Raw genomic sequence first — 115,343 nt, 5'->3', positions numbered from 1 at the left:
ATGTTCGCTCCATCATTCATGAGCTGCTGTGGTTTCTGCAAGGGGACACCAACATTGGTTACCTGAAAGAAAACAATGTCTCTATCTGGGATGAGTGGGCAGATGAGCAGGGCAATCTGGGACCGGTATACGGCAAACAGTGGCGTAGCTGGGGCACCGCCCGTGGCGAAGAGATTGATCAGATCACCAAAGTGATTGAACAGATCAAGCGCGATCCGGATTCCCGCCGCATCATTGTCTCGGCGTGGAACGTGGGCGAACTGGATGAAATGGCGCTGGCTCCGTGCCATGCCTTTTTCCAGTTCTACGTCGCGGATGGCAGGCTCTCCTGTCAGCTTTACCAGCGTTCCTGCGACATTTTCCTGGGGCTACCGTTTAACATCGCCAGCTATGCGCTGCTGGTGCATATGGTCGCGCAACAGTGCGATCTGGAGGTCGGTGACTTTGTCTGGACCGGCGGCGATACGCACCTTTACAGCAACCATCTGGAGCAGGCGCGCCTGCAACTGACGCGCGAACCGCGTCCGTTACCGAAGCTGGTGATTAAACGCAAGCCTGCCTCGCTGTTTGACTATCGCTTCGACGATTTCGAGATTGAAGGTTACGATCCGCATCCCGCCATCAAAGCGCCGGTTGCGGTCTGAACACCCGCCGCCAGCATCCGCCCCGGTCTTGCCACAGCATGCCGGGGCGTTTTTTTTACAGCGATGTTGCGGCGCGGTGCACACTTGCACTGATCATGTCTTTATCCAGAGGAATAATGCTGTAGCTTTGCTTCCAACCGGTGGCTTTCGGGCTTGCTGAAGCGCTCGCTGCTGCGGCACTCTGCCGCCATGAAAAGATCACAGTCAAAAGGGTTTACGCTGGCGGAGCTGCTGCTGGTGATGGTAATCGCTGGCATACTCAGCGCCTTTGCCACGCAAGGCTGGCAGCGCTGGCAGCAGCGTCAACAGCTTCGCGATACGGCGCTGCAACTGCAACACTTTCTGTTACGCGTCCGTGCTCAGGCCAATGCGCAAAACCGGGACCTAGTGCTGTGGCACCGCCCCACACAGCCCTGGTGTATCGGCGTGGCAGCACCGCCACAGAATGGCTGCAGTACGGCAAGCCGCCTGCACTTTATCGCGCCGTATGCGGACATCACCCTTCACGCCCTGCGTGGCGAGCCGGGTTTTTACGGACGCCGCAACGTGGCTAAAGCGGGCAGCATTGAGCTACGCAATCGCGCCGGAAAAATACGGGTGATTATTTCTGCACGGGCGCGAATTCGTCTTTGCCGTATTGACGATGCGGACTGCGAATGAAAAGGGCCGGGTTTAGTCTGCTGGAAATGCTCATCGCCATGGCGATCAGTGCGGTGCTGATGGTCAGTGCAGGACGCTTTATGCCGCGACTGTTGGCTGAAAACCTCAGGCTGCAACAACAGGTTCAACTGCGTCAGGAGTTACAGCAAATGCTGTCCACGCTGGAAAAAGCGATCCGGCGGGCGGGTTATTGCCACGGGGAGTGCGGAACGGGTGGCCTGATGACAGCCGAAGGCTGTGTGCTGATCCGGTTTGACGAGAACAGCAACGGTCAGTGGGAAGGGGTTACGCACAGTGAGAGCGATTACTACGGTTACCGGCTGCGACAACACCAACTGGAGATGCAGCGTGGTGTGGATAACTGCAACGGCAGTGGATGGGAACGGCTTTCCGATCCGGCTTTCCTTTCGATTGAGGCATTCGACGTGCGCCGTGAAGGCCGGCTGGTCACCGTTGTACTGCAGGGGCGAAGCGGGAACCGAACCGAAACGCTGGAAAGCCGGGTCGAAGGAATGAATCTGTGAACGCCGAGGGCAACAGTGCGCTGGGGATGGTACTCATCATCCTGCTGACAGGCGGCATCACGCTTCAGGCCAGCCGCGAGATGCTGGCGCAGGGAATGTTTATCGTCGCCGATGAGCAACACGCTATTCAGGGGTTTTGGCAGGCCCAGTCGGCACTGCAATGGGGACTGACATTAACGTGGCCAGCGCAATCACCTGCCACCTGCCAGCGCGAGCCGCAGTATGGCTGGCAGGCGTGCCTGCATCGCGTGGACGATGAGAAAGGATTGCTTAAAGGTGAAACGCAAAAAGGTGATAAGGCGTTATGGCACTGGGTCAGGCTGGAGGGCAGCAAAATCAGTCCGTTGCCACAGGGCTGGATTGATTATTGCCCGCAATCCGCGCCGGAGCAGTGCCTGTGAGGCGGCAGGATTCAGCCTGCCGGAAGCCTTGTTTGCCCTGTTACTGATGGCCGTCAGCACCAGCGCCTTATTGCAGTATCACCGGGTGTTAACGCTCGGCTTTAGTCAGCAATGGCAGCAGCGTGAAGCCTGGCGTGTGGCGGAACAGCGGTTGTTGGGGCGCGAGGTGGCGGGCTGGCAAACGCGGTCAGATAAAAAAACGGGGCCGGGCGGCTGTACGCTGGAAACGGTTACGGTGAGCGGTCCGCATCAACGTCAGGCCAGCCTGACGCGATTACACTGCTGAGCGGATGAGAATGGGTTTTCACGGTAGGCTTCAAATGCGATACGCGGTAGAGTGAGTACCGTCTGCCATCGCCATGCCGTTTAGCGTTTCCACAGGAGTTTGCATGTTTCACGTTTATCACTCTAATCAGCTTGATCTGCTCAAAAGTCTGGCAGCGAGAGTGATTAAACTGGATCCGCTTGACGATCCCTTTGCGTCAGAAATGGTGCTGGTGCAAAGCCCGGGGATGGCGCAGTGGTTGCAGATGGAACTGGCGCGCACCTTTGGCATTGCGGCAAATATCGAATTCCCGCTCCCGGCCAGCTTTATCTGGGAAATGTTTGTGCGCGTCCTGCCAGACATTCCGCCGGAGAGCGCCTTCAGCAAAGCCAGCATGAGCTGGAAACTGATGCATCGTTTACCCACGTTGCTGCTGCAGGACGAGTTTGCCTCACTGCGCCATTATCTGAGTGACGACGGAGACAGGCGCAAACTTTTTCAGCTCAGTGCCCGCATTGCCGACCTGTTTGACCAGTATCTGGTTTACCGCGCGGACTGGCTTAACAGCTGGGAACGCGGTCAACAGATCGAGGGCCTGGGAGAGGCGCAGGTGTGGCAGGCCGCGTTGTGGCGTGATTTAGTCGATTATACCGACGCGCTGGGCCAGCCCAAATGGCATCGTGCCAACCTCTATGCGCGCTTTATTACCACGCTTGAGCAGGCACAAACCCGACCTGATAACCTGCCGCAGCGGGTGTTTATCTGTGGTATTTCAGCGCTGCCGCCGGTCTATTTACAGGCGTTGCAGGCGCTGGGGCGGCACGTTGATATCTATCTGCTGTTTACCAATCCCTGCCGTGATTACTGGGGCGATATTCAGGACTATGCGTTTCTGGCGAAGCTACAAAGCCGCCAGCGGCGGCGTCATGACCGGGAAGAATATCGCGGTTTATTCAGTGATGTGGCGCGCGCGCCAGCCCTGTTTAGTGAGCAAGGGGAACAACATCTGACTAACCCGCTGCTGGCCTCCTGGGGCAAGTTAGGCCGCGATAACCTCTTCCTGCTCAGCCAGATGGAGCTGAACAGCGAAATCGATGCGTTTGTTGACGTCGAAGAAGACAACCTGCTGCACTGTATGCAGCACGATCTTCTTAATCTGCAGGACAGGGCAATCATTGGCCTGACGGCGGATGAACTGGCTTACAGTGGGCAGAAACGGCGGCTGGACCCGCAGGATCGCTCTGTTGCCATCCAGGTTTGCCACAGTGCGCAGCGCGAAGTTGAAGTGCTACAGGATCATCTTCTGGCGTTGATGGAAGCCGATCCTGAGCTGAAAGCGCGGGATATTATCGTCATGGTGGCCGATATTGACGCTTACGCGCCTTTTATTCAGGCCGTGTTTGCAAACGCCCCGGCAGAACGCTATCTGCCGTTTGCCATTTCTGACCGTCGTGCCAGTCAGGCGCATCCTGCTATCGTCGCGTTTCTGCAATTACTGTCACTGCCGGACAGCCGGTTTGTCTCTGAAGATGTGCTGGCGCTGCTGGATGTCCCGGCCTTAGCGAATCACTTCTCGATTGACGAAAGCGGCCTGCGTCTGTTGCGCCGCTGGGTCAGCGAATCAGGCGTGCGCTGGGGGCTGGATGATGCCAGTGTGGAAGCGCTGGCTCTGCCGGTCACCGGTCAGCATACCTGGCGCTTTGGTTTGCAACGTATGCTGCTGGGATATGCAATGGAAAGCCAGCATGGCGACTGGCAAGGTATTCTGCCTTATGACGAATCAAGTGGGCTGGTCGCCGAACTGGCGGGCCATCTGGCCGAACTGCTGTCCCGGCTTAATCACTGGCGACAGGTCTTATCGGAGCCGCGCCCGCTGGAGGCCTGGCTGCCGCTGTGTCGCGAACTGCTGAATGCCTTTTTTACACCGGATACCGAAACAGAAGCGGCATTGCTGCTGGTGGAAGAGCAGTGGAAAACGCTGATTGAGTACGGTATGGACGCGCGTTTCAATGAGGCGATTCCGGTCGTACTCCTGCGCGACGATCTGCGTGGGCGGCTGGATCAGCAGCGTATCAGTCAACGCTTTCTGGCCGGGCAAATCAATTTTTGTACCCTGATGCCGATGCGCTCGATTCCCTTCAGCGTGGTGTGCTTACTGGGGATGAACGACGGCGTTTATCCGCGCACCTTAGCGCCGCTGGGGTTTGACCTGATGCAGCAGCAGTCGCGCAAAGGTGACCGTAGCCGTCGTGATGACGACCGCTATCTGTTTCTGGAAGCCCTGATTTCCGCTCAGCAACAGCTCTATATCAGCTATATTGGCCGCGCTATTCAGGACAATACCGAACGTTACCCTTCGGTGCTGGTCACCGAATTGCTGGAGTATATCGGGCAAAGTTTTTACCTGCCTGGCGACGAGGACAGGGAACTGGATGACAGCGCACAGCGGGTACGGGCACACCTGGAACATTTACACAGCCGGATGCCGTTTGCGCCGGAAAACTTCCAGCCTACGTCAGCGGCACACAGCTTTGCTCGTGAATGGCTGCCTGCCGCACAGGGCACCGGTCAGCCCCAGCCTGATTTTGTTCAGCCGCTGAGCACACCGCCTTTAGAGACATTAGCCTTCGAACAGTTTCTGCGCTTCTGGCGTCATCCGGTTCGGGCCTGGTTTCAGCAGCGCCTGGGGGTCAATTTCTGGCTTGAAGAAAATGAACTGCCCGACAGTGAACCCTTTGCTCTGGACAGCCTGGAGCGCTATCAAATCAATGCGCAGCTACTGAATGCGCTGGTAACAGGGGAGGACACCGATCGCCTTTATGCCCATCACCGCGCCGCCGGCAACTTACCTTATGGGGCGTTTGGCGAGCTGTTCTGGCAGGCTCAGCGCGAAGAGATGCAGGAGGTGGCCGCAGAGGTGATCACTCAGCGCAGTGAGGGTGAAAGTCGGGAGATCAATCTGGCACTGGCGGGCGTCACATTAACCGGCTGGTTAACCCAGGTGCAGAGCGATGGCCTGCTGCGTTGGCGACCGGGTGTGCTGAATATCAATGACGGTTTATTACTGTGGCTGGAACATTTAGTTTATTGTGCACTGGGTGGCGACGGTAAAAGTCGGATGTTTGGCCGACAGCACAGCTACTGGTGCTTCCCTGCCGTGCCGCCGGACGAGGCGACTGATGCGCTGGCGCGCTATATGCAAGGCTATCTGCAGGGCATGCGCGAGCCTTTGATGTTGCTGACCAAAAGCGGTGGCGCCTGGCTTAATGCGTGTTTTGACAAGAAAAATCATCAGTTTATGACAGATGAGGCGACACAGCTCAAAGCCCGTAACGCTCTGCTTGCCGCCTGGGTCGGCGGTTACCAACAGGAAGGTGAGGGAAGCGATCCCTACCTGCAACGGTTATGCAGGGCACTGGATGAACCCCGGATACAGCAGATAACCGACGCGGCTGAATGCTGGTATTTACCGGTACTCCAGGCGCATCAGGACGACCGGTAAGCGACCGCTGCCGGGTAATGAAAACATCAAAAAGTTTGTTGTACTTTCAGCCGTTAATGCGCTCGCAACGCGGCTTTTGGGTAACGTAAGAGGTTTTACATGCGCACACATGCACGCTTGATCGCCGCCATTCTGCTAGGCTTACTGGCGCTGGCGGTACAAGCCGAAACCGGCGCGGGCTGGCAGCCTGTCAACATGCCCATCGGGAAAAGCGAACAGGATCCGCGTCAGTATCAGGCCATCACGCTGAATAATGGCATGACGGTGCTGTTGGTTTCAGATACTCAGGCGCCGAAATCCCTTGCTGCGCTGACATTGCCCATTGGCTCACTGGATGATCCCGCGCAGCAGCCCGGCCTGGCGCACTACCTTGAACATATGGTGCTGATGGGCTCAACGCGTTACCCACAGCCTGACAGCCTTGCCGATTTTCTCAAGAAACACGGTGGCAGCCATAATGCCAGCACCGCCTCCTATCGCACGGCTTATTACCTCGAAGTCGAAAACGATGCGCTTGAGCCTGCCGTCGATCGTCTGGCCGACGCGATTGCCGAACCCTTACTGGATCCGGTCAACGCCGATCGGGAACGCCATGCGGTCAATGCGGAGCTGACCATGGCACGGTCACGTGACGGTTTGCGCATGGGACAGGTCGGGGCTGAGACGATTAACCCGGCGCACCCGGCCGCGCACTTTTACGGCGGCAATCTGGATACCCTGCGCGATAAGCCCGGCAGTAATCTGCATCAGGCGCTGCTGGACTTTTACCACACGCACTATTCAGCCAATCTGATGAAGGCGGTGATCTACAGTAATAAACCGCTGGCAGAGATGGCGACCATCGCTGTGAATACGTTTGGGCGCGTGGCTAACCACAATGCCAGCGTTCCCGCGATTACCGAGCCGGTCGTCACGGAAGCCCAGCAGGGCATCATTATTCACTATGTGCCGGCGCAGCCGCGTAAGCAGTTAAAAATCGAGTTCCGTATACCGAATAACAGTGACCGCTTTCGCAGTAAAACGGACACGCTTATCAGCTATGTCATTGGTAACCGCAGCCCCAATACGCTGGCCGACTGGCTGCAAAAACAGGGCCTGGCCGACGGCGTCAGCGCGGGGGCCGATCCGGTGACCGAGCGCACCAGCGGCGTGTTCTCCATCAGCGTGTCATTAACGGACAAAGGTCTGGCACAACGTGATGAGGTCGTCGCGGCTGTTTTTAGCTATCTCGCGATGCTGCGCAAAAACGGTATCGACCAACGCTATTTCGATGAAGTTTCGCATGTGCTGGCGCTGGACTTCCGTTATCCGTCAATCACCCGCGACATGGACTATATTGAGTGGCTGGCGGATACGATGCTGCGTGTTCCGGTTGAGCACACGCTGGATGCGCCTTATCTGGCCGATCGCTACGATCCCGCGGCTATCAATGCTCGTCTGGAAAGCATGACGCCAGCGCAGGCGCGAATCTGGTACATCAGCCCGCAGGAACCGCATAACAAGCTGGCCTATTTTGTGAATGCGCCTTATCAGGTTGATAAGATAACGGCCCAGACGTTGACGCAATGGCAACAGCGTGGCCAGGCGATTCAGCTCGCCATGCCGCGCTTAAATCCCTACATTCCCGATGCGTTTACCCTGGTGTCGACTGACAAAACCTACCGTCATCCGGTTAAGCTCGACAATGATTTCGGGATGCGTATTTACTGGATGCCAAGCCAGTTCTATGCCAGCGAGCCAAAGGCCAGCATCACCGTCGCGCTGCGAAATCAGCAGGCGATCAGTGATGCGCGTCAGCAGGTACTGTTCGGCCTGAATGATTATCTGGCAAGCCTGGCGCTGGATGAACTGAGTTCCCAGGCGTCTATTGGCGGCATCAGTTTTTCAACCAGCGAAAACGATGGTCTGGTCTTTAATGCCAGCGGCTTTACACAACGCCTGCCTGACCTGCTTAAGCAGTTAGTTAATCGCTACAGCACTTTTCAGCCCAGCGAGGCACAGCTACAACAGGCCAAATCCTGGTATCTGGAGCGTCTGGATGCCGCAGAGAAAGGAAAAGCCTTCGAGCAGGCGATCCAGCCTATGCAGCTCTTATCCCAACTGCCTTACACGCAACGAGACACGCGCCGTAAGCTGGTCAACGGGATTACACTGAAGGATGTCGTGGCCTATCGCGATGCCTTAATTAAAAATGCCACGCCAGAAATGATGGTGATCGGTAACCTGAGTGCTGACAGTGTGACGCAACTGGGACGCGAGCTGAAACAGCAGATGCAGTGCGACGGTACGCACTACTGGCACAGCAATTACCTCAGTGTCGAAAAGCCGCTTAAGGCGAATCTGGAGCAGCACGGCAGCAGCACGGACTCTGCGCTGGCGGCGCTCTATATTCCCCTGGGTTATGACGAATACCAGAGTATGGCCAACAGCGCGATGCTCAGTCAGATTGTCCAGCCGTGGTTCTATAACCAACTGCGTACCGAGGAGCAGTTAGGTTATGCCGTGTTTGCGTTCAGGATGCCGGTAGGGCGTCAGTGGGGGATTGGCTTTCTGCTGCAAAGTAACAGTAAGCCACCCGCTTATCTGATGCAGCGCTATCAGGCGTTTTATCCCCAGGCGGAACACCGCCTGCGCTCGATGAGTCAGGCCGATTTTGTGCAGTATCAGCAGGCCATGATCAACGATTTGAAACAGCGTCCACAAACGCTGAATGAAGAGGCCGACCGTTACAGCCGCGATTTTGATCGGCAGAATTACGATTTTGATACCCGACAAAAGCTGATGGAGCAGGTTCAACAGCTTACCCCTGCCGGACTGGCGGACTTCTTTCACCAGGCCGTCATGCAGAAAAAGGGCATGGCAATGACCTCTCAAATCGCCGGTAGCGGCGAGCATAACATCGCCTTCGCACCGTTACCGGGCTGGCGGACCTGGCCAGAAATCGCCAAATTACAGCAGTCTCTGCCGGTCAAGAGTGAAACACCATGACGGCGTCCAGACCTGAACCGTTAAACCCCCTAACGCTGCCCCTCAACGGCGAGCGGTTAATTGAAGCCTCAGCGGGCACCGGTAAGACCTTTACGATTGGTCTGCTCTACCTGCGTTTGTTATTAGGGCTGGGGGGCGAGAACGCCTGGCGCAGGCCGCTGTCAGTCGAAGAGATCCTGGTGGTGACTTTTACAGAAGCCGCCACGGCGGAGCTGCGCGGCCGTATTCGTGACAATATTCATCAGCTTCGGCTCGCCTGCGTGCGGGGTAAAAGCCATAACACCATGCACCAACAGCTGATTGAACAGATAGCGGATTTGCCCCAGGCGGCCTCGCTGCTGCTGGCGGCTGAGCGGCAAATGGATGAAGCGGCGATTTTTACCATTCATGGTTTTTGCCAGCGCATGCTCAACCTGAATGCCTTTGAGTCAGGCATGTTGTTCGAGCAGGAACTCATCGAAAACGAACAAACGTTACTCCGCCAGGCCGCGGCGGATTTCTGGCGTCGCCAGTGTTATCCCCTGTCACTGGATGTGGCCCGGGTGATCGCGGCGGAGTGGAGCGGCCCGGACAGTTTGTTGACGACGTTACGGCCCTGGCTACAGGGGGAATCCCCCAGGCTGAAGCGTCCGCCTCGCGCAGACGAAACGCTGGCATCACGTCATACCGCTAACCTGCAACGCATCCAGGCCCTCAAGCAGCAGTGGCAGACTGTCTGTGCCGATATCGAAGGGATGATCGCGGCTTCCGGCGTCGACAAACGCAGCTACAGCAGTAAGCACTTACCTAACTGGGTGGCGAAAGTGACTCAGTGGGCACAGAGCGATACGCTGGATTACCAGTTTCCTAAAGAGCTTGAACGCTTTGGCCAGCAGGTGCTGCACGAAAAAACCAAAAAGGGCGAGGCACCGCAACATGCGCTGTTCGATGCCGTCGATGGCTTTCTTGCCGAACCGCTGACGCTCCGCGATATCATAATCTGGCAGGCGCTGAGCGAGGTGAAAGAAACGGTGCAGCGGGAAAAACGGCAGCGTGCCTTGCTGGGATTTGACGATCTGTTAAGTCGTCTGGATGAAGCGCTTCAGCAGCCGGGCGGGGCGCTGCTGGCCGAAACTATTCGTGGCCGTTTCCCGGTGGCCCTGATTGACGAGTTTCAGGATACCGACCCGCAACAGTACCGAATCTTCCGTACGCTGTATATTCAACAGCCGGATGTGGCGTTGCTGCTCATTGGCGATCCCAAGCAGGCGATCTATGCGTTTCGCGGCGCAGATATTTTTACCTACTTACGCGCCCGTAGTGAAGTTAGTGCTCACTATACGCTGGAGACGAACTGGCGCTCATCGCCCGCGATGGTGAACAGCGTCAACCGCCTGTTTTCACAGGTTGACGCACCCTTTTTATTTTCTTCCATTCCGTTTCTTCCGGTCAGCCCGGCCGCCCCGAATCAGGCGTTAACGCTGGTTTACCATGATCAGCCCCAGCCAGCCTTGCGCTTCTGGCTCCAGCCGGGCGAAGGTGTTGGAGTAAGTGATTACCAACAATTTATGGCCCAGCAGTGTGCGGCCGATATCAGCCGCTGGCTGGTGGCCGGTCAGCAGGGCAAGGCGCGGTTAGGGAAAGGCGATGCACTGCAGCCGGTTAAGGCCTCGGATATCACCGTACTGGTGCGTAGCCGCAATGAAGCCAGTCTGATTCGTGACGCGCTGAATAAGCTGGCCATTCCGTCGGTCTACCTGTCCAGCCGTGACAGCGTTTATACCACGCCTGAAGCGCGCGAGCTGTTATGGCTGTTGCAGGCGGTGCAGTCACCTGAACAGGAGCGACTGCTGCGTAGCGCGCTGGCCACGTCCATCTTTGCTATCGATGCCGCCCAACTTGATGCGCTGGCGCAAAACGAACGTGAGTGGGATGCGCTGGTAGAGCAGTTTGTCAGCTGGCAGCAGATCTGGCAGCAACGTGGCGTACTGCCCATGTTGCGCGATGTAATGATTAAACGGCAACTGGCGGAAAATATGCTGGCTTCCGAAAATGGCGAGCGGCGCTTAACCGATCTGATGCATCTGGGCGAATTACTGCAGGAAGCGGCAACGCAGCTCGACAGCACGCATGCTCTGGTGCGTTTCCTGGCACAGCAAATTGCCCGCCCTGACAGCCAGGCCGCCAGTCAGCAGCTGCGTCTGGAAAGCGATCGCCACCTGGTGCAGATCGTCACGATTCACAAATCCAAAGGCCTGCAGTATCCGCTGGTCTGGCTGCCGTTTGCGGCCGGATTTCGCGAAGCGGCCAGCGCCCTGTATCACGACCGTGAAAGTTTTGCTGCCATGCTCGACGTGCAGGGCGATGCACAGAGCCTGACGCTGGCGGAAGAGGAGCGACTGGCCGAGGATTTACGGCTGCTCTATGTCGCGCTGACGCGCTCGGTTTACCACTGCAGCGTGGGTATTGCGCCCCTAATCAAAGGCGCGCGTAAAAAAGAGGGCGACAGCGATCTGCATAAGAGCGCGCTGGGCTACCTGGTACAGCGCGGTGAGAGCGGCGATGCCGCCGTGCTCAGTCACCATCTTGAGGCGCTCGCAGGCGAAGGGATTGAGGTGATACGGAGCGAGCTGCAGCACGGCGCGAAGTGGCAGGACAGCGAACACCGCGAGAACGCGCTGAGCAGTCGGGAAATGACCCGAGCGCTGGCGGACAGTTGGCGCGTCACCAGTTACTCCGGATTACAACAGCACGGCAGTTCCCCCCTGCTGGATGCTTTGCCGAAATTCGATATTGATGCTGCTGGTGAGGCGGCTGAGGATGAAGAGCCCTTGTTAACGCCGCACCACTTCCCCCGCGGTGCGGCTCCCGGCACGTTTCTGCACGGACTGTTTGAGGCCATGGATTTCACTGAGCCGCCGGACGCATTCTGGCTGGAGGATCAGCTTCAGCAACAGGGCTATTCCCTGAACTGGCTGCCCGTGATTCAGCAGTGGATCGCCCGCGTACTGACCACGCCGCTCAACAAAGACGGCTTAACCCTGGACTGCATCCGCAGCGCTGATCGGCTGATTGAGATGGAGTTTTACCTGCCGATCAACCGCCTGCTGACGGCTGCCGATCTGGATGCGCTGATGCGCCGGTACGATCCACTGTCGCAGCGCGCTGCCGCGCTGGATTTCCGTCAGGTGAGAGGCATGTTAAAAGGCTTTATTGATTTGGTATTTCGCTGGCAGGGAAAATATTATCTGCTGGATTACAAATCGAACTGGCTGGGTGACAGCCATACCGCGTATACGCAGGAGGCGATGGCGCAGGCCATGATCGACCATCGCTATGACCTGCAATATCAGCTGTACACACTGGCGCTGCACCGGTATCTGCAGCACCGCCTGGCGGGCTATGATTACCAACAGCATTTTGGCGGCGTCTTTTATGTATTCCTGCGCGGGGTGGATGGCACCTCTGCCGATAACGGCATCTTTACCACTCGTCCCGATCCCGCCTTTATTGAGGAACTGGATGCATTGTTTGGTCATACAGAGGAGAGCTTATGAGTGATATAAACGCCTTGCTGCTTCAGGCAGTCGAAAAGCGTTTACTGCGTCCTCTGGATATTCAGTTTGCCCGCCTGATTGCAGATGAGACGCAACCCTTTCGGTTGCTGGCAGCGGCCTGTGTGAGTGCCGACGCGGGCGAAGGACATGTCTGCCTGCCGCTGGCTAACCTGAATGAGGCTGGGCTGTTCTCCGGTCGTCAGCCCGCACTGGCGCAGGCACTGTGGCAGGCCGCAGGCGCGCCCGATGAAGCAGAGCGGCATGCACAGCTGGCCAGTTGGTCAGCGGTGAGCGATGGCCGTGTTGTGACGCCCCTGGTGCTGAGTCACCAGCGTTTATACCTGCACCGGCTTTGGCAAAGTGAAGGCCAGGTTGCCCGGTTTTTCTCATTGCAGCCGGATAGCGGGACGTTTGATTCGCAACAGGCACGAGATGTTCTGCAGACGTTATTTGGCCGTCAACCTGACGACTGGCAAAAAATTGCTGCTGCGGTGGCACTGACCCGTAAAACCGCCGTTATTTCAGGCGGACCCGGTACCGGCAAAACCACGACGGTGGCGAAATTGCTGGCGGCGCTGATTCGCCTGAATCCCGAACCTCTGCGCATACAGCTGGCGGCACCGACAGGGAAAGCGGCAGCCCGTCTGACCGAATCCCTGGGAAAAGCCCTGCAGGGACTGGCGGTGGACGATGACGAGCGTGCGCGTTTTCCTGCTGAAGCGACCACGCTGCATCGCCTGCTTGGCGCACAGCCTGACTCGCAGCGCATGCGCTACCATGCGGGTAACCCGTTACACCTGGATGTGCTGGTGGTTGATGAAGCGTCGATGGTTGATCTGACGATGATGGCAAAACTGATTTCCGCCTTGCCGCCTCACGCCAGAGTGGTGTTTCTGGGCGATCGCGATCAGCTGGCTTCGGTTGAAGCCGGAGCGGTGTTGGGGGACATTTGTCGTTGCAGCGAAACCGGCTTCAGTCCGGCGCGCGCCGCACAACTGGTGACGCTTACCGAATGTGCGCTTACGGGCAGCGAGGACGATACCGCGCCTGCCGTTCGCGACAGCATTTGTCTGCTCCGCCAGAGTTACCGCTTTGACGAAAAGTCCGGTATTGGCCAGCTTGCCCGCACCGTCAACCAGGGCGATGCGCGCCAGATGAGTAAGGTGTTCGCCGCCGGACATGCTGACCTGTCTTTTCAGCCGCTGAATGACGGTGAGGCATATCAGACCATGCTGAACGAGGTGGCGCAGGGCTATCAGGACTATCTGGATGCCGTTCAGCGTCAGGCTGCGCCAGAACAGGCCATTGCGGCATTTAGCCGTTATCAGCTCCTGTGTGCCCTGCGTGAAGGGCCATTCGGTGTGCACGGATTAAATCAGCGCATCGAACAGCGTCTGATGCAGCTGCAGCGCATCCGGCGTCCTGCACTGGGCAGCCGCTGGTATCCGGGACGTCCGGTGATGATCACCCGCAACGACAGTGCCCTGGGGCTGTTTAACGGCGATATCGGCATTACGTTGCGTGATGCTGAAGGGCAACTCAGGGTGTTTTTTCCGTTGCCAGACGGCAGCGTGAAAGCGATTCAGCCCAGCCGTTTGCCGTCTCATGAAACAGCATGGGTGATGACGGTGCACAAGTCGCAGGGTTCAGAATTTGATCATACCGCGCTGGTCATGCCGACGCAGTTTTTGCCGGTCCTGACCCGTGAGCTGGTTTACACGGCCATTACCCGTGCACGCAAACAACTGACCCTTTACAGCGATCGCGCGATATTTGAACGGGCAGTCCAGTTGCAGACGCAGCGGCGAAGTGGCCTGGTGGAAAGGCTGGGGGCGGAAACGCAGGGATAACAGGTCGGGCGGCGGGATGGCCGCCCGGCTGCCATCAGGTTAAATCGGCCATCAACACCTTGGAACGGCGCTGGTAGTTGTACATCTCTTTCTTACTCTCCGGCAGTGACTCGATATCCACCGGCGTGAAACCGCGCTCCTGGAACCAGTGGATACTGCGTGTGGTTAACACAAACAGTTTTTCCAGCCCCATCTGCTTCGCCTGAAGTGCAACGCGTTGCAGCAGCAGCTCTCCGCGCGAGGAGCTGCGGTAATCCGGATGGACCGCAACGCACGCCATTTCGCCAATCTTTTCATCCATAAACGGATAGAGCGCGGCGCAGGCTATGGTCAGGTTGTCCCGCTGAATGATGGTGAATTTGTCGATCTCCATTTCCAGCTGTTCGCGTGAACGGCGTACCAGAATCCCTTGCTGTTCCAGCGGACGAATCAGCTCCAGAATGCCACCGATGTCGTTGATCGTGGCCCGACGAATCTGCTCGGCGGACTCCATGACAATCTGCGTACCAATGCCGTCGCGCGAGAAGAGTTCCTGTAACAGGGCGCCGTCTTCCTGATAGCTGATCAGATGGCTGCGACGGACGCCGCTGCGACAGGCTTTAACGGCGCCACGCAGAAAGCGCACCGTGCCAGACAGAAAATCGCCATCGCGTTCCATTTCATCAATGCGTGCCTGAGCGTCATTGGGAAATAACTCCGAAACAATGTTGCCTTCACGATCGATTACGCCCTGTTCCGAGCAGAAGCCAATCATTTTTTCTGCTTTAAGCTTAATTGCCAGTTGCGTGGCCACTTCTTCAGAAGTCAGGTTAAAACTTTCACCGGTCACTGACACGGCCACCGGACCCAGCAGCACAATGGCATCGTTGTCGAGCTGGCGGTGAATAGCCTCTTCATCAATACGACGAATGCGACCGCTGTGACAGTAATCGACGCCGTCATCCACGCCGAGCGGCTGGGCAATGATAAAGTTGCCGCTCACCACGTTGATATGCGCGCCCTGTAACGGAGTGTTATTCAGGCTCATGGAAAGGCGGGCGGTAATATCCAACTGAAGACGGCCTGCGGCCTGCTTTACCAGCTCCAGTGATTGCGCGTCGGTTACGCGGGTATATTTGTGGTAAGCCGGTTCCAGCTGGTTTGCGGCGAGGCTGGCATCAATCTGCGGACGTGCGCCGTACACGACGACTAAACGAATGCCAAGGCTGTGAAGCAGGCCAATATCGTTGACGATGCTGGAGAAATTTTCATGCTCAATGGCCTCACCGCCAAGCATGATGACAAATGTCTTATCCCGATGCGCATTGATATAGGGAACGGTATGGCGAAAACCCTGAACCAGTTCAGTACTACGTTCCTTCACGGCTAACCCTCAGTGAATGTTTATTCGTATTTTCTGTATTTTTATGCCTTTGGCGGCCATTTTGCAAGCGCTAATCCTGACGTTTATTTACGTTTTTTCAGGTGATAACGCCGCTAACAGACTGCATTATTTAGAGTTTCCGGGGTGACATCGTCAGCCGGATTGGATAAAGTTTTCGCCGCCATTTTATTTGGTTGCCGTTTTTTTAAACACGATATAACAGCTGGAGTGGCATGTCGGAAGGTCATCCCCTTATTTCACGTAGACGATTATTAAAAGGTACTGGGGCACTGCTGCTGCTCAGCGTAAGCGGTGTGGGCATCGCGGCCACCAGCCATATTATGGCGGTTCGCATCTGGCCCTCTTCAACCTATTCGCGCATGACGCTGGAATCCAATGTTGCCCTTAAGTATAAGCAGTTCGCACTGACGAATCCGGACCGGCTGGTCATCGACATTGAGAACCTGCACCTCAATTCGGTCCTTAAGGGCGTTAACCAGCACGTCAGGGTGGACGATCCTTTTATCAAAAACGCCAGGGTCGGGCAGTTCGATGCCAATACCGTGCGGGTGGTGCTGGAACTGAAACGCAACGTCTCGCCAAAAATCTTCAGCCTTGCACCGGTCTCCAGTATTCAACACCGGCTGGTGGTCGATCTCTACCCCAGCCAGAATACGGTAGAAGATGATCCGCTGCTGGCATTACTGAAAGATTACAACCAGGGCGATCTGGATAAAAATGAAAGCGTTCAGCCGCCGTTACCCGGTAAAGCCGGGCGCGATCGCCCCATCATTATCATGATCGATCCTGGCCATGGCGGGGAAGATCCGGGCGCGCACGGTAAATACAAAACCCGTGAAAAAGACATTGTGTTGAAGATTGGCCGCCGCCTTAAGGCGCTGATTGAGAAAGAACACAATATGAAGGCGTACATGACGCGTAACGAGGATGTGTTTATTCCCCTGCGGGTTCGCGTGGCCAAAGCCCGTAAACAGCGGGCCGATCTGTTCGTCTCCATTCATGCGGATGCTTTCACCAGCCGGGCCGCACGGGGCTCCTCTGTGTTTGCCCTTTCGACCCGGGGGGCGACGTCAGCCGCGGCGCGTTTTCTGGCGCAAACCCAGAATGAATCCGACCTGATTGGCGGCGTCAGCATGAGTGGCGATCGCTATCTGGATCACACCATGTTTGATATGGTGCAGCGCCAGACGATCCATGACAGCCTGAAGTTTGGCAAAGAAGTGCTGCACCGGATGGGGCGGATTAACCATCTGCACAAACGCACTGTGGATCAGGCCGGTTTTGCGGTGCTGAAGGCACCGGATATTCCCTCGATCCTGGTGGAAACCGCGTTCATCAGCAACGTCGAAGAAGAGCGTAAACTCCGCACCACGCGTTATCAACATCAGGTCGCCGAGGCCATTCTGGAAGGCATTAAGGCCTATTTCAAAAACGGGGCGGCGCTGGCACACCGTTAAGCTGCCGGGCAGGAAAAATCACCCGCCCGGCCTTATCTGCTGTCAGGGTTTGCCGTCAGAAGCGGAACAGGGACCGGGTTGCGTGGCGTTCCTGTCTCGCCGACGATGTGCGTCCACTTAGCGGCCTTTTGCCAGGTAGTGCGCCATTTCCTGTTCCGGCACCATGCCGCCGCCCGTCGCCCAGACCAGGTGAGTGGCCTGTCGTAACTGTGTTGGGCTGAAGTCGTGCAGCGCGTGATAGTGCGCTGAACCACATACGTGCTGTGGACCGATCATCCCGGCCAGCGCAGAAGGTTCAAGCCGCAGACCTTCTTCCTGCGCCAGCCAGCCGAGCATGTCGTACATGCGCGCATCATCAAGTGTGTAAATGCCATCCAGCAGACGTTGCATGGCTCTGCCCACAAAGCCGGACGCCCGGCCTACCGCCAGACCATCCGCAGCCGTGACATTATCAATACCTATGTCCTGTACGGAAATGCCGTCGTGTAAGCCCGTTGTTATGCCCAGCAACATGCAGGGCGAATGAGTGGGCTCCGCAAACAGACAGTGAACATGGTCACCCCATGCCAGCTTCAGGCCAAACGCGACGCCGCCGGGGCCACCGCCCACGCCGCAGGGCAGGTACACAAATAAGGGATGTTGGGCATCAACCACGCGACCCTGTTGTTCAAACTGCGCTTTCAGCCGTTGGCCGGCGACCGCATAACCTAAAAACAGCGTGCGGGAGTTTTCATCGTCAATAAAGAAACAGTTGGGGTCCGATGCGGCCGCTTTGCGTCCTTGCCCGACCGCCACGCCGTAATCCTGTTCATATTCCACCACCGTTACGCCATGGCTGCGCAGTTTTGCTTTCTTCCATTCCCGGGCATCCGCCGACATATGAACGGTTACGTTAAAGCCGAGGCGGGCGCTCATGATGCCAATCGACAGCCCGAGATTGCCGGTCGATCCCACGGCAATACGGTACTGGCTAAAAAACTGCCGAAGCGTGGGGGAGAGCAACGTGCGGTAATCCGCCTCCGGGGACAGCAAACCGGCAGCTAATGCCAGTTTCTCGGCATGATTCAGTACTTCATAAATGCCGCCACGCGCTTTGATGGAGCCAGAAATCGGCAGGTGGCTGTCTTTCTTCAGCAGCAGTGTGCCTGCAATTTTCTGGCCGTACGCCTGTTCCAGCCGGGCCTGCATGGCGGGGATCGCGACCACATCTGATTCGATTATACCGCCCGCGGCGGCGGTTTCAGGAAAGGCCTGAGCCAGCAAAGGCGCAAACCGCTTCAGGCGGGCATGGGCGGCTTCAACGTCCTGCTCTGTCAGACCCACAAAGGGCAGGGCGTCGGCGACAGTTGTGGTGGCAGGATTGAACCAGATGGTTTCTTTCAGCGCGATCATATCCGCAACCGGCGGATACTGTGCAGCAAGTGCAGCAATGTTGAAGGTATTCATAACAGACCTTGTCGTGTCCGGATGAATCATAAAAGCAGAAACGGGTTGGCCAGAGCAAGATCTGTTGCGACATTCGCGTACGGTCTGATCTCACTGCGTGTCTGAGCGGTAAAAAGGAGAGAGGAATTGACTGACGGAGGCCAGAAACAAAAAAACACCTTCTCAGGTGTTTAAAGTGGTTGCGGGGGCCGGATTTGAACCGACGACCTTCGGGTTATGAGCCCGACGAGCTACCAGGCTGCTCCACCCCGCGTCCGATTGCGCATAGCGACTTTCACATTGTCCCTTCTGAGTGAGCATTATCTCAGAAGAATTGGTTGCGGAGGCCGGATTTGAACCGACGACCTTCGGGTTATGAGCCCGACGAGCTACCAGGCTGCTCCACCCCGCGTCCGATTGCGCATAGCGACTTTTCACATTGTTTCTTCTGTCTGAGCAAAACTACAGAAGAACTGGTTGCGGGGGCCGGATTTGAACCGACGACCTTCGGGTTATGAGCCCGACGAGCTACCAGGCTGCTCCACCCCGCGTCCGTGGATGCGCACTATACTCCGCACGATGATTGTTGCAACCCCTTTTTGCCCTAAAAGGCTAAATTTGCTGTTAATTGCTGAAGGATTCCACCAATTGGTGATTTATTGCACCGATATCCGTTATGACGAAAGAGGATGGATTTCATTCTGATGACGGCTTTGCTATCGTCGCGTGGCGAACACTTATAAAAAGAGATGAAGATGAAAGGACGTTGGGCGAAGTACGCACTTACTGGCGCATTTTTAGCGCTTCTGGCGGGCTGTAGTTCTAAGCCGACCGATCGGGGTCAACAATATAAAGACGGAAAACTTGATCAGCCCTTAGCGCTGGTGAATCAACCTAACGCCAAAGGCCGTCCGGTTAACGGCAGAGATTTTGGGCAACAGATTCAGCAAATCCAGGCGGCCGCTTCGGGTTTGTTTGGCCGTAACAACAGCACTTACAGTGCGGTTGAAAACTGGCTGATGGCGGGGGGCGATACACGACAGTTGCGCCAGTTTGGGTTAAATGCGTTTCAGATGGAAGGCACCGATAATTACGGTAACGTCCAGTTCACGGGCTACTACACGCCGGTCGTTCAGGCACGCTACACGCGACAGGGTGAGTTTCAGTACCCTATTTACCGCATGCCGCCGCGCAAACGCGGTCAGAAATTACCCAGCCGCGCATCGATATACAGTGGGGCGTTAGACGATCGCTACGTGATTGCCTGGAGTAACTCACTCATCGATAACTTTATTATGGATGTGCAGGGCAGCGGCTATGTCGATTTTGGTGACGGACGTCCGATGAGCTTTTTTGGTTATGGCGGCAAAAACGGCTGGGGTTATCATAGCATCGGTAAAGAGCTGATCGACCGGGGCGAGGTCAAGCGTGAAGACATGTCAATGCAGGCTATTCGCCAGTGGGCTGAGGAACATTCACCCGAGGAAGTGCGGGCGCTGCTAGAAACTAACCCTTCCTTTGTCTTTTTCAAACCCGAACCTTATGTGCCGGTACGTGGCGCGAGCGCGGTACCGCTGGTGGCGAAAGCCTCTGTGGCATCCGATCGTTCACTGATTCCTGCCGGAACGGTGCTGCTGGCGGAAGTGCCGCAGCTCAATGAAAAGGGCAAATTCAACGGGAAATATGAAATGCGGGTGATGGTGGCGCTGGATGTCGGCGGCGCGATCAAAGGCCAGCACTTCGATATCTATCAGGGCGTAGGGCCAGATGCTGCCCATCTGGCGGGGTTCTATAACCATTATGGTCGTGTGTGGGTGCTGAAATCAGCACCGGGAGCCGGTCAGCCGCTGTTCAGCAACGCGCAGAGCAACAACAACGGCAGCCTGCTGTTAGGCGCTAACTAAATTTTGAAGCGGCGGGCGATCGGGCCCGCGCTCAGTAACAGGTTCAACTATGAAAGTGTTAAACGATGCCTGGCACCAGCGATTTGGTGGCACGGCACGTCTTTATGGGCAGTCGGCGTTGCAGCATTTCGCTGATGCCCACTTCTGCGTGATTGGTATTGGCGGCGTGGGCTCCTGGGCTGCCGAGGCACTGGTAAGAACCGGCATCGGCAGGATTACCCTGATCGATATGGATGATGTCTGTATCACCAACACCAATCGTCAGATACATGCGATGAGCGGCAATGTGGGTAAAGCCAAAACGGACGTGATGGCCGAGCGTCTGCGCGCCATTAATCCTGACTGTGAGGTGATCTGTATTGATGACTTTATCACCCCGGAAAACACGGCGACGCTGCTGACTGCCGATATCGACTATGTGATTGACGCTATCGACAGTGTGCGACCCAAGGCGGCGCTAATTGCCTGGTGTCGACGCAATAAGATTCCCCTGATCACCACGGGCGGCGCAGGTGGGCAAATCGATCCCACGCAAATCCAGGTGACTGACTTAGCGAAGACCATCCAGGATCCCCTGGCGGCTAAATTACGCGAGCGGCTTAAACAGCTGGGCGTGGTAAAAAACAGCAAAGGCAAGCTGGGCATCGACTGCGTTTTCTCTACAGAGGCACTGGTTTATCCGCAGGCGGATGGCTCGGTTTGCGCCTCACGCAGCACAGCGGAAGGGCCGAAAAGAATGGATTGTGAATCCGGATTTGGCGCAGCCACGATGGTCACCGCCACCTTTGGCTTTGTCGCCGTTTCGCATGCCCTGAAGAAATTTCTGGCACGGGCCGCGCGCCAGGCGTAATGCTAATCTGCCGTGCAACGCGGTTGTACGGCTTTAGCCCGCGTTTGCCAGGCCGCCAGCCTGACCTGCTTAGCTAAACACTGGCCGACGACTGCGCCATGAGCGGTTAACCCAGCGCCCGTTGCGCATGCTGCTGGACGGCATCGGCCAGCGCTTTCAGGCCGCTACTGCGTGAGGCGCTAAGCTGCGCACGCAGGCCTAGCGATTCAAACAGATCCAGCGGATCGGCCGCCAGTAATTGCGCGGGCGTCTGGCCTTCAACAGCGGTGAGCAGCACGGCCAGCAAACCACGAACGATGCGACCTTCGCTGTCACCGTAAAAATGCAGGGAACCTTCTTCCCGGATCTGGCTGCCCAGCCAGACGCGATTCTCGCAACCACTCAGCTCACTGTCCGGTGTTTTTAATGCGTCAGGTAAGGCCGGTAACTGTCGGCCAAGTAAAATCAGCTGCCGGTAGCGATCCTCCCACTGCCGACAGTGAGAGAAGGTTTCTTTCAGATCCGCAGGCGTAATTTCAACACCGAACGGATGCGGGGCAAGCAGGGATGCGTGCATGATTAAAACTCCGATAACAACGCGACAGCGCTGTGCATAGCGCGCAGCAGCGCATCGACGTCCTGTAAATTATTATAGGGGGCAAACGATACGCGCAGCGTCCCCTCAACGCCCAGTGCCGCCATTAACGGTTGGGCACAATGTTGACCCGCACGTAAGGCGATCCCGTGCTCTGCCAGCAGTGTCACGATATCGCTGTGATGAATTCCCTGAATGTCGAAGGCCAGCAGGCTGGCCTGGCCACAACGGAAACTTCGAAAGCCCGGCAGTTCTGCAAGCTGTTCCTCGGCCAGACTGGCTAACTGCTGGCTCCAGATCTCCGCTTTAGACATATTATGCTGTTGCAGCCAGCTCAGCGCGGCACTCAGTCCGGTCACGCCCGCCACGTTTGGTGTACCGGCCTCAAAGCGCCAGGGCACCGGCTGGGGCGTAAAGCCGGTGAAGTCGACCTTCGTCAGCATCTTACCGCCGCCCTGCCAGGGGGCCATCTCTTCCAGCAATTCCGCTTTACCGTACAGCACACCGATGCCCATTGGGCCATAGAGCTTGTGGCCGGAAAAGGCATAGAAATCAATATCCAGCGCCTGTACATCCGGCGGGCAATGTACGACGCCCTGCGCGCCATCGACCATAACTTTTGCCCCTGCCGCATGGGCAAGAGCGATGGCCCGGGATAAATCGGGGCAGCCGCCTGTGACATTGGACATCTGACCCAGCGCAAGCAGACGCGTCCGGTGAGTGATCAGTGAGGGCAGCACGGCGATATCGGGCAGGCGATCCTCACCGATTGGCCATTTTACCACGCGCGCGCCCGTGGCCTGTGCGACCATGAGCCAGGGAACCAGATTGGCGTGGTGCTCGGCTTCGCTGACGAGGATTTCATCGCCGGGCTGTAAACGCGGGGCTAACCAGCTTTGCGCCACCAGGTTAATGGCTTCGGTGGTACCGCGCGTCCAGACAATCTGCCGGTCACTGGCGGCATTGAGCCACTGCGCCACCTGGCCCCGCGCCTGCTCATACTGCTCGGTTAACCGGCGAGCCGCTGCAAACTGGCTACGATGAACCGTACCGGCGCTCAGGCTGTAGAACTGCTGAGTCGCCTCGATTACCGCCTGCGGTTTTAGCGTGGTGGCGGCGCTGTCGAGATAAACACCCGCGTCGCTCAGGGCAGGAAACTGCTGCCGGAATGAAGAAGGATTAAAGGCACGCATACATAGCTCGTTGTTAATTATCAGACTCAGGCTGAAAGATGGATGTCTGTCTGGCAAAGCTGGAAAAGCGGGTTATGCTGAATATTGCAAGGTAAAAACTTCACCCGCATGGCGATACGACATTCTGATAGTCGATCCCACTTGACCATTTCTCGGGTCAGCGTAACGCGGGCGGTTTGGTGCAATCAATCTGCAAGGAGATAGAAGATGAAAAAACTCGCCGCAATGCTGGCCGTTTGTACAATGGCCTTTACCCTGGCTGCCTGTTCAAGCAACTACGTAATGCATACCAATGACGGACGCACTATCGTTGCTGAAGGTAAACCAAGAGTCGATACTGATACCGGTATGATTAGCTATAAAGATGCGAATGGCAATGAGCAGCAGATTAATCGTTCAGATGTGAAAGAAATGGTTGAGATGAAGTAATCCGCGCATAAAAAAAGCACCGCAATTTGCGGTGCTACTCAATATCACAATGGACAGACAGGGTAAATCTACAGGAAATAAAAAAGCTTGATCTGTAAAGGTCAGATCAAAATTGCAAACACAACATCACGACCACAAGCCAAAAGCTTTCAGAAAATCTGCGAACTCACTCACAAATCTAAAAACTTTTCGTTCCGGCTCAGGAAGTACCGCAACTATAGGTATTTGCTGGAGCTTCCTCAACGGACAATTTATAATGTCTCGGATTATAAATTCTAATACGTTAAGGCTTTGTATTAGTCCGCGTATTTTTTGCCAGGCTGGCTATGGATAACCATGTCAAAACGTCTTCCTCCCCTGAATGCACTGCGGGTATTTGATGCCGCAGCACGCCATTTAAGCTTCACCAAAGCCGCTGAAGAGCTGTTTGTGACTCAGGCTGCTGTCAGTCACCAGATCAAATCACTGGAAGATTTTCTGGGACTGAAGCTGTTCAGACGGCGAAACCGGTCGCTTTTACTCACCGAGGAAGGCCAAAGCTACTATCTGGATATCAAAGAAATTTTCTCTGCGCTCAACGAAGCGACGCGTAAACTGCAGGCACGCAGCGCCAAAGGGGCGTTGACGGTGAGTTTGCTGCCAAGCTTTGCGATTCAGTGGCTGGTCCCGCGTCTTTCCAGCTTTAATCTGGCTTATCCGGGAATTGACGTCCGCATTCAGGCGGTCGATCGGGATGAAGAGAAGCTGGCCGATGATGTGGATGTGGCCATTTTCTATGGCCGGGGAAACTGGCCAGGCCTGCGGGTCGAAAAACTCTATGCCGAATATTTGCTGCCGGTTTGTTCGCCGTCGCTGATGACGGGGGAAAATCCCCTGAAAACGCCCATGGATCTGGCTCGTTTTACATTGTTGCATGATGCTTCCCGCCGTGACTGGCAGGCGTATATCCGTCAGTCAGGCGTCCAGCATATCAATGTGCAACAGGGGCCCATTTTCAGCCACAGCGCGATGGTGCTGCAGGCGGCCATCCATGGGCAGGGCGTTGCCCTGGCCAATAACGTTATGGCGCAAAGCGAAATCGAAGCGGGACGGTTGATTTGTCCGTTTAATGACGTTTTAGTGAGCAAAAATGCTTTTTATCTGGTTTGTCATGACAGTCAGGCAGAACTGGGTAAAATAGCCGCCTTTCGACAGTGGATCCTCGCCAAAGCGGCTACCGAACAAGAAAAATTCCGCTTTCGTTATGATCAGTAACTTTTTTATTTTTTTGCAGGGACCTGCAAACGCACCTTGAGGATACATTCATGTCCAGACGTGCCATGTTTATTTTTGCGGCCATCAGTGGGTTTTTCCTGGTGGCATTTGGTGCTTTTGGTGCTCATGTGTTGAATAAAACGCTGGGAGCGACTGAAATGGCCTGGATTCATACCGGGCTGGAATACCAGGCTTATCATACGCTGGCTGTGCTGGGGCTGGGAGCGGCGATGCTTTATCGCTGTAATATCTGGTTCTACTGGAGCAGCGCCTCTATGGCACTGGGTACCGTATTATTCAGCGGCAGCCTCTATTCCCTGGCGCTGTCGCACTTAACGTTTTTTGTTTTTATCACGCCAGTTGGGGGGCTGTTCTTCCTCGTTGGCTGGCTATTGATGTTGATTGGCGCACTGCGTCTTAAAACCAAGGCAGAACGCCATGAATAAAGTTTTACTGTATTGCCGCGCTGGCTTTGAAAAAGAGTGTGCGGCGGAAATTAGTGCTAAAGCCGCCGAGCGCAATGTTTACGGCTTTCCTCGGGTTAAAGAGGATGCAGGTTATGTCCTGTTTGAGTGCTACCAGCAGCCCGATGCGGAGAGACTGATCCGCGAGTTGCCGTTTGAGCAGTTGATTTTTGCCCGTCAGATGCTGGTTGTTGGCGAACTGCTGCGGGATCTGCCCCAGGACGATCGTATTTCCCCCATCGTAGGCATGTTAAGCGGCGTGGTGGAAAAGGGCGGGGAACTGCGTGTTGAAGTGCCGGACACCAACGAAGCCAAAGAGCTCACCAGGTTCTGCCGCAAGTTTACCGTCCCGCTGCGCGCCAGCCTGCGTGAGAGCAAAATCCTGCTCAACTATGAAAGCCCAAAACGCCCGGTCGTGCATGTGTTCTTTATCGCCCCCGGCACCTGCTACGTCGGGTATTCACTGCCGGAGAACAGCTCACCCTTTTATATGGGCATTCCGCGTCTTAAGTTCCCGTCTGATGCGCCGAGTCGGTCCACGCTTAAGCTGGAAGAGGCCTTTCACGTTTTTGTTCCGGCCGATGAGTGGGATGAACGTCTGGCCAGTGGAATGTATGCCGTCGATTTGGGGGCCTGTCCAGGCGGCTGGACCTATCAACTGGTACAGCGCAGCATGATGGTTTACGCCGTGGATAACGGGCCGATGGCGCCCAGCCTGATGGAGACCGGCCAGGTTTTTCACGAGCGTGAAGACGGTTTCCGTTTCCGTCCGCCCCGCACCAACATCAGCTGGCTGGTCTGCGACATGGTGGAAAAGCCGGCTCGCGTGGCGAACCTGATGGCGGACTGGCTGGTCAACGGCTGGTGCCGCGAAGCCATATTTAACCTGAAACTGCCCATGAAGAAGCGCTACGAAGAAGTCACGCAGAATCTGGCCATGATCGAGCAGCGACTCAATGAAAATGGCGTTAACGCGCAGATTCGGGCACGTCAGCTTTATCACGATCGTGAAGAAGTGACAGTGCACATTCGTCGCATCTGGGCCGCTGTCGGTGGCCGCCGCGACGAGCGTTAACCCTGCTGACCGGGCGCGATTGTGCCCGGTCTGATATGATTAGCCGCCATGGTAACGCAGTAAATTCAGATTCCCTTCCAGCACCAAATCCTGTTTCAGCCGGGCCACGTCGCGGCTGATCAGCGCCATCTCCTGTCCGGCCTGTAACTTATTACGCCATTTGGTCGGCACCTGATCCAACTGCTGATACAGCGATTCCAGCGAACCAAACTGCTGTAGCAGTTCCCGGGCGCTTTTGGGGCCAATGCCTGCGATGCCGGGAATTTTACTGCTGCTGATGCCGCACAATCCCCAGTAGTCAGGCAGCAACGCGGGTGCAACGCCGAATTCGGCTTCAATAAAAGGCACATCCAGCCAGCGCTTTTGAAAATAGTCACGGATGCGAATCGTCGGTGCCAGTAACTGGCAGTAACCTTTGTCGGTTGAAACGATGGTCGCCTGATGACCTGCCTGCGCCATTTTGACCGCCAGCGTCGCCGCCAGATCGTCGGCTTCATCCTGGTCGGCTATCCAGCAACTGACGCCCGCGTTTCGAAAGGCGTCCTTCAGCGCGGGCATTTCGGCCTGCAAATCGTCGGGCATCGGTGGGCGTCCACTTTTATAGTCAGGCAACAACTGGTGCCGCCATCCCTGATGGCGGGCTTCACCATCAAACACCGCCACCACGTGCGTCGGCCGCGTGTGCCCCAGAAGCTGACGCAGCGCGCCTACGCAACTGTCGACGCAGGGCGAGCCTTGTACCGCATGCAGGCGACGAATTAAATTGAGGGCGTCAACAATGAGTAAGTGAAGAGACATAAGATATGGGCAGCCCGCAGGCTGCCTCCAGATTTACTTGATGATTTCGTAGCACGGAATATAGGCAGTGCCGGGCAGTTTCATACGTTGCTGCGCCACAAAGCCCTGTAGCAGTTCATCCATGCGGTGCATGATGTCGGCATCGCCGTGCAGTTTGTAAGGGCCTTTTTCGCGGATTTCGCGAATGCCCATCTCTTTGACGTTTCCTGCAACAATCCCAGAGAAGGCCCGGCGCAAATCCGCCGCCAGTTTTTCTGGAGCCTGGTTTGTGTAGAGATTGAGGTTGGCCATATTTTCATGCGTTGGCATAAACGGCACCTGCAGATCCTGAGCAATACGCATTGACCAGTTAAAACTGTAGGCGTCACCGGTTTCACGGCGATGCTCTTTCACCTGCGGCATGGCTTTTCTCATCAGGCGGGCAACTTCAGCAGCATCGTCAATGATGATCTGATAATGCTTACGTGCCTGCTCGCCGAGCGTGCTGACAATGAAGTCGTCCAGTACGCGGAAATAATCGGCGCTCTCTTTCGGGCCGGTCAGAATAAGCGGCAGAACCTGATGCGCGTTCTGTGGATTCATCAGAATGCCCAACAGATAGAGGAACTCCTCTGCGGTACCCACGCCGCCCGGGAAGATGATGATGCCGTGCGCGATGCGCACAAAGGCTTCCAGGCGCTTTTCGATATCCGGCATGATGATAAGTTCGTTCACCAGCGGATTCGGTGGCTCAGCCGCGATAATAGACGGCTCAGTTAACCCGATAAAGCGGCTGTCACGATAGCGCTGCTGGGCATGGCCCACGGCGGCACCTTTCATCGGCGCTTCCATCACGCCCGGTCCACAACCGGTACAAATGTTCAGCTCACGCAGCCCCAGTTGCGTGCCCACGTTGCGACAATACTGGTATTCCACCGCGTTGATCGAGTGGCCACCCCAGCAGACAACGGTATTGGGATATTCACCCACATGCAGGGCGCGGGCATTGCGCAAAATGGAAAACACCGTGTTGGTGATGGTGGCTGAGTCGTTGTCCTCTTCGCAGGGTAAACGCCCCGAGCTGGCGAGCTGGCCATTGACAAACAGGATGTCGCGCAAGACGGCAAACAGGTTGGCCTGGAGTGAACGGATGATACGACCGTCGACGAAGGCTTCTTCCGGGGGATTAATCAGTTCCAGCTTAACGCCGCGCTCACGGCGCAGTACGTTGATGTCGAAGTTCTCAAAACGCGACAGCAGTTCATGGCTGCTGTCAGTCTGACTGCCAGAGTTGAGTACGGCGAGCGAGCAGTTACGGAAAAGTTGATACAAATCGCTGCTGGCCGTGCGCTTCAGCATATCTACTTCCAGTTGGGAGAGCAGATCCATAGAGCCAAGAGGGCTGACATGTGTAATCAAATGAACTCCTTTGCACCCGCTGGGGTGATAACTGACACTGCAAATGCAGTGACCAAAATCCCTGGTTGGCAACCCGCAGGTTACCGCCCTGTCCAGAGTAGCCTTGTCGGCAAGGTTTGCTCAAGTGGAACCGTATGCGCGTTTAACAGTCTGAGAAAGGATTCGCAAACTATTGACGAACCAGACGAGAATGGCCCGGCGTAAAGGGCACATTACTGCGCCACGGATTGATATCCAGTCCACCCCGTCGCGTGTAACGTGCGTAGACGGTCAGCTGTGATGGCTGACAAAAGCGCATCAGGTCGTTGAAAATACGCTCCACGCACTGTTCATGAAACTCATTATGCTGACGAAATGAAACGATATAGCGCAGCAGAGCTTCACGATCGATGCGCGGGCCCTGATAGCGAATCATTACCGATCCCCAGTCAGGCTGATTGGTGATCAAACAGTTGGATTTAAGCAGATGGCTGACCAGCGTTTCTTGCACCTGTTCCTGACCGGCGGCGTCGATCAGATAATCGGCATTGAAGCCGTAATCTTCAATCTCGATGTCCTGCTCATCAATGCAGGTGCCCGCAAAGTGACCGACAGGCTGACCTTCGATCTCCTGTAAGCGAAACAGCGCCACACGGACATCGCCCTCGGCACAGGCGCGCAGGTCCTGCTCCAGCGTCTGGCGTACCTCGGCCCAGTCTGTAAATCGCGTCTGGTTAAAGCTGTTAAGGTAGAGCTTAAAACTCTTTGATTCGATAAGATTACGGCTCCGGGCATCAAGCTCGACTTCGCCCACGGCCACCTGGGGCACGCCTTTGCTGTTGAGCCATGAGAGTTCATAGAGCGTCCAGATATCACTGCCCGAGAACGGCAAATTATCGGGATAAAGGCCCAAAGGCTCGCGATTCATGCTGCGCGGCACGGCCTGTAATAAGCTGTTGTCATAGCGATCGTGATACGCTGTAGGCTTGCCCAGCGTCAGGTTGCTCAGTGCCGGGTCCGGCTGGTAAGAAGACATAACGGTTACCACTAGAGTCATCAAAGTGAGTAAGTGTAACCTATCAGAAGTGAGAATTTGAATGATGCAGCAAACCGCTGAAGCGTTAACGGATTTTACCACGCGCTACTGCCAGCACTGGCAGCAGAGCCGGGGCCATGCGCCAGCCAGTCGCGATCTTTATGGTATTCCTTCCCCCTGTTTGCTGGAAAACCGTGATGAGTGTGCGCTCTGGCAACCGCAACCCTTTACACTACCGCCCTCGCTGGAGGCGGTTGAGCGGGCGCTGGAGATTGCGCTGCAACCGCAGATTACGGCCTTTTATACGCACCAGTTCGCGGGGGACATGCAGGCCATGTGGCAGGACCACAGGCTAACGCTGCTCCAGGTCTGGAGTGAAACCGACTTTGTCCGGCTGCAGGAAAACCTGATCGGGCACCTCGTCATGCAGCGGCGCCTGAAGCAGAATCCAACACTGTTTATTGCCACCACTGCGTCAGAAGAGAACATTATTTCCCTGTGCAATCTGAGCGGTGACATCATCCTTGAAACGCCCGGTCAGAAGAAACGTATTACGCTGGCATCGGATATCTGTACTTTTCTTAATAATTTACAACCGCTTAGTGATTAATTGCAGAGATGTGCCGCTTCGCGTGTGAGAGATCTCTTACATGCCGTGTGAGAGATCGCCATATTAGCGAAACGGTGAAGTAGCGGCCGAGATGTAAAAATATTGTAAATCATTAACTTATTAGCACCGCTGTTCAATCTCTTGAACAGGATCGCGTTATATCGTGTTTTAACACCTTGTGCCCTGAGGCTTTTCTTAAGAGAATAGGTCTCGCTGACAGGACGTCATGGACAGCAGGAACCGTCAGGAAGACGGTGGCCAGGAGGCAGGAACGTAATACTGTTACGTCACAAGGAAGGCTTCAGGACGAAGCAGGACACTCAGGAATGAGTTAAGGGACACCTCCAGGATGGAGAATGAGAGCCCCTCGGACGAGGCGGTGGGCCAGGAGGCTAAGGAGTGATCAGGATGATTCGCGGAAGGACTACGCACGGGAAAAGTTGTCAAGGATGAGCAGGGAGCATTAACGTAGCAGGAGAGCTGCAAACGAACCGGGAGCACTGTTTAATACAGTGCTCCCTTTTTTTGTGCCTGCGGGTTATCCTTGCCGCCCCTTTTTATTCGTCAGAGGTGAGGCATGACGTCAGAACAGTTTATTATGCAACGGCTTGAACAGCTCGAAGCCGTCATGCGTGAGCACGATCTGTGGCAGGTGGACGCGCCAGACGAACAGGCTTTCGCAAGCCAGCAACCTTTTTTCCTCGACACGATGCAGCCGCTGGAATGGTTGCAGTGGGTCCTGATTCCACGGGTGCAGATGCTGATTCGTGCGGGCCAGGCATTGCCAAAAAATTTTGCGGTTGCCCCCTATTTTGAAATGGCGTTAACGCCGGTTCAGCCGGGGCGCACACTGTTGTTGCTGACCTTACAGCAGCTGGATGCATTGCTGCAGGATGACCCGGTCTGATGCTGGAAATCATTTATCAGGATGCGTGGCTGGTCGCGGTGAATAAGCCCGCAGGCTGGCTGGTGCACCGCAGTTGGCTTGATCGCCATGAAACCCGGTTTGTGATGCAGACGGTACGCGACCAGATAGGCCAGCATGTTTTCACGGCGCATCGGCTGGATCGCCCCACATCAGGCGTGCTGCTGATGGGGCTGTCCAGTGAGGCAGGCCGCCTGCTGTCCCAGCAGTTTGAGCATCACCACATGGAAAAGACCTACCATGCCATTGTGCGCGGCTGGCTTGAAGGCAGTGACAGGCTGGATTATCCGTTGGTGGAAGAGCTGGACAAGATCGCGGACAAATTTGTCAGCGAACCCCGTGCGCCGCAGCCGGCGGTGACCGATTACGCCGCACTGGCAACGGTAGAAATGCCGGTCGCCATCAGTCGCTATCCCACGGCACGTTACAGCCTGGTTGAGCTTAAACCGCAAACCGGGCGGAAACATCAACTCCGTCGGCACATGTCCCATTTGCGTCATCCCATCATCGGCGATTCGGCCCACGGGGATTTACGCCAGAATCGTGGTGCGGCTGCGCACTTTGGGGCCAGCCGTTTGATGCTGCATGCCAGCAGCTTATCCCTTAACCATCCTGTGACGGGCGAACCGCTGCTTATTCGTGCCGGGCTCGATCCTGTCTGGCAACGGGTGATGGAGCAGTTTGGCTGGCAGGCCTGTATTCCTGATGTGCCACGGGTTGAGTTTCTCGCAGGCTCAGGTCAGGATAGCGTTCCGGAATAAAGGGGAAAAGAAATGGCAAAGATTGGGATTTTTGTAGGCACCGTCTATGGGAACGCCTTACTGGTTGCAGAAGAAGCTGAGCCGTTGTTGCAGCAGCAGGGCCATGAGGTAACGATTTTCGAAGATCCGACACTGGCCGACTGGCAACACTATGCCAGTGATGTCGCCCTGATCATCACCTCGACCACCGGTCAGGGCGATTTTCCGGATACGATTTCCGGCCTGTTTCATGCTATGCAGGATAAGCTGGGCCATCAGCCCACGTTGCGTTATGGCGTGATAGCGTTGGGCGACAGCAGTTATGAAAATTTCTGCGGCGCAGGCAAGCGTTTTGATGCATTGCTGCAGGCGCACCAGGCGAAGCGGATCGGTGACGTGTTGCTCATCGACGCCACCGAAGATCCGGAGCCTGAGTCGGTAACGTCTCCCTGGGTTGAGCAGTGGGGTAAACAGCTCTGACTGTACAGGGTGGGGAAGACGGCACCCGCGTGGCTGACATGCGCGCCACGCGGGTGTCAGCACGGCCTGTCTGCATAAAAACGGCATCAGGTGATCGGTGCGGGATTAAAGACCGCCAGCTGATTGCGGATGCCCCAGCGGTCTGACCAGGTTTGTTTCCGGCCGCTGGCAATGTCCAGAATTAGTGTAAACAACCGCCAGCCAACCTGCTCGATGGTTTCTTCGCCCGTGGCAATCGTACCGGCGTTAATATCCATTAAATCATGCCAGCGTTCAGCCAATGCGGTACGGGTTGCCATTTTAATCACCGGAATCGCCGCCAGGCCGTAAGGTGTTCCCCTGCCTGTTGTAAAAACCTGTAAGGTGATGCCTGAGGCCAGCTGCTGCGTGCCGCAGACAAAATCGCTGGCGGGCGTGGCGGCAAAAATCAGCCCTCGTCGTGTTGGCCGTTGTCCCGGTGACAGCACTTCCATAATCGGGCTTCGGCCTGATTTGGCAATCGAGCCTAATGCTTTTTCCACCACGTTGGCCAGTCCGCCTTTCTTGTTGCCGGGCGAGGGATTGGCGCTGCGGTCCGTTTTGCCTTGATCGAGATAGCGATCATACCAGGCCATTTCCTCAATCAGTCGCTGGCCCACGGTCTGGTCAACCACGCGTGGCGTCAGCAAATGAATGGCATCCCGTACCTCCGTGACTTCAGAAAACATTACGGTGGCTCCGCAGCGTACCAGCAGATCAGCGGCGAAGCCGACGGCGGGATTCGCGGTCACGCCCGAAAACGCGTCGCTGCCGCCACACTGCATGCCAACCACCAGTTCAGAGGCCGGGCAGGTTTCGCGCTGGCGTTGATTAAGGCGGCTCAGGTGGCGCTCTGCGACCTGCAAAATCTCATCCACCATGGCACCGAAGCCCACCCGGCTCTCGTCCTGCAAACGCACAATATCCGCATCGTCCAGCGAGATGGGCTGTACGTCAGGCGTGCCGGTCAGCAGGCGTTCGGGTTGTAACTTTTCGCATCCCAGGCTGACCACCATGATTTCGCCGCCGAAATTGGCATTCAGGGCCAGATTATGAACGGTTCGGATCGGGATCACCGCCGCGGGGGCATTGATCGCCACGCCACAGCCATAAAGATGATTCAGCGCCACCACGCCATCAACGTTGGGATAGCGGGGCAGTAAATCACGCTCAATGATTTGCACCACATAATCCACCACACCCGCGACGCAGTGCACGCTGGTGGTGATCCCCAGCAGGTTACGGGTGCCCACGCTGCCGTCGGCATTGCGATAGCCCTCAAAGGTATAACCGTCCAGCGGCGGTAACGCCGGCGGCACATTATTCGCTAAAGGTAAATGCGCTAAGTCCGGGGCGTCCGGCAGAGCAATTAGCGATTCGTCGATCCAGCTCCCCTGGGCGATATCACGCATGGCCAGCCCAATCACCTCGCCATAGCGCAGTATGGGCTGCCCATCAGGAATAGCCTGCAGCGCCACCTTGTGTCCCTGGGGGATATGCTCGGTCAGAGTTAAGCCATCACGAAACGTGGTACCGGCAGGCAGTCCCTGGCTGTTAACCACAATGGCCACGTTATCGTTTTCATGAACTTTGATATAGAGCGGTTGTTCGTTTGACAGGGGGATCATCGCTCACCTTCTAGTGCGTCGCGCCTTATTTCTGTGGCGCATTCATTATAAGAAGTCAGATGTCACAGGTTCAGTATTTGCCACCGTCAGTATAAAGAGGGGTTCTCACCTGCACATTGTGCAATTGACCTACATTCAGCCTTCAGAGACGGCCGTTTTCATGTCTTTTTACCAAATCAAGTGAAGATTCTCACAAAGCCGGCGATCGTCGGGCGTAGGAGCTGGCTTTGGGTGAGGAATACCAAAATACGTGAAATGCGCCGCAGTGTTTTATGCAATAGCCCAAAAAAGCACGATTCCTTCTCCTTATTCCAGGGAGATATTCCAATGTCACCGTGAAACCCACTTCTTATACTGATTTCCGTTTCCCCGGTCAGGTTATATGTCACGCCGCGTGAGCAATTTGCCAATAAAAAAATCGCCGTGTTTAACCTACATCTCTCTGATACCCAACGCGATGTGTATGCAGTCAGAGCGAATGTCACTTTCGCTATTTTTCAGGAGTGCATCATGAGTAGTTTTCACCAGACGTCAGAGGCGGTCCAGAAACGGACAAATGCACGCTACTGGATTGTGGTCATGTTGTTTATTGTGACCTCATTCAACTACGGCGACCGGGCGACGTTATCCATCGCTGGCTCCGCGATGGCAAAGGATATTGGCCTCGATCCCGTGGGCATGGGTTACATCTTCTCGGCGTTTTCGTGGGCCTATGTTATTGGACAAATCCCCGGCGGCTGGCTGTTGGATCGCTTTGGGTCCAAACGCGTCTATTTCTGGAGCATCTTCCTCTGGTCGTTATTTACCTTGCTGCAAGGTTTCGTGGACCTGTTCAGTGGTTACACCATCGTGATGGCGCTGTTTATGTTGCGCTTTATGGTGGGGCTGGCAGAAGCACCTTCATTTCCGGGTAACAGCCGGATTGTGGCCGCCTGGTTTCCGGCTCAGGAGCGCGGTACCGCCGTGGCCATTTTCAATTCTGCCCAGTATTTTGCGACCGTGATTTTCGCACCCATCATGGGCTGGCTGACCTCCGCAGTCGGTTGGGCTCATGTCTTCTGGTTCATGGGGGGACTGGGCATCATCCTGAGCCTTATCTGGCTCAAAGTGATTCACGATCCCAGCGATCATCCTGGCGTTAATCAGGCGGAACGGGAATACATGGAGCAGGGCGGTGCACTGATCAACATGGATCAGAAAAGCGAAAAGCAAAACGTCAGCTTCCGTGACAAGCGGTTCCAGATCAAACAGCTGCTGCAGTCACGCATGATGATCGGTATCTATATTGGCCAGTACTGCATCAACGCACTGACCTATTTCTTTATCACCTGGTTTCCGGTTTATCTGGTTCAGGCGCGCGGAATGTCGATTCTTAAAGCCGGTTTTGTTGCCTCCGTACCGGCACTGTGCGGCTTTATTGGCGGCGTGCTGGGTGGCGTGATCTCCGACTGGCTGATGCGCAAAACCGGCTCCCTGAACATTGCCCGCAAAACGCCCATTGTGCTCGGGATGCTGCTCTCGACCTCTATGGTGATATGTAACTACGTTGAAACCGACTGGGTTGTGGTGCTGTTTATGGCGACGGCCTTTTTTGGCAAAGGCATTGGTGCGTTGGGCTGGGCGGTGATGGCCGATACCGCGCCGAAGGAGATCAGCGGTCTGAGCGGCGGCCTGTTCAATATGTTTGGTAATGCGTCCGGCATTATCACGCCTGTTGCGATTGGCTACATCATTGCCTCGACCGGATCGTATAACGGTGCGCTGGTATACGTGGGTATCCACGCCTTTGTCGCGGTACTCAGTTATCTGGTGCTGGTGGATAACATCAAGCGCATTGAGCTGAAAACCCGCTAAGGAGCCTGTATGAATACGCAATCCACGCCCGTTATCACCGCTATGCAGGTTGTGCCGGTGGCCGGTTACGACAGTATGCTGCTGAACATTGGGGGGGCACACAATGCCAGTTTTACCCGCAACATTGTAATACTGACGGACAGTGCGGGTCATACCGGGCTGGGTGAGGCACCGGGAGGCGAGACCATTTATCAGACCTTGCTGGATGCCGTACCGCAGGTGACAGGCCAGCAGGTCGCCTGCCTGAACCGGCTGATACAGCAGGTGCATCGGGGCAATCAGTCTGCGGATTTCGAGACTTTTGGCAAGGGCGCCTGGACGTTTGAACTGCGCGTAAATGCGGTTGCGGCGCTGGAGGCCGCGCTGCTGGATCTGCTGGGGCAATGTCTGGGCGTGCCGGTCGCCGAGCTGCTGGGGCCGGGTAAACAACGCGATGCGGTCACGGTGTTGGGTTACCTGTTCTATATCGGTGACCGGCGCAAAACCGATCTGCCTTACCTCACTGGTGAGAACGCGCAGCATGACTGGTATCGGCTGCGTCATCAGGAAGCCCTGAGCAGTGAGGCCATCGTCAGGCTGGCGGAAGCGGCTCAGGATAAATACGGATTTCACGATTTTAAACTCAAGGGCGGCGTGCTGCCGGGCGAACAGGAAATCGCGACCGCGCAGGCGTTGAAAAAACGCTTTCCCGCTGCGCGTATCACCGTTGATCCTAACGGCGCCTGGCGGCTGGACGAGGCGATCCGGCTGTGCAAAGGCATGCAGGATGTGCTGACCTATGCAGAAGATCCCTGTGGGGCGGAGCAGGGTTATTCCGGGCGTGAGGTGATGGCGGAGTTTCGGCGCGCGACGGGCCTGCCGGTCGCCACCAACATGATCGCCACCAACTGGCGCGAGATGCAGCATGCACTGATGCTCAACGCGATCGATATCCCGCTGGCCGATCCCCATTTCTGGACGCTGAGCGGTGCCGTGCGGGTCGCTCAGCTGTGCGATGAATGGGGACTCACCTGGGGCTGTCACTCCAATAACCACTTTGATATTTCCCTGGCCATGTTTACCCATGTCGGCGCTGCGGCACCCGGTAACCCCACCGCGATAGACACGCACTGGATCTGGCAGGAGGGCGACCAGCGCCTGACGAAAAACCCACTGCCGATTCAGCAGGGAAAAATTGCAGTGCCCACTGCACCGGGCCTGGGCATTGAACTGGACTGGGCGCAACTGCGGCGGGCAAACGAACGCTACAAATCACTGCCAGCGGGCGGACGTAATGACGCGACGGCCATGCAGTACCTGGTTCCCGGCTGGACATTTGACCGTAAACGCCCGGCTTTTGGCCGGGCCTCTGCTTAAGGGATAACAGATGAACACGACACCGAAGATCACCGCCATGCAGGTCATTCCGGTCGCCGGCTATGACAGTATGTTACTGAACCTGAGCGGCGCCCATTCACCTTTCTTTACCCGTAATATCGTCATCCTTGAAGATAATGCCGGCAATACGGGCCTGGGAGAAATCCCCGGCGGCGAAAAGATACGCCAGACGCTGGAAGAGGCTGCCGCGCAGGTGGTGGGTAAAACGGTGGGTGAATATAAAAATATCCTGAATCTGGTGCGCACGACGTTTGCCGATCGGGATGCCGGTGGGCGCGGTAATCAGACGTTTGACCTGCGCACCACCATTCACGTCGTCACCGGCATCGAAGCCGCGCTGCTGGATCTGCTGGGACAGCATCTGGGCGTGAATGTCGCCTCACTGCTAGGGGACGGGCAGCAGCGCGACAGCGTCGAGATGCTGGGTTACCTGTTTTACGTCGGCGACCGCCGAAAAACCACCTTGCCTTATCAGAATCAGGACAGCGAGACCTGTGACTGGTATCGCCTGCGTCATGAGGAAGCGCTCACGCCTGAGGCCGTGGTCAGGCTGGCCGAAGCGGCCTATGAAAAATACGGCTTTAACGACTTTAAACTGAAAGGCGGTGTGCTGAACGGCCATGATGAGGCGGAAGCGATCGCTGCGCTGGCGAAGCGTTTCCCCCAGGCGCGTATCACGATCGATCCCAACGGGGCCTGGTCGCTTGAGGAGGCCATCGCGCTGGGTAAACAGCTTAAAGGTGTGCTGGCCTATGCAGAGGATCCCTGTGGCGCAGAGCAGGGCTACTCCGGACGCGAAGTTATGGCCGAATTTCGGCGCGCCACCGGCCTGCCTACCGCCACCAATATGATCGCTACAGACTGGCGTCAGATGGGACACACCTTGTCTTTACAGTCAGTCGATATCCCGCTGGCCGATCCGCACTTCTGGACGATGCAGGGATCCGTGCGCGTGGCGCAAATGTGCCATGAATTTGGCCTGACGTGGGGTTCCCATTCCAACAACCATTTCGATATTTCCCTGGCGATGTTCACGCACGTTGCGGCCGCCGCACCGGGCAACATCACCGCCATTGATACGCACTGGATCTGGCAGGAGGGCAATCAACGGCTCACAAAAGCGCCTTTCCAGATTGAAGGTGGCAGGGTGGCAGTGCCACAGAAGCCGGGCCTGGGTATTGAGCTGGACAGGGAGCGGGTGATGCAGGCTAATGCGCTTTATCAAAAGCATGGCCTGGGTGCCCGTGATGATGCACAGGCCATGCAGTTTCTGATTCCGCAGTGGACGTTCGATCACAAGCGTCCGTGCCTGGTGCGTTAACGTTTTTGGGCTTCCTGCAGGAAACCCGTTTCACAGGAGTAAAACCATGAGTAATACAGCCTGGCGCAATGAATTTCGCCATCGCCTGCTGGCAGGTGAAACCCTGATTGGCAGTTGGTGTGCCCTGGCGAATCCCCTTTCGACTGAAGTCCTGGGGCTGGCCGGATTTGACTGGCTGGTGCTGGACGGCGAGCACGCGCCTAACGATATCACCACCTTTGTGCCTCAACTGATGGCGCTGAAAGGCAGCGATAGTGCGCCGGTTGTGCGTCCACCCTGTAACGAGCCGGTGATTATTAAACGCCTGCTGGATATTGGTTTTAACAACATTCTGGTGCCCTTCGTCGAGAACGAAGACGAGGCCAGACGTGCGGTCGCCTCGACGCGTTATCCGCCTGCGGGGATTCGCGGCGTATCCGTTTCACATCGCAGCAATATGTACGGCACCATGCCAGCGTACAACAGCACTATCAACGACAACATTACGGTGTTAGTCCAGATAGAAACGCAGCAGGCCGTGGACAACATCGATGCTATCGCGGCCGTTGAGGGCGTGGACGGGATCTTTGTCGGACCGGGCGATCTGTCCGCCGCGCTGGGTTATCTCGGCCAGCCTGCGCACCCGGCGGTATTGCCCGTCATCAAACACATCTTTGAACGGGCAAAAGCTGCCAACAAACCCAGCGGGATTCTGGCGCCGGTCGAGGCCGACGCCCGCCGCTACCTCGAGTGGGGCGCGACCTTTGTTGCTGTGGGTAGCGATCTCGGTGTTTTCCGCAGTGCCACGCAGGCGTTGTGTGACAAATTTAAAACGTAATCATCCAGGAGAGACGCAATGAAAATTGGCTTTATTGGCCTTGGGATTATGGGCAAACCTATGAGTAAAAACCTGCTGAAGGCGGGTTATTCACTGGTCGTGCGGGATCATCATGCCGAAAACGAGGCCGAGCTGGTCGCGCTGGGTGCGACAACGGCCAGCAACGCGAAAGAGATTGCCGGGCAGTGCGATGTGGTCATCACCATGGTGCCGAACTCGCCGCAGGTCAAAGAGGTTTGTCTGGGTGAAAATGGCATTATCAATGGGGCAAAACCCGGTCTGATTGTCATCGATATGAGCTCAATCGCCCCACTGGCAAGCCGGGAAATCCATGATGCGCTGGCGGCAAAACAGATCCGTATGCTGGATGCGCCGGTCAGCGGCGGCGAACCCAAAGCCATCGAAGGCACGTTGTCGGTGATGGTGGGCGGCGATAAAGCGGTGTTTGACCAGTGTTACGACATCATGAAAGCCATGGCGGGCTCGGTCGTGCATACCGGCGATATCGGTGCCGGTAACGTGACCAAGCTGGCCAATCAGGTGATTGTGGCGCTGAATATTGCCGCGATGTCAGAAGCGCTGTCACTGGCGACCAAAGCCGGTGTCAATCCGGAGCTGGTCTATCAGGCTATACGTGGCGGTCTGGCAGGAAGCACCGTGCTGGATGCGAAAGCACCGATGGTGATGGACCGCAATTTTAAACCCGGCTTCCGTATCGATTTACATATTAAAGATCTGGCTAACGCACTGGATACCTCACATGACATTGGTGCTCCTCTGCCACTGACAGCGGCGGTGATGGAGATGATGCAGGCACTGCGTAACGACGGACAGGGAACCGCCGACCACAGCGCGCTGGCCTGCTATTATGAAAAGTTAGCAAACGTCGAAATTTCGCGCTAAGGGTTGCCCGGTATCTGCGGATGCCGGGCGAATGTCCTTCCCTTACCGTCAAACCATACCGCCTGGATTGCTTATGAAAATCGTCATCGCACCGGATTCATATAAAGAAAGTCTCTCTGCCCTGGATGTGGCGTCGGCAATCGAAGCGGGATTTCGCGAGATTTTCCCCGATGCGCATTATGTGAAAATACCGGTCGCTGATGGCGGTGAAGGCACGGTTGAAGCGATGGTCGCTGCAACCCAGGGAAAAAAGATCAGGTTACAGGTGACCGGTCCACTGGGGGAACCTGTGGAGGCGTTCTATGGGGTGTCGGGCAACGACGAGACCGCCTATATCGAGATGGCCGCCGCCAGTGGCCTGGAGCTGGTCCCGGCGGCGCGGCGCGACCCATTGATTACCACTTCGTTTGGCACAGGTGAACTGATCAAAAACGCGCTGGATAAAGGGGTAAAGCACATCATTATTGGCATTGGTGGCAGCGCCACCAATGACGGCGGCGCAGGAATGATGCAGGCGCTGGGTGCACGTTTGCTGGATAAGCAAGGTGAAGAGATTGGCCCAGGCGGCGGCGCGCTGCCGCATCTGGCCCGCATTGATATTTCCCGCCTGGACAGCCGTATCCGGGCGTGCCGTTTCGAAGTGGCCTGTGATGTGACCAATACGCTGACAGGCGATGACGGTGCGTCGGCGGTCTTTGGCCCGCAAAAGGGCGCAACACCTGAACGGGTGGCACTGCTCGATAAGGCGCTGACGCACTATGCTGCGATGATTCAGCGCGATCTGGGCATGGATGTCCTGCAGGTCAGCGGTGGCGGTGCCGCAGGGGGAATGGGGGCCGCGCTGTATGCATTTTGCCAGGCGGCCCTGCGCCCCGGTATTGAAATCGTTACAGAAGCGCTCGGGCTGGCGGCGCAGTTGCAGGACGCCCAACTGGTGATTACGGGCGAAGGGCGCATAGACAGTCAGAGTATCAATGGCAAAGTGCCGATTGGCGTCGCGAAAGTTGCAAAGCGGTTTGGTCTTCCGGTGATTGGCATTGCCGGTAGCCTGACGGACGATGTCGGCGTCGTTCATCAACATGGCATTGATGCGGTATTCAGCGTGCTATACCGTATCTGTTCGCTGGATGAAGCGCTGGATGGCGCACGCAACAATGTGCGGCTTACTGCACGCAATGTGGCGGCCACCCTGAAAATCGGGGGTTTTTAAACGCTAATTTGTCGGCCCCTGGCGTTCAGGGGCCTGCTGACTGACCGGCCTTTCACGGCATAGCGAGCACGCGGCGCGCCTGTCTGGCCACATTTTCCATCTCATCCTGCAGCTCCAGCAACTCCGGCTCCAGCGCCTCAATATCACTGGCCTGATGCAGTTCTTTTTCCAGTTTACGACAGAGTTGCTTCATCCGCGGTACGCCGCTGTAACTGGCGCTGCCGTGAAGTTTATGGATAATTTCCCGCAAGGCAACCGCATCGTTTTCAGCCATGTACTGTACGATCTTAGCGTGCACTTCCGGCAAAAATTCCAGCAGCATTCGCAATAAATCCCGCGCTAAATCAGGTTTGTTGGCCGCCTGACGCAACGCCAGTTTCCAGTCCAGCGTGGGCAGGATCTGGGGAACCTCGGGCACAGTGCTGGCCGGGCTGGGCATATAACGCGTCAACACCTGACTGAGCTTATTTTCATCAATAGGCTTAGCAAGATAGTCGTTCATGCCGGCCCGGATCAGGTGCTCACGTTCACCATCGATCGCGTGCGCGGTTACAGCGACGATCGGCGTGTTGGCATGGTTTGGCAGCGTGCGGATAATTTCACTGGCGCGAATGCCATCGATGTCGGGCATCTGGATATCCATTAAAATCACGTCCAGTGCTTGCCGGTGGGCGACGTGGATGGCCTGCTCGGCGTTATTGCACAGGATGCTGTGCTCAACCTGTTCTTCCAGCAGTGCGCCGATCAGCTTGAGATTCGCAGGATTATCATCCACCGCCATGACGGTTAACGGCAGACGCGGCGAGGAAGAGGTATCGTTACTGTGGCGGGCATGCAGCTCCAGCAGCATGGGCAGTAAACGTGTTTGTGAGACAGGTTTGGCAATACAGCCGTCAATGCCACGTACTTTTAGCTCATCGGCCAGTAACATCATTGGGCTTGGCAGCGCCATGATGACCTGATCGGCGCGTTCCAGCAGCGAATTGATAAACCGGCTTTCCAGCACCTGCGACTGGCTGGCATCGACAGGCATCGCCATCAGCAACAGGGGATAACGCGGCTGACTCAGGCCTTCCAGCGTTAAGCTATGCTCTACCTGCAACGGCGTCGCGCCTAAAATCTCGACGACTGCGCTGGCAACATCGGGATTCGCTTCCACATAGGCCATGCGGGTGTTCGATAGTGCGTCAAGGACGCGCGGCATACTCGGTGCATTCGGATTGAGATCAAGTTTCACGCGCACCCAAAAGGTGGAACCGTGATTCTGGCGGCTGACGAAGGTGATCTCCCCGTTCATTTCCTGCACCAGTTTCTGGGTGATCACCAGTCCCAGCCCCGATCCGCCGTGGCGACGGGAAATGCTGGCATCCGCCTGGCGAAAAGCCTGAAACAGCTGCGCCTGCTGTTCTTCGGAAATGCCTATCCCCGTATCACGCACCTGAATCTCCAGCTCAACCTGGGTTGCCGTAAGGGTATGTTGCTCAACCCGTAAATTGATGGTGCCTTTTTCGGTGAACTTAATCGCATTGCCCATCAGGTTAATCAGGATTTGCTGCAGGCGAAGCGCGTCACCGATCACGTTGTCGGGGACGTTGTTATCGCATACCACCGTCAACTCCAGCTTCTTTTCGTGGGCCGATGGGGCCAGCAAAACCAGCGTTTCATCCAGCGTGGCGCGAAGCGGGAAAGGAATGGATTCCAGCATCAGCTTTCCGGCTTCCAGCTTCGAGAAATCCAGTACGTCATTGATAATCGACAGCAGGTTATTGGCCGAACGTTCAATCGTCAGCATATAGTCACGCTGGGTGGTTCGCAGCGGCGTTTTCAGCATTTGACGGGTAAAGCCCAGCACGCCATTCAGCGGCGTGCGCAGTTCATGGGACATGTTCGCCAGGAATTCGGATTTGATGCGGGCAGCTTCCTGGGCACGTTTTTTGGCCAGATCCAGCTCAACGTTTTGAATTTCGAGCTGCTCCAGCGTTTCCCGCAGGTCCCAGGTCGCCTGATCGATGTTGTGCTGCATCTCTTCGTGGTAGGCGGTAAGCGACATCGCCATGGCATTGATCCCATTCTTCAGGATGCTCAGCTCGCCCAGCATGTGGCCTTCCACCCGGCTGTCCAGTTGCCCACGACGAATCCGGTCAACGGTGCTGACCATATTGCGAATGGGGCCAGTAACGTCCCGCATCAGGCGATAGGCAAACAACATGGCAATACACAGGCAGAACAGCAGCATCAGGGTGGCAATAAAGACTTCCCGGTATTGCTGTAAACGCACGGACTGCAAATCCAGCTCTATCGCCACGTAGCCCAGCGGATTCCCGGCGGGCTTGGCATCCTGTCCGGGCAATTCATCCACCGCGTAACGCTCGGAGGTGATGGGTTTGCGCAGGATCAACAGGTTGCCGCTGCCCTCCAGGGAAACATCCTCGGGCAGCGCCTGGATCGCCTGCTTTGTCTTCAGGCTGAGGTTTTGGTTGGTGTTGGAGGTGACGTAGAGCTGGTTATTATCATCAAAAACAGAAATGGCCCGTACAATGCCGGAATGGCGGCGATGGAGTAAACTCACCAGTTCACGCAGCGCATCACGATTGTGCCAGGTCATGCTGTATTCTGTGGAGACCGCCAGCGGTTCAATGATATTTGCCCCCGCCTCAATCACCTGGCGCTGTAATTCATTGTAGCGATGCACCACAAAAAATGAGCTGAGCAGTAAGCCTACCATTAGCGTAGGCGCCAGGATTAAAATCATCATTCGCGCCCGCAGGCTGTATTTAGTCATAATAGTCGCCTGCTGTTTCGGCCTGAACGTCCCTGTGCACGTCGCTGAAATGGATGCACATCGAATTTAAAGAGAAAGAACTACACTATGGCGCAATTTTATTCCGCAAAACAGCGCGTGACGACCCGAAAAAGGCTGACCGTCACTATCGAAGACCTGGATCCTTTCGGTCAGGGCGTGGCCCGGCACAAAGGAAAAACCCTGTTTGTCGCGGGTGCGCTGCCCGGCGAACAGGCGGAAGTCACCCTGCTGGAGGAGAAGCGCCAGTATGCTCGCGCCAAAACAGAGCGTCTGTTGAACCACAGCCCGTCACGGGTTGAACCTCGCTGTCCGCATTTTAGCCGCTGTGGTGGCTGCCAACAGCAACATGTTGATGAGCCGCTACAGCAGCAGAGTAAAGCGCGTGCGCTGGCACGAATGCTTACTCAGGCAGCAAAGCAGCCGATCACGGTGGATGAGATCATCGCCGGTCCTGCCTGGGGCTATCGCCGCCGTGCCCGCCTTGGCCTGCAGTGGCACAGCAAAACACAGCAGCTTCAGATGGGCTTTCGCCAGGAAGCCACCAACGATCTGGTCGATATCCAGCAGTGCCCCGTTTTGGTGCCCCAACTTGAGGCGCTGATTATTCCGCTGCGCAATTGTCTCACTACGCTTAATGCTGTCAACCGTTTAGGCCATGTCGAACTGGTGCTGGCTGATAACGGGCCGGTGATGTTATTGCGTCATCTGGATGCATTAACTGCTGACGATATGGCAAAACTGGAACGGTTTTCGCATCAGCATCAGCTCATGCTGTTTTTGGATGATGGCGGCGAGGCACTGCGCGCAATCAGTGAACAACGCCCGTTTTATCATTCACACCAGCTTACGCTAACCTTCAGTCCACAGGATTTTATTCAGGTTAACGATACGGTGAATCAGCAGATGGTCGCCAGGGCAATCGCGTGGCTGGATTTACAGCCTGACGATCGTGTGCTGGACCTGTTTTGCGGCATGGGAAACTTTACGCTCCCTGTAGGAAAAACGGTACAAAATGCCGTAGGTGTGGAGGGCGTTGCAGCATTAGTCCAGCAGGCAGAGTATAATGCTGAGGTCAATGATCTTAAAAACGTCAGATTTTTTCAGCACAATCTGGAAGACGATGTTTCGCGTCAGCCCTGGGCGACGCAAGGCTTTAACAAGGTGTTACTCGATCCGGCGCGGGCCGGGGCGGCGGGTGTCATGTCCCATGTCGTCAAACTATCACCACAGCGTGTGGTCTATGTGTCGTGTAATCCTGTAACACTCGCGCGTGACAGCGAAACACTGTTGTCGGCGGGCTACCAATTGGAAAGGGTCGCGATGCTGGATATGTTTCCGCATACCCGTCATCTCGAATCCATGGTGCTGTTCAGAAAAAAAACATAAGTGTCCGGCAGGGGCGCTGTGCAGGAGAGGATATGGTTGCGGTCAGAAGTGCACATTTAAATACGGAAGGGGAATTTGCCCTCGACCAGTGGATCGCCAGTCTTGGCGTGGCTAACCCGCAATCATGTGAACGTCTTGCTGAAACCTGGCGCTATTGTGAGGCGCAGACGCAAGGCCATCCCGACCAGTCGCTGCTGCTGTGGCGCGGTATTGAGATGGTGGAAATCCTCTCAATGCTCAGCATGGACATTGAAAGCCTGTGCGCGGCACTGATTTTCCCGCTCGCCAATGACGAAGTGGTCAGCGAAGAAGAGCTGGAAAAAACCGTCGGCAAAGGCATCGTTTCGCTGGTACATGGCGTGCGCGATATGGATGCGATTCGCCAGTTGAAAGCCATTCATAACGATTCAATGGCCTCAGAGCAGGTGGATAACGTGCGCCGCATGCTGCTGGCGATGGTGGAAGATTTCCGCTGCGTGGTGCTTAAGCTGGCAGAGCGCATTATGAACCTGCGCGAGGTGAAGGATGCACCGGAAGACGAACGCGTTCTGGCCGCCAAAGAAAGCACCAATATTTACGCGCCGCTGGCCAACCGGCTGGGCATCGGCCAGCTGAAATGGGAGCTGGAAGATTACTGCTTCCGCTATCTGCATCCCGAAGAATACAAACGCATTGCGAAACTGTTGCACGAACGTCGTATCGATCGTGAGCAATATATCGATAACTTTGTCGTTAACCTGCGTAAAGAGATGGCGAAAGAGGGCGTTCGTGCCGAAGTGTACGGCCGTCCCAAACATATCTACAGCATCTGGCGCAAGATGCAGAAAAAATCGCTCGCCTTTGATGAGCTGTTCGACGTGCGCGCGGTGCGTATTGTGGCTGAGCGTTTACAGGACTGCTATGGCGCGCTCGGTACGGTACATACGCTGTACCGCCATCTGCCCAGTGAATTCGACGATTACGTCGCTAACCCGAAGCCTAACGGCTATCAGTCCATTCATACGGTGGTGCTGGGACCGCAGGGTAAAACCGTTGAGATCCAGATTCGTACGCGTCAGATGCATGAGGACGCGGAACTCGGCGTCGCGGCACACTGGAAATACAAAGAAGGCCCGTCGTCCAGCCATGCCCGTGGGGCGGCAGGCCATGAAGAACGCATTGCCTGGTTACGTAAGCTGATCTCCTGGCAGGAAGAGATGGCCGATTCCGGCGAGCTGCTGGAAGAGGTCCGCAGTCAGGTGTTTGATGACCGCGTCTACGTCTTTACCCCGAAAGGCGATGTGGTCGATTTGCCCGCCGGTTCTACGCCGCTGGACTTTGCCTACCATATCCACAGCGATATCGGCCATCGCTGCATCGGTGCCAAAATCGGTGGGCGCATCGTGCCCTTTACCTATCAGTTGCAGATGGGCGACCAGGTTGAAGTCATCACACAAAAACAGCCGAATCCGAGCCGCGACTGGCTGAACCCGAATTTAGGATTCATCACTACCAGCCGTGGCCGCGCCAAAATTCACAACTGGTTCCGTAAGCAGGATCGCGATAAAAACATTCTCGCCGGTCGCCAGATTCTGGACAACGAGCTGAACCAGATGGATATCAGCCTGCGTGAAGCCGAGAAGCTGCTGCTGCCGCGCTATAACGTCACTTCGCTGGACGAGTTACTGGCCGCCATTGGCGGCGGGGATATTCGTCTGCACCAGATGGTGAATTTCCTGCAGGCCAAACTTAATAAGCCGACGGCGGAAGAACAGGACCGTGAAGCCCTGCGTCAGCTGACGCAAAAATCGCACGCGCCGTCTGCCCGCAAGGAAAGTGGTCGCGTCGTGGTGGAAGGCGTGGGCAACCTCATGCACCATATCGCACGCTGCTGTCAGCCTATCCCGGGCGATGATATCGTCGGCTTTATCACCCACGGACGCGGTATTTCCATTCACCGTGCCGACTGCGATCAGCTGTCGGAGCTGATCTCCAACGCGCCAGAGCGCATCGTCGATGCCGTATGGGGCGAAAGCTACTCCAGCGGCTATTCGCTGGTGGTGCGCGTCACGGCTAACGATCGCAGCGGGCTGTTGCGCGATATCACCACGATTCTCGCCAACGAAAAGGTCAACGTGCTCGGCGTATCGAGCCGCAGCGATACCAAAAAACAGCTCGCCACCATTGATATGGACATCGAGATTTACAATCACCAGGTCCTGGGGCGCGTGCTGTCTCGCCTCAATCAGGTACCTGACATCATCGATGCCCGCCGCCTGCACTAACCTGTCATCAGGCGCACGTTTTGACCGACGTGCGCCTGGCTGCTTTTATCACCGCGTTTATGCCAACGAAACACCGGAAGGATTACCCTATGACGTCAATTGATCGCCTGCTGGGCATTATGAAAACCCTGCGCGATCCGCAACAGGGCTGCCCGTGGGATCGCGAGCAGACCTTTGCCACCATCGCGCCTTATACCCTGGAAGAAACCTACGAAGTGCTGGATGCGATCCAGCGCGAAGACTTCGACGATCTGCGGGGGGAGCTGGGCGATCTGCTGTTTCAGGTGGTGTTTTATGCCCAGATGGCACAGGAGCAGGGGCGCTTTAATTTTGATGATATCTGCCATGCCATCAGTGACAAGCTGGAACGTCGCCATCCGCATATTTTTGCGGAAGGCACCGCCGGGAACAGTGCTGAGGTGTTGAAAAACTGGGAGGCGATAAAAAGCGCGGAACGGGCAGAGAAAGCCCAGCATTCGGCACTGGACGATATTCCAAAAGCGCTGCCTGCGCTGATGCGCGCTCATAAAATTCAAAAGCGTTGCCACAATGTGGGCTTTGACTGGACCACGCTGGGCCCGGTGGTCGACAAGGTGCATGAAGAGATCGATGAGGTGATGCATGAGGCGCAGCAAAGCGTCGTCGACCCGCAAAAGCTGGAAGAAGAGATCGGCGATTTACTGTTTGCGACGGTTAACCTCTCGCGTCACTTGGGCAGCAAAGCCGAAATCGCGCTACAGAAGGCCAACGATAAGTTTGAACGCCGTTTCCGTGCGGTGGAAGCAATCATTACTGCACAGGGACTGTCTATGCCTGGCGCCACGCTGGAACAAATGGAAGCGGCCTGGCAGCAGGTAAAAGCCGACGAAAAACGCTGATTATTCCAGCGCTGCGCATAAAGTGCGCGCTCGGGCTTACTCGATTCAGCTTCGCGTCAACTTTGTGATGTACGTCAACATTTTGTTAACCGCTATCCGCTAAGGTACGCGCAGCAATGCGTGAGGAGAGGGATGTGATTCATCAATTGTGGCTGATGGCGGTTTCCAGTATACTGTTTTCCCGTCCTGGTTATTCCACCGTCTTTAAACCTAAACTCTCAGGTTCAGCATGACAACGAATTATATTTTTGTGACCGGCGGGGTCGTTTCCTCTCTGGGTAAAGGCATTGCCGCAGCCTCCCTCGCAGCCATTCTCGAAGCGCGTGGTCTGAACGTGACCATCATGAAACTGGATCCGTACATTAACGTCGATCCGGGTACCATGAGCCCGACACAGCACGGTGAAGTATTCGTCACTGATGATGGGGCCGAAACCGATCTGGATTTGGGTCACTATGAGCGCTTCATCCGCACGAAAATGTCGCGCCGCAACAACTTCACCACTGGCCGTATCTACTCGGAAGTCCTGCGCAAAGAGCGCCGTGGCGACTATCTGGGTGCCACGATTCAGGTCATTCCGCATATTACTAATGCGATTAAAGAGCGCATCATCGAAGGTGGCGAAGGTCACGACGTCGTGCTGGTCGAAATCGGCGGTACGGTCGGTGATATCGAATCCCTGCCGTTCCTGGAAGCGATTCGTCAGATGGCCGTCGACGTGGGCCGCGAACACACGATGTACATGCACCTGACGCTGGTGCCTTACATGGCGGCAGCGGGCGAGGTCAAAACCAAGCCGACGCAGCACTCTGTAAAAGAACTGCTCTCTATCGGTATTCAGCCAGATGTCCTGATCTGCCGTTCCGATCGGGCGGTGCCGGCCAACGAGCGTGGCAAAATTGCCCTGTTCTGTAACGTGCCAGAAAAAGCCGTTATTTCGCTGAAAGACGTCGATTCCATCTACAAAATTCCAGGCATGCTGAAATCGCAGGGTCTGGATGACTATATCTGTAAGCGTTTCAATCTGAATGCTCCGGAAGCCAATCTGGCCGAGTGGGAGCAGGTGATTTATGAAGAAGCGAACCCGGGCGGCGAAGTCACCATTGGTATGGTGGGCAAATATGTCGAACTGCCGGATGCGTATAAATCTGTTATTGAAGCCCTGAAGCACGGCGGGCTGAAGAATCGCGTTACCGTCAACATCAAGCTGATCGACTCCCAGGACGTAGAAACCCGCGGTGTCGAATTGCTGAAAGATTTAGATGCCATTCTGATTCCGGGTGGGTTTGGTTACCGCGGTGTCGAAGGCAAGCTGATGACGGCGAAATATGCCCGCGAAAACAACGTGCCTTATCTCGGCATCTGTCTTGGCATGCAGGTTGCCCTGATGGAGTTCGCGCGCAATGTTGCCGGTATGGAAGGCGCAAACTCCACAGAATTTGTGCCAGACTGTAAGTACCCGGTGGTCGCCTTGATCACCGAATGGCGTGACGAAGAAGGTAACGTTGAAGTCCGTTCTGAGCAGAGCGATCTGGGCGGTACCATGCGTCTTGGCAGCCAGCAGTGCCAGTTGACCCCAGAAAGCAAGGTTCGCCAGCTGTACGGTTCTGACACGATTGTTGAGCGCCATCGTCACCGCTACGAAGTAAATAATATGCTGCTGAAGCAAATTGAAGCAGCGGGTTTACGCGTGGCAGGACGTTCTGGCGACGATCAGTTGGTTGAGATCATTGAGATCCCGAACCATCCATGGTTTATTGCTTGCCAGTTCCACCCTGAGTTCACATCGACGCCACGCGATGGTCATCCGTTGTTTGCCGGGTTTGTGAAGGCAGCACATGAGCATCAGAAGCGTTTAGCGAAATAAGTTTAACGAACAACGCGCGAACTTTTCGCGCGTTGTTTGTCTTAGGATTGACTAACTTGTACTGAGGAAAATCGTAATGGCCAAAATCGTAAAAGTCATCGGTCGCGAAATTATCGACTCACGTGGCAACCCAACTGTTGAAGCTGAAGTGCACCTGGAAGGCGGCTTCGTAGGCCTGGCTGCAGCACCATCAGGTGCCTCTACCGGTTCTCGTGAAGCACTGGAACTGCGTGACGGTGACAAATCTCGCTTCCTGGGCAAAGGCGTAACTAAAGCGGTTGCTGCGGTTAACGGTCCGATTGCTGAAGCGGTAAAAGGCAAAGACGCGAAAGATCAGGCGAACATCGATAAAATCATGATCGACCTGGACGGTACTGAGAACAAATCTAACTTCGGTGCTAACGCCATTCTGGCTGTTTCACTGGCTGCGGCAAAAGCGGCGGCAGCCTCTAAAGGTCAGGCGCTGTATGAGCACATCGCTGAACTGAACGGCACCCCAGGCAAATATTCTATGCCACTGCCTATGATGAACATCATCAACGGTGGTGAGCACGCGGACAACAACGTCGACATTCAGGAATTCATGATTCAGCCTGTCGGCGCATCAAGCGTGAAAGAAGCGATCCGCATGGGTTCAGAAGTGTTCCACAACCTGGCGAAAGTGCTGAAAAGCAAAGGTATGAGCACAGCGGTAGGTGACGAAGGTGGCTATGCGCCAAACCTGGGTTCTAACGCCGAAGCGCTGGCGGTTATCGCGGAAGCGGTAAAAGCAGCAGGCTATGAGCTGGGTAAAGATATCACCCTGGCAATGGACTGTGCGGCATCTGAATTCTACAAAGATGGCAAATACGTGCTGGCCGGTGAAGGCGGTAAGGCCTTCACCTCTGAAGAGTTCACCCACTTCCTGGAAGATCTGACGAAGCAGTATCCGATCGTTTCTATCGAAGATGGCCTGGACGAATCTGACTGGGATGGCTTCGCCTACCAGACCAAAGTGCTGGGCGACAAAATCCAGCTGGTAGGTGACGACCTGTTCGTTACCAACACGAAGATCCTGAAAGAAGGTATCGAGAAAGGCATCGCGAACTCCATCCTGATCAAATTCAACCAGATCGGTTCACTGACCGAAACCCTGGCTGCGATTAAAATGGCGAAAGACGCAGGCTACACCGCTGTGATCTCTCACCGTTCAGGTGAAACCGAAGATGCGACCATCGCTGACCTGGCGGTCGGTACTGCTGCAGGCCAGATCAAAACCGGTTCAATGAGCCGTTCTGACCGTGTTGCGAAGTACAACCAGCTGATCCGTATCGAAGAAGCGCTGGGTTCAAAAGCGCCCTTCAACGGTCTGAAAGAAGTAAAAGGCCAGTAAGTTTACTGACTTCTGACTTCTGACTTCTGATGAAAACCCGCCCACGTGGCGGGTTTTTTTATGCCTTTGCCGTCAGGCTTCCTCACCTTTTTCTGCGACGTCTATGCTGTTTACATCTGTGCTTAACACAACCCACCGATACTGACGCTGTATACATGAATCTGACGCATCCTGTTGCTCGCCTGAGGCGCATGAATCACCGCTTTCAGGCAAAGTTTAACTGGCTGAAGGAGAAAACCTGTGAGGCTGGCTTCGTATAACGTTGAAAACCTGTTTGATCGCGCCAGAGCGATGAATCAGAACGAATGGCGTGCAGGAAAACCGGTACTCGAAAAATTCGCCGAGCTGAATGCCCTGCTGGGGCAGGCTGAGTATACCGACGCGATGAAAAAACAGATGGTTGAACTGATGGTGGCGCTGGGACTGCAAAAGTCAGACACCGGGCCTTTTGTTCTCCTGCGGCGCAACCGGGGTAAACTGTTGACCCGACCCACAGACAACAGCGGCATTCGCATTATCGCCAATGGCCGTGCTGACTGGGTCGGATCGCTGGAACTGCGACGTGCGCCGATAGACGAGATTGCTATGGGATTAACGGCGCAGGTCATGACAGATCTCAGGGCGGATATCCTGACGGTCGTGGAAGCAGAAAGCCGCCCCGCGTTGCTGGAATTTAATAACACGATGCTGCCTGCCCGCGGCGGCACGCCGTTTAATCATGTGATGGTGATTGATGGCAACGATGAGCGGGGCATTGATGTCGGGCTAATGAGCGCGGCAGACTTTGCTATCGACACAATCCGAAGTCATGTCGATGACAAAGATAAACAGGGCGAGCTGATTTTCTCGCGCGACTGTCCCGAATTCACGATTCCTTTGCCCGACGGTCAAACCCTGCTTGTGCTGGTTAACCATTTTAAAAGCAAAGGGTACGGTGCAAAAGCCACCTCTGACGCCCGCCGTAAACGGCAGGCGGAGCGGGTCAAAGCGATATATCAGCAACGCATTAAAGACGGGCAAACCCTGATCGCGATCACGGGCGATTTTAACGACACGCCAGACAGCGAGGCCTTATCGCCGTTGCTGAAGGACACCGACCTGAAAGATATCTTTACCCATGAAAAGTTTGATAACGGTGGCTATCCCGGTACCTGGGGCGGTTGCAGCGCCAGTAATAAAATTGACTATATTTTGCTGTCGCCCGCCCTGTGGAAAAAGGTCGAAAAAGGCGGCGTGTGGCGCAAAGGGATGTGGCCCGGTGTTCGCCCGGTAAAATGGGAAACCTATCCCGAACTGAAAAAAGAGGTGAATGCGGCGTCTGATCATGCGGCGGTGTGGGTGGATCTGGCCCTCTGATCCCGCCTGCTGTCCTCCTGTCGCCTGGCGCGTTCACAGCAGATCGCGTCGGTTCAGCATCACCTGACATGATCTCAGCGCTGAGTTCTGCGATAATCGCGTTTTAAAACTTCACAGAGATGATTATGCAGTACCCGATTAACGAAATGTTCCAGACGCTGCAAGGCGAAGGCTATTACACCGGCGTGCCGGCGATTTTCATCCGCTTACAGGGATGTCCGGTAGGATGCAGTTGGTGTGACACCAAACACACCTGGGAAAAACAGGCGGATCGGGAAACAGCATTAGGCGATATTCTGGTTAAAACGGTGGAAAGCGATGCCTGGGGCAACGCGGATGTGCCAATGCTGCTCAGCAGCATCGCGCAACAGGGCTGGACGGCCCGTCACATTGTGATCACCGGCGGAGAACCGGCCATCTACGATTTGCGCCCACTGACCGACGCGCTGGAAGCCGCAGGGTTTCAGTGCCAGATCGAAACCAGCGGGACCCACGAAATCCACTGCTCTGCACAAACCTGGGTGACCGTGTCGCCGAAGGTTAATATGCGCGGCGGTTATGATGTCCTGGCACAGGCGCTGAGCCGTGCAGATGAGATCAAACATCCGGTAGCACGGCAACGTGATGTGGAGGCCTTAGACGATTTACTGGCCGGGATTCAGGACACGAAAGCGCGCATTATTGCGCTGCAGCCGATCAGTCGCAAAGATGATGCGACCAAACTGTGTATCGAAACCTGCATTGCGCGCAACTGGCGCCTGTCGATGCAGACGCATAAATACCTGAATATTGCCTGACAGCAAAAAGGCGGCCCTGGCCGCCTTTTTCATTTACTGTTTCGCTTTCCAGGTTTCATAAGCCTGCTTAATCTCCGCTTTTGCGGCGTTCGCGTCTTCAAACCCTTTCAGCTCAACCTTCTTACGGCCCTCGGGCAGTTCCTTGTAAACGCGAAAAAAAGCCTCCAGCCGCTGCTGCTCCATTTTGGGCAAATCGGCTACCGTCTGAATCGCATCATAGGTTGGATCGACATGACTGGCGGGTACGGCGACAATTTTGTCATCCACTTCGCCGCCGTCGATCATTTTCAGTACGCCAATCGGGCGCAGTTTAATGAGTGTCCCGGGGGCGAGTGGGGCGCGCGTATAGAAGATCACATCCAGCGGATCGTTATCACCGCCCAGTGATTGCGTCAGCGAACCGTAGTTAGCCGGATACGCAACCGGCATGGACTGAAAACGGTCGGCAACGATGAAACCGGTTTTCGCATCGGTTTCATATTTAATGATGCCGCCTGCCGGAATTTCCGTGACGGCATAGAAGGCATCCGGCAGCGTTTCGGGTTGCGGGAAGTTAAGGATGTTTTCCGCCTGGACGGCGGCAGAGGCAGTGATAAAAACGGACAAGGCCAGAAAAGGCTTTCTCAGGTTCATTGTTGATTCTCTTGATCTTTAATGAAGGAGAGAACAGCCTGGTCGGTAAAGATGACAGCGGGATGACAGCCGACGGAACGTTACAATGCACATGTCAGCAACCCTGCCGACTGATCAACCCTGTGTCCGATCAGCCGCCCGTTGGCGAAGGGCGGCCGGTTAACCGCGGTAGGTACAGCCTGCGGTGCAGGTTTCTTTGATCATGACCGCGCTCAGCAACGGCAGGCGAGGCTTCATATGATCCCAAATCCATTTGGCCAGCACTTCGCTGGTCGGATTCTCCAGTCCCGGAATGTCATTGAGGTAATAATGATCAAGCCGGTCATAAAGGGGTTTAAAGGCCGCTTTCAGTTCAGCAAAATCCATCACCCAGCCGGTATGCGCATCCACTTCGCCGGTGATTTCCAGACGCACCAGGAAGGAGTGACCGTGCAAACGACCGCATTTGTGTCCGGCCGGTACATTAGGTAAATGGTGTGCGGCTTCGAACTGGAACTCTTTAAATAACGTGGTAGACATAATCGCTCTCAGGCATTAAAAACGGGCCGAATTCTACCTGAAAAGCAGCTTTTTCGCACCCGTTAAGCGCAGTTTGCTCAGACAATCGCCAGAATGGTTAAGCGCATCAGGGCGTTAACCCGGCATAAAGCCGTTAACCGTTGTGCGACACGTCGGCGGGAAGACGCGCCACGATTTCTTCGGCGATACCGAAATGTTCAATTAACAACTGATGTTGTTGTGATTGTGACAGCGGCGTGAAGCTTTCGCTTCCGTCCTGGGCTCTTACTACCTGCTCACCTTTAACGATGCCGGTGAGTGTTTCATGACCTGCCCGACGAATCAGCAGTGCACCGTCAAAGCGACTGGTGTTGCGGCTTTTTTGATGGCGCGCCTGAAAGTCAGCGAAGGGGATATTAAGCGCCAGGAGCTGACAATCCAGCCTTGCCCGACCTAACGGCTTCCAGTTAATCAACCAACTGTCGCCCTGCTGATGAACCTGCGTGCCCCAGACGGGATGCGCATACTCTGCTACCTCAAGCGGCAGCGGATGGCCATGAAGCATCGTAGCATCCACCACCAGAGGACGATCGTCGAGGGTGACCAACAGCAGACCATGACCGGGAGAATCGACGGGGGACGGACGCGAGGACAGCATCCTGGATACACCGAGTTGCGCACGAAATCCTAGTTGCATGAGCAGCGCAAAGAGTGCGCCATGACCGGCCCAGCAGGTGCCGCCAGTGCCGAATTGTAGCCAGTGCGTGAAAAAATCGTCGGCCGTAGTGCCGGGCAACGGTTGGGAAGGAGGATCGTTCGCGAGAATGCGCCGGCGGATATTGTCGAAGGGCACCTTCTGGCACCAGGCGCGGTAAAGCGCCTGAAGTCCGGCCGCATCTGGGGCAGGGGAGTGATCCAGGCCCAGTTTATCCAGGATTCGCTCTGTCAGCGCAGGCGATAATGCAGTTACTGTCTCAGGCACCCGATCCTCTCGTATCGTCGCTTTGGCAATTCGTTATGCCACGTATTCAGGGCAATCACCCGCCATTAATCAGAGCGGGAAGGATGATTACCTGAGTCTGTTGATGACTGTCAGGATTACCACTTTTAACGATTAATTGTATCTGAAAAACCATTTAGTCATTTTGGTTATTTGATATGTCGAAGGCGTCTTTAATCGTTAATATAGCTGGCTGTACCCTTCTCTCTCTTCCGCCACTATTCGGTCCGGATTTCTGCTACTGGAATTTTTATCGCGATGACGACTCAGGCCCCAGGTTCACTGCTTCCGCTCTCTCCGGAGCAACTTGCCCGTTTAGAGGCAGCAACGACAGATTTTTCCACCACTCAAATGGCGTGGCTCTCCGGCTACTTCTGGGGCAAAGTCAATCATGCGCCGGGTCAGGCGGTGGCCAGCGCTCCGGCACAGCCTGAAGCGCCCGCGATTACGCTGCTTTCCGCCTCGCAAACCGGCAACGCCCGTCGGGTGGCTGAACAGCTCCGCGATGACCTGCAGGCCGCAAAGCTGACCGTGAATCTGGTGAACGCCGGCGACTACAAATTTAAACAAATCGGCCAGGAAAAGCTGCTGATTGTGGTGACCTCCACGCAAGGGGAAGGCGAGCCGCCGGAAGAAGCCGTTGCGCTGCATAAATTCCTGATGTCGAAAAAAGCGCCCAAAATGGACGGTGCGGCTTTTGCCGTACTGGGTCTGGGCGACACCTCCTATGAATTCTTCAGCAAGGCGGGCAAAGATTTCGATACACGGCTGGCTGAGCTGGGGGCGGAACGCCTGCTGGATCGGGTTGATGCCGATGTTGACTATGCTGAGCAGGCCAGCGCCTGGCGCCTGGCGCTCACCGACATTCTGAAAGCACGGGTCCCGACGGCCTCGCCCGCACAGGCGGCGGCAACCGTGGCGGGCAGCGTCAATGAAGTGTCCACCAGCCCCTATTCCAAAACGCAGCCCCTCAGCGCGAGTTTATCGGTCAATCAGAAAATCACCGGCCGCGATTCGGATAAAGACGTCCGCCATATCGAAATTGATTTGGGCGATTCCGGTTTGCGCTACCAGCCCGGCGATGCGCTGGGCGTCTGGTATGAAAACGATGCCGCGTTGGTCAGCGAACTGCTGGAGCTGGTGTGGTTAAAAGGCGATGAGCCGGTTGACGTACAGGGCCAGACGCTGCCGCTGGCAGAGGCGCTGCAGAAACATTTCGAGTTAACGGTCAACACCGCGCAAATTGTGGCGCAGTACGCCACTTTATCCCGCAACGATGAACTGCTGTCGCTGGTGGATGACAAAGCTAAACTTCAACAGTACGCGCAACGTTATCCGATTGTCGATATGGTTCGCCTGGCGCCTGCGCAACTGACGGCTGAGCAGCTGACCGGTCTGCTGCGTCCCTTAACCCCGCGCTTGTATTCGATTGCCTCTTCGCAGGCGGAGACCGATACCGAAGTGCATATCACCGTGGGTGCGGTACGTTTTGATATCGAAGGACGGCAGCGCGGCGGCGGCGCATCAACCTGGCTGGCAGACCGTGTTGAAGAAGACGGCGAAGTCCGGGTGTTTATCGAACATAATGATAACTTCCGCCTGCCGGAGAATCCCGATGCACCTGTGATCATGATTGGTCCGGGCACCGGAATCGCCCCGTTCCGCGCCTTTATGCAACAGCGTGATAACGATGGGGCCAGCGGGAAAAACTGGCTGTTCTTTGGCAATCCGCACTTTACGGATGACTTTCTGTATCAGGTGGAATGGCAGAAATATGTTAAAGACGGCCTGTTAACGCACATCGATCTGGCCTGGTCGCGCGATCAGGCAGAGAAAATATACGTACAAGATAAAATCCGCGCAAAGGGTGCGGAAGTCTGGCGCTGGATTCAGGATGGCGCGCACCTGTATGTCTGCGGCGATGCAAATCGCATGGCAAGAGACGTTGAGCAGGCGTTACTGGATGTGGTGGTCGAGCACGGTGCTATGGATCGTGAAACGGCTGACGAATTTTTAAGTGAGCTGCGCATTGAGCGCCGCTATCAGCGAGACGTTTACTAATGACTGAAAAATACCCTGGACCGCTGGTGGTTGAAGGCAAACTGACAGATGCAGAGCGGTTAAAAAAAGAGAGCAATTATCTGCGTGGAACCATTCTTGACGATCTTGAGGATGGACTGACCGGTGGTTTCAGCGGCGACAACTTCCTGCTGATCCGTTTTCACGGCATGTACCAGCAGGATGATCGCGATATTCGCGCAGAACGCGCCGAGCAAAAGCTGGAACCGCGCCATGCCATGATGCTGCGCTGCCGCCTGCCGGGTGGGATTATTACGCCGACCCAGTGGCTGGCGATCGATAAGTTTGCCACCGAGAAAACGCTTTACGGCAGCATTCGTCTGACGAACCGTCAGACGTTCCAGTTTCACGGCATCCTGAAAAAGAACGTCAAACCTACGCATCAGATGTTGCACGAAGTGGGGCTGGATGCGCTGGCGACGGCGAATGACGTTAACCGTAACGTCCTGTGTACCTCCAACCCGGTGGAATCCGCGTTGCATCAGGAAGCCTACGAATGGGCGAAAAAGCTGTCAGAACATCTGCTGCCGCAAACCCGCGCCTATGCTGAGATCTGGTGGGATCAGGAGAAAGTCGCCACAACCGACGAAGAGCCGATCCTGGGGGAAACCTACCTGCCGCGTAAGTTTAAAACCACGGTGGTGATCCCGCCGCACAATGATGTCGATCTGCACGCTAACGATCTGAACTTTATTGCCATTGCGGAAAACGGCAAGCTGGTCGGCTTTAACCTGCTGGTGGGCGGCGGTTTGTCCATTGAGCACGGTAACAAAGCGACCTATGCCCGTACCGCCAGCGAATTCGGCTATTTTCCGGTAGAGAAGATTCTGGACGTCGCCGCGGCGGTGGTTACCACGCAGCGCGACTGGGGCAACCGTACCGATCGTAAAAACGCTAAAACCAAATACACGCTGGAGCGCGTGGGCGTTGACACCTTTAAGGCCGAAGTTGAGAAGCGCGCCGGTGTGACGTTTGAGCCGACGCGCCCTTATGAATTCACTACACGCGGCGATCGTTTCGGCTGGATCAAAGGTATCGACAACAAATGGCATCTGACGCTGTTCATTGAAAACGGCCGTCTGCTGGATTATCCGGGACGTCCGTTAAAAAGCGGCATCGCCGAAATCGCCAAAATTCATCAGGGCGATTTCCGCCTGACCGCCAACCAGAATCTGATCGTGGCGGGCGTGCCAGAAAGCCAGAAAGCGCAGATTGAGGCGATTGCCCGTGAACATGGCCTGATGGAAAACGTGACGCCGCAGCGAGAAAACTCAATGGCCTGCGTGGCGTTTCCGACCTGTCCACTGGCTATGGCGGAGGCTGAGCGTTTCCTGCCGTCTTTCGTCACCCGGGTTGAAGCGATCATGCACAATCACGGCGTCGGTGAAGAGCACATCGTGCTACGCGTTACCGGTTGTCCGAACGGCTGTGGCCGTGCGATGCTGGCAGAAGTGGGCCTGGTCGGGAAAGCGCCAGGGCGTTACAACCTGCACATTGGGGGTAACCGTATCGGCACGCGCATCCCACGTATGTACCGTGAAAACATTACCGAACCTGAAATTCTCGCCACAATTGATGAGCTGGTAGGGCGCTGGGCGAAAGAGCGCGAGGCCGCAGAAGGCTTTGGCGACTTCGTGATCCGTGCGGGCATCGTTGCTCCGGTGCTGGACCCTGCGCGCGACTTCTGGCAGGAGGCAAAATGAGTATCGATCTTGCAGCACTGAATGCGATGTCGAAGGTCCAGCGCGCGATGGCACTGGCCGCGACGAATGCCCAACTGGAAAAAGCCTCTGCGGAAGAACGCGTAAGCTGGGCACTGGAAAACCTGCCGGGTGCTTATGTGCTCTCGTCCAGCTTTGGTATTCAGGCTGCCGTATCGCTACATCTGGTCACGCGTGTGCAACCCGATATTCCGGTTATCCTCACAGATACGGGCTATCTGTTTCCGGAAACGTATCGCTTTATAGATGAGCTGGCCGACCAGCTCAATCTCAACCTGAAGGTGTTCCGCGCCGAAACGTCGCCTGCCTGGCAGGAAGCGCGTTATGGCAAGCTGTGGGAACAAGGGGTTGAAGGCATTGAGCAGTACAACCAAATCAACAAAGTTGAGCCGATGAACCGGGCACTGGAAACGCTGGGCGCCCAGACCTGGTTTGCGGGCCTGCGTCGCGATCAGTCAGGCAGTCGTGCCAGTCTGCCGGTACTGGGCGTTCAGCGCGGTGTGTTTAAAGTGCTGCCGATTATTGACTGGGATAACCGCCAGGTTCATCAGTATCTGCAAACCCATAATCTGAAATACCATCCGTTGTGGGACGAAGGCTACCTGTCGGTGGGAGATACGCACACCACGCGTAAGTGGGAGCCGGGCATGGCGGAAGAAGAAACACGTTTCTTTGGCCTGAAACGCGAGTGCGGCTTGCACGAAGGCTGATGAAGACAGCATAACAAAACGGGCGATTCGGATGAATCGCCCGTTTTGTTATGGGCCGGGTCGCGGCCTCAGCGGTGGAGATTCTCTGTGGTCAGAACGCGGTTTCTACGCTGTCCACGACGCGGTAGTCGTCATCGACCAGCGGAAGATAGCGCCACTTATCAAAAGCGGTACAGGGATGAGAAATACCGCATCCTACCCAGTCGCCCGGCTGAAGGGATTCATCCGCGGGAAGGCGCAGATAGGCATGCTGATCGTTAACCTCGCTGATCGACAGATGCGTGCCGGATCGCGGTGCGCTGCCGTCAGCGGCACGCATCCACAGCGGGACAGGTAAATCCTGATCGAAAGGGACATCGCGTCGGCCAAAGTCCAGCAGCGCCAGTCCCGGTTCCGGACGGGACAGTACGCGTCCCCAGATTTCCAGCGCGGCTTCAAAATAGTGGCCTGAGCCCGGCTGCGCAAAGGGGGCGATACGGGAATAGAGACCGCTGTCGTGTGCCATATACGCACCCGAGCGAATTAAAGGCTGAACCGGTAGCGGCAGCGTGGCCTGGGTAAAGCACGCTGTCACCACATCAAACCAGGCACCCCCACCGGCGCTCAGCAGAATGGTCTCACTCTGAAACAGCTGGCGTTCAGCCAGCAGAGTGGCGGTAGATAACATGACGTTGCAGTAGTGCTGAATTAACGCCACGCCCGCTGCATCACGCGCGGCACCCAGCGCCCCTTCATAGCCCGCGACACCGACAAGCTGCAGGTGGCGACTCTGGGCGATGCGTTCAGCTATCCTCAGCACTTCCTCCTCGGTTCGGCATCCTGTTCTGCCGCCGGGAATCGATACTTCAATCAACACGGCAATGGCCGTATCGCCCAGGTTCTCTTCCAGCAGCGTGATGCCCGCCAGTGAATCCACATAACAGAGAAAGCCGTGGTCAGGATGCTGGCGCTGCCATTCACCGATCCAGCGAATACCGGCAGGATCGACTAACTCGTTTGCCAGAAAGACATTGCGGATACCAAAGTGTCGCAGGGCACGGACCTGAGCGGGCGTGGCGGCGCTGATGCCCCATGCACCGCCCTGACTGACAGCTCGCCGTAAGATGGTCGGTGCCATCGACGTTTTACCGTGCGCCGCCAGCATGACACCTTTTTCGCGACAGAATGCCGCGAGTTGCTGCAGGTTATTCTCCAGTGCGGCCTGTTTCATGACCATCACCGGCGAAAACACCGCTGCGCTGCGCAGGACGTCGGTGCCGATCTCAAGCGGCGCCGCGCCGGTACCGGCAACGGATTTAAAACGGGGCGATGGCTGCGCGGCATCCAGCGTGGCATCCGCGTTTAGCGGAAGACGTAAAGACATAGCGGCTCCTTAATGCTCAAGAACGCGTGACAGAAACTGTTGCGTGCGTGGATTCTGGGGATGCCCGAAAATGGCGTCTGGTGTGCCCTGTTCGGCAATCACGCCCTGATCCATAAACACCACCCGGTCAGCGGTTTTGCGGGCAAAGCCCATCTCATGCGTCACCACAACCATGGTCATCCCTTCACGCGCCAGCCCGCGCATGACTTCCATGACTTCGCCGACTAATTCAGGATCGAGTGCGGAGGTCGCTTCGTCGAAAAACATGATTTTGGGCTGTACCGCCAGCGCGCGTGCGATAGCCACACGTTGCTGTTGTCCGCCCGAAAGCTGAGAAGGATAGTGGCCGGCGCGGTCAGCCAGTCCGACGCGTTCCAGCGCGGCCATGCCGCGCGCGTTTGCCTCTGCGACGGAGAGTTTCTGAGCTTTAATCAAGGCCAGCGTGACGTTGCCCAGTGCCGTTTTGTGGGGAAACAGATTGAACTGCTGAAACACCATGCCTACGTGCCCACAGATATCACGACTCCGTTTTTGATCGTGCAGCGGTATGCCGTTAACCCAAATTTCGCCGCCGTCGGCTTTTTCCAGACCGCTCATAATGCGCAGTACCGTACTTTTACCCGAACCGGACGCTCCGATCAGCACCAGAACCTCGCCCGGCGAGACATCCAGACTGATTTCTTTCAGAACCTGAGTCGCGCCGAATGACTTCGTGATCCGGCTCAGGGTAATGGCTGCATTTTTCATCATAACGGGTTCCTGGTTTGCTGGTGTTGCACCCAGCGAGAAAGCGGGTAACAAAGCGCGAAGTAGAGCAGGGCGACCAGACCATAAATCAGCACCGGCTGCCCGATACGATCAACGATGGCCTGGCCCTGATGCATCAGTTCAGACATGCCGATCATGCTGACAATCGAGGTATCTTTGATGAGCGACAGATACTGGCCGACAAGCGGGGGCAAGACGATCCCACGGGTTTGCGGCAGGATAACGCTGGTGAAGGTCTGTCGTCTGGACAGGCCGAGGATCCAGGAAACCTCCCACTGGCCTTTCGGGACCGCCTCAATGCCACCACGAAAGATCTCGGCAATGTATGCGCCCTGATAAATGCTCAGCCCCAAAATGCCTGCGGCAAACAGGTTGATGTCATAGCCAAAATACGCCACGCCAAAGTAGATAAACATCAACGTGATCAAAACCGGTGTGCCGCGAAACAGCTCGGTATAGATCACCGCAATCTGCCGGGCGACAGGCAGGCGGCTGGTCCGCAAGACGGCGGCCAGAAGGCCAAGCAACGTACTGCCGACAATGGCGGCAACCGACAGCAACAACGTAATTATCAGACCGCGCCACAACAATGGCAGGCTGCTGAGAATCAGTTCGCTCATTGGACCGGCTCCTGTTTAGCGGAAGGTGACAGCATTTTTCTGGCCTGTGACCAGAGCGGTCTTTTTACGGCGACGACCAGCGGTGGCATGAACAGCCGACGTCCCGCAACCGTCCCTAACCACGAGAACAGGTTGCTGAGAAACAGGTAGACCAGCGCGACAACGCTAAAGGTCTGGATGTAGAGCAGCGTCCGGGCGTTAATCACGGTGGCTGTGCCCGTCAGTTCCGGTAGCGCAATCGCTGACAGCAGTGAGGTGCCCAGCAACAGCTGAATCAGGTTATTCACGATAGCGGGCCAGACCGCGCGCGCTGCCTGGGGCATGACCACATTGATAAACATCTGGCGGCGGCTGATGCCCAAAATCCAGGCGGCTTCCAGCTGACCTTTAGGAACCGACTGAATCCCGGCCCGGAAAATCTCGGCCAGATAGGCTCCGACGTTAATGCCCAACGCCAGCACACCCGCCGTAAACGCACTCATGGTGATGCCCAGCGAAGGCAGCCCAAAGAACACGATGAATATTTGCAACAGCACGGGCGTGTTACGGATAAATTCAACATAGCCGTGGCTCAGCCAGCGAACAGGCGCAAAGCGGGCGGCTTTTGCCACGGCAGCCAGCAATCCCAGCGCCAGCGCCAGCATAAACGCCAGCAGCGTCACCTGAAGCGTCAGCCAGGTCGCGGCGAGAAAGGTGTCGGCATACTGCCAGAGTGTCAGCCATTGATAGCGCATAGGAAGCCTCCTTAACAGGACGCAGGACATCACCTGCGTCCTCTCTGGTCAGAACTGCGGATTCAGCGGATAGCGAGGTTTACTGCCAAACCATTTCTGGTAGAGCTGGGCATTCTCACCGGATGCATTAATTTCAAACAGGAACTCGTTGAGGTAGTTCGTCCAGATCTGATCGCCCTGTTTAACACCAAACGCGTTATATTCCAGCGGGACCAGCGCTTCGTTTGTCACTTCCAGCGTCGGATCGAGCTTGGCCTGGTAGGCGAGGAAGTTGTTATCCTCAATCATCGCATCGGCTTGTCCCTGTTTCACCGCCAGGATAGCGGCCTGAGAAGAGTCATATTCCTGAATCTTCACGTCGATCCCCATGCTGCGTACTTCGTCGCCGTTGGTCGAGCCTTTCACGGTCGCAATGGTTTTGCCCGCCATGTCGTGGGCCGATTTGATCCCGCTCGCTTTACGCACCAGCATGGCTTCACTGGCCACCACGTAGGGCTGAGTAAAGCCAATCTCTTTCGCGCGCGTCAGGTTACGGGTGAAATTACAGAACACGACATCCACTTTGTTGGTTTGCAGATTAGGAATACGGTTAGCGCTGGTGGTATTCACCATTTCCAGTTTGACGCCCATCTCTTTTGCCAGCGCTTTTGCCAGGTCGACATCGTAACCATCCGGATTGCCCGCTTTATCGTAAAAACCGAACGGTGCAAAACTCAGGCAATCGCCCACCCGCAATGTACCGCGCTGAAGAACGGTTTGTAGCGTGGATGGCGGTGCTGCACCTGCGGTTTCGTTTTTATTTTCGGTCGGTGTACAACCGGTCAGCGCCGCGACGGTGAGCAGAGCGGGAAGGAGCCGGACGAATACATTTTGCTGGAAAGTGGTATTCATATTTCTTCTCTCAAATAAAAGAGGGATATCACCAACATTATTAAATAATGTGGCGGGATATTTTTAATTATGGCTTTTCTGTTGGATGCGTTTATTTTTACCAGGCGAATAAACCGCAGCTATTATTTTCGTCCGGCATTAAAACACGTCATATCGACTTCGACTTTGCAATCCACAACCAGGTCCTGCACGCTGCAGATTCGGGCGGGCGGATGGTCATGAAAGAGTTCACTAAACACTTTATTAAATGAACTAAAGTACCGGGCATCCGTCAGGACCGCCGTCACATGCACCACGTCCTTAATCTGATAACCCGCTTCCCGCATGATGGTCAGGCAGTTTTCAAAGGCCAGCCGAGTTTGCTCAATGATGCCGCCCTCTACGACTTCACCGCCTGTCATCGGTGTTTGTCCGGAGATATAAAGCCAGCCATCGGCTTCGACCGCACGTGCAAAAGGCAGTTTTTGTCCTCCGGTTCCGACGCCGCCTTCCGTACCGTAACGCTTGATAGTCATACTTATGCCCTTAAAATCGTCACTTCGCTTTGTCTGGTATACCGGAATTCAATCTGCAATACCGGATAGGTCGAGATTTGCACAATGTTAATTATTTTGCAATAGCGAGTAACGGGATTATTTTTTAGCATTAACGTATGGCTCACGAATATTTTTTATCAATGATTAGTTTTTTAAATTAAAAGTGATCGATGTCTCTTTTTTTAATTCAGCGTGCGCGTTTTTGGTGCCCCAATAATTAGCATCAGGAGGAAAAAGAAAAGGATGGTTATTGTGCGCGTACTCAGGTAAAACCGTGTTGGCTGTGTATGATGGCGGCCTGAACCGATTTAACGTGGCGATGCCGGTAGGAGAAAAGTGGTATGCAGGAAGATAAACCCGCCAGAGCGCGCGGCGTGGACCGCGTAATTGATATTTTCCGTCAGCTGCATATTGCCCGCCAGCCGATGGCGATGCGCGAACTGATTGAAGCGACCGGTGCGCCGCGTTCCAGCGTTTATGAACTGGTTAAACTGCTGAGTGAGGCAGGGCTGGTTGAACTGGATGCAGAAGGCAGCGTGTATTTTGGCCGCGAAATGCACTATTACGGTGCGGACTACATGGCGCACAATCCCCTGATTCGCCGCGCGCATCAATTAATGATCGAGATGGTTGCTGAGCATGGCGAAACCGTGCAGTTGTGCATGCTGGAAGGCAATAAATATACGGTGGTGCTGTCAGAGAGCAATGCGCATCCTTTCAAAATCACCTCAGACATCGGCGTTAAAATTCCGATTCCCTGGACCGCAACGGGCCGTCTGCTGCTGAGTAACTGGAGTGATGAGGCGATTCTGGCCCTGATCCCCGAGGAGGATTACCGGCTGGCCAATGGTAACGTCTTAGATAAGCAGGCTTTTCTGACCGATATTCATCGGGCGGGCCATCAGGGCTATTCGATGACGGAAGGGCTGTCTGAAAGTTTTACCTGTTGTATGGCCGCCCCGATTCGCGCCCGAAACGATCTGGCCGTGGCCGCGATTTGTTTTATGGTCAGTCGGGATACGCCCGAGGAGCGACGTCAGATGCTGTTAAAAACGCTTATTAACGCGGGGCAAAAGCTGTCTGACTTTACCTGAACCGACAGAAGAGCCTGCTTCTTCTGTCGGTCACACTGACGCGCTAATAACCTTTGAGGACCGCGACTTCATCGGCTGCGCGCGTGATGTTAACGTTAGTGACCTCGTAATGGGCCACCGCAACGAAAGGATCGTCCGCCAGAATGTGATCTAACCGGGCGCGCGGCATTGCTTTGACCATAATCATGCCACCGGTACGCGGATCCTTTCGGCCCGCAGCGATAAAGTCGCCGCTGTTAAAATGCTGATCCAGCCACGTAATGTGCGGAGCCAGCAGGGCCTCGACGTCCTCAATCGGGCGGAAATAGTTCAGGTAAACGATGTACATCGTAGCTCCTCACACTTTGGGGTTGGTTAGTTCACTCAGTAACGGCAGCAGGACTTTCACACTGTCATGGGTGCGCAGACTGATACGACCGGGCAGCCAGTGATCCAGGAAATCCAGATTGTCGCGGTCGGTCTGATGCCAGGTGGTACCGTCAGGGAAATGCCGGGAACGGCGGCGCTGTTGGTCGCCGTCTTTGCTGCCTGCGTTCCAGTTTCTGGCGGTGACATCCAGTAAGGGAAAACCTGCCGCATCGAAAGGATTGACACCGTGAAAGTCATTTTTCGTGAGTTGACGACTGGCGGCGGAGATGCCAAAACGACGCGCCAGCAGCAGGGCGCGTTCGCTGGTCTGTTTGCGTACGGCACGTGGCGTGTTCATACCGCTGTTGAAATAGAGGTGGTCGCCCGTAATCAAACTGTTGAGATCGATTACCAGCAGCGTATTCTTCTTCTCTTTCTCGCTCATGCGCGCCACATAATCGTCCATGCCATGCAGATGGGATTCGCTGGCGCTGAGCGCCACAAAGCGCACCCCGTAATGAAGCGGCTTATGGCTTAACTGCTTAGCCAGTTCCAGCATCACGCCTAATCCGGAAGCATTATCATCCACGCCTTGCAAACGCAGGCCACCCAGGCCGCGCGCCTGTTCATTGTCGCTGAGTGGAATCCAGGTATCCAGGCTGGCAATTACCAGAATTTCCTGTGGGGCGCTGCCTTCCCGTGCGGCGATTACCGAGGTCGCGGTAAGCTTGCGCCAGCGCGATGTGCCATCACGTTCCTGCCATGTGTAACCCGTATTAAACTGTCGGGTATTGGTTTCAAACCCCAGGGCCGTAAACTGATGTTGCAGGTATTCCGCCGCCATCAACTCGGCCGGGCTGCCGCTCATGCGACCGGGAAAGTACGTTGAGATATGACGGACCTGCTGTTCGGCGAAGTGTCCTGTGAGGTCGGTCAGGGCCTGAGCGCTGAAGATCACGCTGCCACCAAGCAGTGCGGCCAGGCGGAGAAAGGCAAGCATGTCGGGTTCCTTGTGGCTTATTCCTAAAAAGGAGGGGCATTTTTTGTGGCCTAGTATGAAACTGTGATGCTCATTACACAATTTGAATCGTCCTGAAAGGCCTGTAGGATCATCCGCTAAGCACATTTTGTTCTGAGCTTTTCTTTAGCGTTATTCCATTCGGTAACATCTCATTCCAATTCGTAATTTCATCTCAATTCACCAGGGAACGTATAGTCGCGATAACGCATCGTAACAACACCAGGGTTAACGTGGATTATTTGCCTCTTTTTGCCGATCTCGCGGGTCGACCTGTACTGGTCGTGGGCGGGGGAGATATCGCGGCGCGCAAGATTGAATTGCTGCGTCGGGCGGGGGCGCGCATTCAGATTGCCTCACGCGAGCTGTGCCCGGAGTTACAAACCTTACTGGATGAACAGCAGCTTGAATGGCTGGCGACGGCTTTTGAGCCTGCACAGCTAGACAAGGTGTTTCTGGTCATTGCCGCGACCGACGATAACGCGCTGAATGCGCAGGTTTATGACGAGGCCAATGCCCGCCATAAACTGGTCAATGTCGTCGACGATCAGCCGAAATGCAGTTTTATTTTCCCCTCCATCGTAGACCGCTCACCGCTGGTGGTGGCGATCTCCTCCAGCGGGACGGCACCGGTCCTTGCCCGCATGTTACGTGAAAAACTGGAAACGTTGCTGCCGTCTCATCTGGGCCAGATGGCCGAGCTGGCGGGGCAGTGGCGTGACAAAGTCAAAGCCCGCTTCAGTCGCATGTCCGATCGCCGCCGCTACTGGGAACGGATCTTTAACGGCCGCTTTGCCAGTCAGATGGCATCAGGCGATGTTGAGGCCGCCAAAGCGACGCTGGACAGCGAACTGGGCGATCAGCCGCCCCGGCAGGGCGAGATTATCCTTGTCGGTGCCGGGCCGGGCGACAGCGGTCTGCTGACGCTGCGCGGGCTGCAGGTGATGCAACTGGCCGATGTGGTGCTCTATGACCATCTGGTCAGTGAAGAGGTGCTGGATCTGGTTCGACGCGATGCCGACCGTATCTGCGTGGGCAAGCGTGCCAGCGCGCATCTGTTACCGCAGGACGAAATTAACCAACTGATGGTGCAGCTGGCGCAGAAAGGCAAGCGCGTGGTGCGGTTGAAAGGCGGCGATCCGTTTATCTTCGGCCGCGGCGGCGAAGAGTTACAGGCCGCCCAGCAGGCGGGCATTCCGTTCCAGGTCGTGCCTGGCGTTACCGCTGCCGCTGGCGCAACCGCCTACGCCGGTATCCCGCTGACGCACCGTGATTACGCGCAGAGCGTTCTGTTTATTACCGGTCACTGTCGGCCGGACAGCGATGACATTGACTGGCCGTCCCTGGCGCGCGCGCGACAAACGCTGGCGATTTATATGGGCGCGATGAAGGCCGCCGAAATCAGTCGACAGCTTATTCTCCATGGACGCGCGGCGTCGACGCCGGTGGCGGTAATTGGCCGCGGCACCCGGTCCGACCAACAGGTTCTGACCGGCACGCTTGAACATCTTGAAACGCTGGCAGCGTCAGCGCCTTCCCCGGCCCTGCTGGTGATTGGGGAAGTGGTTAATTTACACGGGCAACTTGCCTGGTTTCAGCATTCGGCACAGCAGGGGGCTCGTGAGTCCGCCGTTGTCAATCTGGCTTGAGAGGAAAAACGATGGATCAAAAACGACTCACTCATCTGCGCCAACTGGAGGCAGAGAGTATCCATATCATCCGTGAAGTGGCAGCCGAATTTGGCAATCCGGTCATGATGTATTCTATCGGCAAGGATTCTTCTGTGATGCTGCATCTGGCACGCAAAGCCTTCTATCCGGGTACGCTGCCCTTCCCGTTGCTGCATGTCGATACCGGCTGGAAGTTTCGTGAGATGTACGAATTCCGCGATCGCACCGTAAAAGCCATGGGGGCCGAACTGCTGGTGCATCGCAACCCGGAAGGCGTGGCGATGGGCATTAATCCCTTTGTGCACGGCAGTGCCAAACACACCGACATCATGAAAACCGAAGGCCTGAAGCAGGCCCTGAACAAGTACGGTTTCGATGCGGCCTTTGGTGGCGCGCGCCGTGATGAAGAGAAGTCACGCGCTAAAGAGCGTATCTACTCATTCCGTGACCGTTTTCATCGCTGGGACCCGAAAAACCAGCGCCCGGAACTGTGGCATAACTATAACGGCCAGATTAACAAAGGCGAGAGCATCCGTGTTTTCCCGCTGTCAAACTGGACCGAGCTGGATATCTGGCAGTACATCTTCCTGGAAAACATTGAGATTGTTCCGCTCTATCTTGCCGCGCCGCGTCCGGTACTGGAACGTGACGGCATGCTGATGATGATCGATGACGACCGTATCAACCTTCAGCCAGGTGAAGTGATTAAACAGCGCATGGTGCGTTTCCGTACCCTGGGATGCTGGCCGCTCACCGGTGCGGTGGAATCTGAAGCGCAAACCTTGCCTGAGATTATTGAAGAGATGCTGGTTTCGACCACCAGCGAGCGTCAGGGCCGGGTGATTGACCGCGATCAGTCCGGTTCGATGGAACTGAAAAAACGTCAGGGTTATTTCTAAGGAGACGCCAGATGAATACCGTAATTGCACAACAAATTGCCGAACAGGGCGGCGTTGAAGCCTGGCTGACCGCACAACAGTACAAAAGCCTGCTGCGTTTTCTGACCTGCGGCAGCGTGGACGATGGGAAAAGTACGCTGATCGGTCGCCTGCTGCACGACACCCGACAAATCTACGAAGATCAGCTGTCGTCATTACAAAGTGACAGTAAACGTCATGGTACGCAGGGCGAAAAACTGGATCTGGCCCTGCTGGTGGATGGCCTGCAAGCCGAGCGTGAGCAGGGCATCACCATTGACGTCGCTTACCGCTATTTCTCTACCGAGAAGCGCAAATTCATCATTGCCGACACGCCGGGGCATGAGCAGTACACCCGCAATATGGCGACGGGGGCATCGACCTGCGATCTGGCTATTCTGCTGATCGACGCCCGTAAAGGCGTGCTGGACCAGACCCGCCGCCACAGCTTCATTTCCACTCTGCTGGGAATCAAGCATCTGGTCGTGGCGATCAACAAAATGGATCTGGTGGACTATCAGCAGTCTGTGTTCGAGCAGATCAAACAGGATTATCTCGATTTTGCCGGACAACTGCCCGACGACCTGGATATTCGTTTCGTGCCGATGTCGGCGCTGGAAGGCGAAAACGTCGCCTCACAGAGTCAAAGCATGCCCTGGTACACCGGTCCGACCTTACTGGACGTGCTGGAAACGGTGGAGCTGAACGCAGTCGTCGATCATCAGCCGATGCGGTTTCCGGTGCAGTACGTTAACCGTCCCAATCTTGATTTCCGGGGTTATGCCGGTACGCTCGCGTCCGGGACCGTAAAGGTGGGCCAGCGGGTTAAAGTGCTGCCCTCCGGCGTTGAATCGACTGTTGCCCGCATCGTGACCTTTGATGGCGATTTGCAGGAGGCGGGCGCGGGTGAAGCCATTACGCTGGTTCTCAATGATGAGATTGATATCAGTCGTGGCGATCTGCTTGTGGAGGCAAGCGCGGAACTGCGTGCGGTTCAGTCAGCCACCGTCGATGTGGTGTGGATGGCAGAGCAGCCGTTACAGGCCGGGCAAAGTTACGATGTAAAAATTGCGGGCAAAAAAGCGCGCGGTCGTGTTGAAAAGGTCATTCATCAGGTTGAGATTAACTCGCTGGAAAAACGCGAGGCGGATAGCCTGCCGCTGAATGGCATTGGTCTGGTGACGTTTACCTTTGACGAACCGCTGGTGCTCGACAGCTATCAGGATAACCCGGTCACCGGCGGAATGATTATCATCGATCGTCTGAGTAACGTGACCGTCGGGGCTGGGCTTATTCATGAGCCGCTGGCCGATAACCCCCAGCAGCACGATGAATTTAGTGCGTTTGAACTGGAACTGAATGCGCTGGTTCGTCGTCATTTCCCGCACTGGAATGCACGCGATCTGCTGGGCGGTCAGTAATGGCCCGGCATGATGAAAATGTCGTATGGCATGACCATCCCGTCACGCGCGATGCGCGTGAACAGCAGCACGGCCATCAGGGCGTGGTGCTGTGGTTCACCGGCCTTTCGGGGTCGGGAAAATCCACCGTGGCTGGCGCGCTGGAACAGGCGTTGCACCGCATCGGCGTCAGCACCTATCTGCTGGACGGCGACAACGTGCGTCATGGCCTGTGCCGCGATCTGGGCTTTAGCGATGCCGATCGTAAAGAGAATATCCGCCGGGTAGGCGAAGTCGCAAAACTGATGGTGGATGCGGGGTTAGTGGTGCTGACCGCGTTTATCTCACCGCATCGGGCCGAGCGTCAAATGGTGCGTGATCTGCTGGATGAAGGGCGGTTTATTGAGGTTTATGTCGATACACCGTTGGCAGTCTGTGAAGCGCGCGACCCGAAAGGGTTATACAAAAAAGCCCGCGCGGGCGAATTGCGAAATTTCACCGGTATAGACAGCGTTTATGAAGCGCCGGAACAGCCAGAAATCCGGCTTAATGGGGAACAATTGGTTACAAAACTGACGCCCCAATTATTAGATCTGCTGCGCCAGCGCGATATTATCAGTTCCTGAACAGACAGCGGCAGAGCGCATTCCGTTTTGCCGCCTTCGCGTTGACAGGATATTTATGCAGAATATAACCCCCATGCTGGCACGCAAAGACTCACGTACGCCTGATGAACCGCGTTCGGTATTACCGGGTGGCATCATTGGTTTCGTATGTTACTGGTGTGCGCTGGCCATTCCTTTCCTGTTGTACGGCTCCAGTACGCTGTTTTTCTTTCTCTACACGTGGCCCTTTTTCCTGGCGCTGTTTCCGGTTTCCGTCCTGACGGGCATGGTACTGAGTACCTGGCTGCGTGGACAATGGATATGGACCTCCCTGATATGCGTTATCGCTGTCGCCCTCCAGTTCTGGATACTGTTCCTGTTTCTGTCACGCTGGTAACGGCGTTGATGTCTAAACGCACCAGCAGGTTACAAAAGTTTTCCGGTCTTGTGCCTTCTCATTCTTCTCCTTTTTTGCTCAGGCGAACGGCATTAGCAGGCATTTTCGCTGCCAGTGTGGAGTCCTGAGTAAAGTTATGGGATGATTGAGCCGTTTTTAGGGGGCGGGATGGGAAAACTGACGTTACTGCTACTGGTGCTGCTTGGCTGGCTGCAATATTCCTTGTGGTTAGGCAAGAATGGTATCCATGATTTTACGCGCGTCAGCGATGACGTGGCGGTACAAAAGGCGACAAACGCCAAACTTAAAATGCGTAACGATCAACTATTTGCCGAAATTGACGATCTCAATGGCGGCTCTGAAGCGATCGAGGAACGCGCACGCAGTGAATTAGGCATGATTAAGCCGGGTGAAACCTTCTATCGTCTGGTGCCTGACCAGAACAAACGCAACGCGCAACAAGCTGCGCAAAACCAACAACGATAAAACATGAACAATCAGTCCCACTCTGCGGATGTGATTGCCGTGGTGCCCGCTGCCGGTATCGGCAGCCGCATGCAGGCAACCTGTCCCAAACAGTATCTGACGATTGGTCAGCACACACTTCTGGAACACAGTATTGCGCGTCTGTTCTCCCATCCCGCGGTTTCTCAGGTCATCGTCGCGTTAAGCCCTGACGATAATCACTTTGCCCGTTTGCCGCTGGCCAGCGATCCGCGTGTTGTGCGCGTGACCGGCGGCGAAACGCGTGCCGAGTCGGTGCTGGCGGGATTACAGGCGGCGCAGGGCGCGCACTGGGTGTTAGTGCACGATGCCGCGCGCCCGTGTCTGCATCCGGATGATCTGGACCGCCTGCTGCAGTTACCAGGAAAGAGCAAAACGGGTGGCATTCTGGCGGCACCGGTCTGTGACACCATGAAGCGGGGGGAACCCGGCCAGTCAGCGATTGCGCATACGGTCGAACGTGACCATCTGTGGCATGCCCTGACGCCGCAACTTTTTCCCCACGCGCTCCTTACCGCCTGCCTGACCCGCGCCTTGAACGAGGGCGCGATCATTACCGATGAAGCCTCGGCACTGGAATATTGTGGCTACCATCCTGAGCTGGTCACAGGTCGCAGCGATAATATTAAAGTTACCCGCCCGGAAGACTTAGCCCTGGCGGCTTTTTATCTTAGTCAGATTCAGTCAAAGGAGAGCGCATGATGCGTATCGGTCACGGTTTTGACGTTCACGCTTTCGGTGGAGAAGGTCCGCTGGTGATTGGCGGTGTGCGAATTCCATTTGAGTATGGTTTTATCGCCCATTCGGATGGCGACGTGGCACTGCATGCTCTGACCGATGCCTTACTGGGCGCGGTGGCAATGGGCGATATAGGCAAGCTGTTCCCGGATACCGATCCGGCGTTCAAAGGCGCAGACAGCCGCGGTTTGCTGCGGGAAGCCTGGCGCCGTATTGCGGCGAAAGGCTATCGCATCGGTAACGTGGACGTCACGATTATCGCTCAGGCACCTAAAATGCTGCCGCATGTACCCCAGATGCGCATCAATATTGCTGAGGATCTGGGTTGCCATATGGACCAGGTGAACGTTAAAGCCACCACGACGGAAAAGCTCGGGTTCACCGGACGCGGCGAAGGCATTGCCTGTGAAGCGGTCGCGTTGCTGCTGAAAACGGAGTCGGCATGACGTTGCAGTACCTCCACGGTGTGCCTGGCGCGACGGGCGTAATTAAAGCCCGCCCGGAAGACTTCGAGGTGAAGGAAGACCTGGGGTATCGCCCTGACGGTGAAGGTGAGCATGTGCTGGTGCGCATTCGTAAAACGGGTGCCAATACGCGTTTTGTTGCCGAAGCCCTGGCAAAATTTATGAAAATTCCTGCCCGCGACCTCAGTTATGCCGGCATGAAAGACCGCCACGCCGTGACTGAGCAAACACTCTGCTTCCGTGTGCCGGGCAATGCGATGCCCAACCTGACAGGCTTTGCATCAGAAGGCGTCGAAATCCTTGAGGTTGTGCGTCATAAGCGCAAATTGCGCGTCGGCGCGCTGGCCGGAAACGCCTTTCGGTTGACCATACGACAGGTCAGCCAGCGTGATGACGTCGAGGCCCGCCTTAAGCAGATTCGTGAACGCGGTGTGCCTAATTATTTTGGCGAGCAACGCTTTGGGCGCAACGGCAACAATCTGCAGACGGCGTTGAAACTGGCGCGTCAGGAAATCCAGATACGTGACCGCAATAAACGTGGCCTGATGCTCTCTGCTGCACGCAGTGCGTTATTCAATCAGGTCACCAGTCTGCGTTTGCAGCAGCAGGGTAGCCTGACTCAGGTCATGAACGGGGATGCATTGCAGCTTACCGGGCGTGGCAGTTGGTTTGTCGCCCAGCCCGAGGAAAGGGAGGCGTTGCAGGCGCGCGTGGATCAGCATGCGTTGCGTATCACGGCACCCTTGCCCGGAAAAGGCGAGGCGGGGCCACAGGGCGACGCGCTGGCGTTCGAAGAGCACTGTCTGGCGGATGCGGTAGAACTGCGCGCGCTGCTGGTGCGTGAACGGGTGGAGGCCAGCCGGCGTGCCATGCTGGTGGTGCCGCGCGATTTGCACTGGCAGTGGCTGGATGACGCCACCCTGACGTTGCAGTTCTGGTTACCGGCGGGCAGCTTTGCCACCAGCGTGGTCAGAGAGCTGGTCATCACTGACGACACAGCGGATTTACCTGACGAATAAGCCACGTCCTCACCTGGCCAGTCGCGCGGGTGAGGGACGCGCTGGCGTGCACAATGGGCGGCGTAGCAGGGGGCCAGCATCGCACGAAATCTTTCCTTTCAAGCAAATGTGTTACCTTTTTCCTGCCTGTGCGTTTTATTTTCGTCTACCACTTCCTCTCGCTCACCGCTAGAATGCAAAAGTCGCTGTCCAGTCATAACCTGTTGCCATGCTTCAAAACAGGTCCTTATTACGGCGACCCGGTTGAACAGAAAAGGTCAGAATTAAATGCGGATATTGCTCAGCAACGATGATGGCATCCATGCGCCTGGTATTCAGACGCTGGCAAAGGCTTTGCGTCAATTTGCCGAGGTGCAGGTGGTGGCACCGGATCGCAATCGCAGTGGTGCCTCCAACTCATTGACGCTGGAAACCCCGTTGCGCACCTTTACCCATGAAAACGGGGACATTGCGGTGCAAATGGGCACGCCCACCGATTGCGTGTATTTGGGCGTAAACGCGCTGATGCAACCCCGACCCGATATTGTGGTCTCGGGGATCAATGCCGGCCCCAATCTGGGTGATGACGTTATCTATTCCGGCACGGTGGCCGCGGCCATGGAGGGACGTCATCTGGGTTTGCCCGCCATTGCGGTTTCGCTCAATGGTCACGAGCACTATGCCACTGCGGCGGCGGTAACCTGTGCGCTGCTAAAAGCGCTGAGTCGTGAGCCGCTGCGCACCGGACGCATACTGAACATCAATGTGCCCGATCTGCCGCTGGCGGAGGTGAAAGGCATTCGCGTGACGCGCTGTGGCAGTCGGCATCCGGCCGATCAGGTGATTGCCCAAACCGATCCGCGCGGCAATCCGCTGTACTGGATAGGACCACCGGGCGAAAAACTGGATGCCGGCCCTGATACTGATTTTGCCGCCGTGGATGAAGGTTATGTGTCCGTCACCGCGCTGCATGTTGATCTCACCGCGCACAAGGCTCAGGACGTGCTGAGTCGCTGGCTGGATAACGCTGAGGTAAACCTGGTATGGTGAGTCGGCGTATCGAGACACTGTTGGCGCAACTGCGTCAACAGGGGATTCATGACGAACACCTGTTAAAAGCCATCGCCGACGTGCCGCGTGAGCGCTTTATCGATGAGGCCTTTGAGCACAAAGCCTGGGATAACATGGCGCTCCCCATCGGCTCAGGCCAGACGATTTCACAGCCCTATATGGTGGCGCGGATGACCGCCCTGCTGGAGCTCGATGTGCACTCGCGTGTTCTGGAAATCGGGACCGGTTCTGGTTATCAGACCGCGATTCTGGCTCATCTGGTTGAGCATGTTTACTCTGTCGAACGCATCAAAGGTCTGCAGTGGCATGCAAAGCGCCGTCTGAAACAGCTCGATTTACATAACGTCTCTACCCGCCACGGTGATGGCTGGCAGGGCTGGCCCTCGCGCGGGCCTTTCGATGCCATTATTGTGACGGCGGCGCCCCCCGAAATTCCGACTGCGCTGATAGCACAACTGGCAGAAGGTGGCATTATGGTGCTACCTGTCGGTGAAGAGCAGCAGGTGCTTAAACGCCTGCGCCGACGTGGCGGTGAAATCACCGAGGAAACGATTGAGCCGGTGCGTTTCGTCCCGCTGGTTCAGGGCGATCTGGCCTGATGACCGTGTTAGCATTTCTTAATAACTGTTTCATGGCACACGGTAGTTGATATTGTTACTATCCAGTCAGTTCAACGAAAATACAGCGTTTAACGTGCCACACAGTGTAATGTGCTGGTGAAAAGAGAAAGTCAGTTTTTAAAGGTTGCCACCACGGGGGATTAATGAGCACGGGAAGCACAATTTTTCAGTTACGCCGTCTGGCGGCGCTTTCACTGGTAAGTTTTTGGCTGGCAGGCTGTAGTTCAGGCGACAATACACAAGCGCCAATAAGTAATATCGGCGACGGCAGCAGCATGAATGATAACGGTAATATGGCCAGCACTGGTACTGCGCCTGTTGCCAGTGGTGTGCCGACGATGCCATCGCAGGGCGGCATGTTAAGCCGAAATACGCCTGTGCCGCAGAATAAGCCGGGAATCATTAGTACCGGTAATAATACAAGTAATGAAGTTGAAACCCAGAACGGGCGAATTGTGTACAACAGAAGTTATCAGAATATTCCTAAAGGAAGCTATTCTGGACAAACGTACACCGTAAAACGCGGCGATACCCTCTTCTATATTGCCTGGATTACCGGCAATGACTTCCGCGATCTGGCGCAGCGCAACAACGTACAGCCACCGTACAGCCTAAATGTTGGGCAAACCTTGCAGGTCGACAACGGCTCCGGCCAGCCTATTACCGGGGGCAACGCGATTACCGCGGCGGATGCATCACAAAGTGGCATCGTCACCGCACCACAAATAAAACAGGCCCCTGTTGCACAGCAGCCTGTTATTACGTATTCTGATGATTCAGGTAACTCGAATGGCAGTAAATTGTTGCCTTCGAAGGGAGCAAATGTTGCAACGACAACAGCTCCAGCCGTTACCGCACCACCGACGGTGAGCAGTACAACAAACAGTTCAACGCCTGTTGGAAGCTGGCGTTGGCCGACCGAAGGTAAGATCATCGATAACTTCTCTGCCACCGAGGGTGGTAACAAAGGGATCGATATCGCAGGTTCGCGCGGACAGCCGGTTGTGGCCACTGCTTCAGGAAGGGTGGTTTATGCAGGCAACGCGCTTCGTGGTTACGGTAATTTAATCATCATCAAACACAATGATGATTACCTGAGTGCCTACGCCCACAACGATACAATGCTGGTCCGGGAACAACAGGAAGTTAAGGCTGGGCAAAAGATCGCTACCATGGGTAGCACCGGAACCAGTTCAGTTAGATTACACTTTGAAATTCGTTACAAGGGGAAATCCGTAAACCCGTTGCGTTATTTACCGCAGCGATAATCCGGCAGAGTCCTCTGGAGTCTGCCCTGGAATCACGGGTAGGAGCCACTTATGAGCCAGAATACGCTGAAAGTAAACGAGTTACATGAGAATGCGGAATTCGAAGAGAATGGAGCAGAAATTTTTGATGAGAAGGCGCTCGTCGAAAATGACTCTGGCGACAATGATGTAGCAGAAGAGGAGTTGCTGGCGCAGGGTGCGACGCAACGTGTCCTTGACGCTACTCAGCTCTATCTTGGGGAGATTGGCTATTCTCCATTGCTGACGGCCGAGGAAGAGGTACTCTTCGCTCGCCGGGCATTACGAGGTGATATTCCTTCTCGTCGCCGCATGATCGAAAGTAACTTACGACTGGTGGTGAAGATTGCACGACGTTACAGCAATCGCGGTCTGGCCCTGCTGGACCTGATTGAGGAAGGTAACCTCGGCTTGATTCGCGCCGTTGAGAAATTTGATCCAGAACGTGGATTCCGTTTCTCAACGTATGCCACCTGGTGGATTCGTCAGACCATTGAACGGGCAATCATGAACCAGACCCGGACAATTCGTTTGCCGATCCACATTGTGAAAGAATTGAACGTTTATCTGCGTACTGCGCGTGAACTTTCTCACAAGCTCGACCACGAGCCGAGTGCGGAAGAGATTGCAGAACAACTGGATAAACCGGTTGATGACGTAAGCCGTATGTTGCGTCTCAACGAACGTATTACCTCAGTTGATACTCCTTTAGGGGGCGATTCTGAGAAAGCGCTGCTGGATATCCTGGCCGATGAAAAAGACAACGGCCCAGAAGATACCACGCAAGATGACGATATGAAGCAAAGTATCGTTAAATGGCTGTTCGAACTGAACGCCAAGCAGCGCGAAGTGCTGGCTCGTCGTTTCGGCCTGTTGGGCTATGAAGCGGCAACGCTTGAGGATGTTGGCCGTGAGATCGGTTTAACCCGCGAGCGTGTGCGCCAGATTCAGGTTGAAGGTTTGCGCCGTCTGCGCGAAATCCTGCAAGGTCAGGGCCTCAGCATTGAAGCACTGTTCCGCGAATAAGCTGAACACGGCACGTCAACAGAAAGCGATGGGTAACCCCCATCGCTTTTTTTGTCTGTTATTTACGCTTAAGCCTGTCCGGCAAAATACTCCCCTGTCAGAAAACAGGGCTGACGGGCGGCATCTTTTGTCAGGCAAAGTGTCACATCGTCCGGAAAGCCTCTTTGTATCAGCTCGACTGCGGACGCGCAGTGAAACAGTGCCGCGAACTTCTGGGACTGATGAGCGTGCCAGGCGGCGACAGCGGTCTGCGCTTCAGGTGAAAGCGTGCGTTGTGCCAGCGCGGCAATGATTCCCCCCGCTACCACATAATCCTCAATACAGGGGCGAAGGCTCCCGTCTGGCCAACGTTCGCCACAGGGGACAATCAGAATACGGCTGAAGGCGCGGCAGGCTTCGGCCGTTGCGGTCAGGTTTCTCAGGCAGCCTGTCAGCACGGGGACGCCCCGTTCCCGCGCCCTGAAGCAGGTTGCGGAGCCATTAGGGGAGGGCAGCACCAGTTTTTCATCCGGACGAACACTGAGTAACGTTCGCGGTGACAGACTGTAGCCCTCGCCACTGAATCGCCTGTCGCTGTTAGCCGCGATGGCACCGACGGACTGCGCATACTGCGTGACAGAGTGATCTTTCCAGGGATAAGGATAGACGCGCGCCCCGTTCTCCACTGCCACGCTGACACAGGCAGAAAAGGACATCACGTCAATAATCACGATGATATCCACGTCCCCGGCAAGATGATCAATGGCCGGGATCCCCCATTCCAGACGAACAGCAAACGCGTCCTGACGATACCAGTTCATAGGCTTTTCCCGCAGTGTGGTGTAACAGCGATGTGCAACCGGCGGAAGTTAGCCCTGCCTGCGCAATAATTTTTGCAGCCGTTTTTGCTGCCAGCGGCGGATCGCATCCTTAAATATAAACAGACGCAATGCTCTGACGAGCAGTAAGGCGCCCCAAATGGCGGCGACCCAGAGTGACCAGCGGTCATTGGGCGCCGTAAAGTGGTTCAGGACATACAGCAATGCGCATACCACTACAGCGCTAAACAGAGAACGGTAAAACCGGCTCTCGGCAGCCAGCTGCTGGCGGGCGTCAGAAATGTAGCTGTCCAGCGCTTCACCGTTATTCGCAGGGGCATCGGTCAGATCGGTCACGTTAATCTCAAACACGGCCGCCAGTGCGCTCAATGTTTCCAGGCTGGGCGGATCGCCGTTTTCGATGCGCTGTATGGTTCGGGTGCTGAGGCCGGCCATTTCCGCCAGTTGTTCCTGTGACCAGGCACGTGCGAGGCGATATTCTCTGACGTTGTTCAGGTTACGCATAATGAGTCTCCGAAAGAGTAAACAATCGGTTTGCAGCATCGCCGGTAAGTGTCGACAGAAACACGATCGCAGCACGACAGGCACACGACAGCATTATGACACTGCTTTATCAGCCTGTAATCGCGTAAAGCGGTAGCAGAAGGATGCGCCAGCAGGGGTAAAGAAAGCGGGCGCAGAGAAACGCGTAACGGGAAGTCCTTAGCCGCCCTGCGAAAGGGCGGCCGTCATCAGACCAGTGCTTTAAGGCGGTAAATCCAGTCCAGCGCCTGGCGCGGTGTCAGCGTATCGGGATCCAGTGCTTCCAGCGCTTCTACGGCGGGAGACGTTTCTTCCACCAGCAACGGCAACTGCGAGCCGTCAACGTTTGACGTTGCGGATTGACTGGAAACCGTTTCGAGCTCTTTCAGCTTATTACGCGCGCGTTTAATCACCTCTTTTGGCACGCCGGCCAGCGCGGCCACGGCCAGCCCGTAGCTTTTACTGGCGGCACCGTCCTGCACACTGTGCATGAACGCAATCGTATCGCCATGTTCTACCGCATCCAGGTGAACGTTAACCACGCCTTCCAGTTTCTCAGGCAGGGTCGTCAGTTCAAAGTAGTGCGTTGCAAACAGGGTCATCGCTTTGATTCGGTTCGCCAGGTTTTCCGCACAAGCCCAGGCAAGCGACAAGCCGTCATACGTAGAGGTGCCGCGGCCGATTTCATCCATCAGGACCAGGCTGTTTTCTGTCGCGTTGTGCAGAATATTGGCCGTTTCCGTCATTTCGACCATAAATGTCGAGCGGCCGGAGGCCAGATCATCTGCTGCGCCCACACGGGTGAAGATACGATCCAGTGGACCAATAACCACTTCTTCGGCGGGAACGAAACTGCCGATCCAGGCCATCAGCGCGATTAACGCAGCCTGACGCATATAGGTACTTTTACCGCCCATATTCGGGCCTGTGATGATCAACATGCGGCGTTGTGGTGCCAGCGAGAGCGGGTTGGCGATAAAAGGTTCTTTCAGGACCTGCTCCACTACCGGATGGCGGCCGGCGGTGATTTTAATCCCGGGCTTGTCGTGCAGCGTGGGACGGCAGTAGTTTAGCGTCCATGCGCGTTCCGCGAGGTTACACAGTACATCCAGTTCGGCCAGCGCCGCCGCACTTAACTGTAACGCTTCAAGGTGCGGCAGCAGCAGATCAAACAGGCCTTCATACAGGCTTTTCTCCAGCGCCAGCGCTTTGCCTTTTGACGTCAGGACCTTGTCTTCATACTCCTTCAGCTCGGGAATGATATAGCGTTCAGCATTCTTAAGAGTCTGACGGCGGACATAGTGAATAGGCACCTGATGGCTCTGACCCCGGCTGACCTGAATGTAATAACCGTGCACGCCGTTAAAACCGACTTTCAGGCTGTCCAGACCGAGTTTTTCACGTTCGCGGATCTCCAGGCGATCCAGATAATCCGTCGCGCCATCCGCCAGGGCGCGCCACTCGTCCAGCTCAGCGTGATAACCCGGAGCGATCACACCGCCATCTCTGATTAATACCGGTGGGGATTCGACAACGGCCTGCTCAAGCAGTGTGCGCAGGTCGCTAAAGTCACCTATCTGGGTACGCAGGGTTTTCAGGTGGGCGGACCCGGCGTTTGCCAGCAGATCGTTGAGTTCCGGCAACTGCTGAAACGCATGGCGCATGCGCGCCAGATCGCGTGGACGCGCCGTGCGTAGCGCCAGACGGGCCAGAATACGCTCTAAATCACCGACCTGGCGCAGAACGGGCTGAAGCACGTCGCTCAGCGCCTGCAGCTCGGCGATTGATTCCTGTCGTTTCGCGATGACGCTGCTGTCACGCAACGGCATATGCAGCCAGCGTTTTAGCATCCGGCTGCCCATTGGCGTGACGGTTTTATCCAGCACCGCGGCTAAGGTGTTCTCGGTACCGCCTGCAAGGTTTTGGGTAATTTCAAGATTACGTCGGGTGGCGGCATCCATGATGATGCTGTCCTGCTGACGTTCCATGCTGATGGCGCGGATATGTGGCAGGCTGGTCCGTTGGGTATCTTTGACATACTGCAGCAGACAACCCGCCGCGCGCAGGCCGAGATGGGCCTGCTCCACACCAAAACCGTTTAAATCCCGCGTACCAAACTGCAAAGTAAGCTGCTGACGCGCGGTATCAATTTCAAATTCCCACAAGGGACGACGGCGCAGACCACGACGCTGATCGATGAGCGACATCGGCGAAAAATCTTCCGGATAAAGGAGTTCGGCAGGATTGGTTCGCTGCAGTTCGGCTGCCATGGTTTCCAGATCCATGGGCTCACTCAGACGAAACCGGCCTGAACTGATATCCAGCGTGGCATAACCATAGCCGCGCGCACCGTGCACCACAGCGGCCAGCAGGTTATCCTGCCGCTCCTGCAAGAGTGCCTCATCACTGATCGTGCCTGGGGTAACAATGCGGACGACCTTACGTTCGACCGGCCCTTTGCTGAGCGCCGGGTCGCCAATTTGTTCACAGATGGCGACCGACTCACCGAGTTGCACCAGCCTCGCCAGATAATTTTCAACCGCATGATGCGGGACACCGGCCATAGGGATCGGTTCGCCCGCCGAGGCACCGCGCTTGGTTAAGGAAATGTCTAATAACTGAGAGGCGCGTTTCGCATCGTCGTAAAACAGCTCATAGAAATCGCCCATGCGATAAAACAGCAGGATGTCAGGATGCTCGGCCTTGAGGCGTAAATACTGCTGCATCATTGGCGTATGGGTGCTCAAGTCCATTTGCTCTGCTTTTTTCATCTCATCTTTACTCAAGGTTGACTCTTCCTTTTGCCCGTCACGGTCAAGGCGGTGGTTTAACAGAGAGACAGACAGGGATGTCTGTACCGTGCAGGAATCTTACCAGTTTACGGCTTCTGCATCATCAGGGTTGCCACGGCGAGTCATGAACTTAACAAAGCCGCAGGGTGACAGAAAGCGCGTCAGTAAAGGGAGGCCTCAGCGTTCGGGCCACTTCACAAAACGTGCCGATGCAGCGGTAAAAAAAGCGATTTTTTATACGATCACGTTTGTATGTCTTCCTGTTGAACGATTAACATTAACATCCCTGGTCTGGCTTGTTATATGGATATCCAATGCGTTCTAAGCTTGCTCTTCTTCCGCTTTTTGCCCTGCTTGCCGCCTGTAGCAGTAAGCCACACTCTTCGCAGCCGCAGCCTCCTGCGGAACTGATTGCGCCGAAAGGCGGATTTTTACTGGAACCCGCACATGCGGTTCAACCGATGTTTGGTGATTTCGCCAGTAATCCTGTTGCAGAACAATTTATTGATAAAATGGTGGCGAAGCACGGCTTTGACCGTCAGCAACTCCACGCCATCATCGGCCAGGCAAAACGACTGGATTATGTCCTGCGTCTGATGGATCGCCAGGCTCCCTCGTATACACCACCAAGTGGGCCTAACGGGGCCTGGATCCGCTATCGCGATAAGTTTATTACGCCGGATAACGTACAAAATGGCGTGGCGTTCTGGAATCAATATCAGGATGCTCTGCAGCGCGCGCAGCAGGTCTATGGCGTTCCGCCGGAAATTATCGTCGGCATTATTGGCGTCGAAACGCGCTGGGGCCGTGTTATGGGCAAAACCCGTATTCTGGATGCACTGGCTACGCTTTCCTTTGATTATCCACGCCGTTCTGCCTATTTCAGCAGCGAACTGGAAACCTTTTTGCTGATGGCGCGTGATGAAAAAGACGATCCGCTCGATCTCAAAGGATCGTTTGCCGGTGCGATGGGCTATGGCCAGTTCATGCCATCGTCCTACAAAGCTTACGCTGTCGACTTCAATGGTGATGGCCATATTAATTTATGGGATCCGGTCGATGCGATAGGCAGCGTCGCGCACTATTTTCAGCAGAATGGCTGGCGTCCTGGCGAGAATGTGGCCGTGCCGGCCAGCGGCCAGGCACCGATGCTGGAGAATGGCTTTAAGACCCGTTACAGCGTCAGTACGCTGGCCGCGTCAGGACTTTCTCCCCAGGGTCCGCTGGACGGCAATGATCAGGTCAGCCTACTGCGGCTGGATTTAGGCACCAGTTATCAGTACTGGTACGGTTTACCTAACTTCTATGCCATTACGCGTTATAACAACAGCACGCATTATGCGATGGCTGTGTGGCAGTTGGGTGAAGCGGTCAGCAAGGCGCGCAAGGGCTCGCTGTTTTAATACTACCCTTATTAACTGTAAGGCTATATGATGGCGGCCCTGTATTTTGTGCCGCCGTTATTATCTGGAGTCGTTATGTCTTTACCTGCTTGTCCCGTTTGCCAGGCTGATTACACCTGGCAGGATGCTGAGAACCTAAACTGTCCGTCATGTGGTCATATCTGGACGCAAGCTGAAGGCAGCGACAGCGCTCAGGAACAGGTCGTTCGCGATGCTAACGGCAATATACTGGCAGATGGCGACAGCGTAACGGTTGTCAAGGATCTCAAGGTGAAGGGCAGCTCTTCTGTGCTGAAGATTGGCACCCGCGTGAAGAGTATCCGGCTGGTAGAAGGCGACCACAATATCGATTGTAAAATTGACGGATTCGGTCCGATGAAGCTGAAGTCTGAGTTTGTCAAAAAGAACTGATGGTATTGGGCGCCCAGTGCGCCCGATTTTACGTGTCCTCACGTCGCCCTGATGCGTTACCGGTACTCACCGGCCCTGCCACAATCCGTTCACAGCTCCCCGGACATTATCCCTTTTGTTGCCTGAACGGGCACTTTATGCGTATTTATACGTCTATGTTCTGTGTGTCCGGAGCGCATGAGAGGTGAAACGTTATGCAAGACTGGGATCCCACGCTGTATCGCAAGTTCGAAGCCGAAAGAACACGACCGGCTCAGGAATTACTGTCCAGAATCAGGGTTGAAGATGTCCGTTTCGTTACCGATCTGGGGTGCGGCCCCGGCAACAGTACCGAACTGCTTGTCGATGCCTGGCCACAGGCGCAGATTACGGGCCTCGACAGTTCTGCTGCCATGCTGGAGCAGGCGCGTGAACGTCTACCACAATGCGCATTTATTCAGGCTGATATCGCCACCTGGCAGGCCGCGATTCCACAGCAGGTTATCTATGCGAATGCCTCGCTACAGTGGCTGGGCGGCCATTCTTCGCTCTTACCACATCTCGTAAATCAGCTGGCACCCGGCGGTACGCTGGCCGTCCAGATGCCTGATAATCTGGATGAGCCTTCACATCAGTTAATGCGAGATGTGGCCACTTCCGGGCCGTGGCGTGACAAAATCAGCGCGCAGGCGGCCGAGCGCAAGCGATTACCTTCAACTGAACACTATTACGATGTGCTGACAACGGCCGGGTGTGCCGTTGATATCTGGCGGACCACCTATTATCACGTTATGGATAATGCCCAGGCCATCATCCACTGGTTGAAAGCCACCGGGCTGCGTCCGTTTCTTGCGCCACTTAGCGTATCTGAACAGGAACAGTTTCTGGCCGCCTATCACCAGTGCCTCATGACCGCGTATCCGGCGCGCCAGGACGGCAAGGTCTTACTGGCGTTTCCCCGGCTTTTCATGGTGGCGACACGTAATCGCTAAAATATCTGGATAGCCACACGCAATTTCTGCATTGCTTTACCCCAGGCGCTTGAAAAAGGGCAGGGCTTGCACCATGTTCAGTACTCGTTGACAGGGAGCGACAAAATGAATGATTCGCAGTTGCAGACGTTGAGTGCGCAGATTGGTGAGGCGCTGAAGCAGCGTAATGCTACGGTGACCTGCGCCGAATCCTGCACCGGCGGCTGGATCGCCAAGGTGTTTACGGACATCAGTGGAAGCTCGGCCTGGTTTGAACGGGGATTCGTGACCTACAGTAATGAAGCCAAGCAGGAATTAGTCGGCGTCAGTGCCGCCTCACTGACGCACTCTGGCGCGGTCAGTGAAGCCGTAGTGCGCGAAATGGCTGTCGGTGCCCGGCAGCAGGCGCGGGCCGATTACGCCATTTCCGTGAGCGGCATTGCTGGCCCGGAGGGGGGCAGTGAAGACAAACCCGTGGGAACGGTGTGGTTTGGCTTTGCCGGCCCCGACGATATTGTCATGGCTTTTCGCCAGCAGTTTGACGGTGACCGTGATGCGGTGCGCCGTCAGTCGGTTGCCTGGGCGCTGCAGACATTGGCCAGTAAATTTCTGAAAAATTAAACTTGATACTGTATGACTATACAGTATAATTATTCGCAACAGAAAGTGCACAGGCACCATGTGTGCGTGTTTACCCGGCATGATTAGGAGTAGAAATGGCAATTGATGAAAACAAACAGAAGGCTTTAGCTGCCGCGCTCGGCCAGATTGAGAAGCAATTTGGTAAAGGCTCCATCATGCGCTTGGGTGAAGACCGCTCAATGGATGTGGAAACCATCTCAACAGGCTCCCTGTCACTGGATATCGCATTAGGTGCGGGTGGATTGCCGATGGGCCGTATCGTCGAGATCTACGGTCCTGAAGCCTCGGGTAAAACCACGCTGACGCTGCAGGTGATTGCCGCCGCACAGCGTAAAGGTAAAACCTGTGCCTTTATCGATGCTGAACACGCACTGGATCCGGTCTACGCCAAGAAACTGGGCGTTGATATCGATAACCTGCTGTGTTCACAGCCCGATACGGGTGAACAGGCGCTGGAAATCTGTGACGCGCTGGCGCGCTCCGGTGCCGTTGACGTGATTATCGTCGACTCCGTTGCTGCCCTGACACCAAAAGCCGAAATTGAAGGCGAAATCGGTGACTCACATATGGGCCTGGCGGCGCGTATGATGAGCCAGGCGATGCGTAAGCTGGCCGGTAACCTGAAACAGTCGAATACGCTGCTGATCTTCATCAACCAGATTCGTATGAAAATTGGTGTGATGTTCGGTAACCCGGAAACCACTACCGGCGGTAATGCACTGAAGTTCTATGCGTCAGTTCGCCTTGATATCCGCCGTATTGGCGCCATCAAAGAGGGTGATAACGTCGTCGGTAGTGAAACCCGCGTTAAAGTGGTTAAGAACAAAATTGCCGCGCCCTTTAAGCAGGCTGAGTTCCAGATCATGTATGGCGAAGGGATCAACACCTTCGGTGAGCTGGTAGACCTCGGTGTGAAGCACAAGCTGATCGAAAAAGCGGGTGCCTGGTACAGCTATAAAGGCGATAAAATTGGTCAGGGTAAGGCAAACGCCAGCAACTTCCTCAAGGAAAATGCGGCTGTCGCGAACGAAATTGACCTGAAACTGCGCGACATGTTGCTCAACGGCGCTGAGCAAAACGACGCAGCGGACTTCTCCGCTGACGACGTTGAGAATGCAGCCAGCGAAGCAAACGAAGACTATTAATGCCTGAAACGGGAGCAGAGAAATCTGCTCCCGTTTGACGTTAACCTCTCACTTGCCTTTCCTCTTTCCTCCTCTGCCTCCATACTCTCTTTCCGTTTGTTAAAGGTGCGCAGTATGTCTGAACAACCTCAGCCACACGTTATCTCTTTTTCACGCCTGCTCGATCGGGCAATGCGCCTGCTGGGTCAGCGCGATCACAGTCGCGAAGAGCTCAAACAAAAACTGCAGTTATCTGCCCAGCGCAGTGCGTGGATAAAACAAAAAGAACCTGAAATTATCACTCCCGAGCTGTTGGAAAGGGTCATCAACTGGTGCAGCGAAAATGGCTGGCTGAACGATGAGCGCTTCACAGAGCGATTTATTCAGAGCCGCAGCCGTAAAGGCTTTGGCCCACAACGGATCCGGCTTGAGCTGGGGCAAAAGGGCATAAGCCGTGATGCGATTGATCTCGCCATGGAAGAGACGGAGATCGACTGGTCAGCCTGCGCAGCGGAACTGGCAGAAAAGAAATTTGGCCATCCGTTGCCGACCGAATGGAAAGAAAAAGCAAAAGTGCAACGCTATCTGCATGCAAAAGGCTTTCTGAGTGAAGATATTCAGCAGGTTTTCAGAAATTTTGACGACTAAAGGCCGATGTGATTTTACTTCCCTCCGAAGAATATTTATCTTACCCCTTTTGGTTCCTTAAGCTTGCTGCCGTGATAACGCGGTACGCCTGATAAAGAAGGACCTTTCGTTAGCGTGATTCCAGGATATATATGAGCAAGAGCACTGCTGAGATCCGTCAAGCGTTTCTCGACTTTTTCAATAGTAAGGGACATCAGGTTGTAGCAAGCAGCTCCCTGGTACCGAACAACGATCCGACGTTACTGTTTACTAACGCCGGAATGAACCAGTTTAAAGATGTGTTTCTCGGTCAGGACAAGCGTGACTATACCCGCGCCACCACGTCGCAGCGTTGCGTTCGTGCGGGCGGGAAGCATAACGACCTTGAAAACGTCGGTTACACCGCACGCCATCACACCTTTTTTGAAATGCTGGGCAACTTCAGCTTCGGCGACTATTTCAAAAAAGAAGCCATTGCCTATGCCTGGGAACTGCTGACCGGTGACCAATGGTTCAGGCTGCCGAAAGAGCGCCTTTGGGTTACTGTCTATGAAACCGATGACGAAGCGTTCGACATCTGGGCCAATGATATTGGTGTTCCGCGCGAACGTATTATCCGTATTGGCGACAACAAGGGCAGTGCTTACGCGTCAGATAACTTCTGGCAGATGGGGGACACGGGTCCTTGTGGTCCCTGCACCGAGATTTTCTACGATCATGGCGATCATATCTGGGGCGGGCCGCCAGGCAGTCCTGAAGAGGACGGCGATCGTTACATCGAAATCTGGAACATCGTCTTCATGCAGTTTAACCGTCAGGCGGATGGCACCATGCTGCCATTACCTAAGCCGTCGGTAGATACCGGAATGGGGCTGGAACGCATCACGGCGGTCCTGCAACATGTGAATTCCAACTATGAAATCGATCTGTTCCAGAAGCTGATTAACGCGGTTGCTGAGGTCACTGGTGCGACCGATCTGAGCAATAAGTCGTTGCGCGTTATTGCCGATCATATCCGCTCCTGTGCATTCCTGATTGCGGATGGCGTGATCCCGTCGAACGAAAACCGCGGTTATGTTCTGCGCCGTATCATTCGTCGTGCAGTGCGTCACGGCAACATGTTGGGTGCGAAAGAGGCGTTCTTCTACAAACTGGTTGCGCCACTGATTGAGGTGATGGGGGCGGCTGGCGAAGAGCTGCAGCGCCAACAGGCTCAGGTTGAAAATGTTCTGAAGAGCGAAGAAGAGCAGTTTGCGAAAACGCTGGAGCGTGGCCTGGCCCTGCTTGATGACGAACTGGCTAAACTGAAAGGCGATACGCTGGATGGTGAAACTGTCTTCCGTTTGTACGATACCTTTGGTTTTCCTGCCGATTTAACGGCCGATGTCTGCCGTGAGCGTAATCTCAAAATTGACGAAGCCGGTTTTGAAAAAGCCATGGAACAACAGCGTCAACGGGCCCGTGAAGCCAGCGGCTTTGGCGCTGACTACAGCAATGTCATCCGCACAGATGCGGCCTCATCCTTTAAAGGCTATGACCAACTGGACCTGGCCGCGACGGTGAAAGGGCTGTTCGTCGCAGGTGAAGCGGTTGACACCGTTTCGGCAGGGCAGGATGCGGTGGTAGTGCTGGATGAAACGCCTTTCTATGGCGAGTCGGGTGGTCAGGTTGGCGATACCGGTGTGCTGAAAGGCAATAACGTTGAATTCCAGGTTCAGGATACGCAGAAATATGGCCAGGCAATTGGGCATATTGGCAAAGTGAGCAGCGGTCAGCTGCGCATTGGCGACCGCGTGGAGGCGGTGGTTGATGAAGCACGTCGTGCACGTATCCGTCTGAATCACTCCGCAACGCACTTAATGCACGCTGCATTGCGTCAGGTGCTGGGTGAGCACGTCGCACAGAAAGGCTCTCTGGTTAACGATAAATACCTGCGTTTTGACTTCTCTCATTTTGAGGCCATGAAACCTCAGGAGATTCGTCAGGTCGAAGACATTGTGAACGCGCAAATCCGTCGCAACTTACCGGTAGAAACCGACGTGATGGATCTTGAGGCGGCGAAGGCGAAAGGCGCAATGGCGCTGTTTGGCGAGAAATATGACCAACGCGTGCGTGTACTGACCATGGGCGATTTCTCTGTTGAACTCTGTGGTGGTACGCACGCTGCACGTACGGGGGATATTGGTCTGTTCCGTATTCAGGCTGAATCGGGTAGCGCAGCCGGTATTCGCCGCATTGAAGCGGTCACGGGTGAAGCAGCACTGGCGCAGGTTTATGCCCAGAGCAGTCAGTTACAGGACATTGCTCAGTTGGTGAAAGCCAACAGCAGTAACCTGAACGACAAAGTGCGTGGGTTGGTTGATCACGTGCGGTTGCTGGAAAAAGAATTACAGCAGTTGCGCGATCAGCAGGCGGCGCAGGAAAGTGCCCAGCTTGGCAACAACGCCATTGATGTGAAAGGCGCGAAGCTGCTGGTGACAGAGCTCAGTAACACCGATCCGAAAATGTTGCGCACTATGGTTGATGATCTTAAAAATCAGCTGGGTTCAGCCATCATTGTTCTGGCCACTGTCGCTGAGGGCAAAGTGTCATTGATTGCTGGCGTAACAAAAGATCTTACCGACCGCGTAAAAGCGGGAGAGCTGATTGCTGAACTTGCCCCGAAAGTGGGCGGGAAAGGCGGTGGTCGACCTGATATGGCGCAGGCAGGTGGCAGTGATGCTACGGCACTGAAAGGTGCGCTGGCAGGTGTTGAAGGATGGGTTTCGAGCCGTCTGTGATGAAATAAAATAATTCATCGTAGCAAGCGTCAGAACTGGTGTTCCGGCGCTTTTTAATACGGTGTTAAATTTGCTAGTGACAAAGTCGGGTTGATGTAGCGTATTTCGGCTAAACTATTTATCAGCAGAATGTATTGGCGCGTTGATGTGCAATGGTGTATTTCTCATAACCTGTGTACAGCGTTAAGTGATGGATAACGCCGGGAAGCTGTATGAGCCCGACTCTTTTAATCTTTCAAGGAGCAAAGAATGCTTATTCTAACTCGTCGAGTTGGTGAAACCCTCATGATTGGCGATGAGGTGACTGTAACGGTGCTGGGCGTCAAAGGTAACCAGGTCCGTATTGGTGTTAACGCACCCAAAGAAGTGTCTGTGCATCGCGAAGAGATTTACCAGCGCATCCAGGCCGAAAAAACGCAACAAACTAACGTCTGACAGATTCTGCGTCTCGCACCTGTGCGAGACGCTCCCCTTTTTCCTCCCGCCGCTTAATTTCCTTTTTTCTGTTTATCGCCCATTTTTGTTAACTTCATCATCTTTCATTGTTGATTATTCACTCTTTTTGCCGTCATTTTGTCCCAATTGCCTGTCATTTGTGCAAACAGAAAAAACCTTCCGAAAAATTGTTTGACTTATAAGTCCGGGAAAGTAATATGTGCGCCACGCAGTGCCGATGAGCGGAAACAAAGTTCAGAAGCACAGTTCGGAAGAACGCGTAAGGTGAGGTGGCCGAGAGGCTGAAGGCGCTCCCCTGCTAAGGGAGTATACGGTCAAAAGCTGTATCGAGGGTTCGAATCCCTCCCTCACCGCCATTTCCGATGCATCCGTAGCTCAGCTGGATAGAGTACTCGGCTACGAACCGAGCGGTCGGAGGTTCGAATCCTCCCGGATGCACCATATCGTTGAATATGGACACGTTGATGCAAGGCTACACGCCAGCAGAGAACGGTATCGGAACAGAGTTGTAAAGTGAATTAGCAATTCCTTCATGGTGAGTCGTTAGCACCCTGCGTTGTACAAGAATTTCATAATGCATCCGTAGCTCAGCTGGATAGAGTACTCGGCTACGAACCGAGCGGTCGGAGGTTCGAATCCTCCCGGATGCACCATACTTTCCAGTATGGACGTGTGTTCCTGGTCTGTAAGACATTTAATCTGTCAGTCAGAACCAGGGAGGATAACGTTGCGACAGCAATAGCCCGAAGGGTAAGGCGCGAGCCGAATCATCCTCCCGGATACACCATTCTTCGTATTATCCCCAGGTTGATTTCTGCCGTTCCATAAAAGATTTCTAAATGCATCCGTAGCTCAGCTGGATAGAGTACTCGGCTACGAACCGAGCGGTCGGAGGTTCGAATCCTCCCGGATGCACCATACTTTTCAGTACGAACATGTGTTCCTGGTCTGTAAGCCAATCAGTCTGGCAGTCAGAACCAGCGTTGCGTCAGCAACGGACAGAAGGGTAAGGCGCGAGCCGAATCATCCTCCCGGATGCACCATTCTTCGTATTATCCCCAGACTGGCTTCTGCCGTCCCATAAAGCTTTCTAAATGCATCCGTAGCTCAGCTGGATAGAGTACTCGGCTACGAACCGAGCGGTCGGAGGTTCGAATCCTCCCGGATGCACCATACTTTTCAGTACGAACATGTGTTCCTGGTCTGTAAGCCATTCAGCCTGTCAGTCAGAACCAGGGAGGATAACGTTGCGACAGCAACGGCCCGAAGGGTAAGGCGTCAGCCGAATCATCCTCCCGGATGCACCATACTTTTCAGTACGAACATGTGTTCCTGGTCTGTAAGCCATTCAGTCTGCCAGTCAGAACCAGCGTTGCGTCAGCAACGGCCCGAAGGGTAAGGCGCGAGCCGAATCATCCTCCCGGTGTATCGCGATTAATCTTCAAACGCCTTCTCTCTGCGCTCCACCTGACAGTCCACACAACCTCGCCACGCGTGCTAAACGCAAAAGCAAGGATTGGCGTCGTGTATTTCATTCAACGCCGTCCTGGTGCAGCAGGTGCGTAACAGCCAGCCTTACCGTCGCAATCCAGAACGCCAACTTAACTGTTTTAGTCATAAACATAGTATTGAATTCCTCTCGATCAGGCTGATTTTGTAAGGAATATCGTGTTTATCGCGACGTAAACTTTCTGTCCCGGATGGCAGGCACTTCGGCTTTCTTAACATAATGCTTACGTTCTGCTTTCCTGCTAAAACCATTGGAAATTCGAAGGGTTACAGGCTTTCCATCACGATCACCTTTATCTGAAAACTAAAATAGCTAATGCTTTCAAAGCATTTGCTGTTCATCCCGCCTGGCGACAACCTACGCACATTCAGCTAAAGTAGTGGCTCATTTGTTGGAGGTCCTCTGTGACAATCTACGATCAATACGACGCCCTGATTTTCGATATGGACGGGACTATTCTTGATACAGAACCGACACATCGAAAAGCGTGGCGTCAGGTGCTGACGCGTTATGGCTTAACGTTTGATGAAGCGCGCATGATGGATTTCAATGGTGCGCCATCATGGCGGCTGGCGCAGCTAATTGTCGAAACCAATAACGCCGATCACGATCCTTATCTGCTTGCCGCAGAAAAAACGGCGGCAGTGAAAGCGATGCTGCTGGAAAATGTCCAGCCGCTTCCGTTAATGGACGTCGTTAAGGCTTATCACGGACGTCGACCACTGGCTGTTGGCACCGGCAGCCAGCACGCCATGGCAGATGCACTTCTTAATCATCTGGGTGTCAGAGATCTCTTCTCGGCGGTGGTTGGGGCGGATGACGTCGAGCATCACAAACCGGAACCCGAGACGTTTCTGCGCTGTGCGGCATTACTGGGCGTTGAACCGGCGCGTTGTGTGGTATTTGAAGACGCAGATTTTGGCGTACAGGCAGCGAAAGCCGCAGGTATGGCCGTGGTTGATGTCCGTCTGCTGTGATCGAGACGCTGGCATATCTGTCTTTATTGAGCAGCAGCTTTCTTAGTGCGACGCTACTTCCGGGTAGCTCAGAGGCGCTGTTGGTTGCATTGCTGATCGCGAAAAGCGCATCAGTTTACGGGTTGATTGGAGTCGCATCGTTAGGGAATACCCTGGGTGGCTTGACCAACATAATTTTGGGTCGCTTATTGCCGTTAAAACGTCAGGGGCGATGGCATGAAACAGCAATGGCATGGTTGCAGCGGCTTGGGCCGGCGGCTTTGTTATTGAGTTGGTTGCCGGTAGTCGGTGATTTGCTCTGCGTGCTTGCAGGCTGGTTGCGTTTTGCCTGGCTACCCACTGTGCTGTTTCTGGCGATTGGCAAAACTCTGCGTTACATCGTTATTGCGACCGCCACATTACAGGGCATGGAATGGTGGCATTGATTCGTACAGATTCGGGGCTAGGGTTAACACTATGCTGAACAAAAATAAATTATTCACACAGCCGGAGGTTAATGTGATCCCCGACGTATCAAAAGCGTTATCCTGGCTGGAGGCGCATCCTGATGCACTGAAAGGCATTGGTCGTGGCATCGAACGTGAAACGTTGCGCGTGCAGCCGGATGGACATCTTGCAACGACTGCGCATCCTGCGTCGCTCGGATCGGCGCTTAAGCATGACTGGATCACCACTGACTTTGCTGAGACGCTGTTGGAGTTCATTACCCCAGTCGATCACAGCATCGAGCATATGCTGGCGTTTTTGCGCGATGTCCACCGCCATGTTGCGGATGAGCTCGGTGACGAACGCATGTGGCCTTTTAGCATGCCTTGCCTGATTGAGGACGCCGATAAGATTACGCTGGCGCAGTATGGCACATCGAATATTGGTCGGATGAAAACGCTGTATCGCCAGGGGCTTAAAAACCGCTATGGTGCGCTGATGCAAACCATCTCCGGCATTCACTATAATTTCTCTCTGCCGCTGTCGTTCTGGCAGGCATGGGCAGACGTAAAAGATTACGAAAGTGGTAAAGAGACGATTTCTGCGGGCTATCTGCGCCTGATTCGTAACTATTATCGCTTTGGCTGGGTCATTCCTTATTTGTTTGGCGCATCACCTGCTATCTGCTCCAGCTTCCTGCAGGGCAAAGAAAGCGCACTGCCGTTTAAACACGATGACAAAGGCACGCTGTGGCTGCCTTACGCGACATCGTTACGTCTGAGCGACCTGGGTTACACGAACAAGTCACAAAGTGCATTGGGCATTACCTTTAATTCCCTTGAGGGTTACGTCAGCGCACTGAAAAAAGCGATTAAAACGCCTTCAGAAGACTTTGTGAAGATGGGCACCCGGGATGCTGAGGGCAACTGGTTACAGCTGAATACCAACGTATTGCAGATTGAAAATGAACTCTATGCGCCGATTCGTCCGAAACGCGTTACCCGTTCCGGAGAAGCTCCATCAGATGCGCTGTTACGGGGTGGTATTGAGTACATTGAAGTGCGTTCCATGGACATCAACCCCTTCTCACCTGTTGGTGTGGATGAGAATCAGGTCCGCTTCCTCGATCTGTTCCTGATCTGGTGCACGCTGGCAGACGCGCCTGAAATGAGCGCTGATGAATTACAATGTAGCCGGCAGAACTGGAACCGCGTGGTGCTGGAAGGACGTAAGCCTGACCTGAAGATTGCGGTAGGATGTGGTGAGGCGGAATATTCACTGCGCGAGGTGGGCAAAACCTTGTTCGCCGACCTGCGCCGCGTCGCAGAAGCGCTGGACAGTAATCAGGGCACCACTGAGTATCAGCAGGTCTGCGATGAACTGGTAGCATCCTTTGACGATCCTGAGCTAACCTATTCGGCGCGTATTCTGAATGCCATGAAAGAACACGGCGTAACGGGCACGGGGATTATGCTGGCGGAACAGTATCGTCAGTTGCTGGTTAATGAGCCGCTGGAAGTGTTAAAGCCAGAGGACTTTGCGCAACAGGCGCAGGCATCTGTTGCGGCGCAACAGCAGCTTGAAGCGAGTGATACGCTGGATTTTGAAACCTATCTGGCCAGCCGGGAAGGGTAGAAAAGAAAAAGGCCACATCACTGTGGCCAAATTAACATCTCTGTTGTCAGGGATGGATGATAACAAATGCGCGTCTTTCATATATTCAGACGCTGGGCGATCGGAAAAGTTTCATCGTTCATAAAAAATTTTTCAGACTAAGAGGTGACGTATGCCATTACTGGATAGTTTTACTGTAGATCATACCATCATGGCCGCGCCCGCCGTGCGTGTTGCAAAAACCATGAAGACGCCGCATGGCGATACGATTACCGTTTTCGATCTGCGTTTTTGTCGCCCCAATATCGATATTCTGACTGAACGTGGCATCCATACGCTTGAGCATTTGTTTGCAGGTTTTATGCGTAACCACCTCAACGGTGATGGCGTAGAAATTGTCGATATTTCACCTATGGGTTGCCGTACCGGCTTCTACATGAGCCTGATTGGTGCGCCAGATGAGCAACGTGTGGCACAGGCCTGGAAAGGCGCGATGGAAGATGTGCTGAAAGTGAAAGATCAGAACCAGATTCCTGAGCTGAATGAATACCAGTGTGGAAGTTACAAGCTGCATTCGCTGGATGAAGCGCAGCAAATTGCCCGTAATGTGCTGGCACAGGAGATCGGCGTTAACCACAATGACGATCTGAAACTGCCTGCTGAAAAGCTGAAAGAGCTGCACATCTAGTCTGGGCTGTTCTCACAAAAACGCCGCGCATACGCGGCGTTTTTTATTGGGTTACGGCTCGCCGTTTATGCAAAAAGCCGGAGCCAGGCCAATAAAAAGCCGCCCTAAAAGGCGGCTTTATTCTGCTCAGGAGCCTACAGACTGTTTAAGCGGCGTCTGTGGCGTAATGCGCACCTGCTTAATCATATTATCCTGCACATCCAGGATATCGACGTCGTAATGATTCACCCGGACTCGCGTATTAACGGTGGGGATCTCTTCCAGCGCCTCCAGCAGCATGCCGTTAATCGTGCGCGCTTCCTGCTCGGGTAACTGCCAGTTGAAAGCTTTGTTGATCTCACGAATATTGGCGCTGCCTTCAATGAGCACCGAGCCATCGTTTTGCGGCATGACCTCTTCGGCCAGCGACGGAGACATCGAGGTAGTGAAGTCCCCGACAATTTCTTCCAGAATATCCTCGATAGAGATCAACCCTTTAATATCGCCATATTCATCAACGACCAGACCGGTCTTTTTCTTGTTGCGCTGAAACTTCACCAACTGCGTATTAAGCGGAGTGCCTTCCGGGATGTAGTAAATTTCATCAGCGGCACGCAGCAACATCTCTTTAGTGAACTCTTTTTTCTCCGTCATCATGCGCCAGGCTTCACGCACGCGCAGCATGCCCACGCAGTCATCCAGTGAGTCGCGGAACAGTACAATACGACCGTGCGGTGAGTGGCTGAGCTGACGAATCACGGATTTCCAGTCGTCATTGATATTGATGCCGACGATTTCATTGCGTGGCACCATAATATCGTCCACGCTGACCTTTTCCAGGTCCAGTACGGACAGCAACATGTCCTGGTTGCGTCGGGACATGTGCGTACGTGATTCATAAACGATAGTGCGCAGTTCCTCTTTACTTAACGCGGAACTGATAGCTCCTTCTGCCCGAATGCCGACAAGACGCATCAGTAGACGCGTAATGGTATTCAGTAACCAGACCAGCGGCAGCATAACGTACTGCAGCGGGCCCAGCAGAAAGCTACTGGGATAGGCGACTTTTTCTGGATAAAGCGCAGCAACGGTTTTAGGGAGCACCTCTGCAAAAACCAGCACGACAAAGGTCAGAACACCCGTCGCAATCGCCACACCGGCGTCACCATACAGGCGCATTCCCACAATGGTGCCAATGGCGGACGCAAGGATATTGACCAGGTTATTCCCGATGAGCACCAGACTGATAAGGCGATCGGGACGCTTTAACAACTTTTCAACGCGGCGGGCGGCGCGGTGACCATTTTTTGCCTGATGACGCAATTTATACCGATTGAGCGTCATCATGCCGGTCTCAGAACCCGAAAAGTAGGCTGAAACCAACACCATGATGATGAGCGTGACAATCAGGGTCGTGGTCGAAACATGTTCCACCGCAAAACTTCCTTTTGATTAAGAACTGTGAATAAGCAGATGCTGAAGCACGCGACTGCCGAAATAAGCCATCGTCAGCAGCACAGCGCCGCTGCAGTTGAACCACACCACACGGCGACCGCGCCAGCCTTCATGATAGTGGCCCCAGAGCAAAACGATATAGACAAACCAGGCAATAATGGACAGCACGGCTTTATCCACGTTCTCGGCGCTGAACAGATCGTGCATATAGAACAGGCCCGTACACAGCACCAGCGTCAGTAACACCACGCCGACCTGGGTGATGTGGAACATCTTCCGTTCAATGGTCAGCAGCGGTGGCATATCCTGCGTGAAGGCCAGCTTTTTGTTTTTCAACTGGTAGTCAATCCATGCCAGCTGTAACGCATACAACGCCGCAATAATCAGCGTGGCATAGGCAAACAGCGACAGGCCAATGTGGATCATAATGCCTGGCGTTGTTTCAAGATGGGTAATGAATGCGTTCGGTACAAATGTGGCAAAAGCCAGGTTAATTAAGGCAAAGCTGTAGACAATCGGCAGCAGTAACCAGCCACGATTCCGTGAGGCAACAATGGTCATAATGGCACAGATCAGCAGGCTGACCAGCGAACCAATATTCAGCAGGCTGAGGTTTTGCCCGCCATCGACAGCGAAAATTCGTTGCTGCAGGGCGACGGCGTGGGTGACAAGCGCCACACAGGCCGACAACACAGCTAACCGACGCCAGCCGCTTTGACGTTTCAACAGGCTGGGGATGATGAGTGCAAGACTCAGGGAGTAGGCGAACAGCGCCACAATCGCGAAAACGGACATAGTTCCTTTCAGGCATCAGTCAGATAAAGGAAAAGGGCAGTATAGCGCCAGGCGAAGCAGGCTCCAAACGATCTGAGGTGGAATTGAAGAGATCGGCTCGGCTTCGTGTTATAATCCGCCGCATTCTGCCGATATGGCGCCTCGCGATTTTTTTTAAGTGAGAGACAATGTTTGACAATTTAACCGATCGTTTGTCGCAAACCCTGCGCAATATCAGCGGCCGCGGAAGGCTGACTGAAGACAACATCAAAGACACGCTGCGCGAAGTGCGCATGGCATTGCTGGAAGCTGACGTTGCGCTGCCGGTGGTGCGGGATTTCATTAACCGCGTAAAAGAAAGCGCGGTGGGCCATGACGTCAATAAAAGCCTGACGCCGGGGCAGGAATTTATCAAAATCGTCCGCAATGAACTGGTTGCGGCGATGGGCGCAGAAAACAACGCGCTGGATCTGGCCGCGCAGCCGCCGGCTGTCGTGCTGATGGCGGGCCTGCAGGGTGCGGGTAAAACCACCAGTGTGGGTAAGCTGGGTAAATTCCTGCGTGAAAAGCACAAGAAAAAAGTGCTGGTGGTGTCTGCGGATGTTTATCGCCCGGCGGCGATCAAACAGCTGGAAACCCTGGCACAACAGGTGGGGGTGGATTTCTGCCCGTCCGATCTGAGCCAGAAGCCTGTTGATATCGTCAACAACGCGCTGCGTGAAGCCAAACTCAAGTTTTACGATGTATTGCTGGTGGATACCGCAGGTCGTCTGCACGTAGACGAAGCGATGATGGACGAGATTAAACAGGTTCATGCCGCGATTAATCCGGTTGAAACCCTGTTTGTCGTGGATGCCATGACCGGTCAGGATGCGGCGAATACCGCGAAGGCCTTTAATGAAGCGCTGCCGCTGACCGGGGTTATCCTGACGAAAGTGGATGGTGACGCGCGCGGCGGTGCCGCGCTGTCGATTCGCCATATCACGGGCAAGCCAATCAAGTTTATGGGGATGGGCGAGAAGACCGATGCGCTGGAAGCGTTTTATCCGGACCGTATCGCCTCACGCATCCTTGGTATGGGCGACGTCCTCTCGCTTATTGAAGATATCGAGAGCAAAGTTGACCGCGCGCAAGCGGAAAAACTGGCGAAGAAGCTGAAAACCGGCGACGGTTTTGATCTCAATGATTTCCTTGAGCAACTGAAGCAGATGCGCAACATGGGCGGAATGGCGAGCCTGATGGGCAAGCTGCCGGGCATGGGGCAACTGCCTGACAACGTGAAATCGCAGATGGATGACAAAGTGCTGGTGCGCATGGAAGCCATCATCAATTCGATGACGCGCAAAGAGCGCGAAAAACCAGAAATCATCAAAGGCTCACGTAAGCGCCGTATTGCCACCGGCTCCGGTATGCAGGTGCAGGACGTTAACCGCTTATTAAAGCAGTTCGACGACATGCAGCGGATGATGAAGAAAATGAAGAAGGGCGGAATGGCGAAAATGATGCGCGGCATGAAAGGTATGATGCCGCCAGGTTTCCCCGGACGCTAAGGGGTTCCACAAAAAAGCCTGGGATGGCTCAGTTTAGGTTGCTTTTTGCGCCAAAATGAGTAAAATTTTCGGGCTTTTTATACAGCACCCGGACCCCGTTCCTCGATGGGGGCCGGGTGTTTTATTAACTGAAGAGGATGTTATGGTAACAATTCGTTTGGCACGTCACGGCGCTAAAAAGCGTCCGTTCTATCAGGTCGTCGTTACTGACAGCCGCAATGCACGCAACGGTCGCTTCATCGAGCGCGTAGGTTTCTTCAACCCGATCGCTTCTGGTCAGGCTGAAGCACTGCGTCTGGATCTGGATCGTATCGAGCACTGGGTTGGCCAGGGCGCAACGCTTTCTGATCGCGTTAACGCGCTGATCAAAGAAGCAAAGAAAGCAGCTTAATCTGTCACGGTGGTGAGCATGAGCAGACAACTTGCCGCACAGGCACCTGTTAACCCGATTGTATTGGGCAAAATGGGCGCTGCATACGGCATTCGCGGCTGGCTCAAAGTGTTTTCCTCCACTGAAGACGCTGAAAGCATCTTTGACTACCAACCCTGGTTTATCCAGCGCGCCGGTAAATGGCAGCAGGTGGAACTGGATAGTTGGAAGCACCACAATCAGGACCTGATCATCAAAGTCAAAGGCATTGACGATCGGGATGCGGCGGCACAGTTGACCAATTGCGAAATTCAGGTCGACTCGACGCAACTGCCTGCGCTGGAAAACGGTGAGTACTACTGGAAAGACCTGATGGGTTGCAAGGTGGTCAACGTTGAAGGCTACGAGCTGGGTAAAGTCATCGATATGATGGAAACCGGTTCGAACGACGTTCTCGTCGTGAAGGCAAACCTGAAAGATGCGTTTGGTGTACAGGAGCGGTTAATTCCGTTTCTTGATGAACAGGTTATCAAGAAAGTCGATCTCGCTACTGGCCTTATTGAAGTAGATTGGGATCCTGGTTTTTGATCTCCGAATCAAACGGTAACGTAACGGCGAAAACAATGTGGATTGGTGTAATTAGCCTGTTTCCAGAAATGTTTCGCGCTATTACCGATTACGGGGTAACTGGCCGGGCAGTAAAAAATGGCCTGCTCAGCGTTCAAAGCTGGAGTCCACGTGACTTCACGCACGACCGGCACCGTACTGTGGACGATCGTCCTTATGGTGGCGGACCGGGAATGCTGATGATGGTACAACCTTTACGGGATGCCATCTCCGCAGCGAAAGCAGCGGCGGGAGAGGGTGCCAGGGTGATATATCTTTCACCTCAGGGGCGCAAACTGGACCAACAGGGCGTTTGCGAACTGGCGTCACGCGACAAGTTAATTCTTGTTTGTGGCCGCTATGAAGGGATTGATGAGCGCGTAATCCAGACCGAAATTGATGAAGAATGGTCAATCGGTGATTACGTTCTCAGCGGTGGGGAACTGCCCGCAATGACGATGATTGACGCAGTCGCCCGGTTCATTCCGGGAGTACTCGGCAAGCAGGCGTCAGCCGATGAGGATTCGTTCTCGGAGGGATTGCTGGATTGTCCACACTATACCCGACCTGAAGTGTTAGAAGGGATGGAGGTTCCGCCAGTATTACTGTCGGGCAACCATGCCGATATTCGCCAGTGGCGCCTGAAACAGTCGCTAGGCCGTACCTGGCTGAGAAGACCTGAACTTCTGGAAAACCTGGCTCTGACTGAAGAGCAAGCAAGGTTGCTTAAGGCGTTCCAACAGGAACACCAGCAACAAAACGATGATGCGGAAGAGTAATCTTCCCTGACTATCAGTTTACCCAGGATAAGAGATTTAATTATGAGCAACATTATTAAGCAAATTGAACAAGAGCAGATGAAACAGGACGTACCTTCCTTCCGTCCGGGTGATACCGTGGAAGTGAAAGTATGGGTCGTTGAAGGTTCTAAAAAACGTCTGCAGGCATTCGAGGGCGTGGTTATCGCTATTCGTAACCGCGGTCTGCACTCTGCATTCACTGTTCGCAAAATTTCTAACGGCGAAGGCGTTGAGCGTGTCTTCCAGACTCACTCTCCGGTAATTGACAGCATCGCTGTTAAACGTCGTGGCGCTGTGCGTAAAGCCAAACTGTACTACCTGCGTGAGCGTACTGGTAAGTCTGCTCGTATCAAAGAGCGTCTTAGCTAAGGTATCGCTAACGCGACATCTAAAAGTTAATAGCAAACAAGGGGTTGGCAGCATGCCAGCCCCTTTTTTTATTGCCAGAGAAACGCTTTTACAGAAAAGACTTACCCGATGCAGCCCGCAGTCCGGGTCTGTCGGCCTGACAGGGCTGATTGTCGTTTAGGATGACGAATCCCGGCGTGAAGGACGATCACGATCACTCCCGTCAGCAAGGGATGGCGTCTCTGCCGGTGTTTTCAGGTAACATGTGTCCCGCCGTTCGCGCGTTGAAGACAGGGCCGTACTGCAAAATAAAAGCACGCTGTCATGAGCGGCTGCATAAATATTGCCTCCCCGATTTTCATCGTCTCGCCCATGAGAGGGGTTGCCCGGGAAGGTGCGCATTATCATAAGGACAGGTTGTGAAGGACGCTCTTTTTTTTCTTTCTGGATTTTTACTTTCCATCGCCTCATTTCGTTCAGCCCGCTATGCGCTGGAAGGCAACAGCAATCTATGGCTTTGCCGCATTCTGACCGTGCTGTGGTCCCTCATGGTGTTCGTGTTGTTTCCCCTGTTTCTCGCCATTGGATTATATGGTCCGGCCCTGATTCTGGTGGCGCTGAACCTCATCATTGTCTGGGCTGGCCGTGAACACAGAAAGGAAATGGCGCGTAAGAAGCAGAAAGCCACGGCAGTTAAGCCGCATATCCCGTTAGTCGATGTGGATATGCCCTGGCTGAACATGAAAGAGATCGCCTTCAGTTATTTTGACTATGAGGGCAAGGTCGTTTACCAACGCGTCGATGTGGAATCCTGCGATGGGCGATTTATTAAAGGTTATAGTCATTTTTACAGAGAGTTACGCGCATTCGAACTGGACCGGATTGAGTACGGTATGGTTATTGTCTGGCGGACAAATGAAAGCATGACCGTTGACGACTGGCTTATCGCTTATGTTGAGGCTTATAGCCTCTGAGAACGCCCGGCTGACCTGACATCAGGGGCGCTGAAAATGATAGATCGCCGCGTTTACTGGCCCGCTGTCCAGGACAATTAAGCCATAACGGTAATCGATAAAGCGCCCACCGCTTTTTTCTGCCACTCGCCGGCTGGCATAGTTGTTCTCCACCGCCAGCAGTTCGATTGTCTGCACATCCGGCCGCGCAAAGCCAAATTCCAGTAATAACTTCACCGCCTGCGTAGCCACGCCCTGGCGCTGTGCATCGCTGCGCACCCAGTAACCGAGGGAACACAACGCGCCCGGCTCGCTGGCAAAACGAAAACCAGCACCGCCTAACAGACGATCCTGCGCATCCACAATCGCAAACTCTTCTGATTCTCGTACAGCCCGTTGTAAGTGGGTAAAGCGAATCCAGCTTTCGGCCTCATGAGGCTGATAGTTTTCGTGTGCCCAGCTCATCCAGGGCAAAAGGGTATCAAGCGAGGCATTTACCGCCGCGGTAAATGCCTCGACATCGTTTAACTGAAAAGGACGTAGCCGGATTGTTGGTGGGATCTGAACCATATTTCTGCCTCTCTGTGGGAATGCGCTTATCTTAACAGGCGATACCGCCACGTAAAATTCTTGTGTGTATATTAAAGTTTACAATATCAGTGGCTTTTGAGTTCATTTGTTTTTTATTAATATTATGTTTTTATTGGTATTTAATTTATTTTGCCAAGGCTTTTATGGATGGTGGTAAATAAAGTGTACATCCAGCATTGTTGCGTGTATCAGTTATGGTACAGTAGTGCCACATCCTCTGTGAGGATCCTGTAAACGCATAAATGAGTGTAAAGGACAGCAAGATGCAAAAAGACGCGCTAAACAATGTTCACATTGCGAATGAACAAGTGTTGATCACCCCTGAAGAGCTGAAAACCAAGTTTCCGTTAAGCCCTGCGCAGCAGGCGCAAATCGCGGCATCGCGCCAGACCATTGCCGATATCATTGCCGGTCGCGATCCACGTCTGTTAGTGGTGTGCGGTCCTTGCTCTATTCATGACACAGAAGCCGCTCTTGATTATGCGCGTCGTTTAAAAACCCTTTCCGAAACGGTGAGTGATCAACTCTATCTTGTTATGCGCGTCTACTTTGAGAAACCCCGCACAACCGTTGGCTGGAAGGGGTTGATCAACGATCCTTACATGGATAACTCATTTGATATGGAAGCAGGGCTGCATATTGCACGTGAATTGCTGGTTAATCTGGTCGACATGGGCCTGCCTTTAGCTACGGAAGCGCTGGATCCTAACAGCCCACAGTATCTGGGCGATCTCTTCAGCTGGTCGGCGATCGGTGCGCGTACAACGGAATCGCAAACGCACCGTGAGATGGCGTCAGGGCTCTCCATGCCGGTTGGCTTCAAAAACGGGACTGATGGCAGCCTGGGCACGGCGATTAATGCCATGCGTGCGGCGGCGATGCCTCACCGGTTTGTCGGGATCAATCAGTCGGGCCAGGTCTGCCTGCTGCAAACGCAGGGTAATCCGGATGGCCACGTCATTTTACGCGGAGGAAAAGCGCCCAACTACAGCCCTGAAGATGTGGCGCAGTGCGAAGCCGCCATGCTAAAAGCGGGACTCCGTCCGGCCTTAATGATAGATTGCAGCCATGGTAACTCCGATAAAGATTACCGCCGTCAGCCCGGCGTAGCGGAATCTGCCGTTGCGCAAATCAAACAAGGTAACCGCTCAATTATTGGCTTGATGCTGGAAAGTCACATCCATGAAGGCAACCAGTCTTCTGAGCAGCCGCGCAGCGAGATGAAGTACGGTGTTTCCGTCACGGATGCCTGCATTAACTGGCAGGTTACCGAAGATTTACTGCGTGGCATGCATCATGAGCTACAAGGGGCGCTGGCGGCGCGTTTTTCACACGAGGTCTGATAGGTAATGGTCGCGGAACTAAACGCATTACGTGAACAAATTGATACGGTAGATAAAGCTTTGCTGGATCTGCTGGCAAAACGTCTGGAACTGGTCGCTGAAGTGGGTGAAGTCAAAAGCCGCCATGGTTTGCCGGTCTATGTCCCTGAACGTGAAGCATCGATGCTGGCGTCGCGTCGTAAAGAAGCTGAGGCCCTCGGTGTTCCTGCGGACTTGATCGAAGACGTATTACGCCGGGTGATGCGTGAATCTTACGCCAGCGAAAACGATAAAGGTTTTAAAACATTGTGTCCTGCGCTTCGCCCAATCGTGATTATCGGCGGTGAAGGGCAGATGGGGCGCCTGTTCAATAAAATGCTGACGTTGTCTGGCTATGCGGTAAAGACGCTGGACAAAGATGACTGGGACAAGGCGGATACATTGTTGGCGGATGCCGGTATGGTGATGATCAGTGTCCCTATTCATCTGACAGAGGCGGTGATTAACCGGCTTCCTCCCTTGCCGGATGACTGCATTCTGGTGGATCTTGCCTCGGTTAAACATCGCCCTTTGCAGGCGATGCTGGCCGCACATCGCGGGCCAGTATTGGGTCTGCATCCAATGTTTGGGCCTGACAGCGGCAGCCTGGCCAAGCAGGTTGTGGTCTGGTGTGATGGGCGACAACCGGAAGCCTACCAGTGGTTTCTGGAGCAGATCCAGGTCTGGGGCGCGCGCCTTCATCGTATCGGTGCGGAAGAGCACGATCAGAACATGGCCTTTATTCAGGCCCTGCGCCATTTTGCGACGTTTGCTTATGGGCTGCATCTGGCGGAAGAGAACGTCAATCTTGACCAATTGCTGGCGTTGTCATCGCCTATCTACCGGCTGGAGCTGGCAATGGTTGGGCGCCTGTTTGCTCAGGATCCCCAGCTCTATGCGGATATCATCATGTCGTCTGAAAATAACCTGAATCTTATCAAGCGGTATTATCAGCGATTTGGCGAAGCGATTGCTTTGCTGGAACAAGGCGATAAGCACGCCTTTATCGCCAGCTTCAATCGGGTTGAGGCCTGGTTTGGCGATCACGCAAAACGCTTTTTGGTTGAAAGCAGAAGCCTACTGCGATCGGCTAACGACAGCCGTCCTTAAAAGCAAAAGGCATCCAACCGGATGCCTTTTTCATTTCTATTGCTTGGGTTCCACAGGAATCACATTCTCACTGGGATAGCAGCCAAGAACTTTCAATGAACGCGTCATGGCGCGAAGTTCTTCCAGTGCCTGCTGCATTTTCTCAGACTGCAAATTACCCTGCACATCCAGATAAAACATCTCTTCCCAGGGATTGCCGTTAATTGGACGGGATTCCAGCTTGCTCATGATGAGATTGTGCTGGCGCAGGACCAAAAGGGCGTCAACCAGTGCACCTGCCTGTTGACCGGTTGCCATGATCAGCGTGGTTTTGGCCGAAATCTGATCGGAGACATCAATAGGTTTGCGTGCCAGAACAATAAAGCGAGTATGGTTCTGCTGCTGGTTAGCCAGATGGCGCTCAAGCACGCGTAACTGATAAAGCTCACCTCCGGCCTCACTGCCGATAGCCGCAACCTTCGGCGAGTTGAGCGCGGCCACTTTTTCCATCGCGGCGGCGGTACTTTCTGTGTAAACAATATTCCAGTGTGGAAAACGGTTGATAAAGTGGCTGGACTGCTGGAAAGGCTGTGGGTGGCTGTAAACCGTTTCGATTTGTTCCAGGTCGCTCGGGCCGCTCACCAGCATGCAGTGCTCAATGGGCAACGTCATTTCACCGACAATCGACAAATTGGTCTGTTGAAGCAGGTCATAAACATCATTGATGGAGCCGGAACTGGTGTTTTCGATGGGCAGGACAGCGTAGTCTGCCGCGTTGTTCTCAACCTGTTTAATAATGTCGTGGAATTTCAGGCAACCGCATTCCACCATGCTGTCGAAATGGCGGGCAGCATACTGTCGCGCAGCCAGATGAGAATAAGAGCCCTTTGGCCCTAAAAACGCGATGCGCGCAGCCTGTGCATGCGGATGGTTCAGGTTCTTTTGCAGCAATGCCTGCTGTGTCAGCACGGAGTCTTCAATGACTAACTGAAACAGACGGGTAATGTAATGCGCATCTAACTGATGCTTTTTGCCCAGCACAATAAGGTGTTCGATCAGCGCGCGCTCACGTTCGATATCACGGACAGGACGATGGGTGGCGAGTTTCGCTTCTGCCACCTCCACAGCCAGCAAACGCCGTTCGGCAAGTAACGTCAGTAGTTTTTCGTCCACGGCGCTGATTTTTTCACGCAGCGCCAGAAGCGGATTGTCCGGGGTCATAAGGCTCACCTGTAAGCTATCCAATAAAAAAGCCTCCCGATTGGGAGGCTTTGTTGTTCGTCTTCGCTTTCTTTTTACACGACGAATGGCCTCCCGTTCAGGGGAAGGTAAAAAAGAAAGCGAAGAAAAACGACAGTATTTTCATGAGGCGTTCCAAAATTGAGCTGACCTGAGAGTAACCGTACTCACGAAAAGCTGTCAACAAAAAACGCGCCCGGAGGCGCGTCAGAAAAGCGGGGATGAGGCTACTCTTCGGCTGCTGGCGTGAAATCTTTCACGCTGCTGGCCGCACGCCGCGCTTCAGGTTTGTGTTGGACTTTATTGAGTTGGCGCTCAAGTTTGCCGATCAAATCATTGATAGCGGTGTACATGTCGTCATGTTTGGCACTGGCGACCAGGGTACCGTTTGGTGTGTTAATGGTCGCGTCTGCCACAAACTCTTTGGACTCTTTCGACAGGACGATATGCGGATTAATCAGGTCAGTTTGCCATTTCTCAAGCTTGGCAAGGCGGTCTTCGACGTGTTCACGGATGGCTGGAGTAATTTCCATTTGCTTACTGGTAATGTTCACGATCATTATGCTTACCTCTCTGTGATTGCCGTCGGAATAGATCCAGCATAGCGCGATAATTCTGTATTTGTGTGATTTTGATCACAAAAAAATGTCACTTTTTGTCAACCAGGGCAAATTGTGAGAAAGGGCGAGAATGTGGTCGAAAAGGCTTGAAGCCAGGGCATTAACAAGGCATTGTTGACAGGTTAGCTCAGCGGCAACGTGTCAATATTGCCTGTTCTGTGCGCAAAAAAAAGCAGCCTCAGGGCTGCTTTTTTTGTTTCGGGAAAGGAAGGCTGATTAACCGTTATTGGCGGCGATAATTTTTGCCACTTTATCGGCCTCTGCATTCAACTGCAGTTGACGGTAGGCATTTTCCATCAGCGGAAGCGCGTCGTGTGTCGCCTGCGTATCAGGATAATCGCGCATCATGCCTTCAACACGGTTAACGACCGCGACATAAGCCCCGCGCTTGGTATAGAATTGCGCCACCGAGAGTTCATATTTAGCCAGACGATCTTTCAGGAAGACCTGACGCTTGTAAGCATCAGCGGCATACTGGCTGTTCGGGTAACTGCGCAGCAGCTGTGCAAAGTCGCGGAAAGCATCGCGCGCATGCGTAGGATCACGGTCCGAACGGTCAATGCCAAAAAAGCCCTGCAATGCTGAATCGTCCAGCGCCATATCCGTCAGACCTTTCATATAGATGACGTAATCGATATTAGGGTGCGTAGGATTCAAACGCATAAAGCGACTGATCGCCGCCTGCGCCATGGGCAGATCGGCATTTTTATAGTACGCGTAGATCAAATCCAACTGAACCTGCTGCGAATAGGGACCGAACGGGTAACGATTATCCAGCGCTTCCAGTTGCTTAATCGCCGCTTTAAAGTTACCGTCCTGCAGCTTTTGTTGCGCTGTAGCATAGATTTCAGAAGGCGGGTTGTCCGGTACCGCGTCATTTGAGCCGGAACAACCAACAAGTGCCAGGCTCAGTGTGGCTGCAGCCACCAGATATTTCATACGCGTCATGACGAAGTGATTATCCTCAAAATGTTATGGCGGAAGCTGTCCGTATAGCTCCCGGTAATGACCAGGTACGATAGCACATTATATTAAACGGCATCGCCGTAAAACCCAACGTTAACGAAGAAGCTGTATATGGCACAACAAGTTCAACTCACCGCAACGGTATCCGAGTCACAACTCGGACAACGTTTAGATCAGACTTTGGCGGAATTGTTCCCTGATTATTCACGTTCCCGCATAAAAGAGTGGATTCTCAACCAGCGCGTCAGTGTTAACGGCACTGTCATTGATAAGCCGAAAGAGAAAGTGCTTGGCGGCGAGCGCGTCACGATTGATGCAGAGATCGAAGAGGAGCAGCGCTGGGAACCCCAGGACATCCCGCTGGATATCGTATACGAAGACGAAGATATTATCGTCATCAATAAACCACGTGACCTGGTTGTCCATCCTGGGGCGGGAAATCCCGACGGTACGGTACTGAATGCACTACTGCATCACTATCCCGCCATTGTGGACGTTCCGCGTGCGGGGATTGTCCATCGTCTGGATAAAGACACCACCGGTTTGATGGTGGTGGCGAAGACCGTACCGGCGCAGACGCATTTAGTTGATGCCCTGCAGCGTCGTGAAATTACGCGTGAATATGAGGCGGTGGCCATTGGCACCATGACGGCGGGGGGAACGGTGGATGAACCGATTAGCCGTCACTCGACGAAACGTACGCATATGTCCGTGCATCCAATGGGTAAACCCGCTGTGACCCATTATCGCATTATGGAGCATTTCCGCGCCCATACGCGGCTTCGTCTGCGACTGGAAACCGGCCGTACGCACCAGATTCGCGTGCATATGTCGCATATTAATCATCCGCTGGTGGGCGATCCGCTCTACGGTGGCCGGCCGCGTCCGCCAAAAGGCGCGTCTGAAGAATTTATCGCGACCTTACGCGGTTTTGATCGTCAGGCCCTGCACGCCACAATGCTCCGTCTTTATCATCCCATCTCGGGTATTGAGATGGAGTTTCATGCGGCCATTCCGCAGGATATGATCGATCTGATTGACGCGCTGAAAGCCGACACAGAGATGTTCAAGGATCAACTGGACTGGTTATGAGTCTGATTATCCCACAATGGCCTGCGCCAGCGCAGGTGCGAGCTGTCTCGACATTACGCCACGGTGGCGTCAGTGAGGGAAACTGGTGTTCGCTGAATCTCGGGGGCCATGTCGGTGATAAAGCAGAACATGTTCGTGCTAACCGTGAGCGACTGGTCTCGCTTGCGGCGTTGCCCGCGATGCCGCAATGGCTGAATCAGGTGCATTCAACTGACGTTGAACATCTCTCTGCCCGCATGGTTCCTCAGCCGCGGCAAGCCGATGCCTGCATAACGCGTGAGCCGGGCGTAGTTTGTGCTGTGATGACCGCTGACTGCCTGCCCGTGCTGTTTTGTTCTGACGATGGGCGTGAAGTGGCCGCTGCACATGCCGGATGGCGTGGGCTTTGTGGCGGCGTGCTGGAAAATACGCTGGCGCAGTTTCAGGCGCCGCCCGACAGAATCCATGCCTGGCTGGGGCCGGCGATCGGTCCTGATGCTTTTGAAGTCGGCGCGGAGGTTCGTCGTGCATTCATGGACATTGATCCGCGTGCGGCGGATGCATTCCGCCCCGTCGGGGATAAATTTTTTGCCGATATCTGGCACCTGGCCCGACAACGCCTGCAGGCCGCAGGGGTCCAGTCTGTCAGTGCAGATTCACGCTGCACCTTCAGTGAACCCGACAATTTCTTCTCCTACCGCCGGGACAGGATCACCGGGCGTATGGCAACTTTAATTTGGCTGTTATAGTCTTACGCCATAAGACGATCCAGGCAGTGCATTTTTTACTCATATCTCAGGTCATTATCCTTGAAAACTTGAGGGATGACCTCATTTTAATCTCCAGTAGCATTTGACCTGTAATGGGAGGAATTATGCGTCTGGATCGTCTTACTAATAAATTTCAACTTGCTCTCTCCGACGCGCAGTCTCTGGCATTGGGACACGACAACCAGTTTATCGAACCTTTGCATCTGATGAGCGCACTGCTCAAACAGGAAGGGGGATCGGTCGCTCCGCTGTTGTCCTCTACCGGCATAGATGTGGCCTCTCTGCGTACGCAGATTGACCAGGCTATCGATCGTCTGCCCCAGGTGGAAGGCAGCGACGGCGACGTGCAACCTTCTGCCGACCTGATCAGAGTGCTTAATCTGTGCGACAAGCTGGCACAGAAGCGCAATGACAACTTTATCTCATCTGAATTATTTGTTTTGGCAGCCCTGGATTCACGTGGCTCGCTGGCAGACATTCTGAAGTCTGCGGGTGCCACTAACGACAAGCTCACCAAAGCGATAGAACAACTTCGTGGAGGTGACAACGTGAACGATCAGGGTGCTGAAGATCAGCGTCAGGCGTTAAAGAAATACACAATCGATCTCACTGAGCGTGCCGAGAAAGGCAAGCTGGATCCGGTGATTGGTCGTGATGAGGAAATTCGCCGTACCATCCAGGTATTGCAGCGCCGTACTAAAAATAACCCTGTGTTAATCGGTGAGCCCGGCGTAGGTAAGACCGCCATTGTTGAAGGGCTGGCCCAACGCATTATCAATGGCGAAGTGCCGGAAGGGCTGAAAGGTCGCCGTGTACTGGCGCTGGATATGGGCGCGCTGGTGGCAGGGGCAAAATACCGGGGTGAATTCGAGGAGCGCCTGAAAGGCGTACTCAGCGACCTGGCCAAACAGGAAGGCAACGTCATCCTGTTTATCGATGAGTTACATACCATGGTGGGCGCGGGCAAAGCGGACGGCGCAATGGATGCCGGTAATATGCTGAAGCCGGCACTGGCACGTGGTGAGCTGCACTGCGTCGGTGCCACCACGCTGGATGAATATCGCCAGTACATCGAGAAGGATGCGGCACTGGAGCGTCGTTTCCAGAAAGTGTTTGTCGCAGAGCCAAGCGTTGAAGATACCATCGCCATTTTGCGCGGGTTAAAAGAGCGCTATGAGTTGCACCATCATGTACAGATTACTGACCCGGCTATCGTTGCGGCGGCCACGCTTTCTCACCGCTATATCGCCGATCGTCAGTTACCCGATAAGGCGATTGACCTGATCGATGAAGCGGCATCCAGCATTCGTATGCAGATTGACTCCAAACCAGAGGCACTGGATCGACTGGAGCGGCGCATTATTCAGTTGAAACTGGAACAGCAGGCGCTGAAGAAAGAGTCTGATGATGCCAGCGTGAAACGTCTGGAGATGCTCGAAGCGGAGCTGAATCAGAAAGAGCGTGAATATGCTGAGCTGGAAGAAGAGTGGAAAGCGGAAAAAGCCTCATTAACCGGTACGCAGAATATTAAAGCGGAGCTGGAACAGGCACGCCTCCAGCTTGAGCAGGCGCGTCGCTCTGGTGATTTGGCGCAGATGTCTGAGCTGCAGTACGGCAAAATCCCGGCGCTGGAAAAACAACTGGCTTCTGCCACCCAGTCTGAAGGCAAAACCATGAAGCTGCTGCGCAATCGCGTGACAGATGTGGAAATTGCCGATGTGCTGGCGCGCTGGACCGGTATTCCGGTTGCCCGCATGATGGAAGGGGAGCGAGACAAACTGCTGCGAATGGAACAGGAGCTTCACTCGCGCGTTATCGGACAGGATGAAGCCGTCGAGGCGGTGTCCAATGCCATTCGTCGTAGCCGTGCGGGTCTGGCCGATCCAAACCGTCCTGTCGGGTCATTCCTGTTCCTCGGCCCAACGGGTGTGGGTAAAACCGAGTTGTGTAAATCACTGGCTAACTTCCTGTTTGACAGTGACGATGCGATGGTCCGTATCGACATGTCTGAATTTATGGAGAAACACTCGGTATCGCGGCTGGTGGGGGCGCCTCCGGGCTACGTTGGCTATGAAGAGGGCGGCTATCTGACCGAGGCGGTTCGCCGTCGTCCGTATTCGGTGATTCTGCTGGATGAGATAGAGAAGGCGCATCCCGATGTCTTCAATATCCTGCTGCAGGTGCTGGATGATGGCCGGTTAACGGATGGGCAAGGTCGCACCGTTGATTTCCGCAACACGGTGGTAATCATGACCTCGAACCTGGGCTCCGATCTGATTCAGGAACGTTTCGGCAATCTGAACTACGCCGAAATGAAGGGGGTTGTCATGGGTGTGGTAGGACAGCACTTCCGTCCTGAATTTGTTAACCGTATTGATGAGGTGGTGGTGTTCCATCCTCTGGGTGAAAAACACATTGCCTCTATCGCACAGATTCAGCTGCAACGGTTGTACAAACGTCTGGAGGATCGCGGTTATCAGCTGCATATCTCTGATGCCGCGATCAAGCTGCTGGGTGAGAACGGTTATGATCCGGTGTACGGTGCGCGTCCACTGAAGCGCGCTATCCAGCAACAGATAGAGAATCCGCTGGCACAGCAGATCCTTTCCGGACAACTGGTTCCGGGAAAAGTGATAGAAATGGATGTCAAAGACGGCGTCATTACGGCACATCAGTAAGGCTGTCTCTGTTAAAAACGGGCGTAATGCCCGTTTTTTGTTTCTGAAACGGGCCGGGTTGGTGGTTTCTGCGACGGTTTGCCTGGAAAGTGAGCGGTTGAGAAGTTTCTTTGAATTACCCCCTTGCCAGCCCAAAATATTTGCCTATAATGCGCCTCCACTGACACGGCACAACGGCTTACGTAACGCGGTGTTCAGCAGAAAACTCCCCGGAGTTTTCGCCGGAGAAAAACTTCTGAAAAAGAGGTTGACTCTGAAGGAGGAAAGCGTAATATACGCCACCTCGCAACAGACGGTTAACCCGCTGGTTGCACTGCTCTTTAACAATTTATCAGACAATCTGTGTGGGCACTCGCAGGATTGATATCCGCGTCTCCGGACGTAAAAAATATCAAGTCTTAAGAGTGAACACGTATTGAAATTCATTACGACGTTTTCCTTGAGCACCGCTGCACTGGTTGCAGCAAATCAAACTTTA

General features: G+C 54.8%; 103 protein-coding genes, 8 tRNA genes and 1 other annotated feature (1 of these 112 running past the window's edge). Of the genes, 78 read left to right on the top strand and 33 right to left on the bottom strand.

Annotation, left to right across the window (positions count from 1 at the left end; genetic code table 11):
- The 9 genes from thyA to recD form a co-directional block, all read left to right on the top strand.
- Positions 1-644, top strand: partial view of a thymidylate synthase gene (gene thyA, locus C7433_RS13535; protein ID WP_006120797.1) — the 3' portion only. 151 nt of this gene lie to the left of the window's left edge; the window shows 644 of its 795 coding nt (coding positions 152-795); its start codon lies beyond the left edge, outside the window; the stop codon is at positions 642-644.
- 189 nt (positions 645-833) lie between these two features.
- A complete protein-coding gene (locus C7433_RS13530; RefSeq protein WP_033739681.1) occupies positions 834-1,304 on the top strand; it encodes a prepilin peptidase-dependent protein in 471 nt (156 codons plus the stop codon).
- Entirely contained in the window at positions 1,301-1,828 is a 528-nt protein-coding gene (locus C7433_RS13525) for a prepilin peptidase-dependent protein (RefSeq protein ID WP_081011334.1), read from the top strand. The genes C7433_RS13530 and C7433_RS13525 overlap by 4 nt, the downstream gene beginning before the upstream one ends.
- Positions 1,825-2,229, top strand: a complete 405-nt coding sequence (locus C7433_RS13520; protein ID WP_110268353.1) for a DUF2509 family protein — start codon at positions 1,825-1,827, stop codon at positions 2,227-2,229. Before C7433_RS13525 ends, C7433_RS13520 begins: the two co-directional genes overlap by 4 nt.
- The gene (locus C7433_RS13515) at positions 2,189-2,515 is read left to right on the top strand and encodes a prepilin-type N-terminal cleavage/methylation domain-containing protein (protein WP_172913418.1); all 327 of its coding nucleotides are present in this window, start codon (positions 2,189-2,191) and stop codon (positions 2,513-2,515) included. Before C7433_RS13520 ends, C7433_RS13515 begins: the two co-directional genes overlap by 41 nt.
- A gap of 103 nt (positions 2,516-2,618) precedes the next feature.
- A complete protein-coding gene (gene recC / locus C7433_RS13510) occupies positions 2,619-5,996 on the top strand; it encodes an exodeoxyribonuclease V subunit gamma (protein ID WP_110268352.1) in 3,378 nt (1,125 codons plus the stop codon).
- Positions 5,997-6,095: 99 nt separating this feature from the next.
- Positions 6,096-8,984 (top strand): pitrilysin, encoded by a 2,889-nt coding sequence (gene ptrA / locus C7433_RS13505; protein WP_110268351.1) that lies wholly within the window; start codon positions 6,096-6,098, stop codon positions 8,982-8,984.
- Complete coding sequence (gene recB, locus C7433_RS13500; RefSeq protein WP_110268350.1) at positions 8,981-12,520, top strand: exodeoxyribonuclease V subunit beta; 3,540 nt, start codon at positions 8,981-8,983, stop codon at positions 12,518-12,520. Before ptrA ends, recB begins: the two co-directional genes overlap by 4 nt.
- Positions 12,517-14,370, top strand: coding sequence for an exodeoxyribonuclease V subunit alpha (gene recD / locus C7433_RS13495; RefSeq protein ID WP_110268349.1), 1,854 nt, complete (start codon positions 12,517-12,519; stop codon positions 14,368-14,370). The genes recB and recD overlap by 4 nt, the downstream gene beginning before the upstream one ends.
- Positions 14,371-14,404: 34 nt before the next feature.
- Here the strand turns inward: recD and argA are convergent, their stop codons facing one another.
- Positions 14,405-15,733, bottom strand: a complete 1,329-nt coding sequence (argA, locus tag C7433_RS13490; RefSeq protein WP_033739589.1) for an amino-acid N-acetyltransferase — start codon at positions 15,731-15,733, stop codon at positions 14,405-14,407.
- A gap of 233 nt (positions 15,734-15,966) precedes the next feature.
- Between argA and amiC the strand changes: the two genes are divergently transcribed.
- Positions 15,967-17,211 (top strand): N-acetylmuramoyl-L-alanine amidase AmiC, encoded by a 1,245-nt coding sequence (gene amiC / locus C7433_RS13485; protein ID WP_033739588.1) that lies wholly within the window; start codon positions 15,967-15,969, stop codon positions 17,209-17,211.
- 117 nt (positions 17,212-17,328) lie between these two features.
- Here the strand turns inward: amiC and dsdA are convergent, their stop codons facing one another.
- From dsdA to C7433_RS13465, 4 genes are all read right to left on the bottom strand, one after another.
- Positions 17,329-18,657, bottom strand: coding sequence for a D-serine ammonia-lyase (gene dsdA, locus C7433_RS13480; protein WP_110268348.1), 1,329 nt, complete (start codon positions 18,655-18,657; stop codon positions 17,329-17,331).
- Between the two features lie 176 nt (positions 18,658-18,833).
- A tRNA-Met gene (locus C7433_RS13475) sits at positions 18,834-18,910 on the bottom strand.
- A gap of 61 nt (positions 18,911-18,971) precedes the next feature.
- Positions 18,972-19,048: transfer RNA gene (locus C7433_RS13470), tRNA-Met, on the bottom strand.
- A 62-nt stretch (positions 19,049-19,110) separates the two neighbouring features.
- A tRNA-Met gene (locus C7433_RS13465) sits at positions 19,111-19,187 on the bottom strand.
- Between the two features lie 204 nt (positions 19,188-19,391).
- On the opposite strand from C7433_RS13465, the gene mltA reads away from it, so the two are divergent.
- Both mltA and tcdA read left to right on the top strand, forming a co-directional pair.
- Positions 19,392-20,540 (top strand): murein transglycosylase A, encoded by a 1,149-nt coding sequence (mltA, locus tag C7433_RS13460; protein WP_039338403.1) that lies wholly within the window; start codon positions 19,392-19,394, stop codon positions 20,538-20,540.
- A 49-nt stretch (positions 20,541-20,589) separates the two neighbouring features.
- Positions 20,590-21,390, top strand: coding sequence for a tRNA cyclic N6-threonylcarbamoyladenosine(37) synthase TcdA (gene tcdA / locus C7433_RS13455; RefSeq protein ID WP_006120786.1), 801 nt, complete (start codon positions 20,590-20,592; stop codon positions 21,388-21,390).
- Positions 21,391-21,496: 106 nt separating this feature from the next.
- On the opposite strand, the gene csdE is transcribed toward tcdA, so the two are convergent.
- Together csdE and csdA are read right to left on the bottom strand one after the other, a co-directional pair.
- Positions 21,497-21,946: a cysteine desulfurase sulfur acceptor subunit CsdE gene (gene csdE / locus C7433_RS13450; protein WP_006120785.1), complete on the bottom strand. Its 450-nt coding sequence runs from the start codon at positions 21,944-21,946 to the stop codon at positions 21,497-21,499.
- 2 nt (positions 21,947-21,948) lie between these two features.
- On the bottom strand, positions 21,949-23,157 hold the full coding sequence (gene csdA, locus C7433_RS13445) for a cysteine desulfurase CsdA (protein WP_006120784.1): 1,209 nt from the start codon (positions 23,155-23,157) through the stop codon (positions 21,949-21,951).
- Between the two features lie 207 nt (positions 23,158-23,364).
- Here csdA and C7433_RS13440 point away from each other — a divergent pair, with 207 nt between their 5' ends.
- From C7433_RS13440 to rlmM, 4 genes are all read left to right on the top strand, one after another.
- Positions 23,365-23,586: a YgdI/YgdR family lipoprotein gene (locus tag C7433_RS13440; protein ID WP_006120783.1), complete on the top strand. Its 222-nt coding sequence runs from the start codon at positions 23,365-23,367 to the stop codon at positions 23,584-23,586.
- Positions 23,587-23,922: 336 nt separating this feature from the next.
- Entirely contained in the window at positions 23,923-24,840 is a 918-nt protein-coding gene (locus tag C7433_RS13435; RefSeq protein WP_006120782.1) for a transcriptional regulator GcvA, read from the top strand.
- A 50-nt stretch (positions 24,841-24,890) separates the two neighbouring features.
- On the top strand, positions 24,891-25,286 hold the full coding sequence (locus C7433_RS13430) for a DUF423 domain-containing protein (protein WP_014605150.1): 396 nt from the start codon (positions 24,891-24,893) through the stop codon (positions 25,284-25,286).
- A complete protein-coding gene (gene rlmM, locus C7433_RS13425; RefSeq protein ID WP_039338395.1) occupies positions 25,279-26,379 on the top strand; it encodes a 23S rRNA (cytidine(2498)-2'-O)-methyltransferase RlmM in 1,101 nt (366 codons plus the stop codon). Before C7433_RS13430 ends, rlmM begins: the two co-directional genes overlap by 8 nt.
- Before the next feature lie 39 nt (positions 26,380-26,418).
- On the opposite strand, the gene xni is transcribed toward rlmM, so the two are convergent.
- From xni to queF, 3 genes are all read right to left on the bottom strand, one after another.
- Positions 26,419-27,177 (bottom strand): flap endonuclease Xni, encoded by a 759-nt coding sequence (gene xni, locus C7433_RS13420; protein ID WP_006120779.1) that lies wholly within the window; start codon positions 27,175-27,177, stop codon positions 26,419-26,421.
- A gap of 33 nt (positions 27,178-27,210) precedes the next feature.
- Positions 27,211-28,575: a nucleotide 5'-monophosphate nucleosidase PpnN gene (gene ppnN / locus C7433_RS13415; RefSeq protein ID WP_006120778.1), complete on the bottom strand. Its 1,365-nt coding sequence runs from the start codon at positions 28,573-28,575 to the stop codon at positions 27,211-27,213.
- Positions 28,576-28,744: 169 nt separating this feature from the next.
- Positions 28,745-29,590, bottom strand: a complete 846-nt coding sequence (gene queF / locus C7433_RS13410; RefSeq protein ID WP_033739575.1) for an NADPH-dependent 7-cyano-7-deazaguanine reductase QueF — start codon at positions 29,588-29,590, stop codon at positions 28,745-28,747.
- A gap of 61 nt (positions 29,591-29,651) precedes the next feature.
- Here queF and syd point away from each other — a divergent pair, with 61 nt between their 5' ends.
- The 4 genes from syd to C7433_RS13390 all read left to right on the top strand — a co-directional run bounded on the left by syd (position 29,652) and on the right by C7433_RS13390 (position 32,345).
- Entirely contained in the window at positions 29,652-30,200 is a 549-nt protein-coding gene (gene syd / locus C7433_RS13405) for a SecY-interacting protein (protein ID WP_006120776.1), read from the top strand.
- Between the two features lie 577 nt (positions 30,201-30,777).
- Positions 30,778-31,107: a YqcC family protein gene (locus C7433_RS13400; protein WP_006120775.1), complete on the top strand. Its 330-nt coding sequence runs from the start codon at positions 30,778-30,780 to the stop codon at positions 31,105-31,107.
- Entirely contained in the window at positions 31,107-31,886 is a 780-nt protein-coding gene (gene truC / locus C7433_RS13395) for a tRNA pseudouridine(65) synthase TruC (protein ID WP_054633223.1), read from the top strand. Before C7433_RS13400 ends, truC begins: the two co-directional genes overlap by 1 nt.
- 12 nt (positions 31,887-31,898) lie before the next feature.
- Complete coding sequence (locus C7433_RS13390) at positions 31,899-32,345, top strand: flavodoxin (protein WP_006120773.1); 447 nt, start codon at positions 31,899-31,901, stop codon at positions 32,343-32,345.
- A gap of 86 nt (positions 32,346-32,431) precedes the next feature.
- On the opposite strand, the gene garD is transcribed toward C7433_RS13390, so the two are convergent.
- The gene (gene garD, locus C7433_RS13385; RefSeq protein ID WP_110268347.1) at positions 32,432-33,991 is read right to left on the bottom strand and encodes a galactarate dehydratase; all 1,560 of its coding nucleotides are present in this window, start codon (positions 33,989-33,991) and stop codon (positions 32,432-32,434) included.
- Positions 33,992-34,501: 510 nt separating this feature from the next.
- Here garD and C7433_RS13380 point away from each other — a divergent pair.
- The 6 genes from C7433_RS13380 (at position 34,502) to C7433_RS13355 (ending at position 41,473) form a co-directional block, all read left to right on the top strand.
- Positions 34,502-35,845, top strand: coding sequence for an MFS transporter (locus C7433_RS13380; RefSeq protein ID WP_054633225.1), 1,344 nt, complete (start codon positions 34,502-34,504; stop codon positions 35,843-35,845).
- Between the two features lie 9 nt (positions 35,846-35,854).
- On the top strand, positions 35,855-37,201 hold the full coding sequence (locus tag C7433_RS13375; protein ID WP_110268346.1) for an enolase C-terminal domain-like protein: 1,347 nt from the start codon (positions 35,855-35,857) through the stop codon (positions 37,199-37,201).
- 10 nt (positions 37,202-37,211) lie between these two features.
- Positions 37,212-38,543, top strand: coding sequence for a glucarate dehydratase (gene gudD, locus C7433_RS13370; protein WP_110268345.1), 1,332 nt, complete (start codon positions 37,212-37,214; stop codon positions 38,541-38,543).
- Positions 38,544-38,589: 46 nt separating this feature from the next.
- Positions 38,590-39,360 (top strand): 2-dehydro-3-deoxyglucarate aldolase, encoded by a 771-nt coding sequence (garL, locus tag C7433_RS13365; RefSeq protein ID WP_006120769.1) that lies wholly within the window; start codon positions 38,590-38,592, stop codon positions 39,358-39,360.
- Positions 39,361-39,378: 18 nt separating this feature from the next.
- Complete coding sequence (gene garR, locus C7433_RS13360; RefSeq protein WP_039338380.1) at positions 39,379-40,263, top strand: 2-hydroxy-3-oxopropionate reductase; 885 nt, start codon at positions 39,379-39,381, stop codon at positions 40,261-40,263.
- A 73-nt stretch (positions 40,264-40,336) separates the two neighbouring features.
- Positions 40,337-41,473: a glycerate kinase gene (locus tag C7433_RS13355; protein ID WP_006120767.1), complete on the top strand. Its 1,137-nt coding sequence runs from the start codon at positions 40,337-40,339 to the stop codon at positions 41,471-41,473.
- 52 nt (positions 41,474-41,525) lie between these two features.
- On the opposite strand, the gene barA is transcribed toward C7433_RS13355, so the two are convergent.
- A complete protein-coding gene (gene barA / locus C7433_RS13350) occupies positions 41,526-44,255 on the bottom strand; it encodes a two-component sensor histidine kinase BarA (RefSeq protein WP_110268344.1) in 2,730 nt (909 codons plus the stop codon).
- Positions 44,256-44,342: 87 nt separating this feature from the next.
- Between barA and rlmD the strand changes: the two genes are divergently transcribed.
- The 7 genes from rlmD to queE all read left to right on the top strand — a co-directional run bounded on the left by rlmD (position 44,343) and on the right by queE (position 54,196).
- The gene (gene rlmD / locus C7433_RS13345; RefSeq protein WP_039338374.1) at positions 44,343-45,662 is read left to right on the top strand and encodes a 23S rRNA (uracil(1939)-C(5))-methyltransferase RlmD; all 1,320 of its coding nucleotides are present in this window, start codon (positions 44,343-44,345) and stop codon (positions 45,660-45,662) included.
- A 32-nt stretch (positions 45,663-45,694) separates the two neighbouring features.
- Positions 45,695-47,926, top strand: a complete 2,232-nt coding sequence (relA, locus tag C7433_RS13340; RefSeq protein WP_006120764.1) for a GTP diphosphokinase — start codon at positions 45,695-45,697, stop codon at positions 47,924-47,926.
- An 89-nt stretch (positions 47,927-48,015) separates the two neighbouring features.
- The gene (gene mazG / locus C7433_RS13335) at positions 48,016-48,804 is read left to right on the top strand and encodes a nucleoside triphosphate pyrophosphohydrolase (RefSeq protein ID WP_033739678.1); all 789 of its coding nucleotides are present in this window, start codon (positions 48,016-48,018) and stop codon (positions 48,802-48,804) included.
- Between the two features lie 229 nt (positions 48,805-49,033).
- Complete coding sequence (pyrG, locus tag C7433_RS13330) at positions 49,034-50,671, top strand: glutamine hydrolyzing CTP synthase (protein ID WP_006120762.1); 1,638 nt, start codon at positions 49,034-49,036, stop codon at positions 50,669-50,671.
- 76 nt (positions 50,672-50,747) lie between these two features.
- A complete protein-coding gene (eno, locus tag C7433_RS13325) occupies positions 50,748-52,043 on the top strand; it encodes a phosphopyruvate hydratase (protein WP_006120761.1) in 1,296 nt (431 codons plus the stop codon).
- A 240-nt stretch (positions 52,044-52,283) separates the two neighbouring features.
- Positions 52,284-53,399, top strand: a complete 1,116-nt coding sequence (locus C7433_RS13320) for an endonuclease/exonuclease/phosphatase family protein (protein ID WP_110268343.1) — start codon at positions 52,284-52,286, stop codon at positions 53,397-53,399.
- Positions 53,400-53,524: 125 nt separating this feature from the next.
- Complete coding sequence (gene queE, locus C7433_RS13315; protein ID WP_006120759.1) at positions 53,525-54,196, top strand: 7-carboxy-7-deazaguanine synthase QueE; 672 nt, start codon at positions 53,525-53,527, stop codon at positions 54,194-54,196.
- A 33-nt stretch (positions 54,197-54,229) separates the two neighbouring features.
- On the opposite strand, the gene C7433_RS13310 is transcribed toward queE, so the two are convergent.
- The 3 genes from C7433_RS13310 to C7433_RS13300 all read right to left on the bottom strand — a co-directional run bounded on the left by C7433_RS13310 (position 54,230) and on the right by C7433_RS13300 (position 56,309).
- On the bottom strand, positions 54,230-54,829 hold the full coding sequence (locus C7433_RS13310) for an inorganic diphosphatase (RefSeq protein ID WP_039338364.1): 600 nt from the start codon (positions 54,827-54,829) through the stop codon (positions 54,230-54,232).
- 159 nt (positions 54,830-54,988) lie between these two features.
- On the bottom strand, positions 54,989-55,348 hold the full coding sequence (gene queD / locus C7433_RS13305) for a 6-carboxytetrahydropterin synthase QueD (protein WP_006120757.1): 360 nt from the start codon (positions 55,346-55,348) through the stop codon (positions 54,989-54,991).
- Positions 55,349-55,481: 133 nt separating this feature from the next.
- Positions 55,482-56,309 (bottom strand): arylamine N-acetyltransferase, encoded by an 828-nt coding sequence (locus C7433_RS13300; RefSeq protein ID WP_058702184.1) that lies wholly within the window; start codon positions 56,307-56,309, stop codon positions 55,482-55,484.
- Between the two features lie 276 nt (positions 56,310-56,585).
- On the opposite strand from C7433_RS13300, the gene cysJ reads away from it, so the two are divergent.
- From cysJ to C7433_RS13285, 3 genes are read left to right on the top strand one after another with little or no spacing between them, the layout of a single operon-like run.
- Positions 56,586-58,388 carry an NADPH-dependent assimilatory sulfite reductase flavoprotein subunit gene (gene cysJ / locus C7433_RS13295; protein WP_058702183.1) on the top strand — a complete coding sequence of 601 codons (1,803 nt, stop codon included), beginning with the start codon at positions 56,586-56,588 and terminating at the stop codon, positions 58,386-58,388.
- A complete protein-coding gene (gene cysI / locus C7433_RS13290) occupies positions 58,388-60,109 on the top strand; it encodes an assimilatory sulfite reductase (NADPH) hemoprotein subunit (RefSeq protein WP_033739554.1) in 1,722 nt (573 codons plus the stop codon). Before cysJ ends, cysI begins: the two co-directional genes overlap by 1 nt.
- The gene (locus C7433_RS13285) at positions 60,106-60,837 is read left to right on the top strand and encodes a phosphoadenylyl-sulfate reductase (RefSeq protein WP_006120753.1); all 732 of its coding nucleotides are present in this window, start codon (positions 60,106-60,108) and stop codon (positions 60,835-60,837) included. Before cysI ends, C7433_RS13285 begins: the two co-directional genes overlap by 4 nt.
- 91 nt (positions 60,838-60,928) lie before the next feature.
- Here the strand turns inward: C7433_RS13285 and C7433_RS13280 are convergent, their stop codons facing one another.
- From C7433_RS13280 to C7433_RS13255, 6 genes are all read right to left on the bottom strand, one after another.
- Positions 60,929-62,200 (bottom strand): alanine racemase, encoded by a 1,272-nt coding sequence (locus C7433_RS13280; RefSeq protein ID WP_110268342.1) that lies wholly within the window; start codon positions 62,198-62,200, stop codon positions 60,929-60,931.
- 9 nt (positions 62,201-62,209) lie between these two features.
- A complete protein-coding gene (locus C7433_RS13275) occupies positions 62,210-62,947 on the bottom strand; it encodes an amino acid ABC transporter ATP-binding protein (RefSeq protein WP_033739676.1) in 738 nt (245 codons plus the stop codon).
- Positions 62,947-63,588 (bottom strand): amino acid ABC transporter permease, encoded by a 642-nt coding sequence (locus C7433_RS13270; RefSeq protein ID WP_006120747.1) that lies wholly within the window; start codon positions 63,586-63,588, stop codon positions 62,947-62,949. The genes C7433_RS13275 and C7433_RS13270 overlap by 1 nt, the downstream gene beginning before the upstream one ends.
- Positions 63,585-64,322, bottom strand: a complete 738-nt coding sequence (locus tag C7433_RS13265) for an amino acid ABC transporter permease (RefSeq protein ID WP_039338355.1) — start codon at positions 64,320-64,322, stop codon at positions 63,585-63,587. Before C7433_RS13265 ends, C7433_RS13270 begins: the two co-directional genes overlap by 4 nt.
- Positions 64,323-64,370: 48 nt before the next feature.
- Positions 64,371-65,213, bottom strand: coding sequence for a transporter substrate-binding domain-containing protein (locus C7433_RS13260; protein WP_039338353.1), 843 nt, complete (start codon positions 65,211-65,213; stop codon positions 64,371-64,373).
- Between the two features lie 122 nt (positions 65,214-65,335).
- The gene (locus C7433_RS13255) at positions 65,336-65,728 is read right to left on the bottom strand and encodes a RidA family protein (RefSeq protein WP_033739549.1); all 393 of its coding nucleotides are present in this window, start codon (positions 65,726-65,728) and stop codon (positions 65,336-65,338) included.
- Positions 65,729-66,090: 362 nt separating this feature from the next.
- On the opposite strand from C7433_RS13255, the gene C7433_RS13250 reads away from it, so the two are divergent.
- On the top strand, positions 66,091-66,843 hold the full coding sequence (locus C7433_RS13250; protein WP_110268341.1) for an IclR family transcriptional regulator: 753 nt from the start codon (positions 66,091-66,093) through the stop codon (positions 66,841-66,843).
- 43 nt (positions 66,844-66,886) lie between these two features.
- Here C7433_RS13250 and C7433_RS13245 read toward each other — a convergent pair whose 3' ends face one another.
- Positions 66,887-67,171, bottom strand: a complete 285-nt coding sequence (locus C7433_RS13245) for a YciI family protein (RefSeq protein ID WP_033739545.1) — start codon at positions 67,169-67,171, stop codon at positions 66,887-66,889.
- 9 nt (positions 67,172-67,180) lie between these two features.
- Positions 67,181-68,191 carry an aminopeptidase gene (locus tag C7433_RS13240; RefSeq protein ID WP_006120741.1) on the bottom strand — a complete coding sequence of 337 codons (1,011 nt, stop codon included), beginning with the start codon at positions 68,189-68,191 and terminating at the stop codon, positions 67,181-67,183.
- Between the two features lie 251 nt (positions 68,192-68,442).
- On the opposite strand from C7433_RS13240, the gene cysG reads away from it, so the two are divergent.
- From cysG to rpoS, 13 genes are all read left to right on the top strand, one after another.
- Positions 68,443-69,858 (top strand): siroheme synthase CysG, encoded by a 1,416-nt coding sequence (gene cysG, locus C7433_RS13235; RefSeq protein ID WP_110268340.1) that lies wholly within the window; start codon positions 68,443-68,445, stop codon positions 69,856-69,858.
- A gap of 11 nt (positions 69,859-69,869) precedes the next feature.
- A complete protein-coding gene (gene cysD / locus C7433_RS13230) occupies positions 69,870-70,778 on the top strand; it encodes a sulfate adenylyltransferase subunit CysD (protein ID WP_006120739.1) in 909 nt (302 codons plus the stop codon).
- Positions 70,779-70,789: 11 nt separating this feature from the next.
- Positions 70,790-72,217: a sulfate adenylyltransferase subunit CysN gene (gene cysN, locus C7433_RS13225; protein WP_110268339.1), complete on the top strand. Its 1,428-nt coding sequence runs from the start codon at positions 70,790-70,792 to the stop codon at positions 72,215-72,217.
- Positions 72,217-72,822: an adenylyl-sulfate kinase gene (gene cysC / locus C7433_RS13220; RefSeq protein ID WP_033739539.1), complete on the top strand. Its 606-nt coding sequence runs from the start codon at positions 72,217-72,219 to the stop codon at positions 72,820-72,822. Before cysN ends, cysC begins: the two co-directional genes overlap by 1 nt.
- A 55-nt stretch (positions 72,823-72,877) precedes the next feature.
- Positions 72,878-73,198 carry a DUF3561 family protein gene (locus C7433_RS13215; protein WP_006120736.1) on the top strand — a complete coding sequence of 107 codons (321 nt, stop codon included), beginning with the start codon at positions 72,878-72,880 and terminating at the stop codon, positions 73,196-73,198.
- A gap of 168 nt (positions 73,199-73,366) precedes the next feature.
- Positions 73,367-73,684, top strand: a complete 318-nt coding sequence (gene ftsB / locus C7433_RS13210; RefSeq protein ID WP_006120735.1) for a cell division protein FtsB — start codon at positions 73,367-73,369, stop codon at positions 73,682-73,684.
- A gap of 3 nt (positions 73,685-73,687) precedes the next feature.
- On the top strand, positions 73,688-74,404 hold the full coding sequence (gene ispD / locus C7433_RS13205) for a 2-C-methyl-D-erythritol 4-phosphate cytidylyltransferase (protein WP_006120734.1): 717 nt from the start codon (positions 73,688-73,690) through the stop codon (positions 74,402-74,404).
- The gene (ispF, locus tag C7433_RS13200) at positions 74,404-74,886 is read left to right on the top strand and encodes a 2-C-methyl-D-erythritol 2,4-cyclodiphosphate synthase (protein WP_006120733.1); all 483 of its coding nucleotides are present in this window, start codon (positions 74,404-74,406) and stop codon (positions 74,884-74,886) included. Before ispD ends, ispF begins: the two co-directional genes overlap by 1 nt.
- Positions 74,883-75,923 carry a tRNA pseudouridine(13) synthase TruD gene (gene truD / locus C7433_RS13195; protein ID WP_058708940.1) on the top strand — a complete coding sequence of 347 codons (1,041 nt, stop codon included), beginning with the start codon at positions 74,883-74,885 and terminating at the stop codon, positions 75,921-75,923. The genes ispF and truD overlap by 4 nt, the downstream gene beginning before the upstream one ends.
- Positions 75,924-76,190: 267 nt before the next feature.
- Positions 76,191-76,952, top strand: a complete 762-nt coding sequence (surE, locus tag C7433_RS13190) for a 5'/3'-nucleotidase SurE (protein ID WP_006120731.1) — start codon at positions 76,191-76,193, stop codon at positions 76,950-76,952.
- On the top strand, positions 76,946-77,572 hold the full coding sequence (locus tag C7433_RS13185; RefSeq protein ID WP_006120730.1) for a protein-L-isoaspartate(D-aspartate) O-methyltransferase: 627 nt from the start codon (positions 76,946-76,948) through the stop codon (positions 77,570-77,572). The genes surE and C7433_RS13185 overlap by 7 nt, the downstream gene beginning before the upstream one ends.
- Before the next feature lie 164 nt (positions 77,573-77,736).
- Complete coding sequence (gene nlpD / locus C7433_RS13180) at positions 77,737-78,861, top strand: murein hydrolase activator NlpD (protein ID WP_033739535.1); 1,125 nt, start codon at positions 77,737-77,739, stop codon at positions 78,859-78,861.
- 51 nt (positions 78,862-78,912) lie between these two features.
- Positions 78,913-79,905, top strand: coding sequence for an RNA polymerase sigma factor RpoS (gene rpoS / locus C7433_RS13175; protein ID WP_006120728.1), 993 nt, complete (start codon positions 78,913-78,915; stop codon positions 79,903-79,905).
- A 68-nt stretch (positions 79,906-79,973) separates the two neighbouring features.
- Here rpoS and C7433_RS13170 read toward each other — a convergent pair whose 3' ends face one another.
- The 3 genes from C7433_RS13170 to mutS form a co-directional block, all read right to left on the bottom strand.
- Positions 79,974-80,705 carry a 2-phosphosulfolactate phosphatase gene (locus C7433_RS13170; RefSeq protein WP_110268338.1) on the bottom strand — a complete coding sequence of 244 codons (732 nt, stop codon included), beginning with the start codon at positions 80,703-80,705 and terminating at the stop codon, positions 79,974-79,976.
- A gap of 48 nt (positions 80,706-80,753) precedes the next feature.
- Positions 80,754-81,227 carry a helix-turn-helix domain-containing protein gene (locus tag C7433_RS13165; protein WP_033739674.1) on the bottom strand — a complete coding sequence of 158 codons (474 nt, stop codon included), beginning with the start codon at positions 81,225-81,227 and terminating at the stop codon, positions 80,754-80,756.
- 227 nt (positions 81,228-81,454) lie between these two features.
- Positions 81,455-84,016 carry a DNA mismatch repair protein MutS gene (gene mutS / locus C7433_RS13160; protein WP_199227861.1) on the bottom strand — a complete coding sequence of 854 codons (2,562 nt, stop codon included), beginning with the start codon at positions 84,014-84,016 and terminating at the stop codon, positions 81,455-81,457.
- Positions 84,017-84,351: 335 nt separating this feature from the next.
- Between mutS and mltB the strand changes: the two genes are divergently transcribed.
- The 17 genes from mltB to luxS all read left to right on the top strand — a co-directional run bounded on the left by mltB (position 84,352) and on the right by luxS (position 97,645).
- Entirely contained in the window at positions 84,352-85,440 is a 1,089-nt protein-coding gene (gene mltB / locus C7433_RS13155; RefSeq protein WP_039338335.1) for a lytic murein transglycosylase B, read from the top strand.
- A 75-nt stretch (positions 85,441-85,515) separates the two neighbouring features.
- Entirely contained in the window at positions 85,516-85,851 is a 336-nt protein-coding gene (locus C7433_RS13150; RefSeq protein WP_006120723.1) for a zinc ribbon domain-containing protein YjdM, read from the top strand.
- 194 nt (positions 85,852-86,045) lie between these two features.
- Entirely contained in the window at positions 86,046-86,822 is a 777-nt protein-coding gene (gene tam, locus C7433_RS13145; RefSeq protein WP_033739528.1) for a trans-aconitate 2-methyltransferase, read from the top strand.
- A 105-nt stretch (positions 86,823-86,927) separates the two neighbouring features.
- Positions 86,928-87,422, top strand: coding sequence for a nicotinamide-nucleotide amidase (gene pncC, locus C7433_RS13140; RefSeq protein ID WP_058708937.1), 495 nt, complete (start codon positions 86,928-86,930; stop codon positions 87,420-87,422).
- A 95-nt stretch (positions 87,423-87,517) separates the two neighbouring features.
- Positions 87,518-88,588, top strand: a complete 1,071-nt coding sequence (gene recA / locus C7433_RS13135; RefSeq protein WP_006120721.1) for a recombinase RecA — start codon at positions 87,518-87,520, stop codon at positions 88,586-88,588.
- Between the two features lie 114 nt (positions 88,589-88,702).
- On the top strand, positions 88,703-89,215 hold the full coding sequence (locus C7433_RS13130) for a regulatory protein RecX (protein ID WP_080752857.1): 513 nt from the start codon (positions 88,703-88,705) through the stop codon (positions 89,213-89,215).
- 131 nt (positions 89,216-89,346) lie between these two features.
- Positions 89,347-91,974 carry an alanine--tRNA ligase gene (gene alaS / locus C7433_RS13125; RefSeq protein ID WP_110268337.1) on the top strand — a complete coding sequence of 876 codons (2,628 nt, stop codon included), beginning with the start codon at positions 89,347-89,349 and terminating at the stop codon, positions 91,972-91,974.
- A 249-nt stretch (positions 91,975-92,223) separates the two neighbouring features.
- Positions 92,224-92,409 (top strand): carbon storage regulator CsrA, encoded by a 186-nt coding sequence (gene csrA, locus C7433_RS13120; protein WP_006120718.1) that lies wholly within the window; start codon positions 92,224-92,226, stop codon positions 92,407-92,409.
- A 284-nt stretch (positions 92,410-92,693) separates the two neighbouring features.
- Positions 92,694-92,786: transfer RNA gene (locus C7433_RS13115), tRNA-Ser, on the top strand.
- An 8-nt stretch (positions 92,787-92,794) separates the two neighbouring features.
- Positions 92,795-92,871 (top strand) — tRNA-Arg (locus C7433_RS13110).
- Positions 92,872-93,006: 135 nt separating this feature from the next.
- Positions 93,007-93,083, top strand: a tRNA-Arg gene (locus C7433_RS13105).
- A 188-nt stretch (positions 93,084-93,271) separates the two neighbouring features.
- A tRNA-Arg gene (locus C7433_RS13100) sits at positions 93,272-93,348 on the top strand.
- A 178-nt stretch (positions 93,349-93,526) separates the two neighbouring features.
- A tRNA-Arg gene (locus C7433_RS13095) sits at positions 93,527-93,603 on the top strand.
- 747 nt (positions 93,604-94,350) lie between these two features.
- On the top strand, positions 94,351-94,917 hold the full coding sequence (gene yqaB / locus C7433_RS13090; RefSeq protein WP_044242548.1) for a fructose-1-phosphate/6-phosphogluconate phosphatase: 567 nt from the start codon (positions 94,351-94,353) through the stop codon (positions 94,915-94,917).
- Entirely contained in the window at positions 94,914-95,342 is a 429-nt protein-coding gene (locus tag C7433_RS13085; RefSeq protein ID WP_110268336.1) for a YqaA family protein, read from the top strand. Before yqaB ends, C7433_RS13085 begins: the two co-directional genes overlap by 4 nt.
- Positions 95,343-95,373: 31 nt before the next feature.
- Entirely contained in the window at positions 95,374-96,978 is a 1,605-nt protein-coding gene (gshA, locus tag C7433_RS13080; protein ID WP_058702176.1) for a glutamate--cysteine ligase, read from the top strand.
- A gap of 151 nt (positions 96,979-97,129) precedes the next feature.
- Positions 97,130-97,645 carry an S-ribosylhomocysteine lyase gene (luxS, locus tag C7433_RS13075; protein WP_006120714.1) on the top strand — a complete coding sequence of 172 codons (516 nt, stop codon included), beginning with the start codon at positions 97,130-97,132 and terminating at the stop codon, positions 97,643-97,645.
- A gap of 126 nt (positions 97,646-97,771) precedes the next feature.
- Here the strand turns inward: luxS and C7433_RS13070 are convergent, their stop codons facing one another.
- Together C7433_RS13070 and C7433_RS13065 are read right to left on the bottom strand one after the other, a co-directional pair.
- Positions 97,772-99,058 carry an HlyC/CorC family transporter gene (locus C7433_RS13070; RefSeq protein WP_033739517.1) on the bottom strand — a complete coding sequence of 429 codons (1,287 nt, stop codon included), beginning with the start codon at positions 99,056-99,058 and terminating at the stop codon, positions 97,772-97,774.
- A gap of 18 nt (positions 99,059-99,076) precedes the next feature.
- Positions 99,077-99,874: an inner membrane protein YpjD gene (locus tag C7433_RS13065; protein WP_006120712.1), complete on the bottom strand. Its 798-nt coding sequence runs from the start codon at positions 99,872-99,874 to the stop codon at positions 99,077-99,079.
- A 167-nt stretch (positions 99,875-100,041) separates the two neighbouring features.
- On the opposite strand from C7433_RS13065, the gene ffh reads away from it, so the two are divergent.
- From ffh to C7433_RS13035, 6 genes are all read left to right on the top strand, one after another.
- The gene (gene ffh / locus C7433_RS13060; RefSeq protein ID WP_006120711.1) at positions 100,042-101,403 is read left to right on the top strand and encodes a signal recognition particle protein; all 1,362 of its coding nucleotides are present in this window, start codon (positions 100,042-100,044) and stop codon (positions 101,401-101,403) included.
- Between the two features lie 142 nt (positions 101,404-101,545).
- Positions 101,546-101,794 (top strand): 30S ribosomal protein S16, encoded by a 249-nt coding sequence (rpsP, locus tag C7433_RS13055; RefSeq protein WP_033739514.1) that lies wholly within the window; start codon positions 101,546-101,548, stop codon positions 101,792-101,794.
- Between the two features lie 18 nt (positions 101,795-101,812).
- Entirely contained in the window at positions 101,813-102,361 is a 549-nt protein-coding gene (gene rimM, locus C7433_RS13050; protein WP_006120709.1) for a ribosome maturation factor RimM, read from the top strand.
- Between the two features lie 35 nt (positions 102,362-102,396).
- Positions 102,397-103,158, top strand: a complete 762-nt coding sequence (trmD, locus tag C7433_RS13045; RefSeq protein WP_050504850.1) for a tRNA (guanosine(37)-N1)-methyltransferase TrmD — start codon at positions 102,397-102,399, stop codon at positions 103,156-103,158.
- Between the two features lie 42 nt (positions 103,159-103,200).
- Positions 103,201-103,548, top strand: coding sequence for a 50S ribosomal protein L19 (gene rplS / locus C7433_RS13040; RefSeq protein WP_006120707.1), 348 nt, complete (start codon positions 103,201-103,203; stop codon positions 103,546-103,548).
- A gap of 398 nt (positions 103,549-103,946) precedes the next feature.
- Positions 103,947-104,501: a hypothetical protein gene (locus tag C7433_RS13035; protein ID WP_110268335.1), complete on the top strand. Its 555-nt coding sequence runs from the start codon at positions 103,947-103,949 to the stop codon at positions 104,499-104,501.
- 21 nt (positions 104,502-104,522) lie between these two features.
- Here the strand turns inward: C7433_RS13035 and C7433_RS13030 are convergent, their stop codons facing one another.
- Entirely contained in the window at positions 104,523-105,050 is a 528-nt protein-coding gene (locus C7433_RS13030) for a GNAT family N-acetyltransferase (RefSeq protein WP_033739509.1), read from the bottom strand.
- A 284-nt stretch (positions 105,051-105,334) separates the two neighbouring features.
- Here C7433_RS13030 and C7433_RS13025 point away from each other — a divergent pair, with 284 nt between their 5' ends.
- Positions 105,335-106,414 carry a 3-deoxy-7-phosphoheptulonate synthase gene (locus tag C7433_RS13025; protein WP_033739508.1) on the top strand — a complete coding sequence of 360 codons (1,080 nt, stop codon included), beginning with the start codon at positions 105,335-105,337 and terminating at the stop codon, positions 106,412-106,414.
- 6 nt (positions 106,415-106,420) lie between these two features.
- Entirely contained in the window at positions 106,421-107,542 is a 1,122-nt protein-coding gene (gene tyrA / locus C7433_RS13020; protein ID WP_006120703.1) for a bifunctional chorismate mutase/prephenate dehydrogenase, read from the top strand.
- A gap of 36 nt (positions 107,543-107,578) precedes the next feature.
- Here the strand turns inward: tyrA and pheA are convergent, their stop codons facing one another.
- From pheA to bamD, 4 genes are all read right to left on the bottom strand, one after another.
- Positions 107,579-108,742, bottom strand: a complete 1,164-nt coding sequence (pheA, locus tag C7433_RS13015) for a bifunctional chorismate mutase/prephenate dehydratase (RefSeq protein ID WP_033739505.1) — start codon at positions 108,740-108,742, stop codon at positions 107,579-107,581.
- A 22-nt stretch (positions 108,743-108,764) separates the two neighbouring features.
- Positions 108,765-108,888, bottom strand: a sequence feature (Phe leader region).
- Positions 108,840-108,887, bottom strand: a complete 48-nt coding sequence (locus C7433_RS23755) for a hypothetical protein (RefSeq protein ID WP_193750318.1) — start codon at positions 108,885-108,887, stop codon at positions 108,840-108,842. Its footprint overlaps the feature before it by 48 nt.
- Before the next feature lie 99 nt (positions 108,889-108,987).
- Complete coding sequence (raiA, locus tag C7433_RS13010; RefSeq protein WP_006120701.1) at positions 108,988-109,320, bottom strand: ribosome-associated translation inhibitor RaiA; 333 nt, start codon at positions 109,318-109,320, stop codon at positions 108,988-108,990.
- A gap of 276 nt (positions 109,321-109,596) precedes the next feature.
- Positions 109,597-110,328, bottom strand: coding sequence for an outer membrane protein assembly factor BamD (gene bamD / locus C7433_RS13005; RefSeq protein WP_006120700.1), 732 nt, complete (start codon positions 110,326-110,328; stop codon positions 109,597-109,599).
- A gap of 129 nt (positions 110,329-110,457) precedes the next feature.
- Here bamD and rluD point away from each other — a divergent pair, with 129 nt between their 5' ends.
- The 3 genes from rluD (at position 110,458) to clpB (ending at position 114,865) form a co-directional block, all read left to right on the top strand.
- On the top strand, positions 110,458-111,438 hold the full coding sequence (gene rluD, locus C7433_RS13000; RefSeq protein ID WP_006120699.1) for a 23S rRNA pseudouridine(1911/1915/1917) synthase RluD: 981 nt from the start codon (positions 110,458-110,460) through the stop codon (positions 111,436-111,438).
- Positions 111,435-112,166, top strand: coding sequence for a purine nucleoside phosphorylase YfiH (gene yfiH / locus C7433_RS12995; protein ID WP_058702175.1), 732 nt, complete (start codon positions 111,435-111,437; stop codon positions 112,164-112,166). The genes rluD and yfiH overlap by 4 nt, the downstream gene beginning before the upstream one ends.
- 113 nt (positions 112,167-112,279) lie before the next feature.
- Positions 112,280-114,865, top strand: a complete 2,586-nt coding sequence (gene clpB, locus C7433_RS12990; protein ID WP_199227860.1) for an ATP-dependent chaperone ClpB — start codon at positions 112,280-112,282, stop codon at positions 114,863-114,865.
- Positions 114,866-115,343 lie beyond the last annotated feature (478 nt).

The organism is Pantoea sp. PNA 03-3 (assembly GCF_003201175.1).
Classification (GTDB): Bacteria; Pseudomonadota; Gammaproteobacteria; order Enterobacterales; family Enterobacteriaceae; genus Pantoea; species Pantoea stewartii.
The sequence above is the reverse complement of the archived record's forward strand: the minus strand, read 5'-3'. Positions and strand labels throughout refer to the sequence as shown.

Coding starts and splice junctions, on each gene's coding strand:
- C7433_RS13530 (WP_033739681.1), top strand. CDS start 834: ATGAAAAGATCACAGTCAAAAGGGTTTACGCTGGCGGAGCTGCTGCTG.
- C7433_RS13525 (WP_081011334.1), top strand. CDS start 1,301: ATGAAAAGGGCCGGGTTTAGTCTGCTGGAAATGCTCATCGCCATGGCG.
- recC (WP_110268352.1), top strand. CDS start 2,619: ATGTTTCACGTTTATCACTCTAATCAGCTTGATCTGCTCAAAAGTCTG.
- ptrA (WP_110268351.1), top strand. CDS start 6,096: ATGCGCACACATGCACGCTTGATCGCCGCCATTCTGCTAGGCTTACTG.
- recB (WP_110268350.1), top strand. CDS start 8,981: ATGACGGCGTCCAGACCTGAACCGTTAAACCCCCTAACGCTGCCCCTC.
- recD (WP_110268349.1), top strand. CDS start 12,517: ATGAGTGATATAAACGCCTTGCTGCTTCAGGCAGTCGAAAAGCGTTTA.
- amiC (WP_033739588.1), top strand. CDS start 15,967: ATGTCGGAAGGTCATCCCCTTATTTCACGTAGACGATTATTAAAAGGT.
- dsdA (WP_110268348.1), bottom strand. CDS start 18,657: ATGAATACCTTCAACATTGCTGCACTTGCTGCACAGTATCCGCCGGTT.
- mltA (WP_039338403.1), top strand. CDS start 19,392: ATGAAAGGACGTTGGGCGAAGTACGCACTTACTGGCGCATTTTTAGCG.
- tcdA (WP_006120786.1), top strand. CDS start 20,590: ATGAAAGTGTTAAACGATGCCTGGCACCAGCGATTTGGTGGCACGGCA.
- csdE (WP_006120785.1), bottom strand. CDS start 21,946: ATGCACGCATCCCTGCTTGCCCCGCATCCGTTCGGTGTTGAAATTACG.
- csdA (WP_006120784.1), bottom strand. CDS start 23,157: ATGCGTGCCTTTAATCCTTCTTCATTCCGGCAGCAGTTTCCTGCCCTG.
- C7433_RS13440 (WP_006120783.1), top strand. CDS start 23,365: ATGAAAAAACTCGCCGCAATGCTGGCCGTTTGTACAATGGCCTTTACC.
- C7433_RS13435 (WP_006120782.1), top strand. CDS start 23,923: ATGTCAAAACGTCTTCCTCCCCTGAATGCACTGCGGGTATTTGATGCC.
- C7433_RS13430 (WP_014605150.1), top strand. CDS start 24,891: ATGTCCAGACGTGCCATGTTTATTTTTGCGGCCATCAGTGGGTTTTTC.
- rlmM (WP_039338395.1), top strand. CDS start 25,279: ATGAATAAAGTTTTACTGTATTGCCGCGCTGGCTTTGAAAAAGAGTGT.
- xni (WP_006120779.1), bottom strand. CDS start 27,177: ATGTCTCTTCACTTACTCATTGTTGACGCCCTCAATTTAATTCGTCGC.
- queF (WP_033739575.1), bottom strand. CDS start 29,590: ATGTCTTCTTACCAGCCGGACCCGGCACTGAGCAACCTGACGCTGGGC.
- syd (WP_006120776.1), top strand. CDS start 29,652: ATGATGCAGCAAACCGCTGAAGCGTTAACGGATTTTACCACGCGCTAC.
- C7433_RS13400 (WP_006120775.1), top strand. CDS start 30,778: ATGACGTCAGAACAGTTTATTATGCAACGGCTTGAACAGCTCGAAGCC.
- truC (WP_054633223.1), top strand. CDS start 31,107: ATGCTGGAAATCATTTATCAGGATGCGTGGCTGGTCGCGGTGAATAAG.
- C7433_RS13390 (WP_006120773.1), top strand. CDS start 31,899: ATGGCAAAGATTGGGATTTTTGTAGGCACCGTCTATGGGAACGCCTTA.
- garD (WP_110268347.1), bottom strand. CDS start 33,991: ATGATCCCCCTGTCAAACGAACAACCGCTCTATATCAAAGTTCATGAA.
- C7433_RS13380 (WP_054633225.1), top strand. CDS start 34,502: ATGAGTAGTTTTCACCAGACGTCAGAGGCGGTCCAGAAACGGACAAAT.
- C7433_RS13375 (WP_110268346.1), top strand. CDS start 35,855: ATGAATACGCAATCCACGCCCGTTATCACCGCTATGCAGGTTGTGCCG.
- gudD (WP_110268345.1), top strand. CDS start 37,212: ATGAACACGACACCGAAGATCACCGCCATGCAGGTCATTCCGGTCGCC.
- garL (WP_006120769.1), top strand. CDS start 38,590: ATGAGTAATACAGCCTGGCGCAATGAATTTCGCCATCGCCTGCTGGCA.
- garR (WP_039338380.1), top strand. CDS start 39,379: ATGAAAATTGGCTTTATTGGCCTTGGGATTATGGGCAAACCTATGAGT.
- C7433_RS13355 (WP_006120767.1), top strand. CDS start 40,337: ATGAAAATCGTCATCGCACCGGATTCATATAAAGAAAGTCTCTCTGCC.
- barA (WP_110268344.1), bottom strand. CDS start 44,255: ATGACTAAATACAGCCTGCGGGCGCGAATGATGATTTTAATCCTGGCG.
- rlmD (WP_039338374.1), top strand. CDS start 44,343: ATGGCGCAATTTTATTCCGCAAAACAGCGCGTGACGACCCGAAAAAGG.
- relA (WP_006120764.1), top strand. CDS start 45,695: ATGGTTGCGGTCAGAAGTGCACATTTAAATACGGAAGGGGAATTTGCC.
- mazG (WP_033739678.1), top strand. CDS start 48,016: ATGACGTCAATTGATCGCCTGCTGGGCATTATGAAAACCCTGCGCGAT.
- pyrG (WP_006120762.1), top strand. CDS start 49,034: ATGACAACGAATTATATTTTTGTGACCGGCGGGGTCGTTTCCTCTCTG.
- eno (WP_006120761.1), top strand. CDS start 50,748: ATGGCCAAAATCGTAAAAGTCATCGGTCGCGAAATTATCGACTCACGT.
- queE (WP_006120759.1), top strand. CDS start 53,525: ATGCAGTACCCGATTAACGAAATGTTCCAGACGCTGCAAGGCGAAGGC.
- C7433_RS13310 (WP_039338364.1), bottom strand. CDS start 54,829: ATGAACCTGAGAAAGCCTTTTCTGGCCTTGTCCGTTTTTATCACTGCC.
- queD (WP_006120757.1), bottom strand. CDS start 55,348: ATGTCTACCACGTTATTTAAAGAGTTCCAGTTCGAAGCCGCACACCAT.
- cysJ (WP_058702183.1), top strand. CDS start 56,586: ATGACGACTCAGGCCCCAGGTTCACTGCTTCCGCTCTCTCCGGAGCAA.
- cysI (WP_033739554.1), top strand. CDS start 58,388: ATGACTGAAAAATACCCTGGACCGCTGGTGGTTGAAGGCAAACTGACA.
- C7433_RS13285 (WP_006120753.1), top strand. CDS start 60,106: ATGAGTATCGATCTTGCAGCACTGAATGCGATGTCGAAGGTCCAGCGC.
- C7433_RS13280 (WP_110268342.1), bottom strand. CDS start 62,200: ATGTCTTTACGTCTTCCGCTAAACGCGGATGCCACGCTGGATGCCGCG.
- C7433_RS13275 (WP_033739676.1), bottom strand. CDS start 62,947: ATGAAAAATGCAGCCATTACCCTGAGCCGGATCACGAAGTCATTCGGC.
- C7433_RS13270 (WP_006120747.1), bottom strand. CDS start 63,588: ATGAGCGAACTGATTCTCAGCAGCCTGCCATTGTTGTGGCGCGGTCTG.
- C7433_RS13265 (WP_039338355.1), bottom strand. CDS start 64,322: ATGCGCTATCAATGGCTGACACTCTGGCAGTATGCCGACACCTTTCTC.
- C7433_RS13260 (WP_039338353.1), bottom strand. CDS start 65,213: ATGAATACCACTTTCCAGCAAAATGTATTCGTCCGGCTCCTTCCCGCT.
- C7433_RS13255 (WP_033739549.1), bottom strand. CDS start 65,728: ATGACTATCAAGCGTTACGGTACGGAAGGCGGCGTCGGAACCGGAGGA.
- C7433_RS13250 (WP_110268341.1), top strand. CDS start 66,091: ATGCAGGAAGATAAACCCGCCAGAGCGCGCGGCGTGGACCGCGTAATT.
- C7433_RS13245 (WP_033739545.1), bottom strand. CDS start 67,171: ATGTACATCGTTTACCTGAACTATTTCCGCCCGATTGAGGACGTCGAG.
- C7433_RS13240 (WP_006120741.1), bottom strand. CDS start 68,191: ATGCTTGCCTTTCTCCGCCTGGCCGCACTGCTTGGTGGCAGCGTGATC.
- cysD (WP_006120739.1), top strand. CDS start 69,870: ATGGATCAAAAACGACTCACTCATCTGCGCCAACTGGAGGCAGAGAGT.
- cysN (WP_110268339.1), top strand. CDS start 70,790: ATGAATACCGTAATTGCACAACAAATTGCCGAACAGGGCGGCGTTGAA.
- cysC (WP_033739539.1), top strand. CDS start 72,217: ATGGCCCGGCATGATGAAAATGTCGTATGGCATGACCATCCCGTCACG.
- C7433_RS13215 (WP_006120736.1), top strand. CDS start 72,878: ATGCAGAATATAACCCCCATGCTGGCACGCAAAGACTCACGTACGCCT.
- ftsB (WP_006120735.1), top strand. CDS start 73,367: ATGGGAAAACTGACGTTACTGCTACTGGTGCTGCTTGGCTGGCTGCAA.
- ispD (WP_006120734.1), top strand. CDS start 73,688: ATGAACAATCAGTCCCACTCTGCGGATGTGATTGCCGTGGTGCCCGCT.
- ispF (WP_006120733.1), top strand. CDS start 74,404: ATGCGTATCGGTCACGGTTTTGACGTTCACGCTTTCGGTGGAGAAGGT.
- truD (WP_058708940.1), top strand. CDS start 74,883: ATGACGTTGCAGTACCTCCACGGTGTGCCTGGCGCGACGGGCGTAATT.
- surE (WP_006120731.1), top strand. CDS start 76,191: ATGCGGATATTGCTCAGCAACGATGATGGCATCCATGCGCCTGGTATT.
- C7433_RS13185 (WP_006120730.1), top strand. CDS start 76,946: ATGGTGAGTCGGCGTATCGAGACACTGTTGGCGCAACTGCGTCAACAG.
- nlpD (WP_033739535.1), top strand. CDS start 77,737: ATGAGCACGGGAAGCACAATTTTTCAGTTACGCCGTCTGGCGGCGCTT.
- rpoS (WP_006120728.1), top strand. CDS start 78,913: ATGAGCCAGAATACGCTGAAAGTAAACGAGTTACATGAGAATGCGGAA.
- C7433_RS13170 (WP_110268338.1), bottom strand. CDS start 80,705: ATGAACTGGTATCGTCAGGACGCGTTTGCTGTTCGTCTGGAATGGGGG.
- C7433_RS13165 (WP_033739674.1), bottom strand. CDS start 81,227: ATGCGTAACCTGAACAACGTCAGAGAATATCGCCTCGCACGTGCCTGG.
- mutS (WP_199227861.1), bottom strand. CDS start 84,016: ATGAAAAAAGCAGAGCAAATGGACTTGAGCACCCATACGCCAATGATG.
- mltB (WP_039338335.1), top strand. CDS start 84,352: ATGCGTTCTAAGCTTGCTCTTCTTCCGCTTTTTGCCCTGCTTGCCGCC.
- C7433_RS13150 (WP_006120723.1), top strand. CDS start 85,516: ATGTCTTTACCTGCTTGTCCCGTTTGCCAGGCTGATTACACCTGGCAG.
- tam (WP_033739528.1), top strand. CDS start 86,046: ATGCAAGACTGGGATCCCACGCTGTATCGCAAGTTCGAAGCCGAAAGA.
- pncC (WP_058708937.1), top strand. CDS start 86,928: ATGAATGATTCGCAGTTGCAGACGTTGAGTGCGCAGATTGGTGAGGCG.
- recA (WP_006120721.1), top strand. CDS start 87,518: ATGGCAATTGATGAAAACAAACAGAAGGCTTTAGCTGCCGCGCTCGGC.
- C7433_RS13130 (WP_080752857.1), top strand. CDS start 88,703: ATGTCTGAACAACCTCAGCCACACGTTATCTCTTTTTCACGCCTGCTC.
- alaS (WP_110268337.1), top strand. CDS start 89,347: ATGAGCAAGAGCACTGCTGAGATCCGTCAAGCGTTTCTCGACTTTTTC.
- csrA (WP_006120718.1), top strand. CDS start 92,224: ATGCTTATTCTAACTCGTCGAGTTGGTGAAACCCTCATGATTGGCGAT.
- gshA (WP_058702176.1), top strand. CDS start 95,374: ATGCTGAACAAAAATAAATTATTCACACAGCCGGAGGTTAATGTGATC.
- luxS (WP_006120714.1), top strand. CDS start 97,130: ATGCCATTACTGGATAGTTTTACTGTAGATCATACCATCATGGCCGCG.
- C7433_RS13065 (WP_006120712.1), bottom strand. CDS start 99,874: ATGTCCGTTTTCGCGATTGTGGCGCTGTTCGCCTACTCCCTGAGTCTT.
- ffh (WP_006120711.1), top strand. CDS start 100,042: ATGTTTGACAATTTAACCGATCGTTTGTCGCAAACCCTGCGCAATATC.
- rpsP (WP_033739514.1), top strand. CDS start 101,546: ATGGTAACAATTCGTTTGGCACGTCACGGCGCTAAAAAGCGTCCGTTC.
- rimM (WP_006120709.1), top strand. CDS start 101,813: ATGAGCAGACAACTTGCCGCACAGGCACCTGTTAACCCGATTGTATTG.
- trmD (WP_050504850.1), top strand. CDS start 102,397: ATGTGGATTGGTGTAATTAGCCTGTTTCCAGAAATGTTTCGCGCTATT.
- rplS (WP_006120707.1), top strand. CDS start 103,201: ATGAGCAACATTATTAAGCAAATTGAACAAGAGCAGATGAAACAGGAC.
- C7433_RS13030 (WP_033739509.1), bottom strand. CDS start 105,050: ATGGTTCAGATCCCACCAACAATCCGGCTACGTCCTTTTCAGTTAAAC.
- C7433_RS13025 (WP_033739508.1), top strand. CDS start 105,335: ATGCAAAAAGACGCGCTAAACAATGTTCACATTGCGAATGAACAAGTG.
- tyrA (WP_006120703.1), top strand. CDS start 106,421: ATGGTCGCGGAACTAAACGCATTACGTGAACAAATTGATACGGTAGAT.
- pheA (WP_033739505.1), bottom strand. CDS start 108,742: ATGACCCCGGACAATCCGCTTCTGGCGCTGCGTGAAAAAATCAGCGCC.
- raiA (WP_006120701.1), bottom strand. CDS start 109,320: ATGATCGTGAACATTACCAGTAAGCAAATGGAAATTACTCCAGCCATC.
- bamD (WP_006120700.1), bottom strand. CDS start 110,328: ATGACGCGTATGAAATATCTGGTGGCTGCAGCCACACTGAGCCTGGCA.
- rluD (WP_006120699.1), top strand. CDS start 110,458: ATGGCACAACAAGTTCAACTCACCGCAACGGTATCCGAGTCACAACTC.
- yfiH (WP_058702175.1), top strand. CDS start 111,435: ATGAGTCTGATTATCCCACAATGGCCTGCGCCAGCGCAGGTGCGAGCT.
- clpB (WP_199227860.1), top strand. CDS start 112,280: ATGGGAGGAATTATGCGTCTGGATCGTCTTACTAATAAATTTCAACTT.